A 111,716-nucleotide genomic window follows, 5' to 3' on the forward strand; every position below is an offset into this window, starting at 1 on the left:
GGTCGTCGTTCTTGGCGAGCAGGAACTCGGCGAACCGGTTCTGCGCGAGCAGGATGACCTGCAGGAACTGCTGCTGCGAGAGCCCGAGGATCTCGTCGAGCTCGCGTGCCACGTCGACCGGGCGGGCGGCTCGTCCGATCCAGGCCCCGTCGACACGCTCGTCGAGCTGCGCGCGGTGCGGCTCGGTCGTGAGTCCGGTTCCCCGCTGCTTCGGACGTTCGTACTCGGGCGAGCGCGTGACCCGCCACCGGCGGCCACCGGCGGTGAACTCCACGATGACGGATGTGGGGTCTTCCGGCGCGCAGTGATCGCTGCGCAGACGCTTCTCGGCGCCGTCGTAGCGCGGGGCGCCGCCGTACAGCGCGAAGCAGACGCCGTCGAGCACGCTCGACTTGCCTGCACCCGTGCGACCTGCGATGAGGAAGATCCCGTCGTCGGCGAACGCGTCGAAGTCGATGGTCTGCCGCTCGCGGAACGGCCCGAACCCCTCGAGCTCGAGCCGATGCAGCCTCACGCCGAGACCTCGGCGAGCGACCGCTCGTCGATGACGTCGCGGATGAGCTCGAGCTCTCGCTCGGACGCCCCTTCGCCCTCTCGCACGTGCACGAGGAATGCGTCGATCAGCTCGGCATCGGACCGCGCGGCACGCACGCGCCCCGCGTAGGTCAGGCCGTCGGCGTCTCGCACCCCTTCGGGCGCGTGCACGACGGTCGCGCAATGCGGGAACCGCGTCAGGAGCCGCCGCATCGGATCGGGCTGCGGAGTCGCATCGGTGTACTGCGCGCAGACCCACGACTGCTCGGCATCGGCGAAGTCCGCGGAAGTGAGCAGCTCGTCGAGCGTGCCCCGAAGGGTCTGCAGCCGGCGCGGCACGGGCAGGTCCAGCCACTCGACGGACGCGAGGCCCGCGGCATCCAGCTCGATGAGCCAGGAACCGCGCCGCTTATCCCCTTCACCGAAGCTGTAGTGGAGCGGCGCACCCGCGTAGCGCACGCGGTCGGACAGCGTCTGCCGGCTGTGGATGTGGCCCAGCGCGATGTAGTCGGGCCCGTCGAACGTCGACAGCGGAACGACGTCGAGCGAGCCCTGCCGGATCTCGCGCTCGACACCGGGCGTGGCATCGACCCCCGCGGCGAAGCAATGCGCGATCGCGACCGACCGGCCGCCGCGCTCGGTCAGGTCGTCGTTCACGAGCCGCATGGCGTGCGCGAGCGTCTCACGCTGCGAACGCAACGGGACCGCGGGCCACAGATGCCGCACGAGCGCGGGCTCGAGGAACGGTACGCCATAGAAGTGCACGGGCCCGTGGGCATCGGCGATCGTGATCGGTGTACCGACGGTGAGCGGATCCGTGACGACGTGGATGCCGTCGCGCAGCAGCGCCGACTGGAAGCCGAGACGCGCCGCGGAGTCGTGGTTGCCGCTCGTGACGATGATCTGCGCGCCCGCGTCGGACAGGTCGCGGAGCGCATCCGTGAGCAGTGTGTAGCAGGCGGATGCGGGAGCCGCGGAGTCGAAGACATCACCCGCGACGATCACGACGTCGATGTCGTGATCGCGGACCTGCTGCGTCAGCACCTCGAGCACACCGCGCAGCGCATCCAGCGTGGAGTGGCCGTGGAACGACCGCCCGATGTGCCAGTCGGAGGTGTGCAGGATGCGCATGACTTCACGGTATGCGCGGCCTCCGACATCCCCCGGAAGGCCCGCGGCGGGTTCGCGTACAGCGATCGACCCGGGCCCCTCTGCTCGGCCAAGGGCCACTGCCCGGGGGAGGACGCGAACGGCCGGGTTCGTCCTCTGCACGGCAGTCGCCCGTGGCTGAGCAGAGGGCGCACCTTAGGCTCGCAGGATGGGAGTCCGCGAGTTCGCCTACGCCGGCGCCACGCTCGTGGCCGAATCGCACGGCGCGGGGCCCCGGTCTACGTCATGATCCACGGCATCGGCATGGGTCGCACCGTCTTCACCGAACTCGTCGAAGACCTGCGACGGGGAGCGCGCACGATCGCGATCGATATGCCCGGCTACGGCGAGGCACCTGAGCCCGTGCGCACCCTCACGATGGAGCGCACGGCGGATCTCGTCGCGGCGTACCTGCGCGCGAGCGTCGACGAACCCGTCGTGCTCGTCGGTCATTCGATGGGCACGCAGGTGGTGACGGAAGTCGCGGCACGCCATCCATCACTCGTCCGTCGCGTCGTGCTCGTCGCGCCGACGGTCGATCCCGCGGCACGCACGGCGCGTGGCCAGATCGGGCGACTGCTGGCGGACATCGCTGTCGAGAGCCCCACCGTGATCATGCGGGGCGCCCGCGAGTACGTACGAGCCGGACCTCGGCTCCGGGCGAAGTTCCGAGCGATGCTCGTGCACCGCCCCGAAGACGCGTACCCTCGCGTCCGGGTCCCCGCGCTCGTGCTGCGCGGCGAGCACGACCTGGTGGCGCCGCGCGCATGGTGCGACCGCGTCACCGACCTCATCCCCGATGCGCGGCTCGTCGAGATCGAAGGTCACGGACACGAGACGATGATCCGGGATGCCGCGCCCGCCGCCGCGGCGATCCTGCGGTTCGTCGCGGAGACCTAGGCTCCGCGCACCTGCCGCGCCAGCTCGTCGACATCCGTTCCCGTGAGCGGCACGCCCGCCTGCTCGAGCCGCTGACGCAGGACGTGCACGATGCTCTCGTGATCCTTGCCTCCGACGTCGACGCGGGTCTGCGCCACCACGCCCGCGATCTTGTCCATGTCGGACGCATTGTTCTGGGACATCGCCGGGCGATCCTGCTCCGCCTGCCCCGCCATCTCGCGCTGCGCCTCGCCGGCGGTCAGCGCGTCGCTCCCGCCGTCCTGCCCGTGGTGGTCGACGCCTTCGTTCGCGTTGCCTGTCGTGCTCATCAGGGCTCCTCTCCTCGGTCGCCGCTCAGATCAGGGTCGGCGGCTTGGCGCGCGATCTCGCCCTCGACCGGATCATCCGGTCGCAGGACCTCGTCGGGCTGCTCCACGAGGTCGGGCGAACCCGCGGCATCCGCGTTCTGCTCCGATGCCTCGCCGTCGTCGACGGCCTCCCAGCCTCCGGGCGGGTCGGCGTCGATGACGCCCTCGGCAAGATCGCGGTCCATGGCGGACTCCTCTCGTCCGTTTCAGCATCACCCGTCTGCGACCACCGCGCGACGGGTTGACAAGGGGATGCCGCAGACCTATTCGGCTGAACGGCCCTTCGCCCTATCGCGCGCGACGGCTTCGCCGAGCATCTGGCCGCCGCTCGTGAACAGTGCGCGGCGCCACGGCAGCGTGCCTTCGATCTCGATCTGGATCGACATCGACAGGATCGTCCGGATCAGCACGATGAGCCCGAGGATCGCGGCGTCCTCGAGCGACGGCTTCGACGTGATCGTCCGGATCAGATCGGCCGCGACGAGCACCTCGAGGCCGAGCAGGATGGCCGATCCGAGGGTCGTGCGGAGCACTTGGAAGGCCGCCATCCCTCCTTCGTGCCTGCGGAGGGAGCGGATGCCGAGGACGACCGCGATCGCGAACCCGATGATCATCGCGAGAGCGCCGATCGCCTCGAACCCCACCGCGATGTAGGTGAAGACGTCCTCCATGTGCACGGCTACGCCGATCGTCGCTGCATGATCCCCGAACGGTCCGGATGCGCGGCGAACCAATCGGCGACGTACCAGCAGACCGGGATGATCTGCCGATCTCCCCGCGCCTCGAGCTCGGCGACCGCCTTCTCCACCAGCACGCCGGCGTACCCGTGGCCACGGAAGGTCGGCACCGTGTACGCGCGGGTCATGGCGAGGGTGCGGCCGTCATCGCGGTAGTCCAGGGCACTCACGAGGTCGTCACCCTTGTGGAGGGTGTAGCGCGAGGCATCCGGTTCGTGCGTGAAGCGAAGCTGAGTCACCCCCACAGGCTAAACCCGCCGGGCATCACCCCGGAGCGCGCAACCCGTGTGTTCGCTGAACCTCCGTCGTCAACGGGTGACCTCGGCCAGGTCGACGCCGAAGGTCCGCGACGCGCCCGAGGGCGTCGTCACGACGACATCCCGCGAACCCTCGCCACCCGGGAAGACGCGCAGCGACAGCCCGTCGAGGTAGTCGTAGTCGGGCCGGTCCACCCGTGCACCCCACGGGATGACGGCGCCCGGCCGCGCGTAGAGCGGCAGAGAGTCGTACCCGTGCGTCTCGCGCAGCCATCGCCCGCCCTCGACCGTCTCGCCGGTCAGGAGCGAGGTCCAGTGTCCGGCGGGAAGGTAGAACTCGACCTCTCCCGACTCGGTGAACACGGGCGCCACGAGGAGCTCCGAGCCCAGCATGTACTGCCGGTCGAGATACGCCGCCGCAGGGTCGTCGGGGAACTCGAGCACCATGGGGCGCATGAGCGGAGCCCCTGTGGATGCCGCCTCCAGACCGACCTGGTACAGGTACGGCATGAGCCTCATCTTGAGGTGCGTGAACGTCCGCGTGACGTCGACGGCCTCGTCGTCGAAGACCCACGGCACGCGGTACGACTGCGACCCGTGGAATCGGGAGTGCGAACCCAGCAGGCCGAAGGCCGTCCAGCGCTTGAAAACCCCGGCATCCGGCGTCCCCTCGAATCCGCCGATGTCGTGGCTCCAGAACGCGAAACCGCTGAGCGCGAGCGAGAGTCCGCCGCGCAGCGTCTCGGCCATCGACACGAGGGTCGAAGTCGAGTCGCCGCCCCAGTGCACCGGCATCGTCTGCCCGCCCGCGGTGGCGGAACGCGCGAACAGCACGGCATCCCCTTCTCCCCGTTCCGCGACGAGGACGTCGTGCACGGCACGGTTGTACAGCTGGGCGTAGAGGTTGTGCATGCGCGAGGGGTCCGAGCCGTCGAAGTAGTCCACCTCGAGGGGGATCCGCTCGCCGAAGTCCGTCTTGAAGCAGTCGACGCCCTGCGCGATGAGTCGGCGCAGGTGACCCTGGTACCAGGCGGTGGCATCCGGGTTCGTGAAGTCCACGAGTCCCATGCCCGCCTGCCACAGATCCCACTGCCAGACCGAGCCGTCGGGTCGGGTCACGAGGAACCCCTGATCGGCGGCCTCGCGGAAGAGCGGCGAGCGCTGCCCGATGTAGGGGTTGATCCAGACGCTCACCCGGAGGTCCTTCTCGTGCAGGCGCGCGAGCATGCCCTCGGGGTCGGGGAACGTGCGGGGATCCCACTCGAAGTCGCACCAGTTGAACTCGCGCATCCAGAAGCAGTCGAAGTGGAACACCGACACCGGCAGTTCACGTGCGGCCATCTCGTCGATGAACGAGGTCACCGTCGCCTCGTCGTAGTCCGTTGTGAACGACGTCGACAGCCAGAGCCCGTACGACCACGCCGGCACGACCGGCGGGCGACCGAGGAGAGCGGTGTATCGCGCGAGGACGTCCTTCGGGGCAGGGCCCGCGAAGACGAAGTACTCCAGCACTTCGCCCGGCACCGAGAACTGCACGCGCTCGACCGCCTCGGAGCCGATCTCGTACGAGACGTGGCCGGGGTCGTTGACGAGCACGCCGTACCCGCGGTTGGAGAGGTGGAACGGCACGCTCTTGTACGCCTGCTCGCTCGAGGTTCCGCCGTCCGCGTTCCAGATGTCGACGGTCTGGCCGTTCTTCACGAGCGGGCCGAACCGCTCGCCCAGCCCGTAGACGAGCTCGCCGACACCGAGGTCGAGCTGCTCGTGCACGAACGTGTGCGGCCTGGGTGCCGCCGTGCCGGCGCGCGCGTTGCCGACGACGCCCGGATCGACCTGTGCGTCGTCGGTCAGCTGCAGATAGCCCTGCGCGCGGTGCCCGCTGCCCGTCACTCGTCGGCCCTCGACCTCGAACGACAGGCTCCACGGTGCCCCGGGTGCGATGCGCGCGGTGAGGGGGCCGGTCTCGAGGACTCCGTGGGCGTCGACGATGGATGCCGCACCCGCGCCGCCCGCGGCGGCACCGGGCAGTTCGAACCCGCCATGCCACGTCCCGCCCTCGTGGTGCGCGATGCGGACCCGGATGACCCCTTCCGCGGGCGACGAGAGCGTGGTCGTCAACACGGGTCGATTGAGCGTGTCGCCGCGCCCCCGGATCACCGTGGTCGGGGCGGTGATGACGATGCCGGGGCCGTCGGCCGTGGCATCCGTCTGCCAGATGTCGTAGGCCTCTTGCGCATACAGCGCCGTGACGCCGGGACGCAGCTGCCAGAACCCGTCGGTGAACTTCATTACTTGACTGCTCCTGCTTTCGTGGACGCGCGAGTCACGCGCGCGAGGCTCCGACGGTGCCGAGATCGATGTAGGTCGGTGGGATCAGGTGAAGCCCCGAGGCCGGGGGCTCGGTCGTCAGCGCTCTCATGGCGAGATCGACCGCGAGCGCGCACGACGAATCGGGCACGAGCGGGATGACGTCGATCGATTGCGCCAGCGTCGACATGTCGAAGGACGCTGCGACCGAGACGAGCGAGACATCTCCGGGAACCGATAGCCCGCGAGTGCGGAGCCGGTCCAGTACGACGGCGTGGACGCTGTCGGTCGCATGCAGGACCAGTGCGGTGGCACCGCCGTCGAGGAGTGCGTCCACCCTGGCCGCCACGGCCGCCGCACTCGCATCCACCTCCCCCGCGGAGCGGAATCCGAGCCGGACGGCGCGCTCGGCGGCACGAGCCTCGACCGCCCGGAGCACACGTGGAGGGAAGTTCGACTTCGCGTACGCGATGTCGGGTTGACCGATCAGTCCGATGTTCCGGTGGCCCCGGTCGGCGAGCCGATCGACGGCGAGCGCACCGGCCGCCTCGAAGTCGAGGTCGACGCAGATCAGTCCGTCGTGGTCGTCGGGAATGCCTATGAACACCGCGGGGGTACTGATCTGACGCGCGAGTGCGACACGCCCGTCATCGGGTGCGACGTCGAGCACGAGGATCGCGTCCACCAGCCCATTGGCCGCAACGCGCTGCATGCCTGCCTGCGCGTCCTCGTCGGTGAGGAGGAGCACGTCGTAGCCGTTCTGCCGAGCGGCGATCGCGGTGGCCAGGACGAACGCCATGTGGGTCGGCGCATGGGTGTCGCGCCGGAACGGCTCGGTCAGCGCGAAGATGTGCGTCCGGTCTCCGGCGAGCATGCGTGCCCCCGCATTGGGGCTGTAACCCAGCTCGCGGACGGCCGTCTCGATCCGGTGCCGCGTCGCCTCCGACACGGGCCTCTTGCCGCTCAGGGCATACGAGACCGTGCTGATCGACACTCCGGCCGCCTCGGCGACTTCGTTGATCTTGACCATTCAGTACTCCGCCATCGTGTCTGCAGGAGGGCTGTCCTCCGAGTGATCCTCGCGGATGACGTGCACGTCGCCCGGCGCGAGTACGATCTCAGGACCGACACGCTTGCCGGTCGCGACGTCCGTTCCCGACACCGCAACCGACGTCGGCGTCGAGCCGCGGTTGAATGCGAACGCGTAGGTGCCGGAGCGGGCATGCCGCCGCACTACCTCCACCGGTACGCCATCGACCACCTCGACTCCGGCATCGGCGATCTCCCGTTGGACGAGCGCCCGAAGACCGGCCCCTGTCAATCGGACGGAGACGTAGGTGACGCTACCGCGACCGACCACGCTCCGCGTGATGGCCGGAGCTCCCCTCGGCAGGAGCGGGTGCGCACCGCCCTCGTGCGTCACCAGGACCTCAGCGTCCATCGCGTGGACGACCTCCGTCCAGTCCTCGGCCACGGAGCCGTCCGACAGCGGAACGCCGGTTCCTGTCGGCAGCGGTACGAACTCCTCCACGCGGATGCCCGCAATGCGAGCGATCGCCCCTGAATATCCCCCGCGCCGCACGTGCAGATTCTCGTCAGCCGTGCCGGTGAGGAACCAGACCGCAAGATGGCCGCCGCCCCTGGCGTAGCTCTCCAGGCGGTCCGCATCGCCGTCCGACAAGACGAGGGTTGTCGGGACGAAGACGACGTCGTACGCGCCGAGGTCGCCGCCGGGCGGGACGAAGTCGACGGTGAGGCCGGCATGCCCTGCCGCGGCGTGGATCTCGCGAACCTGTGCAAGGTAATCGATCTCGAGCGGCAGGCCACGGGTCTCCAGCGCCCACCACGCGTCCGCGCTCCAGACGATCGCGACCCGACTCTCGACGACGCGGTCGGCCGGGGCCTCCACGATCGATGAGAGGTCGCCGAGTTCGCGTCCCAGCGCCGAGATCTCGCGGAAGATCCGCGAGTCCGGACCCGCGTGGGGAACCATCGCCGAGTGGAAGAACTCCGAGCCCGTCGGCCCTGCCCTCCACTGGAAGAACAGCGACCCGCTGGCACCGCGCGAGATGTACTGGAGGGTGTGGCTGCGCAGCAGCCCGGGCTCGCGAACCAGCATCCGCCCCTCCTTCGTGAACAGCGGACTGGCGGACTGCTCCATGAGGAGCCACGGTCGTCCACCCGCGAGCGACCTCGCGAGGTCGGCGGCGAAGGCGATCTGGTCCTCGAGTGATCCGCCGCTCGGATCGGGGTAGTCGTCGATCGAGACCATGTCGAGCTCGCGCGCGAACGCCCAGTGATCGAAATGCAGCCACGTCGGGAGGATGTAGTTCGTCGTGGCGGGCACGCCGGGGGTGACCTCGCGCACGATCCGGAGCTGGTCCTGCAGGCACTCGAGCAACATGTCAGCGCTGAACCGCCGGAAGTCGAGCATCTGCGTCGGATTCGGAAGGTATTGCGTCCGCTGCGGCGCGAAGACCTGGTCCCACTGCGTGTAGCCCTGCGACCAGAAGGTCGTGTGCCACACCCGGTTGAGTTCCTCGAGGGATCCGTAGCGCCGCTCGAGCCAGATGCGGAATGCGGCATCCGTCTCGGGGCCATACGAAACGCTTCCGTACTCGTTGTGCAGGTGCCACATCGTGAGCGCCGGATGGTCCGCATACCTCTCCGCGAGAGCTCGCGTCGCCCGGCGAGCGGCGGCCCGATACGCCGCCGAGGCGGGGTTGTACGTGTCGCGGCTGCCGTGCAGGAGGCGCACGCCGTCGGCCGTCACAGGAAGCGCCTCAGGATGGCGGAGCGAGAACCACGGCGGTGGCGACGCAGTGGGCGTCGCGAGGATCACACCGATCCCTGCATCCGCGAACCGATCCATCGCACGATCGAGCCAGCCGAACTCGAAGCGATCGGGCTCAGGCTGTATCGACGACCACGAGAAGACGCCGATCGTCGCGGAGTTCACGTTCGCCCGCCGCATCAGCTCGATGTCCTCGGCCAAGACGTCGTCCGACCACTGGTCGGGGTTGACGTCGCCGCCGAAGAGGATCTTGCCGGGGCTCCAGTGCGCACTCATCCCTTGAGTCCGCCTGCCAGGAGGTCGGCCCGCCAGAACCGTTGCAGGATCAGCACCAGCGCGATCAGCGGCACGATCGAGACGAGCGAGCCCATGATGACGAGCGGGTAGAGGTCCGAGTCCCCCGCGCCGCGGGACAGGAAGGAGTACAGGCCGAGCGTCAGCGGGTAGTACTGCTGATTCGAGAGCATGATGAACGGAAGCAGGAAGTTGTTCCAGATCCCGACGAACTGCAGCAGGAACACCGTGACCAGCCCCGGCACCATCATCGGCAGGGCGATCGTGAAGAACGTCCGCGCCTCCCCCGCGCCATCTATGCGCGCCGCTTCCATCGTCTCGGTCGGCACCGCGGCCTGCGCGAAGACGCGGCAGAGGAAGATGCCGAACGGGTTGATGATCGAGGGAAGGAGCACCGACCAGTAGGTACCGGCCAGGCCGACGCTCGCCAGCAGCAGGTACTGAGGGACGGCGAGGATGATGCCCGGCACCAGCACGCCCGCGAGGATCGCGCCGAGCAGGATGCCGCGACCCGCGAACCGGAACTTCGCCAGAGCGTAGCCGCACATCGCTGAAACCAGAGTGGACAGCAGCGCACCGACGCCCGCGTAGAGGATGCTGTTCATCCCCCAGCGCCAGAAGACGCCGTCGCCATAGGTCGCCAGGGCGACGAAGTTGTCGATGAAGCCCGAGCCGGGCACGAACGAGAACGTCGTGAAGAGCTCGCGCGGAGTCTTGGACGATGCCGTGATGACCCAGACGACGGGGACGAGGCAGTAGACGGCCCCGACGACGAGCACGAGGGTGGCGAGCGGGGAGAAGCCTCTTCTGCGTCGGCTCGCCGCGGTCAGGGCTGTCATTCGCTGTCTCCGAACGTACGGCGCTGGAAGAAGCGCAGGATGAGCACCGACAGGACCAGCGTCGCGATCGCCAGCACGACGGATGCCGCGGATGCACCGCCGAGGTTCGCGTTGACGAAGGCCTCCTGGTAGATCCACATGAGCGGGACCCACGTGGAGGAGATGGTGTTCGTCAGGGGCCGCAGTGTCTGGGGCTCGCTGTAGAACTGCAGCGTTCCGATGACCGAGAAGAGGCCGGTCAGCACGATGGCGGGAGCCACGAGCGGAATCTTGATGCGCAGGGCGATGGTCCATTCACCGGCACCGTCGAGGCGCGCTGCCTCGTAGATCTCGGTGGGGATGGAGCGCAGTGAGGTGTAGATGATGATCATGTTGAACCCGACGCCAGTCCACAGAGCGATATTGGCCAGCGAGAAGTACAGGAGCGGACCGTCGAGGAACGGGATGCTGCTGCCGCCCAGCTCACGGGCGATGAAGCTGAAGGGGCTCGTGCTGGGCAGGTACATGAACCCCCACAGCAGGCTCGCGATGACGCCAGGCACGGCGTAGGGGATGAAGATCGCCGTGCGCGAGAACCGTCGTGCCCGCGACCGCGGTGCGTCGAGCAGGAGAGCGAACAGCAGCGCGAGACCCAAGACGGCCGGAATGGCGATGAGTCCGTAGAGGCCGATCCGGCCGAATCCCTGGAGGAACTCCGAATCGGTGAGTGCGGCGATGTAATTCTCGAAACCGACGAATCCCTCCACACGGCGGCCGAATGCACCCGCGCCCTCGACCCGCTCACCTCGGAAGCTCAGGAAGATCGAGTACGCGATCGGGATCAGAAGGAACAGGACGAAGAGGACGATCGCCGGCGCGGCGAAGAGCCAGGGGGTGACGGTGCGTCCGCGGATGCCGCGACGTCGTGGCGTCATTGCGTGAGTGGTCATGATTCTCCGTGGTGGCCGGGTGGTGCTCGACGCGTCGAGCACCACCCGGTGCACTACTTGACGGTGTACCCGGTCTTCTCGAGGTCGTCGACGACGACACCCTGGATCTCGGAGTAGACGTCGCGGAAGGATCCGCCGTCGAGCGCGGCTGCGCTGAGGGCGTCGACGAACGCGCCCATCGCGACATTGACGTTCGGCCCCCACGTCACGGGGATCGTCGTGTTCTCGACGATCTCGTCCGCGACTTCCCAGAAGTCGGTCTGTTGCGGCATGAGCGCCGGCGGGTCGTTCTCGAGCGTCGCCTCGCGGCCGGCAGTGCCGGCAGGGTAGAGGTCCAGCGTGAGCAGGAGCTCGGAGCCCTCATCGGATGCACCGAGCCACGCGGCGAACTTCGCCGCCGCCTCCGCGTGCGCCGACTTCTCGGGGACGAGGTACGCCGAGCCGCCCAGGAACGGCACCGCCGGATCGCCTTCCGTCCACTGCGGGAGGGGGATCGACGCCCAGTTGCCGGCCGTCTCGGGTGCGACCGAGTAGATGACGCTCGGCGCCCAGGCAGCCGCCGTCCAGCTGAGGAGCTTGCCTTCGTTGACCTTCGCGTTCCACTCGGGAGTCAGCAGCGGCTCGACCGACATGAGATCGCGGTCGACGAGGTCCTGCCAGAAGTCGGCGGTCGCGAGCGACTCCTCGCCGTCGATGCCGACCGACCACGCGTCGCCGTCGGTGCTCCACCACTCGGCTCCCGCCTGCGTCGCGTTCGCGGCGAAGAACTCGAACTCCGTCGATGAGAAGCTGCCGATGTAGACCGAGGGGTCCTGCGCGTGGATCGTCTCGGCGGCCGCGGCATACTCCGCCCACGTCGTCGGCGGTTCGACGCCGTATTGCTCGAAGAGGTCCGCTCGATATGTCATCGTCATCGGACCGATGTCCTGCGGGACGCCGTAGACCTGGTCGCCGAGGGTCGTCAGCGCCCAGATGTTGTCCGCGACGTACGGCGTGTTGTCGGCCACATTCTCGGTGATGTCCTTGATGACGCCGGCCGTGACGAGCGAGGGGATCGCGCGGTACTCCACCTGGACGATGTCGGGCGTGTCGTCTGCCCGGTCGGCAGCGAGCAGCTTCGACGACGTGTCGGCGGTACCGCCGACCTCGGCGAGCTCGATCGTGACGCCCGGGTTCTCGGCCTCGTATTGGTCGATGATGGCCTGCGCCTTGGGGTCGGCCTCCTTGAGGGACCACGTCCAGAACTGCAGGGTGACGTCTTCGCCACCTCCTCCGCCGTCATCGGCCCCGCCTGCGCAGCCGGCCAGCGCCAAGGCGCCGACCGTGAGCGAAGCCATGGTGACCAGGCGCGTACGACGGTTCACGATGCGACGTGTGCCGTGTGATTCCATGCGACATCTCCTTCGATGCGACAGACGGACAGTCCGGCCTGTCGTTCATTATGGGGAGTCGATCCTCGACTCGTCGAAGCGCTTCGACGGAAACGCTTCGACGGACACTATATGCACAGCGTCGAGAGCCGTGCAAGAGGTTTGTCGTCAAAACCAACGAATTCCCCCTAGAATCATGGAAACGTTGTCATTCTGATGGGAGCATGCACATGGGGCTGAGCAATCCGATCCTCCGCGGAGTGCATCCCGACCCGTCGATCTGCCGCGTCGGCGATGCCTACTATCTGGCGACGTCGTCCTTCGCGATGCACCCCGGGATCCCGATCCATCGCAGCCGAGACCTCTCGACGTGGGAGCTCATCGGTCACGTCCTCACCGGCGACTCGTGGATTCCGCTCGAAGGCTTCGACAGCTCGGACGGTGTGTGGGCGCCCACCATCAGGCACCACGACGGCGTGTTCTACGTCGTCTTCACCCTCGCCCACGGACGCACGGGAGCATCGACCTACGTCTGCACAGCGACAGACCCGGCAGGGCCGTGGACACGTGACGCAATAACCGGCGCCGAGGGCATCGACCCGTCGCTCTTCTTCGACGATGACGGCACCTGCTGGTTCTCCGCCGCGCGAGACGCCGTCGATCCGGGCGCATACGGGCCGGGCGAGATCTGGGTCCAGCAGTTCGACCTGGCCACCTCAGCCCTCGTCGGTCCGCGCCGGGCCGTATGGCACGGAGCTCTTGCGCGAACGTGGGTCGAGGCCCCGCACATCTACAAGGCGAACGGCGAGTATCACCTGATCGCGGCCGAAGGCGGGACCGAGTACAACCACTCCATCACCGCCGCGCGGGCCCCTCACCCGCTCGGCCCGTACACGACCGACCCACGCAGCCCCCTGCTCACGCACCGGCATCTCGGCCGCGACAGCCCGATTCAGAACGTCGGCCACGGCGACGTCGTGTGGTCCCCCGAGGGGACGCCCTGGGGTGTCGCGCTCGGAGTCCGCCCCGTCGATGGTCACCACACGCTGGGGCGCGAGACGTTCCTCGTGCCGATGTCATGGGATGGGGACGGCCCGGTCTTCGCGCCTGGCGAGGGTGCGATCGTCATGGACGCCGACGACGATGTCGACCCGATCGAGCCCGCGTGGGTGGCCCTTCGCGGTCCCGTCGATGCTCGCGTCGACGCCGGCGAAATCATCCTCGGCGCGTCGCCGCTGACGCTCGCGCAGACGGGGACGCCGTCGTTCCTCGGCGTCCGCCAGACCATGCGCACGAGCACCTTCGAGGCGACGGTCGACCCGCCCACGGTCGAGGGTCAGCGGCTCGGGATCTTCGCCTTCCAGAACGAGAAGTACCACGTCGGCGTCGTTGCGATGGGCCGCGACGGCGACACCGTGGTGCAGATCATCGCCGTCTCGGCCGGTACCGAGACGGTGCTCGACGAAGGCACCCTCGCCGGTTCGGTGCGCATGCGGATCACGACGGCTCCCACGACCTACCTCTTCGAAGCCACCGGCGGCGGGGGGGAACGGGTGTCCGCGAGCATTCCGCACACGGCCTTGAGCACCGAGACGGGCGGCGGATTCGTCGGCGTGCTGATCGGCCCGTGGCACGGCGGGACGACTGGCGACGACCCCGCCGTCTTCAGCGATGTCTCCTATCGGAGCGGCACCGACGACGCGAACGCCTGACGGCGCGGCGACGAGGTGCTCGCGCGCACCACGAGGTCGGGCTCGAGCAGGAGGTGACGAGCGCGCCCGCCGTCCATGAGGTCGAGCAGGCCCGTTACGGCGCGGCGACCGAGGGCCACGAAGTCCTGGTGCACCGTCGTGAGCGCGGGCACGAAGAAGTCGGTGCCGGGCATGTCGTCGAACCCGACCACCGACACCGCACGTGGCACGTCGATGCCGCGCGCGGCGAGCGCAGCGAGGACACCGAGCGCGGTCTGATCGTTCCCCGCGAAGATCGCGGTGGGCGCCGACTCGCGGTCGGCAAGCCGCGCGGCCCACTCGAAGCCGCTGCGGGCGGTGAAGTCCCCCTCCACGAACTCGGGCGCCGCGATGCCCGAGACGATCATCTGGTCGCGCCAGCCGTCGAGTCGAGCACGCCCGTCGAAGGTATCCAGCCGCCCGGTGATGTGAACGATGTTGCGGTGACCGAGGCCGACGAGATGCCGCGCAGCGGCGCGCGCCCCGTGCACCTGATCGATCTCGACTGATGCCACGTTGCCGTTCCCGACGTCCCCCGACATCACGACAGTGACCGCGACTCCGGGGGCGAGAGCCGCCAATGCCGAGAGAGCCACCCCACGGTCAGCGATGACAACGATCCCGGCGACTCCTTGACCGACGAGGCGGTCGATCAACGCAGCCAACGAGTCGTCTCCGCCCGGACGCCAACTCGCCATCGAGAGCGAGAAGCCGGACTCGGCGGCGCACTCCTCGACGCCGAAGAGCACACGGGGCAACTCGAAGAGCCCGGAGCCGGCGAGAACGAGCCCGAGTGCGTTGGTGCGACCGCGCTTGAGCGCACGAGCCATGTCGTTGCGGCGATAGCCCACTTCTGCGATGGCGGCCTCGACGCGCGCACGCGTGTCGAGGCGAACCGACTCGGGGTCGTTGAGCACGCGACTCACGGTGACGTGCGCAACCCCCGCGAGCCGCGCGACGTCGACCATGCTCGGACGGCGATTCTGCGGACCTGGCACGCGCACTCCCCTCTCCTTGGAGGCTATCGCTCCGCCGGTCTCACTCCCGCCGCCGCCGCGATTGAGCACACTGACACATTTCGTCATCAAGGGGATGCCTCGACAGGGCGATTTGACGCATACCGACGCATTCGGTCATAATCGGCCTCATGACTGACAACGCACGCTCTCTGTCCGCCTGGGAGGCGAACGGGACTGCTGGCCTGATGATGGCCGGCTGCGATGTCATGTGCTGTCGAATGTGCCACTAGCACGGTGACACCCGCCGGGCGCTCGCGTCGTTTCTGAACACGACCGCGGATCGCCCCCCGAAGCACCGGTTCCGCCGCGTCGATCACGCGTGCACCGGATGCCTCGCACTCGCCCCACCGGGGCACCATCGCAGCACCCACGAGAACCCGCTCCAGGCCATCCGCCCGGGTTCACCTCCCGCAAGGACCATCATCATGTCGAACACCGCTCTCCTCGAACGTCCCACCGCCGCTCCCGCCCGCCACCTGCGCGCCGTGCCCGCCCCCGTCGAGACCGTCGCTCCGCAGCGTCCCGCCGAGGAGCGCGCGCTCCCTGCCGGCACCGCACCGCGCGGCTTCGCCCTCTACGTCGGCATCGACGAGGCGAAGGTCGCGGCATCCGGAGTCTCGCTCGGCGTCCTCGTCGACGCCCTGCGCCGCACGCTCGCCGACCTCGCGCCCTCCGCCGAGACCTACGCGACCGTCGCCCTCGCGCCCGTCGGGTCGGGCGGACGCGACGTCGATGTCGTGCGCCTCGCGCTGCACGAGCCGTCGGCCATCGCCCGCACGAAGGCCGAGGAGCTCGAGGACGAAGACCGCGCCCCGGGTGGAGTCGCGGTCGACATCTCGCGCAAGCGCGTGCTCATCGACGGCGAGTCCGCCGCCTTCACCTTCAAGGAGTTCGAGCTGCTGCAGTACCTCGTCCTGCGCGAGGGACGCACGATCGAGCGCACCGAGCTCGTGTCGTCGCTGTGGCAGGGCGCGACCGACGACGAGGCGCCCGGCGAGCGCACGATCGACGTGCACGTGCGCCGCCTGCGCGCCAAGCTCGGCCGCTACGAGGACATCGTGCGCACCGTGCGCGGCGTCGGCTACCGTTTCGACCGTCACGCCGACGTCTCGATCCGGTACGGCCACGGCACGCCCTCGCCCGACCGCTTCTGAGCCGCACCGCCCGTTCGGCGCCTCGGCGGGCGCCGACCGCGGCCGAGTGAACTCGATTCTCACGCGGAGACACGTCTTTCGCGGGAGCAGCGGGTTGACTCGTGAATATCGTGTCGCCTCGACGCTGGAGGCGAGAGCTCGGGTACGGCGGCGCAGGGTGGGAGATGTCGGTGGGCCCCGCGTAGGGTGGGCGGCATGAGGACGATGGATGCCGGGGCCCGCCGCGACCCGCGTCCGCCAGCCGAGCGTCCGCTCGAGACGGAGTACCGACCGCGCGAGCGATTCGACATGCGGCGCACGGTGCTGTCCCAGCGCCGGGGCGCCGGCGATCCGACCATGACCACTGCGGGTGCCGTGATCTGGCGCGTGAGCCGCACACCGGACGGCGTCGCGACGCTCGCGCTTCGCCAGACGGCCGGCGGCGCGGTGCGGGCCGCGGCATGGGGGCCGGGCGCTTCGTGGGCGCTGACGCAGGTGCCGGCGCTGTGCGGAGCCCAGGACGACCCGACCGGATTCGATGCGTCGACGCATCCCCTCGTCGCCGACGCACACCACCGCAACCCAGGCTTGCGCCTCAGTCGCACCGACCTCGTGTTCGACGCGCTCGCGGGCGCGATCTTCGAGCAGAAGGTCACCGGCATGCAGGCGTTCGGCGCATGGCGCCGGGTCGTGCAGTGGCGCGGTGAACATGCCCCCGGTCCGACGCCGAAGCCGATGTTCGCGCCACCCTCGATCGAGGGCTGGCAGCACGTGCCGTCGTGGATCTGGCACCGCGCAGGGCTCGAACCCCCACAGGCGCGCACGGTCGTCGAAGCCGCGCGACGGGGCGACACGATCGAGCGCACCGCGAGCGCAGCCGCGACCGGTGACGAGCGCGAGCGCATCTTCACGAGCCTGCGCGGCGTCGGCGCGTGGACGAGCGCCGAGACCCGCATCCGGGCCTTCGGCGACCCCGACGCGGTGAGCGTCGGCGACTACCACCTGGCCCACGTCGTCGGCTTCGCGCTCACGGGGCACCGCGTCGACGACGACGGGATGCTGGAGCTCCTCGCGCCGTGGAAGGGTCACCGCCAGCGGGTCATCCGTCTCATCTACGCCAGCGGCGTGCAGGAGCCACGACGCGGCCCGCGCCTGCACCCCGAAGACCACCGCGAACGCTGAGCCCGCCCGCCTGGCGCGGCCGCCTGCTTCGCGCCATGATGGGCGCATGATCGAGACTCTTCCCGACCTTCCCGACGGCGTGCTCGGATTCCGGGCCGTCGGCACGGTCGAGGCATCCGACTACAAAACCGTCGTCGACCCCGCGATCGACGCGGTGGTCGCAGCGGGCGGCAAAGTCGACCTCGTCTTCGTGATGGGTGAGGAGTTCGAGCGATACTCGCTCGGCGCGCTGTGGCAGGACGCCCTGCTCGAAGGCGAGCCCTCGCGCGCGTGGGGACGGATCGCGCTTGTGACCGATCACACCGTGATCGGCGAGATCATCCACGGCATCGCGTTCCTGTTCCCCTGCGACCTCAAATTCTTCCCGGTCGCCAAGCAGGCGGATGCGATCGCGTGGGCGGGCGGCGAGTCCGCCGTCTAGGCTGTCCGCATGGCAACTCGTCGACCCGGCTGGCAGCGCGGGCACACCGGATGGGCGTTCGGCACGGCGCTCGTGTTCGCGATCGGAATCATCGTCGGGCTCGCTCTGAGCAACGTCTGGCTCGGCGTGCTCCTCGCGCTGATCGTCTCGATCGGCTGGCTGATCGCCTACGAGTCGTGGCGCGGCCGCAACGTCGGCATCGAGGACCGCGACGACAACGGGGCGCAGCTGTAGCACCCGTCCGCCGTTTGTGACGGCATCGATTTGACCTCCGCGGTAGGGCTTAGGTTAGCCTCACCTTATGCACCCAAGAACTCGCGCCGCGCTGCCGTTCGTCGGACTCGCCGCTCTCGCCCTGACCGTGACCGCCTGCTCCTCCACCCCCGCCTCGAGCGAATCCGACGCCCCCGCCGCGGCCGAGATGATCGTCGTCGAGAACGCCCAGCCGACCCTCGTCGAGGTGACCGAGGACGGCGAGACCTACATGGACGAAGACCTCGAGACGCCTCGCGGCTCGGTCGACGTCCCCTTCCAGCCGACCGCCGTCGTGACGTTCGACATCGCGACGCTCGACACCCTGCACGCCATCGGCGCCGGTGACGCGGTCGTCGGCATCCCCGAGATCGCTCTTCCCGACTACCTCTCCGAGTACGCGGACCTGCCCAAGGTCGGCACGCTCTTCGAGCCCGACTACGAGGCCGTCAACGAACTCGAGCCCGACCTGATCGTCACCGCCGCACGCAGCACCGGCGTGTACGACGAGCTCGCCGAGATCGGCCCGACGATCGACCTCACCGCCGCGTACGCCGGCACGTTCGACCCCGAGGCCGGCCTCGTGCGCGCCGCGCAGCTGGGTGAGATCTTCGGCGAGGAAGAGGCCGTCGCCGAGCGCACGGGCGAGATCGAAGAGCTGATCTCGACCATCCAGGGCGAGGCATCCGGCACGGCCCTCGTGCTCTCGGTTTCGGGCGGCGAGTACGGCGCCTTCGGCGAGGGATCGCGCTTCGGCTACTTCTTCGACGCGCTCGGGTTCACGCCGGCCGTCGCGGCTGCCGAGCTGCCCGGCGCCGAGGGCTCGCCCCACGGCGACACCGTCACGAACGAGTTCATCCTGACGGCGAACCCCGACTGGATCATCGCGTTCGACCGTGGCGCCGCGACCGGCGAGGGCAGCACGGCCGAGGAGACGCTCGACAACGAGATCGTCGCCCAGACGACGGCCGCGACCGAGGGCGACATCGTGTACCTCCCCGCGAGCGAGCTCTACATCGTCATCAACGGACTGACCGCGATCGAGAACGTCCTGACCTCGGTCCACGACTCGCTCGCGAGCTGACGCCGGGAGCAGACTCCTGAAACGCTTCTCGCCCACGGCGCTGATCGTCGCGGGGGTGGTCATCACGGCCGCCCTCGCGACGATCTCGCTGTTCATCGGCGTCGCCGCGCTCGATGGCTTCATCCTCTTCGCGAGCCGCGTACCGCGCACCGTCGCCCTGATCCTCGCCGGTATCGCGTTCGCCGTGACCGGCCTCATCATGCAGCTGCTGACCCGCAACCGGTTCGTCGAGCCGGGAACGACGGGGGCGACGGATGCCGCGAGCTTCGCACTGCTGATGCTTCTGCTGTTCACCCCCGGGCTGCCGCTGTGGCTCAAGGCCGTCGTCGCCTCGGTCGGCGCGCTCGTCGGCGTCTTCGGCTTCCTCGCGTTGGCGCGTCGCATCCCGTCGCGCTCGAGCGTGCTCGTGCCCATCGTCGGCATCCTCTACGCGGGCGTCATCGGCGCCGTCACGACCTTCATCGCCTACCGCAGCGACGTGCTGCAGGAGCTCCTGAGCTGGAGCATCGGCGACTTCTCTGGCATCATGCGCGGGCGCTACGAGATGCTCTACGTCGCGGCCGCCGTCGCCCTGATCGCATGGATCGCCGCCGACCGCTTCACCGTCGCGGGGCTCGGTGACGACACCGCCCGCGGTCTCGGGCTCGACACCCGCGCCACGATGGGTCTCGGCGTGGGGATCATCGGCGTCGTCACGGGCGTCATGGTCGTCATCACCGGCGCGATCCCGTTCCTCGGACTCATCGCGCCGAACATCGTCAGCCGCCTCGTCGGCGACAACATGCGGCGATCCGTTCCGATCGTCGCGCTGCTCGGGGCATCCCTCGTCCTTCTCTGCGACATCATCGGCCGGGTCGTGCGCTTCCCCTTCGAACTGCCGATCTCGATCGTCATGGGCATCGTCGGCGGGGTCGTCTTCCTCTGGCTGCTGCTGGGGACGGCGCAGCCGTCGGATGCCGCACGCCCGGCCCGCCGTCGGCGCGCCGTGAGCGGGGGTGCACGATGATCCGCACTCTCGTCCGCTCCCCCGCCGTGCACCTGGGCGCGCTCACGGCACTCGCGGTCATCGCGATCGTGCTCTACCTCTTCACCGACCTGCCGAACCGGTGGGAGTACGCGGTGGACCTCCGCACACGCACCATCATCGGCATGGTCATCGCCGCCGCCGCGGTCGGGGTCTCGACGGTCCTCTTCCAGACGATCACGGCCAACCGCATCCTCACCCCCGGAATCATGGGCTTCGACGCGGTGTTCATGGCGATCCAAGTGCTCGTCGCGTTCGCGATCGGTCCGGCGCTGCTCGTCTCGGCACCGCCCCTGGCGTCGTGGACGGTCGAGCTCGTGCTCATGGCCGGTTCGATCGTGCTCCTGTACTGGTGGCTGTTCCTGCGTCGCCGGCTCGACCTGCACGTCATCGTGCTCGCCGGCCTCGTGCTCGGGGTGCTCTTCCGGTCGGTCACGTCGTTCCTGCAGCGCCTGCTCGATCCCGACACGTTCGCGATCGTGCAGAACCTGCTCTTCGCGAGCTTCACCTCGATCGATCGCGAGCTGCTGCTGCCGACGGGTGTCCTGGTCGTCGTCGCGATCGCGTCGCTGTGGCCGATCCGCCGATCGCTGGACGTCCTGTCGCTGGGCGAGACGACCGCGATCTCGCTCGGCGTCGAGCACCGGCGCACGATCATGCATGTCGTCCTCGCGATCGCCGTGCTGGTCGCGGCATCCACCGCTCTCGTCGGCCCCGTCACGTTCTTCGGCCTCATCGTCGCCAACCTCGCCTACGGCGCCGTCGGGCACAGGCACCTGCGAAGCATCCCCGCCGCCGTCGCGATCGGCGTGGTCGCGCTCGTGGGCGGACAGCTCATCCTCGACCGCCTGCTCGGATTCTCGACGGAGCTCCCCGTCGTGATCGAGTTCGTCGGCGGGCTGTTCTTCATCATCCTCGTCCTCACCGGAAGGGCCCGCTGACATGATCCGCATCGCCTCCGTCACGAAGCGCCACGGCGCGCTCACGGCGGTCGACGACGTCACCCTCGACATCGGCACCGGTCTCACTGCGATCATCGGACCGAACGGCGCGGGAAAGTCCACACTCCTGTCAGCGGTCGGGCGGCTCATCCAGGCGAGCGAGGGCACGATCACGGTCGACGGCCTCGACGTGCACGAGACGCCGTCGCGCGAGATCGCGAAGCGGCTCGCGATCCTGCGCCAGGACAACCACCTCGCGATCCGGCTGAGCGTCGAGGATCTCGTCTCGTACGGGCGGTTCCCGTATGGCGGCTCGGGGCGCTCGCCGCAGGATCGAGATGCCGTCGAGCGCGCGATCGCGCTGCTCGACCTCGGTGAGGTGCGCGAACGGTTCCTCGATCAGCTCTCGGGCGGTCAGCGCCAACGCGCGTTCGTCGCGATGGCGATCGCGCAGGACACCGACCACCTGCTGCTGGACGAGCCGCTGAACAACCTCGACCCCCGCCACGCCGTGACGCTCATGTCGCTCCTGCGCGCGCAGGTCGCCGAGCGCGGCATGACGATCGTCGTCGTGCTGCACGACATCAACGTCGCCGCGCAGTACGCCGACGACATCGTCGCGATGAAGGGCGGGCGCGTCATCCATCACGGACGCGTCGCCGACGTCATCACGGCACCGAACCTCACCGCGCTCTACGACACCCCCGCGCGGGTCGCCGACGTCGACGGCAGCCCCGTCGTGCTGTGGAGCTGAAAGGAGCACCATGACATTCGCACTCGAACCCCGCGGTCTCGAGTTGAGGTTCCGCCAGGTCAGACTCGCAAGCCGCGTGTGGATCGCGCCCGATTACGTGCGCGTCCGTCTCGAAGGCGGCGACCTGCTCGGTTTCGACTCGCCCGGATCGGACGACCACATCCGCGTCTTCTTCCCGAGCGGGCCGGTCGGTTCTGTGGAGGAGCTGCGCGAAGCGCCGAGCCGCGAGTACACACCGCTCCTGTGGAACGCCGCGACCGGCTGGCTCGACCTCGAGTTCGCCGTCCACGGCGACGAGGGCATCGCGGCGCCGTGGGCCGCGACAGCGCCGATCGGCTCGGCGGTCGGCATCGGCGGTCCGCGCGGGTCGAAGGTGCTCACGGGCCGGCCCGACGCCTGGTTCCTGGCGGGCGATGAGACAGCGGTCCCCGCGATCCGCCGGTACGTGATGCAGATGGATGCCGCGGCCTCCGGCCGCATCCTGGTCGAGGTCGTCGACTCCGCCCACGAGATCCCGCTCGAGGTGCCCGACGGCGTCGACGTGACGTTCGTCCATCGGGGCGGCGCCCGCTCCGGCACCGCACTCGCGGCGGAGCTCGACGCGATCGGCGCGGGCGATCGTCCCGACGGCGCCGTCTTCGGCTTCATCGCCGCCGAGCAGGCGATCGTCAAGCCGGGGCGGGCGCTGCTGCTGGATCGCTGGGGTCTCCCGCTCGACCAGGTCACGGTGAAGGGCTACTGGAAGCGCGGCGAGGCCGAGTACCACGCCCCGCACTAGTTCCAGAGGGTGAGCTTCTCGGGGTTGCGCACGATCCACACGTTCGTGATGCGATCACCCGTCACGCCGAGCGTGATGACGCTGTTCGGCGCGCCGTGGAGCGTGACGTAGAAGCCGAGCCCGTCGGCCGTGAGAGCGGGCGCGATCTGCGCGTCCGGCTCGAGGCGCGGCAGCCCCAGCAGGAACCGTGCGACGCGATCGGCGCCTTCGACCGGCCGTCGCGCGGCCGAGACGAATCCGCCCCCGTCGGAATGCAGGACGACGTCCGGATCGAGGATCGCGACGAGTCCGGTGAGGTCGCCGGTCGTGCACGCCGCCGCGAAGGCCTGCGCGAGGGCGTCGTGCACGGTTCGGGATGCCGCACCCGCTCTTCGTTCGCGCACGTGCCTGCGGGCTTGCGAGGCGAGCTGGCGCGTCGCCTCGACCGAGCGCCCGACCGTTTCGGCGATCTCGGCGAACGGCATGCCGAACACGTCGTGGAGCACGAAGGCGACGCGCTCCGCCGGAGTCAGCGACTCGAGCACGACGAGAAGTGCCGTCGAGACCGAGTCGTCGAGTGTCACGCGCTCGAGCGGATCCGCCGCGAAGGGCGATTCTCCGGGCACGGGCTCGGGCAGCCAGTCCCCGACGTAGCGCTCGCGCCGCGCGCGGGCCGAGGTGAGCATGTCGAGACACACGCGGCTCGCGACGCGCGTGAGCCACGCACCGGGTGACGAGATCGCGTCGCGCTCGGCATCCGTCATCCGGTACCACCGCGTGTACGTCTCCTGCACCGCGTCCTCGGCGTCGGCGATCGTGCCGAGCATGCGGTACGCCAACCCCATGAGCTGCCGTCGCTCGGCGTCGAGCACGCGCGGGTCGAGTTCGTCGGTCATGGATGCTCCCTCCTGCACCCTACCGACGACACAGCCGATCGGAACGTGAGCCTCACGTTTCGCGGGCCTGCATCGTCGGGTAGTCGTGAGCATGACACTGAGACGCATCATCCTGTTGATCACCGCCGCGATCGGCCTCTTCGTCGGGCTGTGGGCGGCCGTGTGGCCCGACACCTTCTACACGAGCTTCCCCGGCCTGGGCCGCGTGTGGATCGCCGTCGACGGGCCGTTCAACGAACACCTCATCCGCGACGTGGGCTCGCTCTACCTGGCCCTCGCCGCGGCGAGCATCGCTGCGACGTTCTCCCGCACGCCGGACGCGGGACGCGTCGTCGGTGTCGCCTGGGCGGTCTTCGGCATCCCCCATTTCATCTACCACGCCTCGCACTTCGCCGAGATGGCCCCGATCGATGTCGCCGGCAACGCCGTGTCGCTCGGCGCCTCGCTGCTGCTCGGCATCGTGCTCATGCTGCCCGGAAAGACCCAGAAGAAGGAGAAGGAACTGTGAAGATCGCCGTCGCCGGAGGAACCGGAAACGTCGGAGCGTACGTCGTCGAGATCGCGCGCGAGCGCGGACACGAGGTCGTCGTGTTGACCCGCGGAAGCGGAGTCGACCTCGTCGCCGGAACGGGGCTCGACCTCGCGGGCGTCGATACCGTCGTCGACGTCGCAAGCGTCACGACACTCAAGACCGAGGATGCCGTGGCGTTCTTCACATCGGTCACCCGCAATCTGCTCGACGCCGAGGCCGATGCGGGCGTCGGGCACCACGTCGCACTTTCGATCGTCGGGATCGACGGCGCGACCGAGGGGTACTACGTCGGCAAGCAGGCGCAGGAACGGCTGGTCGAGGCATCCGTCGTCCCGTGGACCATCCTGCGAGCCACGCAGTTCCACGAGTTCGCGCCGCAGATGTTCCAGGGCGCGAAGCTCGGCCCGCTGCACGTCGCGCCCAAGATGCGCACGCAGCCGATCGCCGCGCGCGAGGTCGCTCAGCGCCTCGTCGAGCTCGTCGAGGCGGGGCCGTCGGGGCGGGTCGCCGACCTCGCCGGTCCGCGGGAGGAGAGCCTGGCCGACATGGTGAAGGCGTACGCACGGGCGACCGGGTATCGCGGGTGGATTCCCGCGATCGCGCTGCCCGGAGAGACCGGCCGCCGCCAGCGCGACGGCTCGGCCCTCCCGGGCCCGGGCGCGCAGCTCGGTCACGAGACCTTCGCGGAGTGGCTCGCCGCGCTCCCCTGATCAGCGCGGTCTCGCCGAACCCACACGTTTTCGCCGAACCCACACGGTTCGGTCGACCGGATCGTGTGGCCTCGGCACGATCGTGTGGGTTCGGCGAAGGGTCGGTCCGCCTCACCCGAGGTCGTCGGGCCGCTTCCACGCCTCGCCGAGCACGTGCTGCGCGAGGAACGCGAAGATCGTCTCGTACCAGACGACGGCGTGCTGCGGCTTGAGCACCCAGTGGTTCTCGTCGGGGAAATAGAGGTAGCGATGCGGCACGGTCCCGTCCGAAGACGCGAACTGCGCGTTGAGCTCCGACCACAGGCGCAGCCCCTCGCCGATCGGCACGCGGTAGTCGCGATCGCCGTGGATCACGAGCATCGGGGTCCGGATGTCGGCGACGAATCGGTGCGGCGAGTGCTCGATCATCGCCTCGGGCGTGAAGATCGACTGCCAATACGGCGAGAAGTCCGTCGTCGGACCGAACTGATCGAGCGCCCACAGGCTCGCGTGCGTCACGATCGCATCGAAGCGGTCGGTGTGCCCCGCGACCCAGTTCGCCATGTAGCCGCCGAAGGATCCGCCCATGGCGGCCGTGCGGGTCTCGTCGATCTCGGGTCGCGCGACGACCGCATCGGTGATCGCCATGAGGTCGGTGTACGGTGCGGCACCCCACGCATTCCAGCCGCGCGCGATGAAGTCGAGGCCGTACCCGGTCGACAGCGCCGGATCGGGCAGCAGCACGGCGTAGCCGCGCGCGACGGCGAGCTGCGGGTTCCAGCGCCAACTCCAGGCGTTCCAGCTGTTGAGCGGACCGCCGTGGATCCACAGCAGGAGCGGGGCCGGAGCATCCGTCTCGGGCAGCAGCAGCCATCCGCGCACGCGCGCGCCGTCCGCGGCCGTGGTCTCGACATCCACCATCGTCGCCGGCACCTCGGGCAGGGCGACCGGCGCGGCGAGAGGAGTGATCGCGCCGCCGCGAGCGATGCGCACGGGATGCGGCGGCGCCATCCACGACGAGCGCAGCGCGACGAGATCGCCCGTCGCGCGGTCGACCCGCACATCCGTGTAGGTGAAGTCGTCGCTCGTCACCTGGACCGGCGAACCCCCGTCGAGGGGGATGCGGAAGATCGGCCCGCGGCCGTCCTGATCCGCCGCCACGATAAGTGCGTCGTCGTGAGCATCGAACGAGAGCGACGACGGCCATCGGTCCCAGTCCGGGGCGATCCGGCGCGGCTCCGAGCCGTCGAGCGCGCTGACCCACAGCTCCTGCTGAGTCGGGCCCGCAGGGGTGCCCTTCACGGTGCGCACGTAGGCGAGCCGGGCACCGTCATGGCTGATGACGGGCGCCTCGAAGTCGACGCGCGGCTCGTCGAACAGGATCGTGTGGGCACCGGATGCGACGTCGATCGCGACCAGGCGGTAGCGGGCATCCATCCCCGCCGGCACGCGCAGCGCGGCGACGACCGTCGACCCGTCGGGCGAGATCGCGATGCCGGCGGCATCGGCGGAGCGGCCGGGCTGCGGCGTCAGGTCGCTCGGACGCGGGAGCGACGCCGGGTACGGGGTCGGGGCATCCTTCTCCGACTCCTCGGCCGCGGCGGACTCGTCGCGCACCGCGCCGACCGTGTCGCGGAGCCCCGCGAGATCGAGCGCGAGCAGGTGCGGCTCGGCGGGACCGAGGTCGTGGTCCCAGTACCGCACGGGGTAGGACTCGTGCAGGATCGCCGAGACCTTCTTCTTCTTGCGCGCCGCGCGGAGCTTGCCGTCCTCCTCGACCGTGGATGCCGACGGCAGCAGGTCTGCCGCGATGACGAGGCGAGTGGAGGCCTCGGCGACCGCCGCGATCGCACCCACGCCGCCCGCGAGCCGGGTCACGGCGCGGGCATCGCCGCCCGCGGCGGGAAGGATCCACAGCTGGCCGGACTCGTCGCCCTCGTCGGCGTCCGAGTCCGGTCGCGCCGAGACGAACAGCACGTCGCCGTCGGCCGTGAAGGCGGGAGCGGACTCGCCCTTCGCCGAGCGGGTGAGCCGCGTCGCGCCCTCGGAGCCGTCGGCGGCGACCGCCCACAACGAGCGGTCGAAGCCCGTCGCGTCCTTCTTGAGGGTCGCGACGGTCAGCACGGCGCGCGTGCCGTCCGGCGAAAGCGCCAGGCCCTCGATGCGGGGGATCGCGAGATAGTCGGGCAGGGATGCGAAGGGCGTCGCCATGCTCACATCTCCTCGTGGGTGTCGGGGTCCCCGTCCCAGAGGCGGCCGCGCTCGAGGCCCGAGATCGCGGCGACCTCGGCATCCGTCAACGTGAAGCCGAACACGCCCGCGTTCTCGACCTGGCGCTCGGGCGATGCGGACTTCGGGATCGGGGTCGAGCCGAGCTGCGTGTGCCAGCGGAGCACAGCCTGCGTCGGCGTCACGCCGTGCGCCGACGCGACGTCGATCACGATCTGCTCGGACAGCAGTTCGGTGCGGCGGGCGAGCGGGCTCCACGACTCGGTGCGGATGCCGTGCTCGACGTGGAAGGCACGCAGCGCGGCCTGTGGGAAGTAGGGGTGCAGTTCGACCTGGTTGACGGCGGGCGTCACGCCCGTCTCGTCGATGAGCCGCGCGAGCATCGGCTCGGTGAAGTTCGAGACGCCGATCGAGCGCACGAGGCCGCGCTCGCGTGCAGCGATCATCCCCTTCCACGTGTCGAGCCACTTGCCGACGCTGGGGTTAGGCCAGTGGATGAGCTGGAGGTCGATGCGCTCGAGGCCGAGCGTCTCGAGCGAGCGTTCCACGCTCGCGATCGCCTCGTCGTATCCATGGTCGCGGCCGGGGATCTTCGACGTGACGAGCAGTTCGTCGCGATCGATACCCGACGAACGCACGGCTTCGCCGACCTCGGCCTCGTTCTCGTAGTTCACGGCGGTGTCGAGCAGGCGATAGCCGGAGCCGATGGCCGCGACGATGGCGGCGACGCCGTCCTCGCCGCGCAGGTTGTAGGTGCCGAGGCCGAGTTCCGGGAACCAGGCGCCGTCGTTGAGAGTCACGTTGGGGATGCTGACCATGCCTCCATCTTGGTACTCCGACGGATGTCGCGGGGCGTCCCTACACTGACGACCATGAGCGAGTTCACGCGTATGACCGCCAAGCAGTTCCATGCATCGCCGGGCGTCGAGGACTGGCGAGTACTCTTCTGGGGCGCTCACGCGTTCTTCCACACGGACGGTTTCGCCGCGGGCGCGCGCTTCGTCGCTGCGATCGCCGAGGCCGCGGCATCCCTCGACAAGAGTCCGGACGTCGACATCCGACCCAACGGAGTCACGATCCGCCTCTTCACGCGCAAGGACGGGGCGCTCGGCGCGCAGGACGCCGTGCTGGCGGCGCGGATCTCCGGGATCGCCCGCGAGCAGGGCCTTGTACCCGACCCCTCGAGCGTGCAGACGGTGGGGATCGCGGTCGCCCAGGCCGAGGGCGTCGACACGCGCCCGTTCTGGACGGCGGCGCTCGGCTACGTCGACCTCTTCGACGAAGACGCGATCGATCCGAACCGCCGCGGACCGCATCTGTGGTTCCACGACCTCACGCCGTCGAAGCCCGGCCGCGGCCGCACGCACATCGACGTCTCGGTGCCCGCCGACGTGATCCGCGCCCGAGTCGATGCCGCCGTCGCCGCCGGCGGCCGCATCGTCGACGACTCGAACGCCCCGGGGCACTGGACGATCGCATCGCCCGACAACCACGGCGTCGACCTCGCCGCGTGGCCGGACTTCGAGGATCACGAAGAGGGCGACTGACTCGCATGGCATGATGCCCTGGTGAGTACCCCCGATCGCACCGTCGCCATCGCCATCGACCTGGGCGGCACGAAAGTCGAAGCGGCTGTCGTGACCGCTGACGGCCTCGTCGTCGAAGGGTCGGTCTTCCGTGCTCCTACGGGATCGTCGACCACGCGCGACGAGATCGCCGAGGCGGTGCGCTCGGTGGCGGTGTCCGCGCACGCCGCGCTGGGCGAGGGCGACCGTCTGGCCGGCGTCGGCATCGGGTCCGCCGGCCCGGTCGACCTCGCGGCGGGCAGCGTCTCGCCGCTCAACCTGCCGCGAGCCGCGGGGCTGCCGATCGTCTCGATCGTCTCGGAGGCGGTGCCCGCTGCGCCGGTGCGGCTCGCGCTCGACGGCACGTGCATCGCGCTGGCCGAGCATGCCTTCGGCGCCGCCCGCGGCGCGCGCAACGCACTCGCGATGGTGGTATCGACGGGCATCGGCGGGGGCCTGATCGTCGATGGGATGCCGGTCACCGGCGTCTCGGGCAACGCCGGCCACATCGGACAGACGCGACTCCGTTCCCGAACAGAGGGGTCACCGGCGACCGACGGCACTCTGGAGGACATCGCCTCGGGACCGCGAACCGTCGCCTGGGCGCAAGCGCAGGGCTGGAGCGGCGGCACCGGTGAAGACCTCGCGGTCTCCTACGCGGCAGGCGACGACATCGCCGTCGCCGCGGTTCGCCGTTCGGCGGGCGCCGTCGGCGAGGCGATCGCGAGCGTGTCGACGCTCCTGGACCTCGACGTCGCCGTCATCGCAGGCGGCTTCGCTGCTGTGGGCGCCGACTACATAGACCTCGTCCGGGCCTCGGTGCGCGAGTCCGCCGTCTATCCGTATGCGCGCCGCGTCGAGGTCGTGCCGACGGGGCTCGACGGTCGCGGACCACTCGTGGGCGCGGCATCCCTCGTCCTCCCCTGACGCTTGAGCAGAGATCGTCGACCCCGAGCGTTTCCGTCGAACCACACGGCGTCCACCCGGGGCTCGACAAGGATGCTCGGGTTCGATGTCGGTGCGACATCGTCCGCGGCTGACCGGGCCACCCGCTCAGCGAGCCAGCAGAGCGGGCACCTCGAGCGGCGGGGTTACCGCCTGGGCGGCGTCGAGCGCGGCGAGGATGTCATCCGTCAGGTCGTCCACGTGCTCGAGGCCGACCGAGAGCCGCACGACACCCGCGCCCGGTTTGGCCTCGCCGACGACGGGGCGATGGGTGAGGGATGCCGGATGCTGCACGAGCGAGTCGACGCCGCCGAGCGAGACGGCGTGGGTCACGAGCTCGCACGCCTCGGTGAACCGGGCAGCCGCGTCATAGCCCCCCGCGAGCTCGATCGCGATGATCGAACCCGGCCCGTCGAGCTGACGCCCGAGGAGGCCCTGCGGGTCCTGCCCCGGAAGACCCGGGTAGAACACCCGCCCCACCGCGTGATGGGCGCTGATGCGCTCGGCCAGCACCTGGGCCGTCGCCTGCTGTGCGCGCACGCGGATCGCGAGCGTCCGCAGACCGCGGTGCAGCAGGTACGCGCCCATGGGGTGCAGCAGGCCGCCCGTCAGGGCACGCACGCGGCGCAGGTGCTCGACCCAGTCGGTCGGGCCGGCGACGACACCCCCCATGACGTCGCCGTGCCCGCCGAGGTACTTCGTCGCGCTGTGCAGCACGAGTGTCACACCGTGACGCGCGGGCTGCTGCAGGACGGGGGTCGCGAACGTGTTGTCGACCAGCACGGGGACCTCACCCGCCGCGGCGACGACGGCATCGAGGTCGAGCAGTTCGAGGGTGGGGTTCGCAGGGGTCTCGACGACGACGAGCCCCGTATCGGGGCGGATGCTGCGCGCGATGTCGGCGGCGGTCGCCCACGTCACCTCGGTGCCCAGCAGTCCGCTCTCGAGCACGTGATCGCTGCCCCCGTAGAGCGGACGCACCGCGACGACGTGCGGCTTGCCGGACGAGACGGTCGCGATGAGGCACGCCGTGAGCGCTGCCATGCCGGACGAGAACGCGACCGCGCCGTCGGTGCCCTCGAGGCCCGCGAGCGACTCCTCGAACCTCGCGACTCCGGGCTGCCACAGTCGCTGGTACACGGCGCTGCGCCCCGCGCCCAGGTCGTGGCCCGTCGCGAGCTCTTCGTACGAGAGGCCGCCGACCTCGACGTCGGGCAGAGGGTTGGTCGTCGACAGTTCGATCGGCGGCACGTGCGTGCCGGCCTCGCGAAGACCTGCCATTCCGCCGTGGACGGCGCGGGTCTCGAATCGATGGCGCTCGGGATGCATGGGTCAAAGAGAACAGATTCCCGCGGTATCCTCAACCAACGATGAAGGATCGATGCATTGCATCCACTTGTGTCGAAGATTCTTCACCACCGCGCATCGATGGAGCCGCTCGTGATGCAGAACCTTGACCTCGATCGCATCGACCGCGCGCTCCTGCGCGCACTGTCGTCGAACGCCCGCGCGTCGGGCGCGGCACTCGCGGCCAGCCTCGGGGTCGCGGAGTCGACCGTGTCGCTGCGGCTGCGCCGACTCCAGGCGAACGGCGCGATCCGCGGCTACCGGGTCGAGCTCGACCCCGACGTCCTGGGCGCGACGGTGCAGGCGCTCATCGCGATCCGCCTCGTGAAGCACGCCCGCGCCGAGATCGAGGCGTTCCGCCGCACGGCGACGACGCTGCCCGGTGTGGTCAGCCTCTTCCACATGGCCGGCGCCGACGACTTCCTGCTGCACGTGCTGGCACGTGATTCGGGCGAACTGCGCGAGTTCGTGCTGACACACCTCACGGGGCACCCCGCCGTCGCGCACACCGAGACGAACCTCATCTTCGAGCACGCCGACGCCGACGGCTGGCAGGGATTCCTCGACGGCGCGTGAACTCAGTCGACGCTGAGCGCGGCGATCCGCCGATCGAGATGGCGCTGCTCGGCGGGGTTGGCGCTCAGGCGTCGCGCCTTCGCGAGCGCATCGCGCGCGGCATCCCTCTCTCCCCCACGTGCCAGCAGTTCGCCGCGCGTGGCCCAGTACAGGTGATAGGCGTCGAGCCCCGTCACGCTGTCGAGCGCGACGAGCCCCGCTCGAGGTCCGTCGGACATCGCGATCGCGGCGGCGTGATTGAGCGCGACGATCGGCGACGGGTCGTCCTCGAGCAGACGCCGGTAGACCCGCACGATCGCGGGCCAGTCGGTGTCGGCGGCTTCCCGCGCATTCGAGTGGTACCGCGCGATGACGGCTTGGAGTTGATAGGGGCCAGGATCCGCCCGACGCATCGCCGTCGCGAGCACGCCGTTCGCCTGCGCGATCAGCTCGGCGTCCCACAGGGTTCGATCCTGTGCGTCGAGCAGCACCATCTCGCCGCCCGCGAATCGCGCATCGGTGCGCGATCGTGCGTAGAGCTCGAGGGCCAACAGCCCCTCGACCTCGGCATCACCGGGGAGCACCTCGTGCAGACGGATCGTGAGGCGGATCGCCTCCTCCATGAGGTCGAGACGCGCACCGGCCGCCGGACCGCGCGAGAGATAGCCCTCGTTGAAGATGAGGTAAAGGATGCCGAGCAGCGCACCCACGCGGGACGACAGATCGGCGGGGACCGAGAGCGGGATACCCGCATCGCGGATCTTGCGCTTGGCCCGGACGATGCGCTGCGCGATCGTCGCCTCGGGGACGACGAACGCCGCGGCGATCTCTGCTGTGGTGAGTCCGCCGACGAGACGCAGCGTGAGTGCGACCTGGATGTCGGGCGCGAGCGCCGGATGACAGCACAGCAGCATCAGCCGAAGCTGCTCGTCGCCGACCTCGGCGTGGTCCAGGACCATGTCATCCTCCTCTCCGCTCTCGAAGGGATCATGCGCGTCGGGCCGAAGGACAGCGAGGTCGGCTCCGGCCGCGAGCGTCCGACGCCGGGCCGATGCCGCGCGCCGAAGACGGTCCACCGCGCGATTCCGCGCGACCGTGTAGAGCCAGGCCGGCGGGTTGTCGGGCACGGTCGTCCAGTCGAGGGCTTCGACGAGGGCATCCTGCACCGCGTCATCGGCGACCTCGAGACCGAACCTAGCGGCGAGGAGAGCGAGCACGCGACCGCTCTCCTCGCGCGCCAGGCGTGTGAGTGCGTCGGGCTGCGACGTCACATCTGTACGTCGCGCAGGAGCGGACGCACCTCGAACGAGCCCGCGGGCAGCGGCAGCGAGGTCGCGATCGCGAGCGCCGCGTCGAGATCGGCAGCTTCGACGATGTAGAACCCGCCGAACTGCTCCTTCGTCTCGGCGAACGGACCGTCGACGATCGTGTCGCCACCGCCGAAGGCACGACGGATCGTCGTCGCCGTCTCGGTCGGCTGAAGCTGACCGCCCGCGACCAGCGCACCGGACGCGCCGTGCGTGCGGTTGAACTCGAGCCAGGGCGCCATGTACTCGTCGAAACCGGGCTGGCCCGGTTCGGGCGCGGGGTAGGGCTCGGTGTGGATCAGGATCATGTACTGCATTGGTGTCTCCCTGTGATGTACGAGTGGATCAGATGCCGAACAGACCGATGACGAGCCCCATGACGAGGACGACCGTCAGTTGGTGTCCCATGTCGATGACGTAGAGACGCACGGGCCTCTGCTCGAAAAGGTACTCGACGGCGCAGCGTGCCGCCGTGAACCCGAGCCAGCCGACGGCCGCGACGACGAGTGCGACGCCGAGGAACGAACCTCCGACGCTCTCGTGCACGAAGGACGTCGCCAGCGCCTGGACGACGGCCGTGACGACCGTCGCGACGAGCGCCAGCAGGTACACCGACCAGTGCGTCGCCGCACCGAGTTCGACTCCGGCGGCGCGCGCCCACGGCCGGCCGAGGAGCGCCTTCGAGAACCACAGCGCCCCGACTGCCATGCCGGCCACCGACGCGATCGCAACGGCCACGAAGTTCAGCATGAGATCCACCTCCCTGAGAGCGGGTATCTCCTGCTCTCACTGCAATGACGCAGGAGGCGCGGCGGATCGACAGGTTGTGGCGAAGTTCTTTCTCGTCAGCGGCCCCAAAGCCGTGCGACGTCCTGCGACGACAGCCAGCGGCTGTAGGTCGGTGACTGCGGCCACCCCTCGGGCGAGTCCTGCCACTCCTCCTGCCGGCCCCACGGGAGGACGTCGACCAGCGGGAAGGTGTACATGAGCTGCTCGGTGCCGCGGCCGTTCGTGTGCCACGTGCGGTACACGGTGTCGCCCTCGCGCAGGAACACGTTGACGGCGAATCCGCCACCCGGAGGCGCGTCGACATCGGCGCCGAAGTCGCTGCCCGCGGTCGAGTACCACTCCATCCGGTTGCCGACCTTCTCGCGGTACGCGAGCGCCTCGTCGATCGGGCCCTGTGTGACGATGACGAAACGGGCGTCGTACTGCTCGAGGAACTCGAGGCGGTCCCACTGCATCGTTCCGCTCGTGCAGCCGCCGCACTGCCACTCCTTGCCTTCGAACCACATGTGGTTGTAGACGATGAGCTGCCGCTTGCCCTCGAAGACGTCGACGAGCCGCACGGGTCCGTCCTTGCCGACGAGCGTGTAGTCGGGCATCTCGACCATCGGCAGGCGCCGCCGCTGGGCGGCGATCGCGTCGAGCTCGCGCGTCGCGGCCTTCTCGCGCACGCGCAGCTCGGCGAGCTCCTTCTGCCACTCCTCTGCGCTCACGACGCGCGGGAGTGCGGTGGTGTCGGTCGTCATGATCGGACCTCCTCGGTCTCGTCGGTGGTTTCGTCGATGGATGCTTCGGCGCCCCCGTCCGCGGGTGCCGGAGCCGCGGCATCCCCTGCATCGTCGTCGACCGGCAGGGAGGGTTCGGCGTTCTCGTACGCCTCGGTCAGGTCGCGGTAGGGCTTGGAGAGGAAGGCGAGGAACACGACGAGCAGCATGATCGCGCTCGCGGCCATGAAGGCGAGCGCGATGCCGCGGGCCTCTCCCTCGCCGAGCAGCCAGCCCCACGTGGTTCGCCCGGCATCGGACTCCATGTACGGGATGAGCCAGAACTGCGCGAGGGGGCCGATCACGAAGGCGGAGAGCGGCGCGGCGGCGGACTCGACGCTCTGCGCGAAGCCGAAGACGCGGCCCTGCTTCTCGAACGGCACGACGCGCTGCACGATCGTCTGCTCGGAGGCCTCGGCGATCGGCATGAGGCACATGAACAACAGGATGCCGAGCGCGTAGATCCACCACACCTCTCGGATCGCGAACGTCATGCCGAGCACGGCGACCCCGACGTTGACCCACAGCATCGTGCGCACGGGCTTCTTGCCGAGGCCGAAGGTCGCGACGATGATGCCACCCGCGATGAACCCGATGCTCGTGACCCCGAGCACGATGCCCCAGATCTCGACGGGGAAGAGCGTGAGTCCGTAGGGATCCATGAGCGCCATGAAGACGCCGCCGACGAGGTTGTTGAACGTCGAGAAGAGGATGAGGGCGAGCAGGCCCGGCACCATCATGACCGCCGGGATGACACCCTTCAGGCCGAAGCCCGTCGGAGCGCCTTCGACGTGAGCGACCCCGCGCTCTGGGATCGGCACGAAGAGCAGGTGCACGAGGGCGACCGCCGTCGCGACGATCGCGATGACGATCGTGCCGCCCATGCCGGCGAAGCCGATCGACAGACCCGAGAACACGCTCGTGACGGCGAACGCGATGCCCTGAACGGTGCCGACGAGACCGTTCGCGCGGTCGCGGCGATCGGCGGGCACGAGCAGCGTCACGGTCGTCGAGAGCGCGATGTTGCGGAGGTTCTCGACGACACCGCCGAGCAGGATGACGCCGGCGAAGACCCAGAACCACGGTCCGCCCCAGTCCACCAGCACGGACTCGGGGAACGTGAAGTAGAGCATGCCCGCGATCAGGTAGGTCACCAGGGTCACCATGCTCGAGAGCATCATGACCGCCTTCTTCTTCATGCGATCGACGAGCGCCCCGAACACGACGCCGAGCAGGGCCGTGAGCAGCATGAACGACCCGCCGATGATCGCCGTCGCGAGCACCGAGCGTGTCTCGAGGTAGGCCCAGAAGGTGAGACCCCACCAGAGGAAGCTCGAGGTGACGTTCGCCAGCGCCGTGTTGACCAGCACCTGGTAGAAGCTGCGAAGGGTGCTCGGCCCGGGCTTCTGCTGGACCGGTTCTGCGGTCGTGTCGGTCATGAGTCCTCGTCGTCGTCGGTGCGGTGCTGAGGTTGCGTGCCGGCTGCGGGTAGGGTGGATGTGGACACCGTACACATTTCGATGTTCACACCGTACACACTCGGCCGGAGTGACGCAATGACCTTGCAGGCCCGCACGTATCATCACGGAGACCTCCGACGTTCGCTCGTCGACGAGGGCCTCAAGCTCGCACGCAGCGGTGGCCCCTCGGCGCTGACGCTGCGAGAGGTCACGCGCGCCGCCGGAGTCTCGCCCAACGCGGCGTACCGCCACTTCGCCGACCGCGAGGATCTCGTGCGCGCCGTCGCCGGGGAGTCCCAACTCGCGCTCGCCCGCGCGATCATGGCCCGGGTGAGCGATGCTCCTGCGGATCTCGACCGCGCCGAGGCATCCATCGAACGCCTGCGCCGGGTCGGTCGCGCCTACATCGACTTCGCGCGATCGGAGCCCGGCTGGTTCGAGCTCGCCTTCTTCACGCAGGACACCCAGGCAAGCCGCGGCATCGTGACGCTCGACGACGAGATCGTCGCGCCGTTCCAGCTGCTGATGGACACGCTCGACGCGATGGTGGATGCCGGAGCACTCGCCCCCGAGCGACGCCCGCTCGCCGAGTGGGCGTGCTGGTCGGCCGTGCACGGCTTCGCCGACATCGCGGTGCACGGCCCCGTCCGGTGGCAGCCTCCGGAGGTCATCGACGCCCTCGCGGCGGCCGTCGTGGAGGCCGCGATCACGGGCGTCCGCGGCACGGCAGAGCCCGCCTGACGGGCTCGGCTCACACGGTTCTGCCAGGGACACCTGGGGTTTCGTCCAGACAGGGTGCGCAGACTCGATGACCGTGCCCGACCCGAGGGCACCTCGCGTCACCGTGCGGACGCCACCCGAACCGCGCACGCTCTCATGCAGAAACGCTCCACTTTCACGCCCGTCCGCCGCGCCCGTCACCACTCGCCGCTCCTCGTCGTGTCAGGAGTCCTGCTCGGCGCGCTCCTCGCATCGGGCGCCGGTGCGGGAGCCATGGCCGCCACGGGCGAGCAGCCGGTCAACGAGACGCTCGTGGATGTCACGGCCGACGCGAACGTCTCGCTCGGCGCGGCGCGAGCGACGCTGATCGACGTCGAGGCGATCGGCGACGAGATCGAGGAGTCGGGACTGGACGTCACGGGATCGACCGACATCGACACCTCCACGTTGCGCGCGGCGATCGGCAAGCTCGACGACCTCACCACCTTGCCGCTCATGCTCGTGCCCGAACTGGCCGACGACGTCGAGGCAGCGACCAGCACGGCGCAGACCCGCGTCGCCCAGGTGCGGGCTCGGTTCGACGAGGCCGTGGCGAAGAAGGCGGCGGTGGATGCTGCGGCCGAGGCTGCCGCGAAGGCGGCCGCCGAGGCGGCGGCGCTGGCAGCGGCCAATACGCCCGACGGCGCGAAGGCGACGGCGCAGCGGCTCATGGCCGAGCGCTACGGATGGGGCGGCGACCAGTTCTCATGCCTCGCGTCGCTGTGGCAGAAGGAGTCGAGCTGGAACTATCAGGCGTACAACGCGGGCAGCGGTGCCACCGGCATCCCGCAGGCGCTGCCCGGAAGCAAGATGGCGGAAGCCGGCGCGGACTGGCAGACGAACGCCGCCACCCAGATCGCGTGGGGCCTGGACTACATCTCGCGCGCCTACGGCTCGCCGTGCGCCGCGTGGGGCCACTCGCAGGCGACGAACTGGTACTGATTCAGAGCAGGTAGGCGTCGACGAGCAGCGGCCCGCGGATGCCGCGGAGCACGTCGACGATGCGATCGAGACTCCTGCGCGACAGCGACGAGAGCTGGAGGTCGTAGGGACCGAGCTTCTCGAGCTTGCCGGTGCGGATGCGCACGACCTCCCAGCGGGCGGCGCGCAGCGCGCGGTCTTTGCGCAGATCCGCCTTCTCGCGATCGCCGACGTGCTCGAGCCCGTGACGGCCCGTGCTGTCGTACTCGATGGCGACGCGGAGCTCGGGGAGCAGGATGTCGGGCCACACCTCGACGTGGTCGAAGAACGGCCGCGCGACCTTTACGGCGTTGAGTCCCGGCGTCACGTCGAGTCGGGCGAAGAGGTCCTGTCGCAGCTGTGCCTCGACGGCTGATGCCGGCTTCGGTGCGCACGCGCTCACGAACGGCTCCCCCACCGCGAGGGCCGGTGTCTTGGGACACAGCGGCTTGGCCTTGGGACGGGGTCGGGATGCCGCGGCCGCTCGCACGCGCGGAGGCTTCGCGCGCTGCGCGCACTCGGGGCACCACGCCGATCGCCGTCGCTCCCGCCCGGGCCGCGATCTCTGCTCCGCCGGCGTCGCCGCGAAAGTGTGGCCCATATCGCACTGCCAGAGCAGCAGCACATCGGCCGCGGGCGGGATCTGGGTCAGGACGATCCCTGCGTTGAGGTCGGGATGGTACTGGCGGATGAGCATCGGATACGGCGCCCACGCCTCGCGATACGTGCCGACGGCGTAGGGCACGTCAGCGCCGCGCGAGAACTGCCGCCGCGCCCACCACGCCTCGACCCGCTCGACCATGCCGGAACGCTATGCGCGGCATCCGACACTCCCGACCTCAGCGGATCATCAGGGCTTCCGTGATCGCGGGTGCCATGTCATCCACCTGCTCCGTGCCCTCGAAGTCGAACCCGTTGCGGCGGTAGAACGCGATCGCCCGCGGATTCTCCTTCGCGACCCACAGCATCGCCGGCCCGTCGCCGAGCGCGGCATCGAGGAGCGCCTGGCCGATCCCTGTGCCGTGGTGGCTATCGCGCACGTAGATGCTGTACAGGTGCCGGTCACGCGGTAAGTCCGCGCCCTCCGGCCCGAATGCCGGCCCGACGAACGCGAAGCCCACGAGCTCGCCGCCGGACTCGGCGACCTGTACGACGCGGTCATCGCTCGGCTCGCCCAGCACGTGCCGCCACATGCGCCTGCGCCCATCGACGAAATCCGGCGTGAAGAAGCCGTCGGGCAGCAGACGCCCGTACGTCTCACGCCACGTCGCGACGTGCAGAGCGGCGATCGCGTCCGCGTCGTCGAGGGTCGGCCGACGGATGACGAAGTCCATCACTCCATCGTCGCAGGTGTCGAGCCCAGTGCCGCGACGTCACCACGCACGCTCACCACGGCGACATGGTCGTCAGGGTGATCCAGATCGCGAGAACGCCGATCAGGCAGTAGCCCGCGAGGGCCAGTACCAGCACGCTCGGGATCAGGCCGACGACGATCATCCACCGAGGGCGACTGCGCCTCACCGTCGCCGCGAGTCCGACGACGAGGCCCGCTGTCGCGACGACGGCGAGCACGCACCCTGCCGCGACCATCGGCCCGAAGACGGCCTCGCCTGGGAACGTCGAGAGCCAGGCGATGGATGCCGCGGCCACCCCCGCGGCGACCAGGCCGAGCACGAGAGCGGCCCGGGCCAGCCCGGGTGATCCGATTCGCGCGGCGGTGGACACGATCGGAGACTACTCGGTCTCGAAGGGGAGGTGATCCGTGCGAGCACCCGCGCCTGGTGCCGGGGTCAGGGCTTCGGAGCATCCTGGGCCGCGCTCGTCCGCGCAAGCGACCACACCCCCCACATCGCTGCGGCGCCCGTGAGCGCGAAGACGATGAAACTCCACGCCGGAGCGCCGGTCGCCTCGTTGAGGACGGTGATGCCGAGGATGACGGCGACGAAGGGATCGACGACGGTGAGGCCCGCGACGACGACGGCCGGACCGTTGACGGTGTGCGCGACCTGCACGAGGTAGATCGACAGAGCGCCGGCGACCCCGATGCCGACGAGGCAGGCGATCGTGAGCAGGTTCGTGTCGTCGATGCGGTAGTCGCGGTTGTGGATCGCAGTCTGCACGCGAAGGATCACGGTCTTGCCGAGCGTGGCGACGAACCCCGAGTAGAGCCCGCCGAGGAGCACGTAGGCGACGGCCGGGAGCGCCTGTCCCTTTCGCAGCGCGAACGCTGCGAACGTGATCCCGAGGACGACGAGCAGCACGATCAGCACCGTGATGAGCTGCGCGTCGGTGATCGTCGTCTGCTCGCTCACACGTGCGGCGACCGTGACGAACACGCCGAGCGCCACGACGCAGACCGCGATCGCGGCGACCTCCTGCAGGCGTGGTGCCGTCTTCGTGAGCCACGCCGTAAGGAGCGAGGAGAAGACGAGGGCGACGACGCCGACCGGCTGCACGACGATGAGCGGTGCGAACGCCAGCGCGCCGAGCTGCACGAGGATCGCCGCTCCGAACAGCGCGGAGCCCGCTAGCCACACCGGCTCACGCACGAGCGCCCAGGCCTGAGAGGCGCCGATCGCGCCGGAGCCCTTCGTCGCGCGTGCCGCGACCCCCTTCGCCTGCAGGTGATTGCCGAGTGTGAGCAGCGCGGCCGAGAGCACGGCGAGCGCTATCCCGAGGACCGGGAAGGATGCGATGGTGGTGGTCATTGCGGCCCCAAGATCGTGGAGCCTCCACGCTACCCCGACGCCTCATCCGAGCCTTGCTCGCACGACGACCAACTCTCGGCGCGCAGCGCAGGTAGGCTCCTTGCCGGGCGACGAAGGGTGGGGAATGCGTAGCGGCAGGATGCTCGGCATCGGACTCGCCGTGGCAGCGGCGATCGGACTCTCGGGGTGCACCGCCGTTCCGGCGGCGCCGTCCGCGGTCGGCCAGGACTATCCCGGAACGTGCATGCCGCCCGAGCTGTCGTGGCCGACGGACTTCCTCGAGTCTTTGCCGGGCGAGTCCGACGGCGTCGCGGGGAGCATCGTCGGTCTCCGACTCGAGTACTCGGATTCCCGATGGGTCTGGCGCCTACGCAGCGCCGATACCCGACACGACCTCTTCGGAGAACCGCAGAACGACTCGAGCGCCGGCCGGGAGTCGATCGTCGATGTGCGCACTCTCGAGAAACTCGCCTCGCACGAGGTCGAACTGACCGACGCCGAGCAGCACTCCTCGGGCACCGGCATCCTCGACGCCGCTCTGCGCTCGGGTGAAGAGTGGCCGAGCCCGCTCATCATCGAGATGGCTCGCGCGATGGACGACGGCGAGCCTGCGTGGCGCATCACCATGTGCGACACCGCGACGAACGAGTTCTCCGAGCATCTCGTGCACTGACGGCAGTCCCGTCGTGCGCTGCACGTCGCACCGACCCGACCCGACCCGCAGCAAGAGTAAGGGCCGGTCGGAGAGGCTCCCGACCGGCCCTTGTCCCTTGCACCAAGAGTGTCCTGCAATCACATGTCCGGTAGCTGCCACAGCAAAACAACTACCGTGCTTGCACTCTATAACGACCAGGTAACGGAAGGGAAGGGGTCGGCGTTATCTTTTCGTGATTCTTTGCCGACTCATAGGTTCACCTCGCCCCCGAAGGATTTTCGATGGTCGAGATCGAGATTCGACTAGACCCCGCCGCCGCCACCGCCTCCGCCCCCACCACCGGACGACCCGCCGCCGCCCGACCCGCCCGAGGTCGATGACGACGAGGACGACGACGCCGAGAGGTTCGAGATTCCCGCAGAGAACGAGCTCGCGTCGAAGCCGCCCGTGCCCGCGTACCAGACGGGCGCATTGCCGACGCCGTAGAGGACCGCGAGCTCTTTCGCCCACTGCTTCTCCTGACCGAAGACGACCGCGTACGGCAGAAGGGTCTCGTACAGCTTCAGCATCTGACGCGGATCGGTGACGTCGACCCGCATGCGTTCGGCTCCGACCGGTGACTGCAGCATCCGGATGCGATCGGCCTCCGCCCACTCGATGAAGATCTTGAGACCCGCGAGGTGATCGCGCACCTCGGCGCCCTTCGCCGTCAGCGGCTTGCGCGAGACGAGGGCGATCACCGCGATGACGACGACGATCGACGCTCCCATCACCATGAGCGGCACGATGAAGTGGACGCCGTTCTCGAGTGCGACGAATCCGAGGATCCACGCCGCGACGGCGGCGAGCACTGCCACGATGATCGGCCATGCGCGCGATCCGGCCGGCACCTTGCGACGCAGGCCGCGGCGGTCGAGCTCGGATGTCGCGGCCTTCAGGATGCCCTGCGCTGCGGTCGAGAACCGGGTGTCCGTGCGACCGAACTCGAACTGCTCGCCGGGCACCCCCTGCGGGAAGAGACCCTGCAGCAGCATGAGCCCGTCGCCATCGGCGCGCGAGGGGTCGACGAGCTCGGCGATGAGCTTGTGTCCGCCCCAGAACTTGCGCGGGCCCTCGACGATGCGCAGCGACCCGACGACCGCCTGCTCGAGGACCTCGGCGGGGATCGCCTTCGTCGTGAGGCCGAGCAGCATCGCGCTCTCGAGCGCGTCGACGCCCTGCGGAGGCGTGTATTCGGCGATGATCGTCGGCCGGCCCGGCTCATCGCTCAGACGCCTGACGCGCGTGGAGATCGCGCCGACGAGCGCCGCGAGCACTCCGAGACCGGCGATGCCCTGCAGCCACCCCCACGGCGATGCGAAATACGAACCGTCGAAGGGCGTGAACGTGCCCTGCTCGAACCCCACCGCGATCGTGAGTCCCTGGTGCGGTTGCAGATCGGTCGCGGTCGCGGTCGCGACGCCCGCGTCGAGCATCGCTTCGCAGAGGTCGGTCGAGCCCTGGTAGCCGACGTAGCAGGCAGCGTCGCCGTTGAGGGCGGCGGCGAGCTCGGCATCCATCGTCACGCGCGCCGTGATCCGGCCGAAGAACTGCGCCCAGTCGTTGCCGTTGACGTCCCAGTAGAACTCGTCGACGCCGACGTCGGTGCGGCTCGTGACGTTCTCGAGCGTGTAGGTGAAGACGTAGGTCTGCCGACCGTGGACGTAGTCGTCGGCACGCGACGTCATCGAGTACCAGCCGTCCTCGGACTCGGTCTCGGACGCCCGTGGATGCCCGGCCTCATCGGTGATCGAGACGAGAGTGGGATGCGTCGGCCAGTCCGCCCCGCTCGCCGGCTCGTTGTACGTCTCGGGCACGATACGGCGCATTCCGCGGTTCTGGTCGTACTCGGGGAACACTGCGACGTACGTCTCGACGACGGTCGCGCGGCTCGTGCCGTCCTCGGCGCGGCTGAGCGAGTATTCGACGTCGAGACTCTCAAACGAGAAGTCGTCGAGGTTCGTCGAGACGGATGCCGCGGGCTCGTCGCCCAGCGACACGCTCACGCTGCACGCCGAGAGCAGTGCCAGCGAAAGCACGAGAAGAAGGCTCCGGATGCCTCGGCCCACGGCACGCGTCATGTCGGACAGCCTACGGGCGCACGCATGGTCGTACTCTTGTGGATGTGACCGACCGCCGCCTCGCCATCGATGCCTGGGAGAGCCTCTTCCGCGCCCAGCACGAGGTGTTCGACGAGATCAGCTGCGACTTCAGCGACACCGGCCTCTCGCAGGCGGAGTACGACGTGCTGCTCACCGTCACGCGAGCACCCGGGATGACGGCACGACTGCGCGACGTGACGGCGAACATGCTCATCAGTCAGCCGAGCGTGTCTCGACTCGTCGACCGGATGGCCACCCGCGGCCTCGTCTCGAAGTGCCCGGACCCCGACGACGGCCGCGGATCGCTCGTGCGCGCGACCGAGGAGGGCGCCGCATCCTTCCGCCGCATCGCGACCGCCCACGGTCGGTCGATCGCGGACCGGATGTCGCTCCTGAGTGACGGAGAGCTCGCGCAGCTGCGCGACCTCACGGCGAAGCTGCGCAAGCCCGCCGACGACTGCTGATCGCGTTCTCGGAGCGCTACGGCGTCCTGCGCCGGAGAGTCAGCGACGCGAGGATGAGCGAGCCGACGGCGAAGGCGACGACGATGAGCAGGGGGCGCCAGACGTCCCACCCGTCATCGCCCGCCGTCACGGCGTTGATGGTGTCGATCGCGTAGCTCAGCGGCAGGAAGTCGCTGATGACCTCGAGCGCCTGCGGCATCTGATCGCGCGGCATGAAGAGTCCGCCGAGGATGATCTGCGGGAAGACCAGGATCGGCATGAACTGGACGGCTTGGAACTCCGTGCGCGCGAACGCGCTCGCGAGCAAGCCGAGCGCCGTGCCGAGCAGGGCATCGACGACGGCGACGAGGCCGAGCTGCCAGACCGGGCCCTCGACCTCGAGCCCGCACACCCACACCGCGAACGTGACGGTGATGACCGCCTGCACGACGGCCATGAGTCCGAACGCGAGAGCGTAGCCGAGGATGAAGTCGGCCTTCGCGATCGGCGTCGTCATGAGCCGCTCGAGCGTGCCCGATCGGCGCTCGCGCAGCGTCGTGATCGACGTGATCAGGAACATCACGATGAACGGGAACAGGGCGAGGATCGGGCCGCCGAACTGATTGAAGACGCCGTCCTGATCGCTGAAGAGCCAGGCGAACAGCCCCACGAGGAGGCTCGGCGCGATGATCATGAGCGCGATCGATCGAGGGTCGTGGCTCAGCTGCCGCAGGACCCGGGCCGCGGTCGCGAACGTGCGGGCGGCGTTCACGATTCGCCCCCCTCGCGCGCTTCGCGGCGCGTTTGGGGATGGTCCGCGGATGCCTCGTCCCGCTCGATGAGCGCGAGGAACGCGGCATCCGGATCCGTCGTCCCCGTGTCGGCGAGCAGGCGGTCAGGCGTCGTGTCGGCGATGATGCGTCCGGCCCGCAGCAGCACGAGGCGGTCACAGCGCAGCGCTTCGTCCATGACGTGACTCGACACGAGCATCGTCGCGCCGGCGTCGGCGAGCGCGCGGAAGACGGTCCACAGTTCGCCGCGCAGCACCGGGTCGAGCCCGACCGTCGGCTCGTCCAGCACGATGAGCTCGGGCGAGCCGAGCATCGCGATAGCGAGTGAGACGCGGTTCTCCTGCCCGCCCGACAGCGACTCGACGGTCTGATGCCTTCGATCGCTCAGCCCGACCTGGTCGAGCACCCGATCGATGTCGGCGAGCGGCGCGCCGATCAGCCGCGCGAAGTAGCGGAGGTTCTGGTGGATCGTGAGGTCGGCGTAGACCGACGCCGACTGCGTGTCGTACGCGACGCGGTCGCGCAGCGCGCGCGAGCCCGCCGGCTGGTCGAGCACCGTGACGGTGCCGCCCGCCACCTTCTGCACTCCGACGATCGACCGGATCAGGGTCGTCTTGCCGCAGCCCGATGGCCCGAGCAACCCCGTGATCTGACCCCGCGGGATCTCGAGATCGAGCCCAGCGAAGACCTCATTGGTGCCGCGCTTGACGCGCAGGCCACGCACCGACACCGCATTATTCATCACGCGGTGAATTATTCTCCTGACCCGCTACGCGGTCAAGGGGTTCGATGCCTTGCCTTCGAGCCAGAGCGTGTCGGACGCATCGGAGTGCGTCGTGCCCGTGCCGACGTGCTTCGCATCGATCTTCGGCCCCTTCGTGATCACATGCACGAGCGCCATCGCGTGCCCGCGGCCGAGACCGTAATCCTCGCCCAGCCACGACACGATCTCGGCCGACTTCGTGCCGGGACCGAAGCCCTTCTCGGTCGCGAGGTCGATGAACTGCCGCGGCGTGAGCCCCGTCTTGTCCTCGATGTTGTCGAGGTATGCCTGGAACGACATGCGCTTCCTTTCAGCCGCCTGCGCCTTATCCGGTCAGGTAAGTCTGGACGTTGGGTCCGACACGTGCCACGAGCTCGTCGACGGATGCCGCGGCCAATGCCGGAAGCTTGAGAACGTAGCGGGCCACGAGCAGGCCGGCGATTTGCGATGCGACGAGACTCGCGCGGAGCGCGGCATCCGGAGTCTCCAGCGCATCGGCGATCCGCCCCAGCAGCTCGCGCGAGAGGAACCCGGCGAGCAGAGGCGTCGCGAGCTTGTTTCCGATCGCCGAGCGCAGCAGAACGACGCCGCGCTTCTGCACCTCGGGACGCTCCCACGCCTCGAGCACGTAGCGCACGATGCGCTCCCCGAGCACGTCGCGCGGGCCCCCGAGCATCGACGGGATGTCGACGTCGGGGCGCATGGGCGCGCCGATCGTGTGCCCGAACAGATCTGCTTTGGTGCCGAAGTAGTGGTGCACGAGTGCGGAGTCCACACCGGCGCGCGCCGCGATGCCGCGGATGGTCGCGCCGTCGTAGCCGAGGTCGGCGAACTCCGCGACAGCAGCGTCGACGATGTCGTCGCGCGCGCTCGGCTCACCCGCGCGAGGTCTCCCGCGCCGGCGGCGCGCGGTGGGGACGACGTACTCGGGCACGCGCTCAGCCTACGACCGGCCGGTCATGCAATCACAAGGCAGGCCGGGTGCAGGGCCGTACCGTCGGAGAATGTCGCGATCGTCGGATCGATCGCAGAGGAATCATCCGACATCGGTGACATTCTCCGACCGAGCGACCCCACGGACCGCGCCGGGTCAGCACTCGATGACGTTGACCGCGAGGCCGCCCTCGCTCGTCTCCTTGTACTTCGTCGACATGTCGATGCCGGTCTGGCGCATCGTCTCGACCACGGCATCCAGCGAGACGTAATGGCTCCCGTCGCCGCGGAGCGCGAGGCGCGCGGCCGTGACCGCGGTCGACGCCGCGATCGCGTTGCGCTCGATGCAGGGGATCTGCACGAGCCCGCCGACGGGGTCGCACGTGAGACCGAGGTGGTGCTCCATCGCGATCTCGGCGGCGTTCTCGATCTGGCGGTTCGTCCCGCCCATGACCGCCGTGAGGCCGCCCGCGGCCATCGCACATGCCGAGCCGACCTCGGCTTGGCATCCACCCTCGGCGCCCGAGATCGAGGCGTTCGCCTTGAACAGCGAGCCCAGCGCCGTCGCGGTGAGCAGGAAGCGCCGGATGCCGCGGCGGCGATTCGCCTCGGCGACCGCCCCGGGCGACTCCTCGGCCAGGGACACGACCGGAGGGTGGAAGCCGAGCAGGGCGCTGCCCACGAGCTCGCCGTAGGGCGTCACGGCGTTGCCCGCCCCGAGGCCCGAGTCGGCGAGGAATCGCCACCAGTACATCGCGACGGCGGGAAGGATGCCGGCGGCCCCGTTGGTCGGCGCCGTCACGACGCGCCCGCCCGCCGCGTTCTCCTCGTTCACGGCGAGCGCGAACGCGCCGAGCCACTCTCCGGGGAGCTCGCGGTGACCCGTCGCCTCGGCCTCGTCGAGCTGTGCGCGGATCGAGCTCGCGCGGCGCTTGACCTGCAGCATCCCCGGCAGCACGCCGTCGGCCACGAGCCCCGCTTCGACGCACGCGGCCATGGCATCCCAGATCGCGTCGAGTCCCTCGGCGATCTCGTCGTCGCTGCGCAGCGCCTCTTCGTTGAGGCGCGCGGCCTCGGCGATCGTGATGCCTCGCTCGTCGCACACGGAGAGCAGGTCTTCCGCGCTCGCGAAGTCGAGGGGGAACGCGTGTGCGCGCACGCGCGGCGGCTCGCCGTCGCGCCGGATGAAGCCGCCACCGACCGAGTAGTACGTGTCCCGCAGGACGAGGCCCGCGTCGCTCGCGGGGGCCGCGAGCCGGGGCGTTCCGGTCTCGCGGACCACGCCCGACGTCGCGCGAGGTGGGCCGTGCGCGGCATCCGCCCACGCCTCCAATGTCATGGCGTTGGGATGCCCCGGCAGTCGCGTGCGCGGAGCGAAGACGACGTCGCCCTTCTCGAACGGGATCTCGTGCGTCCCGTCGAGAGACAACGTCGAGCCGGAGGGCCACGCGCTCCAGGCCGAGCGCACGGCGTCGGGATCGACCGTCTCGGGAGCGAGTCCCTGAAGACCCGCGACCACGGCGTCGGGCGTCCCGTGACCGATGCCGGTCGCGCCGAGCGAGCCGTAGAGCGTGCAGGTGACGCGACCCACGTGGCCCAGGAGCCCCTGCTCGCGCAGGCGCACGACGAAGTCGAGGGCCGCCCGCATGGGGCCGACCGTATGGGAGCTCGAGGGTCCTACTCCGATGGAGAACAGCTCGAACGCCGAGACGTACGCGCTCACCGTCCCAGCGTAGTGCTCACCCGGAAGAAAGGGAGGTGATCAGGATGCTCATCACGGGAGCTGGAAGGCGATCAGACCGACCGTGTTGCCCTCGGAGTCCTTGATGAACGCCTGCCACTCCTCGTAGCCCTCGGGCCCGAGGGTGTCGTCCTCGTGGGTGAAGATCACATGTGGACGCGTGACGACCTCGACGAGTCCTTCCAGTCGTTCGAGCGTCTCGTGCACGTTCTCGACGTGCAGATAGACCAGCGAACTCGGCGCAGCGCGATCGAGAAGCAGACGCACACCGTCGAGGTCGAAGAACAGGAGGCCGGGCGGGTCGAAAAGCGCCGACGGCGGGGTGTCGAGCAGCACGGTGTAGAAGTCCGCCGCACGCTGCAGATCATCCGCGTGCTGGGCGATCTGGACGAGTCTCACGCGCACATTCTGTCATCGCGAACGAGCGGCCGCGAGCAGTCGAGTGGTCAGTCCGCGAGGTCCTGGACCGCGCGATTGACCGCGCGGGTCGCCGAGAACTTCAGGACCGTGTAGTCGTCGATCTGCGACGAGCCGTCATCGTCGGCGAAACGCACGCGATGGCCCTTGTGCTCCTGCGGGTAGAACCTGCCGAACCCCGTGAGGGTGACCTTGTTGCCCTTGGCGACGAGCTCAATGAGCTCTTCGATGAGAGCGTCGTACACCTGCTGGGTGACCGGGAGCGGAACACTCCCCCGTCGTGCGACTCGCTGCACGAACTCGCGCTTGCTCACGCGCTCCTGGTCGAATCCTGCGATAACAGTCATCAGTGCCGTCCCCAAACTGCTCGCTCGAAGCGAGCGATTCATGAGCCGCGGCGATATTGCTCTCCCAGTGCCACGACTCGTCCCAGGGCATGCCGTCGGCCAGATGACGGATGCCTCAACGAAAGAGTACCCGATCCTCTCGATTAAGGGGAGAAGTCTTGGATTCGCTCGTTTATGAACGAATGCCCTCGATCAGCGGCCGAGGAGCGCTCGGACGGGGTAGTTCTGATCGTCGAGGATGATCTGCGCCGCGCGGCCGGTCTGCCGATGCAGGATGATCGGTGCGCGCAGATTCAGGTAGACGCCGTCATCCGCAGGATTGACGACGACGAACACGCGCGCATCGGTCCCATCGGCGGCCCCGATCTCGGCGAGCATCCCCGCCGTCAGCACCGGCCGGTACCCGTAGTCGCCGACGAGCGGATCGAGGAGGAAGAGGCGAACCGAGCCCACGCGCGAGTGGAGCGCGTAGAGACCATCCGCGCCATCGACCCGATGGAGCGTGTAAGCGGTGTGCGGAGCGAGTCCGGGGGGAGCAGAGGCGAAGTCGACATCGACGACGACGGCAGTCGCGGTCATCGCAGGAACTCGAGGAGATTCGTCTGCAGAGACCGAGCGGTCACCTGGAGGGCGGACTGGAAGACGAGCTCCGCGGATTGGAGCCGCACGAGCACCTCGAGGCTGTCGACATCTTCGACATCCGCTCGGCGGGCCTCGAGATCGATCGAGGCCGAGAGGTTCTGCGACGACGCACGCTCGAGCTGCGCCTGCTGGGCCCCGGTCGCGCCGCGGGCCTCGATCATGCTCGTGAGCCGCGCATCGATGTCGGCGAGCCGCGGGCCGATCTCGGCACCGGCTCGCAGCTCCGTCGCGATGTCCCCCAGCACGGCGAAGATGCTCGCCGCTCCCGCACCGAAGGCCTGCGATCCGTCCACGTCCACGCGGACCGTCTCGTTGTCGTTGATGCGCCGGTCCACGCTGCTTCCCGCCGTTCCGTTGAAGGTGTAGGTTCCCGCCTCGAACGCCCTTCCCGCGTCGCTCGTGCCGGCGAACACGCTGCGTCCGAGGACCGTCGTGTTGGCCTGCGCGAGGAGGCTCGCGCCGATGCTCTCGAGCTCGGCGGCGATGGAATCCCGCGCCGCTTGACTGAGCGCACCGGAGTTCGCTCCCTGCGCGGTGAGATCACGGGCCCGGTTCAGCAGGTCGATGGCCGAGCCGAGCGCCGTATCGGCGGTCGTCACCCACGCCATTCCGTCACTGACGTTCCGCGCGTACTGCGCCACTCGCGCCTGCTCGCCGTGCAGGCCGAGGGCGGTGGCCGAAGCGGCCGGGTCATCGCTCGGAGTGCGGAACACTCGCTGCGAGGTGGCCTGACTCTGCAGGCGATCCCGATCGACGAGCGCCGCCTGCAGCGTGCGGAGCGTCTGGTCGGTCATGGTGCTGCTGGTGATCCGTGCGCTCACTGCCTCGGCTCCCTCATCGTCCGACCAGACCGGTGCGGTTGATCAGCACGTCGAGCGCTTCGTCCATCGCGGTGAGCACCCGTGCTGCGGCCTGATACGCCGTCTGGAAGGTGAGCAGATTGATGGTCTCCTCGTCACCGTCGACCGAGGCGTTCGATTGCTGTGCGGTGAGGGATGCCACGGCCGCCGTCCCGGCGATGTCCGCTCGCTGCACGTCGCCCGCGACGTGCACCCCGAAGCTCGTCACGAAGGTCGACCACGAGGCCGACGGCCCGGTGGCGGATGCCCCGAGGCGGCTGATCGCGTCGGCGATCGTCGTGTCGAGCGGCCCCGCACCACCGGCGGCGAGCGCCAGCTCGTCGATTCCGGTGGGCAGGACGCTCAACCCCCTCGCGGCAGGGATCGCGGGATCCAGACCGAAGAAGTCGCCCCCCGGGACTCCGTCGGGCCTGGATCCCGAGCTGTGAAGGTCGTTGACCGTCTGCGCGAGGTTCACCGCGACCGTGTTGTACGCCGCGGCGGCGGCAGCCAGCGCGCCACCCTCCGCCGCGGGCGCGAGCACGCTGATCGTGCCGCCGAGCGCGCCGCTGACCGCGGCGATCGGCTCGCCGGGGCGGTCGACCCACGCGAGGGAGATGCGCCCGCCGTCCGAGACGTCCTGCGGCCCGCCTGCCACCAGGGCTCGGGCCCGGTCGCCGGAGACGAGTGCGTTGCCGTCGACCCGCACCGTGAGGGTGCCGTCGGTTTCCAGGGTTCCCGTCGCGCCGACCGCCGTCGCGAGCTGCTGCGCGAGCACGTTCCGCTGATCGATCAGCTCGTTCGCCGTGCGGCCGGACTGGAGCGCCTCGCGGATCTGACCGTTGAGCAGAGCGACCTGACCGGCTGTGGCGTTCACACCGGCGACTTGCCGATCGACTCCCGCCCGCAGGTCGGACCAGCGCGTCGAGACGGCGTCATAGCCCGCGACGATCTGGCCGATGAGGACTTGGGCGTTGCTCAAGACGATTCCGGCGGTCGCTGCGTCGGGCTTGTTCGCGAGGTCGGCCCATCCCGCCCAGAATCGGTCGAGGTTCGAGGCGAGGCCTTCCGTCGTCGGTTCGGCCATGGCCGCCTCGGTCTGCGTCGACGCGGCAGCCCGCGCCTCCCAGTAGCCGGAGGTCGACAGGGCATCGCGTACTCGGGCGTCGAGCACGGCGTCACCCAGTCGCGCGATGCCCGTGACGTTCACGCCCCCGCCGACCGAGAGCGGCGACGGCCACAGACTCGTCTGTCCGGCGGGCGAGGAAGGCGACTGCTCGACGCGCTGGCGTGTGTAGCCCGCCGTCGTCTGATTCGCGATGTTCTGGCCGGTGACGTTCATCCCGGCCCTCGCCGCTGCGAGACCGGACTCCGCGAGCCGGATCCCCGAGAAGGACGACACGCTGTCACACCCTCGTATCGAGGATGACGGCTTCGCCGCCACCCCGTACGACGTCGCCGGCCTGGTCGTACTCCCCTGTCGCGACACCGAGACCGGCGATGGTCTCCTGCGTGACGCGGATCGCGGTGCGCAGACGCTGCTCGTTGATCTTCTTCAGTTCGCTGATCTCAGCGGCGAGGTCGACCATCGCCGTCAAGTGACCATCCATCACTTCGCGCCACGCATCGGTGGGCGCCACGTCGATGAGTTCGCGGAGGGTCTTGGCCTCGGGGTTTCCCCACTCCTTCGCCACCGAGACGACGAGCGTGTCGCGCGTGAGAGCGAGCGGGGGCATGAGCGCGATCACGCGCTCGATCTCCTTCGCGGTCTGCGGAACCCATCGGGTGCGCCCCGTCGCCAGAAGCATCTGCTGGACGTCGAGCTTGAACAGCAGGAGTTCGAGCATCTCCCGCTCTCGCGTCAGATGCAGGCTCAGATCGTGCGCGGCCACGTCGGTCACCTCGTCGGGGTCGAAGGATGTTCGGCGGGTTCTTCCGCCTCATGAACCACTATCGCGACGCGCGCGTGGTGTGGTAACCCCCGACCGGACGAGGTTCGACACGTCATCGCGCGGCGCCGAGTCGTCCGATCGCCGTCCGCAGCGCCTCCTCGGCCGAAACGTCGTTCGAGGACTGGACGGCGTCTTGATTCTCGTCGCCGACCGCGACCACGATCTCGGCACGGTGGATGCGCTTGTCGTGCGGCGCTTCGATGCCCACCCGCACGCCACCCGGAGTCACCCCGAGAATCGTCACGACGATGTCATCGCCGATGAGAATGCTCTCGTTCGCACGTCTCGTGAGTACCAGCATGTGTCCTGATCCGCCCTCCATGGCGTGAGCGTCGCGCGCTCGTCCTGTCGATCAAGTTACCGCACTTCCGCTCGTAAACGAGGGGATCCGGGTCAGCTGCCCACGCCGGGAAGGGCGGGTTGGGTCAATCGGATCACCCCCACGACGTCGGTGGTCTGGCCTCCGGCGGCGGCTTCGTCGTACGACAGCACCGGAAGCCCGCCGGTCTGTGCCGAGACCAGCTTGTGCACGGCGAGCCGGAGCGACGACGCACAGACCAGAACCGGCTCGGGTCCGCTGTGATCGAGCTCCCCGACGACGCGTCGCGCGCTTTCGAGCATGTTCATGGTGATGTCCGCCGACAGCACGATCTGCGGATTGCCGTCGACGACGCGCTTTCCCTCCAGCATCTGCTGCTCGAGCAGCGGATCGAACATGACGACGCGGATACGCCCATCGTGCGCGAATCGCGCCGACACGGCCGGCCCGAGCGCTGCCCGCGCGGCCTCCACCAGCAGCGGTGTGTCGGTCGTGGTCTTGCCCCGCAGAGCGAGGGCCTCGTAGATCCGCGCGAGATCGACGATGGGAACGCGCTCAGCGAGAAGACCGGCGAGCACGCGCTGGATGGCCGCGAGCGACAACACCGCCGGCGTCACCTCTTCGACGGTCGTCGGGTGCGTCTGCTTCAGGTGGTCGGTCAGCTGGCGGACATCCTCGAGCGACAGCAGCCGCGCCGCCTGCGCCTGGACGATGTCGGAGAGGTGCGTGATGATCACGCTCGCGCGGTCGATCACCGTCGCCCCGGCCATGTCGGCAGCGTGCGAGAGTTCGGTCCGGACCCATTTGCCCTCCAGTCCGAAGACGGGATCCACGACCGGCGAGCCCGGCAGCTGTTCGAGGTCCGTGCCGATCGCAAGCACATGGCCACGAGGCACGCTCCCCCGCCCGCACTCCACGCCCGCGATCAGGATCGCGTAGGTCTCCGCGGGCAGGTCGACGTTGTCCCTGGTTCGCACAGGCGGCATCAGGAAGCCGATCTCGAGAGCGAGCTTGCGGCGCAGGGACTTGACGCGCGTGAGCAGATCGCTCGCGCCACCCGCGGCGAGATCGACGATGTCCGGCGAGAGCGAGATCTCGACCGCGTGCACGCGCATCCGATCCATCAGCTCTTCCGGGCCTTCCGCGGCGGGATCCGCCGCCTGTGCCTCGGCGTCCACCTCGGCCGCCGCCTCCCGAGCCTGCCGCGCCTTCACACGGGACGCGGCGAACACGAGCACACCGCCGATCGCGAGGAAGGCGAGAAGGGGCATCCCCGGGATGAGTCCCATCGCGATGGCCGCGAGCCCCGCGATCAGCAGTGCGTTGCGCGACTGCATGAGCTGACGCGCGGCCGCCTGACCGATCTCCGCCTCGGTGTTCTCGCGCGTGACGATCATGCCCGTCGCGACCGCCATCAGCAGTGCGGGGATCTGCGTCACCAGTCCGTCGCCGATCGTGAGCACACTGTAGGTCTGCAGGGCCTCCGCGGCATCCATCCCCCGCTGCACCATCCCGATGATGATGCCGCCCACGAAGTTGATGACGACGATGACGATCCCCGCGATCGCATCGCCCTTGACGAACTTCGATGCGCCGTCCATCGCACCGTAGAAGTCCGCTTCCGCCGCGACCTCCGCGCGGCGACTGCGCGCTTCGGCCTCGGTGATGAGGCCCGCATTGAGATCGGCGTCGATCGCCATCTGCTTGCCCGGCATCGCATCCAGCGTGAAGCGCGCCCCGACCTCCGCGACGCGCTCGGCGCCCTTCGTGACGACGACGAACTGGATGACGGTGAGGATGAGGAAGATGACGGCGCCGATGATGAGCGATCCGCTGATCGTGATCTCTCCGAACGCCTCGATCACCGCGCCGGCGTGCGCCTCGCCGAGGATGAGTCGGGTGGATGCCACGTTGAGCCCGAGGCGGAACAGCGTCGCCACCAGCAGCAGGCTGGGGAACACGGAGAAGTCGAGCGGCTTCTTCGCGAACATCGCCGTCAGCAGGATCAGCAGCGCGAAGACGATGTTCAGCACGATCAGGACATCGAGCAGGGGCGTCGGGATCGGGACGATGAGGAGGAGGATGATCCCCACGACGCCGATCGGCACCGCGCTCCGCGACAACAGCTGACCGATCATGCGCACCGCCTCCTGGATCCTGATACTTCGTGTCGTCGCCGACGGGTCTCGCTCATCACAGTCCCCTGTTCCGCAGGCTCGCGGCCGGCATCGTGTGCGTCCCTCTCGGCGAGCCTCGGCGCTTCAGGTGGTCGACGAAGGCCAGCACCTGCGCGACGGCGGTGTACAGCTCGACCGGGATCTCGCGCCCGATGTCGCATGCCGCGTGCAGTGCGCGGGCGAGAGGGATGTCGCGCACCATCGGGACCCCCGCTGCCTCGGCCTTCTCGCGGATCTTCTGGGCGACGACGCCGGCCCCCTTCGCGACGACGCGGGGTGCCGACTTGCCGGGTTCGTAACGGAGGGCGACGGCCACATGCGTCGGGTTCAGGAGCACGACATCGCTGTCCCCGACAGCACCGATCATGCGGTTGCGGCTCATCGCCAGCTGCCGCGACCGACGCTGTGAGCGCACGAGAGGATCGCCCTCGGTCTTCTTGTGCTCGTCCTTGGCTTCCTTCTTCGTCATGTGGGTGTGCTTGCGGTTGCGGCGCATCACGACCATGACGTCGAGGGCGGCCAGGACGACGCCCACGACGACGGCCACCTGGAGCAGGGCGACGACCCCTCCGTTCGCCTGCTGCATCAGCCAGGTGATGTTGTGCCTTCCGGTGTCCATGAGGACGGGGACGAGTCCCGAGACCACGATCCACAGGACGGCGCCGATCGCGAGGGTCTTCAGCAGTGCCTTCGCGCCCTCCCAGAGGGCGTGCCGCCCGAGAACCCGCTGCAGCCCCGCGACGACATCGAACTGCTCGAAGCGCATCGGCACCCCGCGCAGGTGCACCCCGCCCTGCGCGACCGCCGTCGCGGTGGTCGCGAGCACGACGACCAGGAGCATGGGCATGAGGATGCCGCCGATCGCCGCGAGCGCGGCTCCGAGCGTCTCGACGGCGAGGAAGGGATCAGGATGCTGCGCGACGCGCGCGACGGTCAGCATCTGCTCCGTGAGCACCGGAGTGGCCGCGCTGATCGTCGATGGGATCATGACCGCCGCGGAGCCGATGCACACCCAGGCGGTGAAGTCCTGGCTGCGCCCGACCTGACCCTTCCGGTACGCCTCCTTGAGCTTGCGGTCGGTGGCGCGCTCGGTGCGCTCACCGCTGTCGGAGTCGCTCATCGGCTCACCTCCAGCAGTGTCAGGGCCGCGTTCTGCGCGAGCGCGGCGACGACGCTCGGAAGTGCGATGTAGACGAGGCCGACGAGCAGAAGCGTGAGGAGGATCTTGACGGGGAAGCCCATCGCGAAGGCGTTGAGAGCGGGAGCCACCCGGGTCACGAGGCCGAGTCCGACGTCAGCGAGGAACAGCACGATGAGCAGGGGACCGGCGATCTGCACGGCGCTCAGCATCATCTGCCCGACTGCCCCGACGAGCGCCTCGGTGGGGCGGGCCAGGTCGATCATGCCTGTGACGGGGACCGCGTCGAACGAGCGGAAGAGCCCGCCGAGCACGAGTTGATACCCGTCGGAGGCGAAGAGCAGGACGATCGCCGTCATCTGGAAGAGTCGCGTGAACTGCGCGCCGTTGATCGCCATCCCGGGGTCGAACGCTTGAGCGAGCTGGAATCCCCCGAACGTGTCGATGAGGAAGCCGGAGCCTTGGATGGCGCTGAAGATCACCATGACGAGGAATCCGAGCAGGGCTCCCGTGATCGCCTGCCCCACGAGGGCGAGGAGGAATCCGCCCGTGTCCAGCCGCTCATAGCCCGCTGCGGCGACCGGCGACACGGCGAGCCCCAGACCGATGCCGAGCATCGCACGGATCCGCATCGGCACGGCGGTGTGGCTGAACGGCGGCGCGAACACCAGGAAGGCGGTGATCCGCACGCACGCCAGCGCCGTCGCCTCGAGCCAGGTGAAGTCGATCGGAATGTTCATCAGCCGCTCCCCAGGAGGAACGGGATGCGGGCGAAGATCTCGTGCGTGAACGCGATCATCTCGGCGATCATCCACTGGCCGCACACGAGAAGCGCGATGCCGACCGCGATGAGTTTGGGCACGAACGAGATCGTCATCTCCTGCACCTGCGTGATCGATTGCAGAAGCGACACCGCGAAGCCGACGACGAGCGCCGTGATGAGGAGCGGGGCGCAGAGCTTCGCGGCGACCAGGAGGGATGCCAGGCCGATGTCGATGACGGATTCCGGACTCATCCGCCACCCCCGTAGGACTGCAGGACCGCGGTCACGACCATGCCCCACCCGTCGACCAGCAGGAACAGGAGGATCTTGAACGGGAGCGAGATCATGACGGGCGGGAGCATCATCATGCCCATCGCCATGAGCGCGCTCGCGACGACGAGGTCGATGACGAGGAACGGGACGAACACGATGAAGCCGATGAGGAATGCGGCCTTCAGCTCGCTGATCATGAAGGCGGGGACGAGCGAGTAGAGCGGGATGCTCGCCGGGTCGGCCGGGTTGTCCATCCCCGCCGCGCGGTACATCAGGGCGATGTCCTCCTCGCGGGTGTAGCCCAGCATCCATTCCTTCAACGGCACTTGGGCCAGATCGAACGCCTGACCGAAGTCGATCCGCCCCTCGGTGAAAGGGACGACGGCGACGGTGTTGATGTCCATCAGCACGGGCCACATGATGAACAGCGTCAGGAAGAGGCTGAGGCCCGCCAGCACCTGATTCGGGGGGATCGACGGCAGCGAGAGCGCGTTCCGCGTCAGGGCGAGCACCACGAAGATCTTCGTGAAGCTGCTCATCATCAGCAGGAGTGCGGGCGCCACGCTGAGCACCGTGATGCCCAGCAGCGTCATGATGCTGTCGGACGGCGTGCCGTTGATGCCGTTGATCGACACGCCCTCGCCGGGCGCGGGAGTCACCGCGGCGTGCGCGCCGGTCGCGTCCGATGCGAGCAGGATCACGGCAGTGACCAGACCGGCCGCGACGACGACGGTCGTGCGACGCGACGCGCGCCCCGGACGCGGTCGCGTCGGAACGGCGAGGGTGGATCCGGGCACGTCGGCACTCCGAGAAAGGGTGTCGTGGCCGATCCATAGCCAGGGGGACGAGCGATCCGTGCTCGACCCGACTATCGCGACGGTCGCGTCAGGCCGTAACCGCTCAGGCCACCGGCTTGAGCGACGTGCTCTCGCGATCGGCCGACGCGTCGGCATCCGCGTCCCACGCGGGCGCTGCCTCTTGCGTGTCGACGACGCTCACTCCATGCTCGGTGACGCCCAGGACGTAGCGGATGCCGCCGAACTCGGCGACGACCAGCTGGGCCTTGCTGCTGAGGCCCGACCGGGCGACGACCGTGATCCGCTCCGGACGCGGCGCCGCGGCGGGAGGCGCGGGCCGCAGAGGGATCAGCGCCGAGAGCTTCTTCAGCGACGGCGTGAGCGCACCTCGGCCGGCACCTCCCGACTGCCGCTTCTTGATGCGGTGCGTCAGCCACAGCAGCAGGCCGAGCACCGCGGCGAGCGAGACGATCGCGCGGACGGCGATGAGCAGGTCCTCCATGCTCAGGCGCTCTCCGCGGTGTCCAGGATGCGCTCGACACGGACCGCGAAGTCGCCGTCCGCGACGACCACCGTGCCGTAGCCGATGAGCCGGCCGTTGAGCTTGATGTCGGCGGGCGAGCCGGCAGCGCGGTCGAGTTCGACGACGCGTCCGGGTTCCAGCGACAGCACATCGCGCACGGGCATCCGGGTCCGGCCGATCTCGACGACGAGATCCATCTCGACGCCCGCGATGCGGCTCAGGCGCTGGGGGGCGGCGGGGCGCCCGGCCGCCCGGTCGTCGTCGATCCGCACGGCGGTGCGAGCGACCAGCGTGCCGTCGATGCCCACGAGGTCGAAGACCTCGGCGCCCGGAGCCGTGAACACCTCGGCGGCGATGACCTCCTGGCCGTCGCCGAGCGCGCCGGCTCCCAGGACGACGACGGCGGCCTCGAAGACGGGATGCAGGCGGTCGACCAGGTCCGCTTTGGGTGAGCCGTCCTGGAGCGCTCCGGGGTCGATGACCTGGATCGCGATCATCGCGCCCGTCGCGCCCGCGAAGGTGATGGCCACGGCGGTTCCGTCAGCGCCCGGGTCGGTGGTCGGGCTCGGGACGACGGGGTGTCCGAAGGGAAGCCGGCCGGCGATGGCCGCCGCGACGGCAGTCGCCTGGAAGGTGCTCATGAATGGGTCTCCTCGAGGATGTCGGTGATCGTGCAGGCGAGGCGGGACCCTCGTGCACCCGTGGTGGCGTGGGCGATCGGCACCGCGCCGACCATGAGCTCGAACGGCCTCGTCTCGGGGTGAGGCAGGCGCAGCACGTCGCCCGGCGCGAGGTCGAGAACGTCGCCTGCGCCGATCGTGAGGGGCGCCAGTCGCAGCGTCACATCGGTGGGTGTGGCGTGCAGCTGGTCGAGAGTCTGCCCGGCCGTGTGAGCGGGGGTTGCTCCTCTGCCGCTCTCCGCGAGGCGATCGACGACGGCAGACGCGGGAAGCATGACGGTCGCCGTCCTGCGGACGTCGCCGAGGTGCATCGAGTAGCGCGCGACGATGACGTCGGCGCTCGCCGAGATCACCTGCAGATACTGAGGGCTGTAATGGACGGCCCCGAACGCGACCTCCCCCGGCAGCAGCGGCCCGAGACTCGCCGAGAGGTGCTCGAACGTCCCGTCCATGAGGTGGCGCACGAGCGCGAGCTCGATCGGCGTGAAGGTCCGCGCCTCGGGGAGCGACGTGCCGCGTCCGCCCATCATCTGCACCACCCACATGAGCGCGCTGTCCAGGCCGAACTGCACGACGCAGGGCTCTTCGCGCTCGACGAAGGCTCCTGTCACCATCGCCGTGGTCCCGGGCAGGCTTTCGGCGTACTCCTCGTACGAGATCAGCTCGACGCCCTCGAACGCGAGGTGCGCACGAACCCTGATCTTGGCCGTCAGCTGCGCCGACCACAGGCGCGCGAACGCCTCGAATGCCGCCTCGAGCTGGCGGGTGCTCTCTCGGTCGAGCTGGACGGGCCGGCGGAAGTCGTATTCCGGATGACGCGCGATGGCATCATCCGGTGAAGTTGCGACGATCATCTCGGTCTCCGGGGTCGTACGGGTCAGGGACGTCACGGTGCGTGCGCCGCTTCCACGAGGGCGGGGATGAGCGCGCGCACCTGCTCCTCCTCGTGTGATTCCACGACGATGTCGACGCGACGATTGCTCGCGAGCGCCGCCGCGCTGTCGCCGTCGGCCAGCGGACGTGTGTCCGAGAAGCCCGTCGCTCGGACCCTGCCGCCGGACACGGCCTCGTGCTCGACCAGGTATCTCGCCACCTGCGTGGAGCGTCCGCTCGAGAGCTCCCAATTGGTCGGGAACGGCGCCACCGGCTGCCGGTGATCCGCGTGGCCCTCGACACTGATCTGGTTGTCGACGCTCGCCACGACGTCGCCGAGGACGTCGAGCACGGCGAGCGCGACGGTCGACAGCTGCGTGCTGTTGTCGGCGAAGAACGTCTCGGCGCCCACGAGCCCGACCTTGAGCCCCCGCTCGTCGATGACGAAGTCGACGGTGCCCTCGAGTCCGTGCTGGGCGAGCGCTTGCCGCATCCGCTCCCGGAGCTCCTCCAGAGACTCGTATTCGACGGCCGCCCGCGCAGTGAGGTCGGTCACGCCCTCCTCGGCGACGAGCTCCGGGGGGATGACGAGCCCCTCGGTCGTGTCGGCGCCGCCTTCGGTGGGCTCCTTGCCGAAGCCCTCCGCGAGGCTGTTCGCCAGCTGCTCGAATTTGCCGGCATCCACACTCGACATCGCGAAGAGCACGATGAACAGGCACATCAGCACGGTGACCATGTCGGCGTACGAGACAGCCCAGCGCTCGTCGGGCTCATCGTGCCCGTCGGGCTCATGGCCGCGACCGCCGGCGCGATGCGCGACGCTCACGTCGCACCATCCGCGGCGCTCTTGGACTTGTCCTTCGACTTCTCCTTCACACCCGCGAGCGCGCGCAGTCGTTCTTCGACGAGATGCGGAGCAGCACCCGCGTGGATGGCGAGCATGCCCTCCATGATGAGGTTCATCCGTTCCACCTCCACCGCGCCGATGCGATTCAGGCGACCCGCGATGGGGTTCCAGATGAAGTTGGCCGAGAGCAGCCCCCACAGCGTCGCGACGAATGCGGCCGCGATCATGTGACCGAGGTGGTCGGGCTCGTCGAGGTTCTCGAGCACGTGCGTGAGCGAGACGACGGTTCCCACGATGCCGATCGTCGGGGCATACCCTCCGAGCGACGAGTAGAACTTCGATGCCACTCGGTTGCGGGTCGAGGCGGACGAGATCTCGTCGTCCATGACGGTGCGGAGATCCTCGGCGTCGGCGCCGTCGGCCAGCGACTGCAGCGCGTTGCGCGTGAAGTCGTCGGGCGCGGATTCGACCTCCTGCTCCAGCGACAGCAGCCCCTCGGTACGTGCGCGTTCGGCGTAGCCGACGAGTGCGGGGATGACGGAAGCGGCTGTCTTCTTGGGCCCGCGGATCATGCGTCCGAGGCTCTTGACGGAGAGGATCGTGTCGCGGATCGTGTGGCTCGCGATGCCCACGCCGATCGTCGATCCGAGGACGAGGATCATGGGCGCAGGGAGGAGCAGCGCATCGACGCTCGCGCCCTCCATCGTGATCATCGCGTACAGCGCCCCGAACGCCAGGATGATGCCGATGATGAAGGACGGGTCCACGCTCAGGCCTCCGGATAGGGCGTGAGCGCGTGCGCGGCCGCCAGGACGCGGGCCCGGTACGACACGATGAGGTCCGTGAGCTCATCGAGGCTCTCCGCAACCACGTAGACGTGTCCGTCGACCATCAGCAGCGTCGTATCCGGCGCCTCGTGGACGCGTTCGATCAAGTCGGGGTTCACGGCGAACCTCGTCCTGTCGAGTCGGGTGACGGTGATCATCGGGGGCGCACTTCCGGGGATGTCGGGTCGGGGAGGGTCTGCATCGACTATCGCGACGCGGCCCGCCCCGGTAACCGGAGCGGGCCGCGTCGCACGAGTCTCAGCGCTTGAGCTGCGTGAGCTCCTGCAGCACTTCGTCGCTGGTCGTGATGATGCGCGCATTGGCCTGGAATCCCCGCTGGGCGACGATCAGGTTGGTGAACTCCTGCGAGAGATCGACGTTGCTCATCTCGAGCGCGCCCGAGACGAGCTTGCCGAAGCTCGCGTCGCCCGGAACGCCGATCTGGGCCGGTCCGGAGTTGACCGACACGCGGAATGCCGTCCCGCCGGCCTTCTCGAGTCCCTCCGGGTTGGCGAACGTCGCAAGGGCGATCTTCGCGAGCGTCTGCGTGCGCCCGTTGCTGAACGTGCCGACGATGGAGCCGTCGCCGGTGATGCTGTACGACTTCAGTGTCCCCGCCGCCGCACCGTCCTGCTCCGTCACGGCGACCGTGGTCATGTCGGCATAGCCGGTGACGGCACTGAGGTCGATGCTGAGGGCGCCTGCCGTCAGCGTCAGCCCGGGAGCGGTCTGCACACCGGCCGTGAACGAGAGCGAACCCGTCGCGCCGCTCGTCGGCTCCGTCACATCCCAGCCCGTCGCCGTCTTGGTGAATGTCAGGCTCAGCGTCGAGGCCGTGCCCTGCGCGTCGTAGACGGTGACGTCGCGGACGATCGTCGCACCCGTCGCGGCCGACGACGGGACGTTGCCGGTGACGGTCGCCGACGTCGTCGCCCTGGCGGGAGAGACCACGTCCAGCGGGAGGACGATGTCGCCAGGCGCCTGGCCGGTGGCGACCACCCCGTTCTGCGCCGCCCATCCCTGCACCACGGCTCCGTCGGCGGTCACCATCTTCCCGGTCGCGTCGAAGGAGAAGCCGCCCGCCCGGGTGTACAGCGTCTCGCCTCCCGAGCGCACCGCGAAGAAGCCGTCGCCGGAGATCATCAGATCGCCGCCGCGGCCGGTGGCCTGCGCCGATCCCTGGGCGAAGTTCGTGCGGATGCCCGCGACCTGCACCCCGAGGCCGACCTGGGCGGGGTTGCGGCCGCCCACCTGATCGTCGGGGATGCCGGGGTTGCCCACGAGCTGCGACAGCGAGTCCTGGAACAGCAGCGAGGAGCCCTTGAATCCGGCCGTGTTCACGTTGGCGATGTTGTTGCCGGTGACATCGAGCATGGTCTGGTGCGAGCGGAGGCCGGAGATTCCGGAGTAGAGCGAACGGAGCATGGGGTTCTCTTCCTGTGGGGACTGGGGAGGGGATTGCGGGACTAGGCCGCGATGGCCGTGACGGAGTCGAGAGGAACGTCTTTGCCGCCGATCGTGACCTGCGGGATCGGGCCGTCGAAGGACACCCTCGTGACGACGCCGGTGATGGTGGCCCCGGCGGTGTCTTCGTAGCTCGCCGACCGGCCGACGAGCGCAGCTGCGGCCTGCCGCATGCTCAGCGCGAAGGACTCGGCCCCTGTGTCGGAGAGTGCGGTGAGCTGCTCCATCATCGCCAGCTGGGTGGTCTGCGCGATCATCTCGTTGGTGTCCATCGGGCTCGACGGATCCTGGTTGGTCAGCTGCGTGACGAGGAGCTTCAGGAACAGCTCCCCGTCCATCGCCTGAGTGCGGGACGACGGGTCGACCGGCGCCTGTGTGTACAGGGAGGTGGTGGGCGACGCGTCCACGGCGGGGATGGTCATGGGTTTCTCCGATCAGACGAGGACGTCGAGTCCGACGCCGATTCCTGCGGTGGCGGGGTGGGATGTCGCGCGAGTGGGACGCTGATCCGCGTCGTCGCCGGTCGACGGAGCGCCGGATCGTCCTGCGGGCGCGTCGTCGCCCCCGCGCTGCTGCGAGAATCCCTCGCCCGAGCCGGTGTGCGGCCCTCGATCGGCGGCTCCGGCGTCCGCGCCTGCGCCGGCCCCCAAGGAGAGGGTCGCCTGCGGCATCGTGGCGGCGAGATCGCGTCTGAGCTCTGCGACGATCGTGCGCAGTGCGTCCCGTCCGAGCTCGGTCGCGCCGATGAGCTCGACCTTCACCTCGCCGCCCTGGCCGATGTGCGCGCGCACCGTGACAGGGCCGAGGGACTCGGGGGCCACGGTGAGTGTGAGCTGGTGCGTGCCGGCCGGCCGCTGGACGATGCTGATGACGGCCGGGGCCACCTGGGACGCGATCGTCCGCGGCGCGACGGGAGCAGTGGTCGTCTCGTCGGCGGAGTGCGCGCCCGTCGCCGTCGCGAGGCTCACCGTCGGAGCGACGGTTCCCTCCGCCGATGCCGAGGCGCCTCCGTCCGTCTGCCGCGCAGAGGACTCCGGAGCGCCCGCCGTCGGAACGAGCGCCGGCTGCTCCAGGATCCGCAGCGCGTGCGTCTGGGCCGCAGCGGGCGGAGCGGATGCCTCGGTCGGCGCGTCCGGCCCCGTCGCGGCGGCCGACGGCGTCCCGGTCGATCGGAGTGCGGCCTCGGACGAGCGGCCGGCGGGCTTGCCGACCATGACGCCGTCGACCGACTCGGCGAGCGCGGGCATGGGAAGGGCAGCGGGCGTCGTCGGCACCGCCGCGACCGACCCCGTCGTCGTACCGGCAGCCGGCGGAGTCTCGTCGGCCGCGATCGACAGCGCGCGGGCCAGGAGCTCGAGCGACGCGATGCCGCTCGATGCGGAGGCGACGGAACCACCCTTGTCACCGGACACGGCGGGGAGCGCCTCCGGCGGAGGCAGGAGCCCTGCCGGAACGAACCAGATCGGCGCCGCGGACGACTCGGCCGCGCGGTCGGACGCGGACGACTCGACCGTCTCGGCACCCGAGTCCGCGAGTTCGGCGTCGAGAAGAGGCGGATGCTGGTCGGTCGCGGCATCCATCGACGCCAACACGGCGCCGAACACGGCGCCCTCCGTATCGCCCTCCCACTCGGGGGCGGGACCGGCACCCTGCGTCGCGGGTGCCGTGGTCGGCAGCACGCTCAACGAGGTCATCCGATCCACCCGGGCGCGCCGGCGATCCGCGTGCGCATCGACGAGCTCACGCGGCACTCCCCGCGCGGCGCGCGGCGCGCGCGACGGCGATCTCGTCGAGCGCGACCTGCTCGGCGGCGAGACGGGCCCGCACCGACTCGGCGCGGTAGGTCGACTCCAAGCGCTCGAGTCCTCTCAGGGAACGTCGCGCCTCGACGTGTGCGGCCTTGGCGCGCTCCTCGTCTTTCCGGCGCAGCTCGGCGAGCATGTGCAGTTCGTTGAGCGCACTGAACCCCGCTGCGCGCGCGGCGGCCAGCGCGATGAACCGCTGCCTGTCGTGGATGACGTCCTCGAGCTCGGCGAGGCTCGCGGCAGCGCGCTCGCGCGCGCCTTCGACGCGCCGGCGGTCCGCCGCCGCTTGCGACAGCTGCTCGGCGGCGACTCGTTCCTGCGTGCCGCGCACGCGCAGCAGTGCTGCAAGGGAGAAAGTCATGAGGCCAACCTTCCGAACTCGGTGGTGACGGCAGCGAGGTGCTGCCAGGATTCGTCGGCGTGCGCGAGGTCGTCGACGCGCTGGGTGAGGAAGCGGTCGATCGCGCCCTCGTGCAGGATCGCGCGATCGACGAGCGGGTTGGCGCCTTCGCGATAGGCGCCGATGTCGATGAGATCCGCCGCCGCGCGGCGTGCCGCGAGCACGCTGCGCAGGGACACGGCGTCCGCGCGCTGACCGTCGGTCGTGATCTTCGAGACGAGTCGCGAGACCGATCCGAGCACGTCGACCGCGGGGAAGTGGCCGCGGATCGCGAGCGAGCGGTCGAGCACGACGTGGCCGTCGAGGATGCCGCGTGCCGCGTCCGCGATCGGCTCGTTGTGGTCGTCGCCGTCGACGAGGACCGTGTAGAGCCCCGTGATGGATCCGGTCGGCCCCGTCCCGGCGCGTTCGAGCAGGCGGGCGAGCACCGAGAAGGTCGAGGGCGGGTAGCCGCGTGTCGCCGGCGGTTCGCCCGCGGACAGCCCGATCTCGCGCTGGGCCATCGCGACGCGTGTGAGGGAGTCCATCATCAGCACGGCGTCCGCTCCCTGCGCACGGAAGGACTCGGCGATGCGCGTCGCGACGAAGGCCGAGCGCAGCCGCGCCATCGCGGGCTGATCCGAGGTCGCCACGACCACGACCGATCGCGCGAGCCCCTCGGCACCCAGGTCGTCCTCGAGGAACTCCCGGACCTCGCGACCGCGCTCGCCGACCAGCGCGATCACCGCGACGTCGGCGGTCGAACCTCGCGCGATCATCGACAGCAGCGACGACTTGCCGACGCCGGATCCCGCGAACAGCCCCACGCGCTGACCCACGCCGATGGGTGTCATCGTGTCGAGCACCCGTACACCGAGACTCAGCTGACGGTCGATCCGCTGGCGATTCATGATGCTGGGCGCGTCGTGCTCCAGGGGTGCGTACGTCACGGATCGGTCGAGGGGGCCTTTGCCGTCGATCGGGCGCCCGAGCCCGTCCAGCACGCGACCGAGGAGCCCTCCCCCCGTGGGGACCTGCATCGGCGCACCCGCGTGGCGCACCCGGGCTCGGGCGACGATGCCGCCCACGGGCCCGAGGGGCATGCAGCGGGCGGATGCGTCATCCACCGCCACCACCTCGGCATCCACCGATCGACCTTCGGCCGCGTCGATGCAGACGCGGTCGCCGACCGCCGCATCCAAGCCACGGACCTCGACGCTCAGGCCGACGACGGCGCTCACCGTGCCGGAGCGGACCGGGCGCGATGCCGCGAGCGCTCTCGTCCAGGACGCGGTCGGGGAGGTCATGCCGCGTCCCGCGATTCGGCGTCCTCATCGCCATCGAGCACGGCGCGAGCCCGCTCGAGCCCCTCGGCCACGCGGGTGTCGACGGCGCCGCCTGCGATCTCGACGATCGCGCTGCCGAGGCCGAGGCCCGGAACTGCGCGGATCTCGATGCCGCCGAGCGTGCTCGCGGCATCCGGGTCATCGCGGAGGGTCCGCGCATCGCGCTCGTCGAATCCGACTCGGACCCAGAGGTCGATCGCCACGGTCTCCAGCGCCCGCCGCACGGCGTGCGCGGCCGAGCGCGCCGGGTCCGAGAGCTCGACACCGAGGATCGCCTCGGCGAGCTCGACGGCGAGCGCTTCGATCCGCGCGGCCGACACCTCGCCCAGCGTGCCGATGCGCTCGTCGAGCTCATCGCGCGCCGCGCCGAGAGCGCGCAGCGCACTCTCGCGCGCAGCGAGGTCGGCCGCGTGCCGCTTGCCCTCGCTCTCGGCCTCCGCCGCCTGCTCCCGCTGCGCCCGCTCGAGTCCGACACGGTGTCCCTGCGCGAATCCATCGGCGTAGCCGCGGACCCGCGCGCGCTCCGCCTCAGCGCGCACATCCATCAGCGGCTCGCCCATGCGAGGCACCGTGTGCGGTGTGAAGCCGGAATCGAGCACCATGAGCACTCCGAGGTCGTGGGGGATGCCTGTCCGTGGCGTGATCGGCGAGCGGTCCGTGCTCACGGCTGACTATCGCGACATCCGTCCTGCTCGTAACCGGGGCGTCCTCAGTCGACGAGCTCGTCCTCGTCCTCGCGCGAGATCGTGATCTCGTCGGCGGCTTCCAACTCGCGGATGATTCGCACCACCTCGGCACGAGCTTCGTCGACCTGCCTCATCCGCACGGGGCCCAGGGTGCGGGTCTCCTCGCTGAGATTCTCACGATTGCGCTCGGTCATGTTGCGGCTGATGACCTCGCCGATCTGCTCATCCGCGCCCTTGAGTGCGAGCGCGAGCATGCGCAGGTCGATGCCCCGGAGGACGCGCTGCGCGTCGCGATCCTCGAGCCGGACGATGTCGGCGAAGGTCACCATACGACTGCGGATGTCCTCCGCCAGTGCGAGGTCCCGACCCTCGAGACTGGCCAGGAGCGACTTCTCCAGTGACGTGTCGGCGCGGTTGATGATCTCGACGAGCGGCTGGACACCGCCGATCGACTCATGGTCGTCGCGACTCGCGAAGACGCCCGTGCGCGAGCGCAGCGACTCGGCGACGATCGAGATCGCCTCCTGCGTCGCGGTGCCCATCGTGGCGATCGCCTGGGCGACGTCGGTGCGAAGCGGATCCTGCAGAGCAGCCAGAACGGATGCCGCACGATCAGCGCGCAGATTGGCCAGCACGAGCGCCACCGTGGTCGGAAGCTCTCCCTCGAGGATCGTGGCCAGCTGCGCGGGATCGGCCGCGTTGAGGAAGTCGAACGACACCGTCCCCTGCGACATCACCCGACCGACGATGCCGACCGCCTTCTCACGGCCGAACGCCGTCTCCAGCAGGTCGGTCGCGAGATCCTGTCCGCCGCGCGAGGGGACCGAGCCCCCGACGGCGATGCGCCGGAAGGCACCGAGGGCGCGGGCGGTGGATGCGACGTCCACGCCGCCGAGCTGAGTGAGCTCGACCGCGAGCAGCTCCGCGCGCGCTTCGCCCATGCGGCGGAGCACCTCCGCGCTCGCCGCGCGGTCCATGTTCAGCAGCACGATCGCGGCTTTCCGCAGTCCGCTCATCTCGGCACTGGGCGCCGCCGGCGTTGCCGGCGTCTCGGTCGCGACTGCTGCGGTGGGCGCCGAGTCGGTGAGCAGGCTCATACCGTCGCCTCATCCATCATGTTCGCCAGCGCCACGGCGATCGCGTCGGGGTCGGACTTGGCGATCTGGTCGATCTCGCGCCGGCGACGCTCGACGAGCACCTGGTCGGCCTCAGGCTCCTCCTCGATGTCGAGCATCGCGGGCGGCAGGGCTCTCGGCGTCTCGGGGGGCTGCACCGCGAGCGGGTCCTTCCAGCCCTTGATGGCCTTGAGGCGTTCCTCCTCGGTCTCGGACATCGAGGCGAGGTACTCGATGGGCCCGTCGTCGGTGTACAGCACGCGCCTCTGCATCCGGCGGCGCACCACGAGGGTCACGATGACAGCCACCGCGGCGAGCAGGATCGCGCCGCCGATGATCGCCGTCCGCAGGAGCTCCTGCTCGAACTGTGCGCGCTGTGCGGCCTCCGCCTGCGCCAGCGCGTCCTGGGCGGCGGTCGCGGCCGACTCGCTGAACTCGACGAACTCGACCACGACCGAGTCCCCCCGCTCGGGGTCCATCCCGGCCGCCGTCGCGACGAGCGCCTCGATCTGCTCCGCGTTCACTCCCGCCACAGCGCCTCGGTTGAGCGCGACGCTCACACTCTGGCGGGTCACCTCACCGGCCGGGGTCACGATCTTCTCCGTGGACTTGTTCACGGCGTTGGCGCGCGTGACCTCTTCGAGCTCGTACGTGCCGTCGCCGTCGCCGGTGTTCGGGACGGCGATGTTGTCAGGGCCGAGCACCCCGGCGTCGCCGCCGGCGCCGCCCGTGTAGGTCTCGGTCTTCGTCTGCTCCGAGGGGGTGAGGTCACCGTCCGGAGCAGAGTAGGTCTCCTCCATCCGCTCGGACGTCGAGTTCGCGACGTCCGTGGCCACGGTGACGGTCGCGTTGCCCGGACCGACGATCGTGTCCAGCATCTGGGTGACGGCCGCGGCGACCCTCGCCTCCTGCTCGCTCGCCTGCTTCGACGCGCCGCCGACCACGCCGCCTCCGACCGCGGACAGCACCCGGCCATCCTGATCGGTCACCGCGACGTCCTCGGGACTCATGCCGGGGACGGCAGCGCTCGTGAGGTGCACGATCGCCTGCACCTGGTCTTCCGAGAGCGCCGAGCCGCTCTGCGTCTTCACGAACACGGATGCCGTCGGATCCTGCCGCTCAGCCACGAAGACGCTGTCTTCGGGGATCGCGAGCTGGACGCTCGCGGTCGTGATGCCGTTCATCGCCCCGATCGTGCCGGCCAGCTCACCCTCGATCGCCCGCTTATAGGTGACCGACTGCTGGAACTCGCTCGCCGTCACGCCCATCTCATCGAGCAGGGTGTAGCCGTCGCTGCTGTCGCCGGGGAGCCCCGCGGCGGCAGCGGCGAGGCGCTGAGCATAGACCTGGTCGTCGGGCACGAGCACCGTCGCACCCCCCTCGGTCAGCTCGTACGACACACCGGCGGACTTGAGCTGCTCGACGACGGCGGACGCGTCTGTCGCACTCAGCCCCGTGAACAGTGGGCTGAGCTGGGGTCTGGTCAGCCACGTCGCGAGCGCGACGACGCCCATGACGAGCAGCGCGATGCCGATGACGGCGATCGTGCGCTGCGCGAGGGTGAACCCGGAGACGACCTGCTTGGCGCGGTCGAAGGAACTCGTGATGATCTTCGGCATCGGATCAGGCCTGCATCCTCATGATGTCGTTGAACGCCGCGACGCTGCGGTCGCGGACGGCGACGACGAGATCGAGCGTCACCGATGCCCGCGCCGCGGCGATCGTCGCCTGATGGATGTCGGTGAGGTCGCCGGTGACGGCCTGGACCGCGAGTTCGTTGGACGTGGATTGGAGCTGCTGCAGATTCTCGACGGCGCCCGTGAGCGTCGTGGCGAACGACGAGTCGGATGCCGCGGCATCCGCGCGCTCGAAGCTGAGGGCCGACAGCGATGCCGTGCCGCCGGTCGAGACGGGATCGATCGCGAGCGACATCAGCGGCGTCCGATCTGAAGCGCGGCTTCGTAGGAGGTCTTCGCGCGGTCGACGACGGCGGCGCTCGCCTCGTAGCCGCGCTGCGCGAGGATGAGCATGCTCATCTGGTCGCCGAGATCGACGTTCGGGTACTCCACGTACCCGTTCTCATCCGCATACGGATGCGTCGGGTCGTGGACCATCTTGGTCGGCGCCTCGGATTCCACGACGCCGTCGACGAACACGCCGGGGCCGTCGGCGCCCGCACGCACGGTGACGAGCTTCTCGCGGAAGGGCTCCTCCCCCGCGGGCCGGGCCGTGTTGACGTTGGCGATGTTGTCGCTCAGCGCATCGAGCCACTTGCGGTGCACGTTCAGTCCCGTGCCGGCGATGCCGATCGCGTCGAACGTCATGCCGAGGCCTGCCCGATCGCCTTGGTGATGGACGTGGCCTGGCCGTCCAGCGCCTGCGTCGCGAACTGGAACCGCAGCACGGTGTCGATGTTCGAGAGGGTCTCGGTGTCGAGGTTCACGTTGTTGCCGTTGAGGCGCGTGGGTTCCAGCGAGCGCTCGGTCGTGGCATCCACGTCGCCGGATCCCGCGGAGACCGCGGAGCGCAGCGCGTCCTCGAACTGGACGCGCTTGGCGTGGTAGTCGGGGGTGTTGATGTTCGCGATGTTGTCGGCGATCGCTCGCTGACGCAGCGCAAGCCCATCGAGGGCGCTGGACAGCGCGGTGGCGGTGACGGATTCGAGCACGGCGGCACTCCGGATGCTGGGGGGAAGCCGATCCGTGGCCAGACGTCGAGCGATCCGTGCTCGATGTTGACTATCGCGACATCGACCGCCCGCGTAACCGTCTCGCGATCAGCCCTCGACGTCGAGGTACGCCGGCGCGTCTGTCTGGCGACTCGGCACTCTTCTCAGCGCGTTCAACTGGCGCGCGACCTGGGCACGTGCCGCCAGCACCCCGCCGATCATGAGCTGCTGCCGCGCCAGGATCGCCTCCGCGCGCTCGCGGATCTCCTCCGGGATCGGTTCCGTCGGGGTCTCCAGCGCCTGGGGCGGCGTGTGGCCGTCGGCGGCGTCGAGCGCGCTCTCGAACTGGTCGAGCAGGCGCACCCACGCGGCGAGATTCTCGCTCACGTCGTTCAGACGAGGGCCGGCTGCTGCGCTGCCTGATGCCAGGCATCCCGCAGCGGAGCGACGATGTCGCGGCACTCCGCGGTGGCTGCGGGGTCGCGCGAGACGTTCGCGACGACCATCCGGCCGGCGAGGTAGGTGTAGAGCGCACGCAGATCCGCGGATCCAGCCCACTCATCGCTCAGCGTCACGTTCAGTTCGGCGACGATCTGCTGGGCATGGAGCAGGTGTGTGCCCGCGCCGAGCCAGTCCGACGTCTCCTGCGCGAGTGCCGCTCGATCGATGTCGACGAGAAGGCGGTCGTAGAGCATCGTGAGAAGACGCTCGGGGGTCGCGGACGCGACCTGCTGCTCGAGGTACTCCTGCCGGGCGCGTTCTGGAGACATGCGCATGATTCGGCCTTCCTACGGTGAGTGGGTTCAGGATGACGAGGTCGAGGATGACGCGAGCCCCTCGAGTTGGGAGCCGAGCCAGGACGACTGCGACTGGAGGGTCGACAGCTGGACCTCCAGCTGCGCATAGGTGCGCTCGAGCGTCGCGCGACGCTGTTCGAGGCGGATGTCCCACCGCTCGACCTGCGTGCGGAGCGACTTCACCTCGGCTTCTTGGCCGGTGATGCGCTGCGTGAGCAGGCCGGTGTATTTGTCGGAGTACTGCGAGGTCGTCGCCTCCACGCGACCGGCGATGGCCGAGAACATCTGCTGGGCGGCGTCGGGATCATCGGCGAGCGCTTGCGCGAACTTCTCGGCGTCGAAGCTCAGCACGCCCTTCTGGTCGAACGAGATGCCGAGCGTGGAGGGTGAGATACCGTCGACCGGCGCCTGAACGGCTGCCGTGAGAGCAGTGCGCAGCGAGCGCACCGTGCTGTCGCCGGTGAAGACACCCAGCGTCGTCTTCTCGCCCTGGTCGGCGATCGTCGCCTTCGACCCGTTGTCGATCCGGGTGAGCAGGGCCGCGATCTCCTTCACGAACGCCTCTGCGGACGCCGTCTGAGCCTTCGCATCCCGTGCCACCGACACCGTGACCGGGTCGGCGCTCGCTCGCGACACGGTCACGTCGATGTCCTCCGCGATCGCGAACGTGTTCGTGCCGCTCGTGAGGACCTGCTCGGCCGCTGTGCCCGCGTACAGGCGGATGCGCGCATCGGCTCCCGTCGCGATGACGGCCGCGCCCGCCTCCGCGCCGACGTCCACAGCCGTGCCCGCCGTGACCTGAGCCGCCGTGCCCCGGTGCAGCGCGAATGCGGCAGCGGCGCCCGTCTCGTCGGAGGTCACCTGGAGGCGGTAGAGCGGTGAGCCGCCGGCATCCGTCCCCGCGGGGATCACCGTCGCCGTGACGCCGGTCTTCGCCGCATTGATCGCTTTCGCGAGATCCTGCGGGCTCGCACCGACGCCGGTGACCTCGGTCGTGGTTCCGTCCGCGGAGACCACCGTGTAGGTCCCGCCCCAGGCGCCGCTGGGGGCCGCCGCGGTGACGACCGAGTGCGCGGTGGCCGTGGCATCCACGACGATGTCCGTCGAGAGCGCCCCCGCCTTCGCCCCCGCGACGACGGTGACGCTCTCGTGCGAGGCGGTCGCCGTGAAGGCCGCGAGGGAACCGGAGGAGGCGGCGGTCTTCGCCTTCTCGAACAGCTGCTGCAGTCCGGTGTTGAGCGATTGCAGGTTCGTGACCACCGAGCTCCGGTCGGTGATCTTCGCCGAGAGCAGCGACTGCGGGATCGCGTTCACCTTCATGAGCGCGTCGATGATGTCCGCTGTCTGGAGCCCGGAGACCAAGCCGTCGATCTTCATCTCGAATGCCTTCCTCGCGTGCGATGAGTCGTTCTACAGGACGGCGCCCGAGCGGCCAGGCACGTCCGCTCGGGCGCCGTACGCGCCAGATGTTCTCAGCGACTCAGCGGAGCAGCTGCAGAACGCCCTGACCCGACTGGTTCGCCTGTGCGAGCATCGCCGTACCGGCCTGCTGCAGGATGTTCGAGGCGGTGTAGCGCACCATCTCGGCGGCCATGTCGGTGTCGGCGATGCGGCTCTTGGCGGCGGCGAGGTTCTCGGCCGAGACCTGGAGCGAGTTGATCGTCGACTCGAAGCGGTTCTGCTGCGCACCGAGGTCGGCGCGAGCGGTCGAGACGCTGACGATCTCGGCGTCGACGGCGGCGATCGACGTGAGCGCGTTGGCGGCGTCGGAGACGTCCAACGCGCCGATGGTCGCGCCCAGGCCCGAGAAGTCGGTGAGGGTGACGGCGATCTGGTCCTCGGCGGCCGTCGAGCCCGCGCCGACCTGGAAGGTGAGGGAGGCGTTCGAGCCGTCGAGCAGCTTGATGCCGTTGAAGTTCGTGCTGGCCGCGACGCGGGTCAGCTCCTCGCCGAGCGCCTCGATCTCGGTCGAGATCGCCGCGCGCGAGTCGGCGTTGTTCGAGTCGTTGCCCGCCTGCACCGCGAGGTCGCGGACGCGCTGCAGGATCGAGTGCACCTCGGTGAGCGAACCTTCCGCGGTCTGGATGACCGAGATGCCGTCCTGCGCGTTGCGCGTGGCGACGTTCAGGCCGTTGACCTGCGAGCGCAGGCCCTCGGAGATGGCGAGGCCGGCGGCGTCGTCCGCCGCGCGGTTGATGCGCAGACCGCTCGAGAGCTTCTCGAGGGACTTCGACACGTCGCTCTGGTTGGCCGAGAGGTTGCGGTAGGCGTTGAGGGCGCCGACGTTGGTTGCGATCTGAAGACCCATGATTTCCTCCGTGGTTGGGGGTCGGATACCGGCCCATCCGTGGGCCGACACCAGGCACTATCGCGACGAGGATCTCTCCCGTAACCGCCGAATCCGACTTTTCTCCTCGTTTACGAGCCGGAATCGTTAGGATGCTGCGAGCAGTTCGCCCGAGCGTGCGGTCACGCGTCGCGGCGCCCCGAAGACGGCACCGAAGAAGTCGGCGCGCGTCTTGGTGCCGCGGTCGGCGGCGTCGCCGGTCTCCCACTCCTCCATGGCTTCGCGCATGAGCTCGAGTCCGTTGCGACGCAGCTTGGAGATGTACGGGTGGCTCACCTCGAGCTCCTCCGCGAGATCCTTCACGGTGCGATCCTCGATGTAGATGCCTCGGATGACGTGCTGCATCGCCGTGGGCAGTGCATCGATGAGGCGCATCAGCATGGCGTGGTTCTCGGACTCCTCCACGGCGTGCTCCGGGAGGATGATGCTCCCCGTGAGGTCGGCCGGCTCGCGCCCCGCCTCGGGGTCGAAGTGCGCCTCGAAGCTCGTCGCCGTGCGGACCATCTCATCGAGCTTGAGAGCGTCGGCCACGACGTCCTCAGCCAGACCGGACTCCGCAGCCAATTCGGCGCGGGTCGCGGCCCGCCCCGTGCGGGCCAGAATCACGTCGCCCGCGGTGCGGATCCGCTGGATCTTCACACGCCCGCGCTCACCGGCAGGATCGGCGGCGCGCATCTCATCGAGGATCGCCCAATTGATCTGGTTCCGCGCGAAGGCACCGAAAGGGATGCCGCGCTCCGGCTCGTAGGACAGCGCGGCCCGCGCGAGGCCGAGCATGGCGGCCGAGATGAGGTCGTCGAGATCGACGTGCGGGGCGACTCGCGCCTTCTCCACGGCGAGGTACTTCGCGAGGGGCAGGTTCTCCTGCGCAAGCCACTCCGGAGTGCGACGTGACTCGGACTGCGCGCCAAGATGAGCAGATGAGGCAGAGGGACTCGACAACGTGACTCCATGGGGGTTTGGACTCGTTTATGAGGAAATTATCACAATCCAAGCCTTTCATTAGAGTTTTCTCATTTTTGCCTCATGACCGGCGCGGCATGTTCATCTGCCCGTAACAGAGGCCCGTGCCCCCCGCCGACGGCGCGGAATCCCGCGGGTCGCCGAGTACACGGCGCGAGCGGCCTTCACGACCGCGTCGACGACGCACGCTACTGACGACCCGCTACGGGGCACAGATGCGCGGACGGGCATACGAACGGCGATCCCGACGCGCCGCCGCGGGCGAACCACTCGGTGACCTCGGAGATGGGTTCTCTGCGCTCCTGGACCGCGGTTCACACATTGGTGCACACATACATCCGGTCGTGACGAATGTTGAATCACATGCTCGGACGGAGCGATCGCGGTGCAGTTCTTCCCGAAACCTTCCCGCCATCATGCGGGCATCGGCGTGAGTTCCTCATCCCCGCGCAAACGGATCGCGTACTCAAGTTCCATGCACGGTGAACTCTTTCCCAGCGCAGAACAGCGAAGGTGGCTCGCAAAGTTGCGGTCCGCATGGCTCCGGGACTCCGCATGAATCAGCGATCCGACTTCTCAACCGTTGCATCTCAGACTGGATTGACGGAGGTTGTTGCCGGCCGAAGCACGTTGCACCGCGTAGGTACTCTCGTCGGCCGTCGGCACGGTGGATGACCTTGCGTATGCCCAATCCTCGATCGCGGTCAAACCGTCCACGTTGATCCGATGCCGAAATCCGCCGCGGACGCGCTCAGCGGTCACGAGCCCCGCGCTTCGGAGGATGGCGAGGTGTCTCGAGGCGGAGAAGCGCGACAGGTCAGTCGCGCCCGCTATCTCCGAGATGGTCGGCCCGCACGTACGCGGCGAACGTTTCACGAGTGCGTCGACGATCGCCAGTCGTTCGCTGTTCGCAAGGGCTGAAAACAGTCGAGCTGCGTCCATCGTCCTCATCGCCCTTCACGCTGGTCCGTCCTGATCGACTCCTCGACCAGGACGACGACCTTCGTCATCAGGGGCGGAGTGCAGCGATCGCATCACCCGAATCGACCGTGCCATCACAACCGCAGTCCTCCGGGTCGAATAGAGGAGTGGTCCGACCGCACGACGGTTCAGCTCCTTCAAGCATCGGATCCGACCGCGGTGGGCAGCTTGATGATCGCCGAGCCTGGCATGACGTTCTGACCGCGCTGGTTGGTGGCCCAGGTCTCGACGCTCACGACGTGGTCGCCTTCGTCGTCGATGTACTTATCGACGATCTTCCCGCCGAACCGAACGACATCCGACAGGTAGACGTGGGCGCGGTACTGACCGTGCACCTTCTTGAGGAAGCCGGCGTCCCCCATCCAGTCGGTGAGGTGCTGGATTCCCCATGACGTGCGCTGCACACCGACGTCGTAGGCCGCCTGAGCACCCTGCAGACTTGCCGCATAGTCGTTGTAGTGCACGGCGTACACGGGCTCGAGAGCGTGAGTGTTGGGGTCGCGGAAAGCCCACTTGGGATGCTTTGCGTAGCGACGAAGCGCGACGCCGTGCGCTGCGATGCGCGGAATCGGGGCTGCACCTGAGGCGATGAAGGCGATGAAGTCACTGAGACCCATCGGCCCCTTCGTGATGACATCGAGCTCGTCACCGACCGACACGTCTTCCCAGAGCCGCGGGGTCGACCCACGTGGCGTCTCCGCGAGGATGTCGTGTTCGATCTGTTCGATCTCCTCGGGCGTCCAGGGGTGCGGCAGCTCGATCTTGCGGCTTTCACGCTTCTTCTGCATCTCGGTGCGCTCGAACCGCATCCGCGAGCAGATGAACTTTGCGACGAGCTCGCCGTCCTGATTGCGGTACTCCTGCCGCAGGTAGTCCTTGATTCGACGTCCGGCGAAATTGCTCGCCTCGATCGGTCCGTCGAATCCATCGAACACGATCGTCGCTGTGATCTTGTCGCCGAGACGGATCGGCTTGTAGAACTCGATGTCCGTCTCGGCGTGGAAGCCGCCCAGACCGCGCCAGCCGACCTGCACGGAACCGAGGCACGCGAAGATGAACGCGGGAGGCGCAACGATTCCCCCGTTCACCGAATCGGCGGCGTAGGCTTCGTCCGTCCAGAGCGGATTGCCGTCGCCGATGCCCTCGCAGAAGCGCAGAATCGCGTGACGATCGGCGTACTCGTTGTTGACCGAGCCTTCCGTTCGCAGCTCGGTGCCGATCAGGGCACGCATTTCGTCGAGCATCTCGTCGGTGAAGGTCGCAGTTGCGAGCTTCTGCTCGAAGCCGGTGCTAGTGGTCTCGGTCGTGGTCATCGCGGCCTCCATTGGTTGCGTACGTATAGAGTATACCATCGTCATCGATTTTCAACCCGTCCGAGAAGGCGAGATGCATCGCCGTCTGACGCAGTGCCGAGACGCGGTGCCAGTCCCTGAGTCCATCCCACCCCGGACCCCATGGAAGACTGGCGGCGATCTCCCATACCGAGTCGCCCGGGGCCTTCTTGCGACGATCACGCGCTCGCTGGCCGCGACGGATCTGATGTGCGATCGTCTCGTCTATCCGCGCCCCGAGGTCGTCGATCGCGTCCCCGTGCCCCGGCAATCCGCGCCAGGCTCGGAGATCGACGAGCCGACGCAGAGACTGCAGGTACTCGGCAAGCGCGTCGAACCCCGGTCGGCTCGGACTGAGACCGACCCCGGGATAGAAGTCCGGCAGCACGTGGTCACCGGTGAACACGATCTTCTCGACAGGCATCGCGACGCAGATCGAACCTGGCGAGTGCCCGGGCGTGTGCACCACGAACGCCTCGCGGCCGGGGATCTGGAGAGCTTCGCCGTCCTCCAGCATTCTGTCCACAACCGTCTCATCGGGGGGTGGCGGTTCCGCGTGGATGAGCACTGATGTCATCTCCGGCGGAACGCCCCAATCGGCGAGCTCCGCCGGGCTCGGGCCACGGGGCGCATGCTGCGTCGTCGCGTCCGCCCGATGCATGCGCACCTCTGCCCCGCTGCGCTCCCGGATGCTGTTGGCCAGTCCGCGGTGATCCTGGTGCAGATGCGTCATCGTCACCGACCGGATGCGGGACACATCCTGACCCAACGCCGCAGTGAAGTCGTTCAGCGCGTCCCAGCTGGCCGCCGAGTCCCACCCCGTGTCGATGAGGTGGAGTGATCCGTCGTCGCCGATGATGGCGTAGACGTCGGCCGTTGCGATCCAGTGCCCCTCGGGCATCGGACTCTGCAGTCGCCAGACTCCGTGAGCAACCTGCTTCGGTGCGTCCATCGAGATGCTCAGGGCCGGGCGGGCGACATCCGCGCCGCGATGCGCTGTTGGAAGTCGTCCTGCTGCGCCGACCAGAGCTGCTTCGGGATCTCGTTCTCGATCGCCGATGCGTAGTCCGCGAAGCCACCTGCCTCACGGATGGATGCCTTGGCTCGCTCCGCCACCCCGCGAGGTGCGATGCACGCCTTCGCTCCGAGCTCTAGCGCTCGCTCCAGCAGCAGGTCCGACTCGACGGTCTCGAGCGCGAGGCCGATCTCGCTCGCGCGGGCGCCGTCCACATCCTGTCCGAGCAGCACGAGCGCGTTCGCCACTTGTGCGCCGACGAACTGACGCAGGAGCCACGTGTGACCGCCCCCGGGATGCAGGCCGAGCTCGAGGAATCGCGTCGCGAAGAGCGCGTCCTCGCTGGCCAGGATCACGTCGCAGGCCATTGCGAGATTCATGCCGGCACCGACCGCAGGTCCGTTGACCGCGGCGATCGTCGGTAAAGGGCATGCGTGCAGGCGCTGGAATGCCGCGTAGATCGATCGGAGACTCTCCTCGGCCTGCTCGTCGGGTCCGGCTGCACCCACGAGATGCCGCAGGTCGGCACCGGCGCAGAAGGCATCCCCTGCACCGGTGACGATGACGGCACCCATCGTCTGGTCTGCCTCGATCTCGTTCAGAGCATCGATGAACTCTTCGACCATGGCCACCGTCAGGGAGTTCTTCCGACGTTCGTTCGTGAGCGTGACGATCGCGACGCGCTCATGGATCTCGGTGCGGATCAACTCCGCGGAACGGGTCTCGGGCATGGGTCAGCGCTCCTTCATTGGGGCTACCTCGATGTCGACTGACGATCGATAGAATAAAGTATACTCACCGATCCGCACGCGCCACCACACCGCGGACATCGTCGGGTCAGCCCTGCTCGTCGAGCCAGGCTGCGACGTGAGCCGTCCCGAGCCTGCGGTGGGAGTTCATCGCCGCGACGATTCCCTCAGGATCTCGACTCTCGATGATCGGCATCATCTCGATGTGCTCGGCGTGACTCTTCTCGCTCGACTGCATGCCGACCGAGCCACGGGTGCCATACGGCTCGACAGAATCCCACAGGTACGTGAGGAAGCGGAGCAGTCGGTCGGATCCGGCTCGTCGGAAGATTACGAAGTGAAACGCGCGGTTGAGCTCGAGGTACTCGAACCGCTGGCTCGGTCCGGTGAGCTCGCTCATCTGCGCGATGAGTCCGCGAAGCTCTTCGAAGTCCTCGTCAGTGAGGTTGGGCGCCGCCAGGATGTACGCCTCGGGCTCGAGCACCTCGCGCCAGTGGTAGATGTCTTCGAGGTCAGGCCCGGAGAGCTGGCGCGCGAAGTAGCCCTGGCTCTGCTTGTGCACGACATGACCCGTTGCCGCAAGAGAAGCGAGCGCCTCGCGCATCGGTATATGCGACAGGCCGTACTCGGGTGCCAACTGATGCGGAGACAGGCGCGCTCCCGGCTTGATCGTGCCGTCGGCGATCTCCGTCCGGACCCGATGTATCGCGTACGAGACCAGGGTCTCGGGTCGCTTGCTTCGGCTGTCAGAGGCCACGGTGCCCCCTTCCTTTGCCTAGCGGACTGAATCTAAAGTATAGGAAATCCGTTCAGCCCCGCGTCGCTCGCGTCATGGGCGTGTCAGTGATGCCTTCCGCGATAAGGACGCCGATGTCGTCCTCGCTGAAGCCGCCGAGTTCGCGCAGGATCTCGACCGAGTGCTCCCCCAGTCGCGGTGGACTAGACGGTGCCCCGTCGGGCCACGCCGCAGACCGCACGGGATTGCGTGCCGTCGGGACGGCGGAGTCCCCCTCTCCGACCCACTGCACCGTGCCGTTGACCTTGACCTGCTCCAGCTCCAGCGTCTCGTGGAGCTCGAGCACCGGGGAGTTGGGCACGTCGGCGACATCCAGGGTGTCCTGCCACTCCTCACGAGTCCGCGTCCGGATGATCTCAGCGAGGGCGGGGATGAGCACGTCACGGTTCTGCACGCGTGCGGCGTTCGTCGCGAACCTCTCGTCATCGATCCACTCCTCGCGTCCGATCGCGACGCATAGGCTCCTCCAGAACCCGTTGGTGAACGCCCCGATCATGATGAAGCTGCCATCGCTGCACTCGAGCGCCTGGTACGGCACGATCTGAGCATGACCGCGTCCGAGTCGGGGGATCTGGTGGCCCTTCCCGACGACCGCAGGGATGTAGTTCGCCAGCAACGCGACGCTCGCGTCGATCATGGAGATCTTTATGTGCTGGCCCTCCGGATGCTCATCCCGCGCGTGGAGCGCCGCGAGCACACCGACGAGGCAGAACAGTCCGGCCGAGTAGTCGCTCACCGGGGTGCCCATACGCACGGGTCCACCGCCGACTTCTCCCGTGACGCCCATCAGACCACTGACGGACTGCAGGATGATGTCGTTGGCCGGTCGGTCGCGCCATGGCCCCTCGGTACCGAAGGCCGAGATCGATCCATAGATGATCCCCGGTCGTCGTGCGCTCAAGTCGTCGAAGCCGAGCCCGAGCCGGTCCATCACACCGGGTCTGAAGTTCTGCAGGACGATGTCGCAGTTCTCCGCGAGTCGTCGCGCCGCCTCCTGGCCGCGTTCGGATCGCAAATCGAGGGTCACGTCCCGCTTGCCTCGGTTGATGGCGACGAAGTAATCGCTCTCGAGCGGCCCGAGCATGGGCGCGCCCATGTAGCGCGCTCCGTCGCCGCGGCGCGGCTTCTCGACCTTGATCACCTCGGCGCCGAGGTCCGCGAGGAACATGGTCGCGTAGGGTCCTGCCGCTGCGTGGGTGAAGTCGAGGACGCGGATGCCGGCGAGCGGCAGGCCCGTCGTGCCCGATGCGCGATCCGAAGTCGTCATCTCGCGCCCACTCCGGCGGTCGAGAGCAGACTTCCCTCGGTGTCGTAGAAGAGCACGCTGGCGCGAGGTACCGAGAGGATGACCTCGTCCCCCAGCCGGACGTCCGAGACATCGCCCTGCTCGGCGAACCACTGGGTCTCACCGACTTCGACGATGAACTGATGCGTCCCGCCTTCCGAGAGCACGATCTGCGCGACGCGACCTTCGATCTCGACGTCGCCGTGGGACGCACGCTCAGCTATGGGGGTCGCGGGCACGACTCGGACATCACGGGGACGCGCGAACACTCGGACCGACGATCCGTCCGCCGCGCCCACGACGTCGTCGACCCCGCCGACCCAGCCGCCGTCGTGCGTGATCTGGCCGTTCTTGAGCGTGGCGGTGAGCTTGTTCCGCACGCCTAGAAAGGTCGCCGCGTACGGTGATGCCGGACGCGTGTAGACCTCGTCCGGGGTGCCGGACTGCTCGATCTCACCCTCCCGCATCAGCACGACTCGGTCGCCCATCTCGAGGGCCTCCGCCTGATCGTGGGTGATGTGCAGCGCCGTGAAGCCCAACTCGCGGTGCAGTCGTAGGAGTTCGGAGCGGAGGCTCACCCGCAGAAGCGCATCGAGGTTGCTCAACGGCTCGTCGAGGAGCATGAGCGACGGACGTGAGGCGAGCGCCCGCGCGAGCGCGACCCGCTGCTGTTGCCCACCGCTCAGCTCGGCCGGCAACCGCTTCGCGAGAGGCGAGCACTCGACGGTCTCGAGGACTTCAGCGACACGCTGCGTGCGCTCCTGCCCCCGCACTCCGCGCCGCTTCAGCGGGTAGGCGACATTCGCCTCGACCGACATGTGCGGCCAGAGCGCATAGTTCTGGAAGACCATGCCGACGTTGCGCGCCTCGGGCTTCACGTCGACGCCGGCAGACTGATCGAAAACCGTGCGTCCGTGGAGCCGGACGCGGCCGCCGGTCGGTCGCTCGAGACCGGCGACGCACCGCATGAGCGTCGACTTGCCGCAGCCGCTGGGTCCGAGAACGACGACGTACTCGCCCTTCCTGATGCTCAAATCGATGCTGCGCACCGCGTGGACGTCTCGTCGCTTGCTGATGAAGCTCTTGCTCAGGTCCTCGACGCTCGCCTCAATGGGCGCTTCACCGGTCTCGGGCCTCACCTCGGACGATGCCATGTCCCGCGTCCTCTCGATCTCGTTTGCGATGGTCACGTCAGTCGTCATCACAGCTTCTCCAATGCGTTCCGTCCGCCGACCAGCAGCGTGAGAGCCACGCCGACACCGGTCACCGCGGTGATCACAAGCGCCAGCACGGCGACCTCGGGGTAGACGCCTGTGGTCCAGGTGTCGTAGAGCAGAGTGCCCATCACGTGGACTCGGGGTGTGCGCAGCATCACCGAGACCGCGAAGTCGTGCGAGAGCAGGATGAACATCACCGTCGCGGCCGCGGCGACTCCTCGACGCGCGAGTGGGAGCGCGATGCCGAAGAGTGTCCGGAAGTAGCCGGCCCCCGACACTCTGGCCGCTTCGTACAATCGCGGATCCACTCCGAGCAGGCTCGAATGCTGAGCGCGCAGGGCGAACGGGAGCACGATGTAGATGTAGCCGATGACGAAAAGCCAGGGACTTCCGAACAGATTGAAGGGCGGCTGAAGGAAGATGAACATCACGGCGATGCCCAGTACTGCGCGGGGCACGGCGAGCGGCGTCACGAACGCGAGATCGAGTGCGTACTGGGCGAATCGGGGCGCTCGGAACGCCGCGGTCATCGCCATCGCGCCGATGAAGCCGAGGGGGATCGCGACGAGGATCGCCCCGAGCGAGAACACGACCGTGTTCTGCACGGCGGAGAGCAGCTGCGGATCGGTGAGGCCGTCGATCACGTGGTCGAGGGTGAACTGTATCTGACCGAGGTCCCCGTTCCAGAATCGCGAGAACGCGACGAGGCCGAGCCCGATGAGCGGGAGCGCGATAGTGACGAGCGCGTAGGCCACGATCGCGACGAACGCCCAGATCGAGGTCTCCTGCGACGGGACGCCCCCGATCGAGCCTTGCGACGCGTACCGACGCTGATCCCCGAGCGACACTCGCTGGAAGACGATCGAGATGATGCCGATCGCGATCAGCGGGAGGCCGATCGCAGCCGTGAGCGGGTAGTCGATCGGGAAGTTCTCACGTACCCGGAAGATCTCGGTCGTGAGGACGTCGATGCCCGCTCGCCCACCAAGAAGCAGCGGTGCCGTGAACTGGCCCAGCCCGAGCAGGAAGGTCGTGACGGCGCCCGCGAGCAGAGCGGGTCGCAGCAGCGGAAGCGTGATCGTCCGGAAGGCGGTGAAGCGCGACGCTCCGGACAATCGCGCTGCCGCCTCGAGTGAGCCGCGGATCTCCTGGAACCGCGCACTGACCATCGTGTAGGCGATGCCCGCGAGGTCGAGACCCGTGATGATGATGATGGCCTCTGTCGAGTACACGTTGAGCGGGCCCTCGGTCAGCCCGGAGAAGAACGGCAGTTGACGCAGCAGCGTGTTCCCGTACCCGACGGTCGGGGCGAAGATGAAGACCCACCCGATGATCAGTGCGACCTGCGGAACGATGAGGGGAAGGAGCGGGATCATCGCCGCGATCCCGCGGTAGCGAGCGGGTACTCGCTGCACGAGCACCGCCATGGCCACGGCGACGACCACGGCGATCACCGTCGATCCGAAGGCGAGCGCGATGGTCGTGAAGAGGGTCTGGCCGAAGCGCGGAAGAGCGAGCATGTCCTGTATTGCCCGCCCTCCGTCTTGGAAGGCCTGGGCGTAGAACAGCGCAACGGGGAGGACGACGGCCAGCACGGCGAGCGCGGCGATCACGTACCACAGGACGCTCGCCTTCGGCACCCACTTGGATCGGGGGCGTTCAGGGCGTCTGCCTCCGCGGCCTGTCCTCGCGGCGGCCAGCGTCCCGGTCGCGGTGTTCGCGTAATCCTCGTCGCGGAGGAGTACGCCTGGTGTGACATTCATCGTCGGTCCCAATCCTGTGGTCCTCGGGGTCTATCGCGAACGATTCCGGGTCAGGGGCGGAGCAGATAGCGCTGGCTGGCACGAGCCGGCGCGTCGATGCGAGCACGAATGGTTGTTCGGCGCGGCGTCGGTTGCATGATGCATTGGACCTCTCTGTCCATCCCTACGTCTATGTAGCGAGACGTACTGTCGTCTGAATAGTAGATAGTAGACTATTCGCGATGTCAAGCACTCATGACTCTTGCGGGCCACGAGTCGAATGCTATCGTATACTCTCTACTAACGTGGTCGACAACGACGCGACGCATGACCAATGGAGGTTTCATGTCGGCTCTTCAAGGCGTTCGAGTTCTCTGCGTCGGGCAGTTCTACATGGCGCCGTACAGCAGCCTTCTGCTGGCCCGCATGGGCGCCGATGTCATCAAGATCGAGTCGCCGAAGGGTGATCCCTACCGTCACCTCCCGACGACCACCGGCTCCGGCAACTCTGTGCAGTTCGACCTCATGAACGGCGGGAAGAAGCTCATGAAGCTCGACCTGCGCGCTCCGGAGGGCCGCGAGGTCTTCCTCGCGCTCGTAGCCGACAGCGATGTGATCGTGCAGAACCTGGCCCCCGGGGCGCTCGATCGAATGGGGCTCGGCTACGACGTGCTCCACGGCGTCAATCCGCGCATCATCCTCGCGTCCGGTTCCGGCTTCGGCTCCACAGGTCCGTACGCGAACGACACGGCGATGGATCTCACCATCCAGGCGCGTGCGGCCATCATGAGCACGACGGGCTTCATGGACGGTGAGCCGGTGCGGACGGGACCGTCGGTCGTCGATCTCATGGGCGGGACGCACCTCGCGGTGGGAATCCTCGCCGCTCTCTTCCAGCGTGAGCACACCGGGGAGGGGCAGCACGTGGAGGTCGCGCTGCAGGATGCGATCGTGCCCGCGCTGTCGTCCAACATCGCCGCGCTCCTGAGCGACCGCGGTTCACCCGAGCGCACGGGCAACCGGCACGGCGCACTGGCTGTGGCGCCGTACAACGCCTACGAGGCGAGCAACGGATGGGTGACGATCCTTTGCCCGTCACAAGCGCACTGGGACTCCCTCCGCGAGATCATGGCAGATCCCCGCGCGCACGATCCGCTCCTGCACGACATGTCGGGACGCGCCGCGCATATCGACCTCGTCGATGAGATCGTCAGCGATTGGGCGCGCGGACTGCCGAAGGAGACCATCTTCTCCCTCCTTCAGGCCGAAGGCATCCCGGTGGCACCGGTCATCACCCTGCCGGAACTGCTCGAGGATCCCCACTTCGTGCATCGCAACATGCTGCGCACGACGAAGACCGAGAACGGCAACTGGCACACCTGGGCAAGCCCCGTCAGGCTGTCGGACTCCCCCATGGTCGAGCCCACCCGCCCCGGTGCGCTGGGCAGCGACACCGAGGCGATCCTCCGCGATGAGCTCGGCTATGAAGGCGAGCGGATCGACGCGCTCCGCAGCGCGAAGATCATCTGACGTCGGCGCCGCCTCGCCGGGCTGCCTTCGCGAGTGGTCAGGACGCGAGTTCGCCGCATCGCGCGGCGAACTCGCTCGTCGTCGCGGTTCCGCCGAGGTCGCGGGTGACCACGTCGCCCTGCGCTATCGTGGCGGCAACGGCGGCCCGGACCCGATCACCGGCGTCACGCTGGCCCACGTGATCCAACAGCATAGCGCCCGAGAGGATCATGCCCGCCGGATTCGCCCGCCCCGTTCCGGCGTACTTCGGTGCACTCCCGTGGCCTGCCTCGAACACCGCACCGTGTGGTCCGACGATCGCACCCGGCATGACTCCGACGGTGCCGGCGAGCCCTGCCATCACTCCGCACATGATGCCGCCGTACACACTCTCGAGTAGAAGGATGCGGTACGACGACGGGTCCTGGATCAGGTGCGTCATCAGACCGTCGAGGATCTCCTCGTCGACCGAGACGCCGGGGAAATCGGGCGCGACATCCATCGCCGACTCGAGGAACAGCCCGTCGGTCGCACGCTGGCCGGTGGCGATGTGACCCACCGTGACCCGCGCATCGCCCTTGTCGACGGCCCACTGCATGGCGAATCGCGCGACGCGTTCGGAGGCATGTCGCGAGATGATCTTGAGCCCGATCCCGACATCGCCGTCCGAACTGCGCTGGGAGACGCTGCGGCTGAGATCCTCGGTCTGGTCGCGGACGAGGGTGAGATTCAGGCCCGGATACCGAGCGCCAGGGTGGGCGAAGTACTGCACCGTCCGCACGTTCGCGTACGCCTCGATTGCTTCACGGATCCCCCAGCTCGGGCTCGTATAGCCGGTGAGGGGTGTCGTGTAGGGCGCTTTCAATGCGACCCCGAGCGACCGCAGAGCCTCAGCCGTATCATCCGGGACCGCGCTGCCGGTGTTCGTGAACGCCTCTTCACCCGCGGGTAGCGTGACCCACTCGATGTCGGCGCCCGCCGCATCCATGACGGCGACGGCCGCATCGACGATCTCGGGGCCGATCCCGTCTCCACGCAGCAGACCCGCAGCAACAGTCATCGACTCCTCGCCCTCTCACTCGACGCCGGGCTCGGCGCCCATCCGTATGCGGCAGCGCATGCACCACCCATCAGCTTGGCCCGCTCGTCCTCCGTCAGACGGTCGGTCAGCAGGAACGGGATGGTCGCCTGGGCGTACGACACGTTCTTGGCGGTGCGGGTCCAGTCGGTTCCCCACAGACAGCGTTCCACTCCCCACGCGTCGAAGACGCGCCCGAGCGGTCCCCAGATATCGGGATAGGGAAAGGGGTGCTTCGAGAGCACGCATGCGCCGCTGACTTTGATCATCGCGTTGACACGCCTGCCCAGCTCGAGCACGCCGTCCAGCTGTCGCCAGGGCGTCGCCGATACCGGGAAGTGCTGATCGATCCCCAGGTGGTCGATGACGAAGCGCGTCTCGGGATGCCGATCGACGAGCGCGATCGCGTCATCCACCCTGCCCCCGCACAGCACGTTCACCGCAAGATCGTGACGAGCGGCCGCGCGCATGGCCGCCGCGACGCCGGGATCGTCCGGACGGGTGGAGACCCGATCGTCGATGCGCACGCGTATTCCGACCGTTCCCGGTGTCTCCTTCCACAGGGCGATGTCATCCTCCACCGCGGGGTCGGCGCTGTCGATCATCTTCACGAGGGCGAATCGATCGGGAAACTCGGCACCGATCTCGACCGCGTACCCGGCGTCGTAGCCGTACAGGATGAACGGCGACACCAGAATCGCTCCATCCACCCCGACGTCGTCCATCGCGGCGAGCATCTCGGCACCGGTGACGTGCGGCGGCCAATCAGGATCGTTGCGCCATGGGCGCTGCGAGGTGTTCGCCTCGTACGCGTGCACCTGAGAGTCGATGATCATCGAGCGGCTCCGCGACGGCACTTCACGCGAGATATCCCTCGAGCTCCTGCTCGAGGGCACTGCGCGATCGGGCGCCGACGATCGACGACTCGGCAGCACCTCGGCGGAACACCTTCATCATCGGCACCGAGGTGATCTGATGCGTCATCGCGATTTCGATGTTCTCATCGACGTTGACCTTCACGACACGGAGTCTGCCGCCGTGGGCCGCGGCGATCTCGTCGAGCACTGGCGACATCGCCTTGCACGGACCACACCACGGCGCCCAGAAGTCGACCAGGACGGGCAGATCGGCGTCGAGCACGTCCCTCTGCCATGACGCGGCGTCGGTGTTGTGGACGATCGTCCGTCCGCTTTCGGCCGCTTCCTCTGCGAGGACCTCCTCGTGCGCCTGGGACTCCGCCAGGATCCCGATCGTCTCATCGAGGCTCGCGAGGTAGTGCTCGACATCCATCGCCGCGGCGGCGCCGCTCGCGGCGGCCGTGACCGCCTGGCGGTACGTCGGATCGATGATGTCACCTGCCGCGAACACGCCCGACACCGAGGTACGCGACGACCGCCCGTCGACGAACACCGTGCCTTCAGGCGTCAGCGCGAGCTTGCCGTGGACGAGGTGGGTACGCGGGTCGTTGCCGACGGCGACGAACACTCCGTCGAGCGCCAACTCGCGCACGACACCGTCGACGGTGTCCTCGAGGACGACACCCCGGACGGCATCCTCGCCGACGACCTCCCTGACGGCCGAGTTCCAGATGAACTCGATCTTGTCGTTGCGGAAGGCGCGGTCCTGCATGATCTTGGATGCGCGCAGGCCCGACCGGCGATGGATCACGTAGACCCTGGTCGCGAACTTGGTGAGGAAGATCGCCTCCTCCATCGCCGAGTCGCCCCCACCGACCACTGCGATCACGCGATCGCGGAAGAAGAAGCCGTCGCACGTCGCGCAGTACGACACGCCGCGCCCCGACAGCTCCTGCTCTCCCGGAACCCCCAGCTTGCGCGGTGCGGATCCCGTGGCGAAGATGAGGGAGTCGGCTTCGATCGTCCGTCGGGAGCCGAGCGTCACGCGCTTGGCGATCCCGTCGACCTCGAGGCCCACAGCGTCGTCGTCGATGATCTCGGCACCGAAGCGCAGTGCCTGAGCTCGAATGCCCGCCATGAGCTCGGGGCCCATGACGCCTTCCGGGAACCCCGGGAAGTTCTCGACGTCGGTGGTGTTCATCAGTTCACCGCCGGCGTCCACGGAGCTGGCGACGACGATCGGCTCGAGGTTGGCTCGCGCCGCGTAGATCGCGGCGGTGAGTCCTGCCGGCCCTGAGCCGATGATGATCACACGGCGCACGATGGCCTCCTTGAGTCGCTTCGGTGGGACACGATGATGGACCGAGATGACGGTCTCAATCGATGCGTCGGGTGACGGCCTTCGTCAATGCGAACGAGGCCATGTAGAGGGCGTGAACCCCGGGTCCTCCCGCCACGATGATCTGGATGTCTTCAGGGCGGTCGACGATCGGAAGCCTGCTCATGTCGACCCAATCAGGGCGGCGCGTAGCGATGAGCTCCTGGAAGGGGGTGGGCATTCCGCGCATGTCGATGCGCGCGTGCTCGAAGAGGATCTCGGCGGCTTCCTTCGGTCCGAGTCCGCTGTCGGCGATCTGCTTCGCCTGCTCGGGACACAGCACGACGAGCGCTTCGCCGCCCATCGTGTGGTTGTTCGAGCCGACGGCCGCCATGCCCCGGCCGATGACGTTCAGCGCCTCGTAGCCGTTCTGACCGGTGACGTCGATGATGTTGTGCTGAGCCTGCACCGCGAAGAGCGTGACGGCGCTGTCCTCGGCATCCAGTCCGACGCGCACGTGGTACGGCTCCCACGGAGTCTGGGCTTGGTTCTCGGCCGCGCAGAAGCTGTACTTGCCGGGCCAGCCGTGCGTGGCCTGATCGGTCTTGCCCGGTATCCCGCCGCCGAGATTCTGCAGCAGGAATCGCACGGCGCGCCCGATCACCGCATTCGCGTAGTTGCCCGGCCCGAAGCATCCCGCTCCCCAGTTCATTCCGAGGCGTTCGCGGATCGGACCGTGGACCATCACTAGCGGCGTCACGGGGTTGGTCGTCGGCTGGATGGCGAAGAGGTTGTACTCCGGCGCCATCAGGGCCTCGGCGATCGCGAGGAGCACGGGCATGTGCTCTGGCGAGCAGCCCGCGAGGACGCCGTTCACGGCGATGTAGCGAGGCGTGACCAGCCCCTGGATCGGGGGCATGTATCCGAGCACTTCGTCCGGGCCACGGGTCGTGCCCGCCAGCATGCGGTCGACGCGCTCGGGCGTCGCCACGACGACTGGCAGGCCGTCGCCGATGCGGCGCTCCGCGAGTTCACGTGCGAGGTCGGTGGGATCGCCCGAGACGTCGAGCATCGTGTCGGCTGCCACGGTCACTTGCCCACCGCCAGGAGCTCAACCACTTCATCCGCTCGAGGAGCGCCCCACTCATCGGCGAGCACCGTTGCGGGCAGATGCGCCAGCGGGTGCGCGACCTCGATGATCCCCAGATTTGGGACGTCGAGCTGCCGCGCCCATAGGCGACTCATCTCGGTGAAAGGCGCGCTCACGAAGACGACGGAGGGGATGCCTCGCTTCTCGAGTTCGGTCCCGTCGTGGATCGCATAGGACGAGCACGATCCGCAGTCGCCGACCGCCACCACTGCCACGTCCCACTTGCCGGGAAGCTCATCCAGGAAGGGGGCGCCGACGCCCGCGTGTGGCTTGGCGCGGTAGTCGAACTGGATGTCTTCGTACTGCGCCGCCAGCGCCGCGCGCACGCCCGCGAGGATGTGCTCTCCACCCGGCTTGCCGTTGTAGAGGAGCCCCACCCGCTTGCCCGAGAGGCTCGGCACGCGTTGCGCGCCGAGGTCACCCGCGGCGTTGCGCAGCGGCGGCACTGGGTTCAGCATCTGGACGCCAGCCTCGGACGTCATCACTTGACCCAGTCCTTGCGCAGTCGCACTTCGCCTGTCGGAAGGCCGCGTTCCACGAGTGCGCGACCGGCCATGAGCACGAGCATGTCGTCCGGCATCACGCAGTCTTCGCACGCATCCGGTCCTGCCGTGATGGCGAGCTGCACCGTCCCGTCATCCCGGACCTCGTCGACGCTCAATCCGTATCCGCCGGCTTCGAGAGCAGTTCGCAGACCGCCGAGGGCAGCCTCCACTTCGATGGTCGAAGATGTCATGTTTGGCTCATTCCTCTCATCGCGAACTGCTCTCGCAGCCTGGCGTCTCTCACTGTCCGGGCTGGAAGTAGGTGTCCCACACGGCGCGGAACTCGTCGCGTCGCTCTTGCGGCCAGTCCGCGTCGTTGACCGGCTCGACCTCGTCCCAGCCAAGCGCCCCTTCGGTCCCGTCGAGAATGACGGGCGCCGACATCGGTCCGTGCTCGTCGACCATGAGTTGCTGCGTCGGCTGCGACATGAGCCAGTTCACGAACACCTGGGCCGCGGCCGGATGGTCGGCTCCTGCGAGGGTCATCGGGCCATACGCGAAGCCCGTGACGTGGCCATCGTCCGGAACGATCTGCTCGACCGGCGCACCCTCCTCCTTCAGCTGGTCGAGGAGACCCGGCTGCATGAGGATGACATAGCCGACCTCTCCCGCCGCAAGGCTCTGTGCAAGAGGCGTGGTCGACCGGATCACCGTGTGGTTCAGTGCCGACAGCTCCTCGAGGAAATCCTCGCCGCCGTAGGCGTCCATCCACGTCTCGAGCTGGAACATGCCGTTCTGCGAGATCGGCTCGGCGATGCCTACGGGCGTCGTGCCAGCCGTCTCGATGAGGTCTTCGATGTTGTCGACGGGCTCACCGATCTGCGTGTTCCAGCCGAGGAGGTACGGGTTCGCCATCACCTGCAGGTAGTAGTCACCGACTGAGAAATCGCTCCACCCGGCGTCCGCAGTCTCGGGAGCCAGCTGAAGCGCGTTGAGAGCACCGGCCTCCGCTTGGCCCGCCGCCCATGCGGGCTGCGAGTGCCACGTGACGTCCGCGCCTGCGACGCCCGCGGCGATCTCCTGGTCCATGCGGGCGATGAGGTCACTCGTGGGCTCACGGACGACAGTCACGTTGATGTCGGGGTATTCCTCCGAGAACTGCGCGAACGTCTCCTCGGTTCCCGGGGGCGACGAGTAGACGATGAGCTCGCCCTCGGCGTTGGCAGCCTCCACGAGCGCCTCCCACTGGGCGTCGTCGAGAACGACCGGGGCTCCGGAGCCGGTCGCTGCGGGGAACTCGACCTCCGACGAACCTTCGGTCGGCTCAGGGCTGCTCGAGCTACACGCCGACAGCACGACGAGCGTGCCGGCTGCGAGCGTTGCGAAAGCGATGCGAAACGTCTTGCTGCTGTTGCGGGAGTGCATATCGTCATGGACCTCTCTGTCCGATTCCGAGTGAAGACCCTTCTAGGGTGCTTCGCTAGTATAGATAGTAGACTATTTACTCTGTCAAGACTTCGACCCCGGGGTCGACGTCGCTCACTCCAGAAGTCCGCGTTCGCGCAGAACGTCCTCCGCCACGCGGAACGACTCGGTGGCCGCGGGCAGGCCGCAGTACACGGCGGTGTGGAGCAGGACCTCCTTGATCTCGTCGGGGGTGCATCCGTTGTTCAAGGCACCCTCGACGTGGTTCTTCAGCGGACCCGTGCGGTTGAGCGCAGTGAGGATGGCGATGTTGAGGATGCTCCGCTGCTTGCGATCGATGCCGTCCCTCCCCCACACGCGGCCGAAGCAGACGTCCTCGGCGTAGTCCTGGAGTACATCGTTGAAGTCGTTCCGACGGCTGTCCTTCACCCGCAGGTACTCTTCGCCCATCAGCTCTCGGAGCACGCGGCGGCCGGTGCTCTCCACGTGGATATCGCTCTCTGCGTCGTTCATCGTCATCCCTCCGCCAGGATGCGTTCGACCTGATCGTCAGTGAGACGGATCTCGACGCCCGCCCTCTCGTTCTGGAGCGCGAGCGACGACTGCGAGTCGCGGTCGCCCCATCCACGTTCCCGAGCCTCGCGGTAGTCTGCCTGCGCCGCACGGGCGATACTCATGGGGACGTCCAGCTCGTCGGCCAATTCGAGGGCGAGGCGAAGGTCCTTGTCGGCGAGCGCCAGTGCGAACGAGGGCGGTTCGTACGCCTCCTGCAGGTAGCGTCGGCCGATCGAGTCGAACGTGCGCGCTCTCCCGATCGCGCCCTGCCGCAAAGCGCTCCAGAGAGTGTCGGGCGACATCCCCGCCTTCACGCCCAGGCTCATGACTTCCGCGATCGTCGCGCGAATGCTGATGCTCGCGGCGTTGTGCATGAGCTTGGCCGTGTTGCCGGCTCCCACCTCGCCGACGTACATGACCCGATCGCCCATCTTGTCCAGGAGCGGCTTGAAGCTCTCGAACACGGCCGCATCGCCTCCCACGTAGATCGCGAGCTTGCCGGTACGAGCTCCGTCCGGTCGCCCGCTCACAGGGGCATCGAGCACGTGGATGCCGCGCTCGAGCGCGGCGGCGGACACCTCTCGCACGGTGGACGGCGCATTCGTCGTCAGGTCGAACCACGCGGCGCCCGACCGCAGACTCGACAGCAGACCGCGGTCATCGAACGCGACCTCGCGCATCTGCTGCGGTCCGGGAAGCGAGGTGAAGACCACATCGCACTGCCGCCCGAGCTCGTCGGTCGACTCAGCCCAGGTCGCGCCGCGTTCTTCGAACGCGTAGCCGCGACCGCGATCGAGGTCGTGAATCACGACCTCCAGATCCGCGTCGACGAGATTGTGGACCATTCGCGCCCCCATGGCGCCCAGCCCGATGAATCCGATCATCATTGAACGTGCCTCTCCGACACCCGCACCCGTCGGGTCTGGCGTCTCCTGCGACTTTGCGTGTAGATAGTATACTGGTGCCGCAGCCTGGAGGAGCACCGTGAACTCAACTCAGCCGATGCAGCGAGGCATCGAAGACCATTCCGTCGCGCTGGAAGCCCTTCTGCGTGAGCGATGGAGCTGTCGTGCCTTCGAGGACGGGTCCGTGCCGAGCGAAGTGATGGAGCGGATGTTCACGCTCGCCCAGCTCGCTCCCTCATGGTGCAACACTCAGCCGTGGCACGTGATCGTCACCTCCGGCGATGCGACGACGAGGTTCCGGGAGGGCCTCGTCGCGCACATCCGAGCCATTGGGCCGTCCCGTCCCGTCGACTTCGACACACCACGCGACTACACAGGCGTCTATCGCGAGCGTCGTCGTGAGAGCGGCCGTCAGCTCTACGACGCCTTGGGCATCGCCTATGGCGATCGCGAAGCACGCGCCGCGCAGGTGTTCCGCAACTGGGAGTCCTTCGGAGCGCCTCACATCGCGATCGTGACTACCGCCGCCGAGCAGGGGACCTATGGCGCGGTTGACACCGGCGTATACACCGGCTGCCTGCTGCTCGCAGCGCAGTCGCTCGGCATCGCGGCCGTGCCGCAGGGGGCCTTCGCGTATGCGGCCGGCTTCATCCGTGAGCACTTCGAGATCCCTGCCGACCAGAAGGTGCTGCTAGGGATCGGATTCGGGTACGCCGCTGCAGAGCATCCCGTCAACGCGTACCGCACGAATCGCGCATCGCTCGACGAGTCGATCCGGTTCGTCGAGGAGTGACGATTCACAGCGCAGCGACGACGGACTTGGTCTCGAGGTAGTTCGACAGCGCCTCTTCGCCGTTCTCGCGCCCCCATCCCGACTGCCGGTATCCGCCGGCGGGCATGTAGACGCCGCCCGCGCGATGAACATTGATCCCGACGCGCCCGGCGCGCAGACGCCTCGCGATCGAATGCGCGACGGCTCCGTCACGACTCCAGACGCTCGACGCCAGCCCGTACGAGCTGTCGTTCGCGAGTCGGACGGCTTCGTCAGTGTCCGAGAACCGCATGACGCCGAGAACGGGTCCGAAGATCTCCTCACGCATGACGCTCATCGACTGATCGACGTCGACGATCACCGTCGGCTCGAAGAAGTAGCCGTCGTCGCCGATGCGCGAGCCGCCGCTGTAGATCGTCGCGCCGTCGCCCCGTCCTGCCTCGACGTAGGCGCTCACCCGCTCGAGCTGCCGCTCCGATATGAGGGGTCCGATGTCGACGCCCGGATCGGCGCCGTAGCCGACTTTCAGTGCTCGCCCTTGCGCCGCCACGCCTTCGACGACCCGTTCGTAGACTGCGTCGTGGACGAACAGTCGTGTGCCGGCAGCGCAGACCTGCCCCGTGTTCCAGAAGACAGCGGCGGCGACCTCGGGGATCGCCAGATCGAGGTCCGCGTCATCCATCACGATGACCGGCGACTTTCCCCCGAGCTCCAACGAGAGCGTCTTGAGATTGCCGGTCGCCGCATGGATGATGCTGCGCCCCACTTCGGTGGATCCCGTGAACCCCACGGTGTCGACGTCGGGATGCTCCGCGAGACGGCTCCCGACGATCTCGCCCACCCCGGTGACGATGTTCACGACACCGGCGGGAACCCCGGCCTCGGTCATGATCCGTCCGAGTTCGAGAGCCGTCAGCGGCGTCTCGGCTGCCGGCTTGAGCACGCACGTGCACCCGGCGGCGAGTGCCGGGGCCAGCTTCTTCGCCGCCGAGATCAGCGGCGCGTTCCACGGAACGATGAGAGCCGCGACCCCGATCGGCTCCCGCAGCGTATACCCCTGAATCCGCCGTTCGGCGGGACCGAGGTCGAGAGTGCGGCCGTGGATCTTGTCGGCCCAGCCCGCGTAGTAATGGAACTGCGCGGCGGCCTCTCGGACCATCGCCCGCGCCTGCGGCACTGGGATGCCCATGTTGCGGCTCTCGAGTTCGCCGAGCTCTTCGGCGCGCGTGATCATCCGATCCGCGATCCGCCAGAGCACCGCGCCGCGCGACGAGGCCGGGAGCCGCATCCATCGGGACTCGTCGAACGCGGCTCGCGCTGCGGCGACGGCGCGATCGACGTCCTCCGGCGTGGCGCTCGGCACATGCGCCACCACTTCGCCGGTGCCGGGGTCGAATGTCGGCAGCACGGCGCCGTCGCTGCTGTCGACCCACTCGCCGTCGATCAGCATCCGCGCGCGCAGGGATGCACCGGCCCGGTCGGTCATCGTTGCTTCTCCCACATCGGTCATGATCGCTTGCTTCCTCTCGTGCCGGCCATCGGTCGTGCCGTTGTTCGGCTCACCACGCCGCATCCAGGATGCCGACGAGGTCGGCGCGGTCCGGACGCTTCGGCACCCGCGTGAGCGACCAGTCCTCAAAGGCGTGGTCGACCGCCACCGCGAGATCGTCCCGCGCGATGCCGACGTCTCTCAGTCGATCGGGCACGCCGGCGGAGCGCAGGAAGCGCGCAGTCAGCGCCGGGAGGCTCTCCGGAGACTGGCCGTCGACCGCGAAGACATCCGCGATCCGGCGCTGGCTGGCTCCTGTGACATCGGTGTTGAACGTCGCTGTGTGCGGCAGCAGCATCGCCTCGACCGTGCCGTTCGCGGCATCCGACATCGGACCGAGCGCGTGCGACAGCGCCTGCGCGATACCCGCTCCCGCCGAGTCGCTGCCCTGGCCGATCAGCAGCGCCGCGAGCATGAGCCGGATCCGCGCGAGATCGTCTTCGCCCTCGTCCTTCACCACCGGGAGGTGGTCGATCACCTCGCGCAGACCCTGCGCGAGCAGGGCTTCGGCCAGCGGATTGTCGGCCACGGACTGCATGCCGTCGATCGCCATCGACAGGACGTTGAGGCTCGCCGACGAGACGAGCCGCGACGGTGCCGTCGCGGCGAGGGCGGGGTCGAACACGACGAGCTGCGCGCGTGCCTTCGGGTCGAACAGAGCGAGACGCTCGCGGGTCTCGGGGTCGCGGACCGCTGCCCCCGCCTTCGCGTAGGCGGTCGTCGGAGTCGTGGCGAGCACGATATTCGGCAGCTTCGGCGCGTTGAGCCGCGGGCTCACCATGCGGCCGGTGGCGTCCCGGTGGGTGGCGAGCTCACGCACCCCGCGCCCCTCGGCGGAGAGGATCGTCGCTGCGCGCGCCGTCACGACGGCGGATCCGCCGCCGATGGCCACGACGCCATCGGCTTCAGTGGTCTGAAGCAACTCCGCCGCCGCCTGCACCTGCGGAACGGGACTGTGCTCCCGCACACCCGTGAAGGTCCCGACGAGCCGCGCACCGAGCTGGCCCTCAACGATCGCCATCACATCGTCCCGCGCAGCGACAGAGCGACTGCAGACCATCACGATCCGACGCAGATCCATGCGATCGAGCTCGCGCGACAGCTCGCTCAGCGCACCGTCGCCCCACAGTGCGCGCGTCGCCGGAGGTGAATAGCGTACGAACGGGACCGACATCCGACTCCTTCGTCTCTTTGGCCACCGTACGGCGCCTGAAGATAGAGTATACTATCTTGCGTCCTCGCGCCGCCATCACCCGCCGCATGCTTCAGGCCGAACCCCGCTTCCGCGCGCTGAGCTCCCACCCGCTCGCTGCAAGCAGTCCGGCTGCCTGAGCGAGGAACACCACGGCCGGTCCGGCTGCGATCGCCAGCACACCGGCGACAACGGGCACCGCCACCTGCGCGACCTGATTGCCGAGCATCCGCACGCCGAGTGCCCGGGATCGCGCGCGCGGAGGTAGCGCGGCGATGATCACCGTGATGCTCAGGGGTTGCCCGATCCCGAGGAAGAAGCCGCCGATCACCATGGCGGCGAACAGGACGACAGGCAGACTCGACGTCGCTGTCGCGATGAGAGCCGCCGCCGAGCCGGCCGTGCTCCACAGCAGCAGGTCCGACGACGACCATCGCCGTGACAGCAGGCCCATGAACATCCGCGAGATCATGGACGTCGTGCCGCGCACACCCAGCAGAAGACCGACCATGAACGGCGTGAGCCCGATGTTCTGACCGACGACCGGCAGGTAGGCGGTCAGCAGATCCACGGCCGTCAGGACGGCCGCGCTGACGAAGACGTAGCGCAGGACGCCGGGTGCTCGGATCACGGCCAGAGCGGAGGTCGGCTCCCCGGGGTCGGATGCCGAGTAGTGACGTGCCGCCGAACTGGTGAAGACCCCCGCGAGGACGACGGCGACACCCGCGGCGATCCAGAAGGCCGCGGAGATGCCCTCCCGGGTCGTCGCCACGGGTCCGACGACGATGCCCGAGAGGACAGGGCCGATCGTCTGACCGAGAGAGGCCGCCGCCGACATCCATCCGAAACCACTGTTGTAGAGATGGGCGGGCGCCGAACGCGAGATCCACCCCTGGCCTCCCAGGGCGAGTCCGAGGTGCGCCGCACCCATCAGGGCACTGGCCAGCACGAGCGCCCACAGGTCGCGCGTCATCGCCGCCAGCACGAAGCTCGCCGCGAGCAGCAGAGCTGAGGCCACGGGGATGATCGCGATGTGCGTGAGCCGGCCGACGATCGTGCCGAGCGGGATGGCGATCAGAACGGGCATGACGGCAGCCGCGGCGACGAGCACGCCGACCATGAGAGCGTCCGCCCCGAGGTCGAGCGCCGCATACGAGAAAGCCGGTCGGGCGATCCCCAGGGCCAGCTGCCCCAGGCCGATTCCCACCAGCGGTCGCCACAGCCACCCACCGGGCGGGCTGACGAACGCGGCCGCGGCGTCAGGCATCCGTCGTCATCGCCGGATCCTCGTGTCGGAAGCGCTCGTAGTAGGCCACGAACCTGCTCTGCTCGATGACACTCGCTGCATACCGCGCGAGGAACTCCTCGCGTGACGGCTCGCCGTCGACCGTCTCGCTGAGCGCGTACACCTGGAAGAAGTAGTGGTGCCGCCCGTGGCCACGCGGGGGCATGGGCCCGATGTATGCGCGCTCGCCCATCGTGTTCGGCCCTACCCGCACTGAGGGGTCATCGAGATCGACCGCCCGGTCGAGGGCGGGGACTCCGTAAAGCAGCCAGTGCGTGAAGCCGTGCGGTAAGGGTGCATCGGGGTCATCCATGACGATCGCGAGTTCCGTCGCGCCCGCGGGGACGCCCGAGACGACCAGTGACGGTGCCGCATTCGCCCCATCGCCGGTGAAGCGGACCGGGAAGAGCTCGAGGGGCTGCAGGTGTGGACTGCGGATGACGAGTCCCGCCGATTCGGGCATCTTCGCCACTCCTCACTCCGCGGTTCGCGGCGCCTGGTGACGAGCCTTTACGCGGCGAGCATCTCTGTCTACTCTCTACTTTAAGGGAGTATATCTTTCCGGAATGCGGACGTGGAGGTCCAGCAGTCATGAATGAACGAACGATCCCTGAAAGCCGCCGCAGCCGAGTCCACCGCGACACGCGCGGTGGACGGCGCCCCGCACCAGCGGCCGTCGCCGCCGTGCTGGGCCTCGGAGTCGCCACATCGCTCGTCGGTGTCGCCGCTCCCGCAGCGGCCGAGCTGGAGCTCACCACGATCGAGGGACTCCTGCCCAACGGAACGCCCTACACGGCGGTGCTGCCCAACGACTGGAACGGCACCCTGCTGCTCGACCTCGACTTCAACACGTCGCAGGAGCGCTACCAGGCGCTGTACGAGCGCGGCTTCGCGGGAGCCGGGGTCGAGCGCTCCGGCGCCGGGGACGCCCCCGCGATCTCCGCCGACCTGCTGACCGTGCGCGACATCTTCGCGGCCGAGTTCGGCGAGCCGGAGTACGTCCTCTCGAACGGGAGGTCGCGCGGCGGCGTGACGGCGGCGGTTCTGATGGAGACGTATCCCGACGAGATCGACGGCGCGATCGCGCAGTGCACGGTGCCGGGCTACATCCCGTCGTACAACAGCAAGCTCGACGCCGCGTTCGCCGCCCAACAGCTCTTGGGCGCTCAGGATCTCGCCATCGTCGACATCCCGACCGACGCCGCAGCGTACTCCGCGCTGGTGAGCGCCTGGACCGGCGTGCTCCAGACCGCCCAGGCGACGCCCGAGGGCAAGGCGAGGATCGCGCTCGCCCACAGCCTCGGCCAGCTTCCCGTGCGCAGCTCGTCCACCCAGCCCGTCCCCGACCCCGCCGACAGCGACGCCGTGCAGGCCGCGATGTTCCAGACGCTGACGGGCCAGTTCAGCAGCCGTCTGGGCGTGCGCCGCGAGTACGAGCAGGCGGCGGGCGGAGTGTTCAACTGGAACGACGGCGTGGACTACGCCGCGGTGTTCAGCCTCGTCCGTCCGGAGTTCCAGCAGGTCGTGCGCGACATGTACGACCGTGCAGGGCTGGATCTGGATGCGGAGCTCCGCGCCCTGAACGCCGCCCCCCGTATCGTGGCCGACCCCGCGGCCGTCGCCGAGGTGGACCGTCGTGGCGGGCACACCGCCGACCCCGACCGCCCGATCCTCTTCAATCAGGCTCTCGGCGACGCGACGACCCAGCTCGTCACGATCAGCTCGTACGTCGAAGAGGCCGAGCGCAACGGCAAGGCCGACCTTGTGCGCACGACCGTCGTCGACACCGCGGGTCACTGCGCCTTCTCGACGGAGACCTACGTGTCGGCCGTCGAGGTCGTCGATGAGCGCGTGCGCACGGGCGTGTGGCCCGACACCTCCGCCGCCGCGATGAACGAGCGCGTCCGTGTCATCGACGAGACCGCGTCGCGGGACTATATCGAATACGAGATCGAGACGTTCGCCCGGCCGTTCTTCCGTGGCGACGTCTACACTCCGACGCCCGACACGACGAGGCCGGTCGCGACCCTCGTGTCGCCGGCGACCGCCGGGCCGTTCGCCTCGCTGTCGGTGCAGGTGGATGCGACGGACGACCGCGGCCTGCAGCGCATAGTCGCGAACATCTATCGCGACGGCGTGCTCGTCAAGAGCACCCAGACGGCCGTCGGCGGCGCCGTCGCCGGCTCGCATTCGGCGACGGTGACCCTGCCCGACGGGTCGTACACCGTCAAATACAACGCGCAGGATCTCGCGGGCAACATCGCGAAGACCGGCACCTTCGCGTTCACCGTCGACGCCACGGCGCCCACCGCGACCGTGAAGGACGGCGCGGAGTTCACCGTCCCGACCGGCAGCACGTACGATCGCGTCAGCTTCAAGCTGTTCGACGCGGGCCGGATCGACAGGGTCGTGCTCAACGGCGTGACGAAAGACCTCTCGGACAACGCGTGGTCCGACGTCAACTTCGTCGCGCCCGGCGTCTTCGGCGCGGTCCGTGGGTCGAACGAGCTCGTCGTCCACGACGTCGCCGGCAACACGAGGACGGTGACGTTCGTCCTCAACTGATCGGCTCAGAGCAGGTCGAGCGCTGCGCGCATCACCGAGTCGGCATCGATGCCGTGATGGGTATACACATCGCCGAGGTCGCCTGACATCCCGAAGCTGCTCACGCCGAGGCTGCGGCTCTTCACACGATTCACGGTGGACAGGAACGCGAGGGTGTGCGGATGCCCGTCGAGCACCGTGACCATCGGCGCGGCGCGATCGGCGGGGAGCACCTGCTCCAGGATCCAGCTCGGGGAGTCGGCCTGCCCGTTGCGGGCCTGGACGGCTTCGAAGAGCAGACCGGGGCTCGTGACGCAGATCACGTCGACGCCGATGCCCGCCTCCTCGAGTCGATCCGCGGCGGTGATGACCTCGGGCATGATCGCCCCCATGCCGACCAGGGCGACCCGAGGGGCGTCGGCGGTGCGCCACCGATAGGCGCCGCCGACGACCTGACGCCGTCGCCGCTCGCGGGCGGCGTGGTCCTCCGGCACCGAGGCGAGGCGCTGATCGATCGGGCGTGTGGACAGCCGGAGGTAGGCCGACCTGCCGCCCGCCCGACCCATCTGGCTCATCGCTGCGAGCAGCGTCCACTCTGTGTCGATCACGAAGGCGGGCTCGTAGCTGACGCACTCGGGCTGCTCCAGACCGATCGACGGGGTCTTGATCGACTGGTGCGCCCCGCCCTCGGGAGCGAGAGTCACGCCGGACGGCGTTCCGACGAGGATCGACTGCCCTCCCGCGTACATCCCGAACGACCAGGGCTCGAGAGCGCGCTCGACGAACGGATCGTAGATGGTGCCGATGGGGAACAGCGGCTGGCCCCAGCGGCTCCACGTCGAGCCCAGTTCGCTGATGAGGCCGACGAGGTTGCCCTCGGCGATGCCCAGTTCGATGTGCTGCCCGGAGGGGCGCTCCCGCCAGTGCATGATCGTCTCGCGGTCGTCGTCGAACCAGTCCCTGCGCTCCTCGACGGACCACACCCCGACCTTGTTGATCCAGCCTGCGAGATTCGTGCTGGAGCTCACGTCGGGGCTCACGGTCACGACGCGGCGCGCCACGTCGGGTGCGACCCTCGTGAGGTCGACGAGGGTTCGCCCCAGCGTCGCCTGGGTCGTGCCGACCGCGCTGGGCGTGCGCCCGAGATCGAGCGGCACGTCTGGCGGGGCTGCCGCGACGACGGGGGCCCGGCGAAGTCGCTGTGCCGTGCGTTCACACAGCTCGCCCGCCGGCGTCGACGGATCGAACCGTCTCCACGGCGCGGTCGGCGACTCACCCAGACGCTCGGCGAGAGCGGCGTACTGGTCGATGTTCAGCAGCGACGAGTGATTCTGCGGGTGCCCCTCGATGGGCAGGCCGTGACCCTTGATCGTGTACGCGATGATCACCGTCGGGCGCGTGTCGTCGATCTGCGCGTAGGCCGCGCGGAGGGCTTCGATGTCGTGCCCACCGAGATTGCGGATCGCCGCGAGGAGGGTCGCGTCGTCGACGCCCGCGCAAAGCGCGGCGATGGATGCGGCATCCACCCCGTCACCCGGAATGCGCCCGCGGAGCTCTGCCGCGTCGCATCGCAGGAGTCGCTGGAACTCGGGGTTGGACATGTCGATGATCCGCCGGCGCAGCGCGTCTCCTCCGTCGCGGGCGAGCAGCTCTTCCAGCCGCTGCCCGAAGCGCACGGTGAGCACCTGCCACCCGGCGGCGTCGAAGAGCCGCTCGAGCTTGCCTGCCGCGATGTTCGGCACGACGCGGTCGAGTGACTGGCGATTGAGGTCGACGATCCAGACGATCTCTCCGAGATCCTGCACGGCGGAGTCGAGCACCGCCTCCCAGATCGCCCCCTCGTCCAGCTCCGCGTCGCCGAGGAGCGAATACTGACGCCCGCGGTTCGGTTCGCCGGTGATGGTCTCGGTGAACCGTCTCGACAGGGCGCCCCAGATCGGTGCGGTCGCCCCGATGCCCACGGACCCCGTCGAGTAGTCGGCGCCGTCGGGATCCTTCCGACGACTGGGATAGGACTGCAGCCCTCCGAACTGGCGGAGCGTCGTGAGGTACTTCTCGTCGAGATCGCCGAGCAGGTAGTTGATCGCGTGCAGGATCGGGGACGCGTGCGGCTTAACCGACACCCGGTCCGCCGCGGTCAGCTGGTCGAACCACAGAGACGTCATGATCGTGGCGATGGACGCGCTCGAGGCCTGGTGACCGCCGACCTTGACCCCCGAAACGTTCGGCCGCACCTTGTTGGCGTGATGGACGATCGAGGTGGCGAGCCAGAGCACGCGCCGCTCGACCTCGTACAGGGTCTGCGCACTGCTGGGAGTCGCATCCGCAGGGGCGTCGGACAGCATCAGGTCGTTCATGGGAGGCATCCTCGGGATCAGTGGAGGCTGACGGAGCTTCGGCGGTCCGCCTCCGCGGCGTCGACCTGCCCATCGGCTCCTCGGAACAGTCGGCGGATCCCGAGTTCGGCGGCGCCGCCGATTCCCACGGGGAGAAGGAACACGGCCAGGAGCAGGAAGAGGCCGTAGAGAGCGGAGGGCGCCGCCGTGCTGACATCGGACGCCACGCTCGGGACGATCACGATGAACGCCGCTCCGAGCCAGGGGCCGACGACGGACCTGGAGCCGCCGATGACGATCATCGCGAGGAACGAGACGGCCACCATGAAGCCGAAGGACTCCGCGCCCACGTAGCCGAGCACCTTCACGAAGACGAAGCCGGCCGCGCCGGCCATGCCTGCGCTGACAGTGAAGACCTGAGTCGAGAGCGACGTCGTGTTGACGCCGAGCGTCTGCGCCACCACAGGCTGCTCGGCGGTCACGAGGAGCGCCATCCTCACGAGCGGCCGACACGACCACAGGTAGATCACGATGGCGATGGCGATCACGATGAGCGCGAGGTAGTACCCGCGCTGATCCGTCGCGAGTCCCGTGCCGTCCAGGAAGGTGAGCGGAGGCGTCGGCCGGCCGTCCTCGCCGCCCGTCAGATCACTGAAGCGTCGGATCAGCAGCGGTGTGAGCACCGCCAGTGCCAGCGTCGCCAACGCCAGCTGCAGACCGCGGAAACGCAGGATCGGTCGTCCCATCAGCCACCCGAGCAGCGCGCTGAGCGCGATCGCCGCGGCGCCCGCGAGGGGCTCCGACCACCCGAGGTCGGCCTCGAAGATGGTGGAGGCGTAGGCGCCCACGGCGAAGAAGAACGTGTGGCCGAGCGACACTCGACCAGCGAAGCCCGTCAGCAGATTGAGTCCGTAGCCGATCGTGGCGTAGATCATCACGAGGCTGATCAGCAGCACCTGATACTGCGGCAGGTAGAGAGGAAGGACGACCATGACGACCGCGAAGACCGCGACGGCGACGTAGATCGAGACGCGCGACGAGCGAGGCGAGAGCTTCATACCCGGCTCACCTCCGGCGATCCCCAGATTCCGCGTGGTCGGAAGACGAGCACGACGAGGATTACGACCAGGGCGACCATGAGCTTGAAGTCGGGACCCACGAACTCGACGTACGTGCCGACGAGGTTCTCGAGCACGCCGATGCTGACCCCGCCGACGATCGCCCCGACGGGGCTGTCGAGCCCGCCGAGAACGGCGCCGGCGAACCCGTAGATGAGGATGGGGGTCATCATGAGCGGATCGAGGTAGCCACGGCTCGCGACGAGCACCGCGATGGTCGTGCCGATCACTCCGGCGATGAACCATGTCACCGAGAGCATCGTGCCGGTCTTGACGCCCACCGCGCGAGCGGAGACGGGATTGGATGACGTCGCGCGGATCATGAGACCCAGGCGGGTGTGCCGGAGCAGCACGTATACCGCGATGCACGCGACGGCCACGACGAGGATCGAGCCGAGCGTCTGGTAGCTGAGGAACGCTCCTCCGATCTGGATCGTGCCGCCGCCGAAGAGGGGCGGCATCGTCTTGGTCTGGAAGCTCCAGATCCAGGCCGTCACGCCGTTGAGCCCGATGAGGACGGCGACCATCCCGATCAGCGAGTGGAAGTGCGAACGGCGCTCGAGCGGGCGGATGATGAAGCGCTCCATCGTGGCCGACATGACCCCGCCGATCACGAGCGCGATCACGAGCGCCGCCCCGATGCCGATGACCGGCATGAGCGCCCAGCAGATGTAGGCACCGAAGAGGGCGATCTCGGCATGCGCGAAGTTCATGACCTTCGACACGCGGTACATGAGCACCAGCGACAGCGCGAAGCCCCCGTAGATGGCCCCGGAGGCCAGACCGTCGAGCAGAAGCTGGCCGATCATGCGCGGTCCTCCCCGCTGCCGATGTACGACTCGCGCAGCTTCGGATCGCTCACGATGTCGGCGATCGGTCCGGAGGCGACGATGCGCCCGGTCTCGAGCACGGCTGCCGAATGCGCGATCCGCGCGACGGCGTCCACGCTCTGTTCGACGATGAGGAACGACACTCCAGACTCCTTGTTGAGTTCCGCCACGGTGTCGTAGATCTGCTTCGTCACCTTCGGACTGATTCCGAGCGAGGGCTCGTCCATGAGGACGAGCTTCGGCTCAGCCACCATCGCCCTCGCGAGCGCGAGCATCTGCTGCTCTCCGCCGCTGAGGAGCCCCGCTCGCTGCTGGCGCCGCTCCTTGAGGATCGGGAAGCGCTCGTACCACTGCGCAAAGAGCCTGCGGTCGGCCTTGCGACCCCGCGGCGCCTGTGCGGCGAGCAGGTTGTCTTCGACCGAGAGCTCGCCGAACGTGCCGCGCCCTTCGATCACGTGGGCCACGCCCGTGCGGGCGATCGCCTCCGTGCTCAGTCGGCTGAGGTCCGTTCCGTACGAACGCACCTGACCGGTCGCCGACACGGCGCGGACGACAGCCCGCAGGAACGTCGACTTGCCGGCCCCGTTCGCGCCGAACATGGCCATGATTTCGCCGTCCTGGACGGTGAAGTCGATGCCGTGGAGCACCTGCGCCCTCCGGTATCGTGCGCACAGGTCGTAGGTCTCGAGCGCGGCGCTCATGCCACCCCCAGGTAGGCCTCCGCCACGGCGTCGCTCTTGGCGACTTCCGCAGGGGTGCCGGAGAAGAGGGTTTCACCGAGATTCAGGACGTGGACGTAGTCACACAGCCGCTCGATGACCTTCATGTTGTGCTCGACGACGACCATCGTCACGCCGTACTCGCCGTGCACCCCTCGCAGGGCATCCGAGAGGCTCACCGACTCGGCCTCCGTCAACCCCGCGGCCGGTTCGTCGAGCAGGAGCAGCGTGGGTTCCGACATGAGCGCCCGCGCGACTTCGACGGTTCTCAGCGACCCCTGGGGCAATTGCGACGGACGCCGGTCGGCGTGGGCCGACAGCCCGAATTCGGCGAGCAGCGATCGTGCTCGATCCCGGCGGGCGATGCGGTTGCTCACCCGCCCGGCGAAGTCGCTCTTTCGAGGGATGATCGCCGGACGGATGCCCGCGTACGCGCCCAGCTGCACATTCTCGAAGACGGTCAGCGACTCGACGAGGCCCGCGTGCTGGAACGTTCGCGCAACGCCCATCGTGGCGATGCGGTGCGTCGCCGTCTTGGCGAGGTCCTCACCGTCGAACTCGATCGTGCCTTCGTTCGGCACGTAGATGCCGTTCATGCAGTTCAGCAGCGTGGACTTACCGGCCCCGTTCGGACCGATGAGGCCGGTGACCTTGCCCGCTTCGATGTCGAGCGTCACACCGCGGAGCGCAACGATGCCGCCGAAGCGCACCACGACGTCGCTCACACGAACGGAGACCTGTCGCTCGGTCATGGCACTCATTCTCCGACGACGACCTCTCGGGCGTTGAAGATGGTGTCGTCCGCCGTGACCCAACTCTCACCGTCGAACTGCACGATCTGAGCCTCGGTGGGAGCGAATGCGTAATCCTCGCTGGTGCTGATCGCGAGTCCCGGACGCAGGACGGCCGATTCGAGATCGAGGTTGTGGATGCTGGTCTCGAGGTCTTCGACGGTGCATCCCTCCATCCCGCGCAGGGCGTCGAGCATGATCTCCGCCTGGAGCACCCCGCGGTAGAGGAGCGCGTCGTTCTCCCAGTCCTCGTCGGGTGCGTACTCGGCGAGATCGCTGTAGACGACCTTGGGGTTGTCATCGCCCCACTGCGGGTCAGCCACGTCCTTCAGCACGGCGACGCTCAGCACGCCCGTCGCTGCCTCGACGCCGGCGGGCTTCAGCCCGGTCTCGATCTGTCCGCCCTCGGTCGAGACGACCTGCAGGGGCGTCCAGCCGATCTCGTACGCCTTCTTGATCGCGGCGGGGACGAATGTGCCCGCACCGTAGTTGAGGAAGACATCCGCGCCCGAGTCCTTGAGCGCGATGATCTGCGAGTCGACGTTGCCGGCGCTCAGGTCGTAGGCCTGTGCACTGACGATCTCGGCGCCCGTCCCCTCGAACGCGGCGGTGTAGTTGCGGAGCATGTCCTCGCCGTAGCCGTTGTTCTGGTACAGGATGCCGATCTTGGCGTCGGGCTTCTCCTTGAGGATGTACTGGGCCGCGACCCCGGCCTGGAAGCCGTACTGCATGATCGCGCCGAACAGGTCGGGGCTGTTGATCTCCTGGAACTGGTCGGAGCCGGTGTCGACCTGCAGCAGCGGGATGTTGACCGACTGCAGGTACTCGCGCGCCGCGAGCGCGTTGGATGTTCCGAAGACGCCGTAGGTCGAGAAGATGTTGTCGCGCTCGACCAGGGTGCGCACGTTCCGCGCCGTCCGAGCGGGCTCGTAGCCGTCGTCGAGGTAGGTGTAGTTGATGGTGCGGGTCTTGCCGTCCGCGCTCTCCACTCCGCCGTCGGCGTTCGCCTTCTCGAAGACGGCCTCGGCGGCGTGGGCGAGCGAGCCGTAGATCGCCGCGGGCCCACTCAGGGGGAGGCTTCCTCCCAGGTTGATCTCGGTGTCGGTGATCCCCGGGGAGCACGCCTCGCCCGAGGGATCCACCGGGGTGTCACCCCCACGCGCGGAGCAGGCGGAGAGGACGACGGCACAGCAGGCCACGGCGACGATCGCTCGCGTTCTTTTCATGGTGATTCCCCTTTGAATCGGAAGGCATCGCTGGTGTTCGGGAGAGCATGTTTCTTGGATTGTTCGAATGCTAATGACGGCGGGATGACCTCGTCAAGACTTTGTCGACATGTTGGCGACTTCGGGTGAGAAGTCCGACTGCGCGCCCTTGATAAGAGTGCGCAGGACGTAAGGGAGGATTCCGCCGTTGCGGAAGTAGGCGGCTTCGCCCGGGGTGTCGACGCGCACGACGGCGTCGAAATCCACCGTCGTCGCGTCCTCGCGGGCGGCGCTGACCCGGACGGTGCGCGGCGTCCGCCCGCTGTCGAATTCCGAGATGCCCGAGATCGAGAACGTCTCGGTCCCATCGAGACCGAGCGTGGCCGCGGTGACACCGGGAGGGTACTGGAGGGGCAGCACGCCCATGCCGATGAGGTTCGATCGATGGATGCGCTCGAAGCTCTCGGCGATGACGGCCTTCACCCCGAGCAGGCGGGTGCCCTTCGCCGCCCAGTCACGGGACGACCCTGTGCCGTACTCGGCTCCCCCCAGCACGACGAGCGGAACCCCCGCCCGACCGTAGGCGACCGCCGCGTCGTAGATCGTCTCCTGCTCCCCCGTTAGGAAGTTCCTCGTGAAGCCGCCCTCTATGCCGTCCAAGAGTTGATTGCGCAAGCGGATGTTCGCGAACGTGCCGCGGATCATGACCTCATGGTTGCCGCGTCGGGCGCCGTACGAATTGAAATCGCGGCGCTCCACACCCCTCTCGATCAGGTATCTGCCCGCTGGGCTGTCGACCTTGATCGACCCTGCCGGCGAGATGTGGTCGGTCGTGACCGAGTCGCCGAGCATCGCGAGCACGCGCGCCGCGCGGATGTCCTGCACCGGCTCGGGTTCCGGTCGCATGCCGGCGAAGTAGGGAGGCTGGCGGACGTACGTGGACCGGGGGTCCCACGCGAACGTGTCGCCGCTGGGCGTCGGGAGAGAACGCCACCGGTCGTCTCCGACGAAGACGTCGGCATAGTCCTCCTCGAAGAGGTCCTGGCTGACCGAGCTGGCGATCACGGCGTCGATCTCTGCGGGGCTCGGCCAGATGTCACGCAGGTAGACCGCCTCGCCGTCATCCCCCACCCCGAGCGGATCGCTCTCGAAGTCGAAGTCCATCCGGCCCGCAATCCCGTATGCGATGACGAGGGGCGGCGATGCGATGTAGTTCATCTTCACGTCGGGGTTGATCCGACCCTCGAAGTTGCGGTTGCCCGACAGCACCGCCGCCACGGCGAGGTCCTCCTCGGCGATCGCCGCCGAGACGGGCGCGGGCAGGGGACCCGAATTGCCGCTGCACGTCGTGCAGCCGTAGCCCACCAGGTAGTAGCCGAGCTTCTCGAGGTATGGCCACATGCCCGCCTTGTCGTAGTAGTTCGAGACCACCTGAGAGCCCGGCGCCATCGACGTCTTGACCCAGGGCTTGGTGGAGAGCCCTCGCTCGACGGCATTCTTCGCCAGGAGCGCGGCACCGAGCATGACCGACGGGTTGGACGTGTTGGTGCAGGAGGTGATTGCGGAGATGACGACCGACCCGTGGTCGAGTTCGACCCGCGCTCCGTCGTCCAACGTCACCGAGACCGGTCTGCTCGGTCGGTCGGGTACCGACGGCACCTCACGCCGGTCGGGCGCCCGGCGAGCCTCGGGCTCTTCGTCGGGGGGAAGGGGATCGGATGCCGGCAACGTTTCGCTCAGGTCGCGATCGAGCGAGGTCTCCTCGACGTCGTGACCCTCGACGACGTAGTTCCTGACGTCCGAGCGCCAGCGATCCTTGGCCTCCGACAGCGGGATCCGATCCTGAGGGCGCTTCGGGCCGGCGATCGACGGCACGATCGTCGAGAGGTCGAGCTCGACGTATTCGGAGTAGCGCGCCTCGAACGACGGATCGTGCCACAGACCCTGCTCCCTCGCGTACGCCTCGACGAGGGCGACCTGCTCGGGTGGGCGTCCCGTCAGTCGCAGATAGTCCAGCGTGATCTCGTCGATGGGGAAGATGGCCACGGTCGAGCCGAACTCGGGGCTCATGTTGCCGATCGTGGCCCGGTTCGCCAGTGGGACCGCCCCGACGCCCTCACCGTAGAACTCCACGAACTTGCCCACGACCCCGTGCTCGCGCAACGTCTGGGTGATGGTGAGCACGACGTCGGTGGCGGTCGTGCCGTCGGGGATCGCTCCGCGCAGCTTGAACCCCACGACTCGTGGAATGAGCATGCTGATGGGCTGCCCGAGCATCGCGGCTTCCGCCTCGATGCCCCCGATGCCCCAGCCGAGCACCCCCATCCCGTTCACCATGGGCGTGTGCGAGTCGGTCCCGACGCACGTGTCGGGGAACGCCTCGATGATCCCGTCGCGCTCGGTCACCATGACCGTGCGCGCGAGGTACTCGAGGTTCACCTGGTGCACGATCCCGGTGCCGGGGGGGACGACCTTGAGGTCGGCGAATGCCGTCTGCGCCCAACGGAGGAAGAGATACCGCTCCGAGTTCTGCTCGTACTCGACGTCGATATTGCGTGCGAGGGCGCCTCGCGTGCCGAACGCCTCGACCACGGCCGAGTGGTCGATCACGAGTTCGACCGGCGTCAGGGGATTGATGAGGCTGGGGTCGCCGCCCCACTCGCGCATGACATCTCTCATGAGCACGAGGTCCATGACGGCGGGGATCCCCGACAGGTCCTGCGTCAGGACGCGTGCCGGGGTGAAGAGCACCTCCGTGTCAGGCTCCGCGTCGTGGCGCCACTGCCCGAGCGAGCGGATGTGATCGGCGGTGACGTTGATCCCATCCTCCGTGCGCAGCGCGTTCTCGAGCAGGACCTTGAGCGAATAGGGAAGCGTCGATGCGCCGTCGACGGCGTCGATCCGGTGGATGCGGTACGTACGACCGTCCACCGACAGCTCACCCCTCGCCCCGAAAGTGTCCAACGTCATCGTCTCTCCTCCTGGCTCCGGGCCGTGCGACGACGCGTCGATCCGGAGCCTGGGGTGATGCTATGCACCGACGACGGTGCGCGTCAAGATTTTGTCGACATGTTGGCGAAACGCCTATCGCGACTTTGCCGACAAAACGACTAAACTGACCGCGATACGATGCGACCACTACCGAACGAATCGGCAAAGGAGCCCGGACGCTCCTCGGGTTGTGGCGTCATCGACGTCGGGAGGCGACATGGCGGGCGTGCGACTGGCCGGTGAACGTGTGTCTTTGAAAGACCTCGCCTACCGATCACTTCGGTCGGCGGTCGTGGATCTTCAGCTTGCGCCTGGCGAGACCGTGACGGAGGAGGGACTCGCGTCCGGACTCGGCGTGAGCCGATCGATCCTGCGTGAGACGATGCAGCAGCTGCACACTGACGGGCTGCTCGTCCGCCTCCCCAACGGTCGACTTCGCGTGAGTCCGACGAGTGTCGAGGAGGTGCACAATCTCTACATCGTTCGATCAGCCCTCGCTCGCGTCGCCGTCGAGGAGGCCGTGACCCGGCTCACAGACGACGATCTCGAGCTCCTCCGCGACGCCTTGGACCAGTTCCGGACGGATTCGGGTATCGACGACACGAGCACCCTCGTTCGCTCGGGTACACGGTTTCACGACCTGATCTTCGAGATCGCCGGCAACCCCGTGACGATCGCCGTGATGAACGTCATCCAGCCCCGGCTCGACCGCTATCGCCACATCAGCGTCGAATCGATCGAGGGTCGCCCCGGCCGATCGCTCGGTGAGCTCGAACGGGTGTTCGCGGCTTTCGAGGCCGGAGACGCCGCCGCCGCCGTCGAGGCGATGTCGGCGCACATCGCCGAGTCCGAGCTCGCAGTCGTCGCCGCGCTGACGACGAGCGAGCCGGACGCCGAGACATCCACCGACGACTCGGTGGAGTAGCCGGCGCCGCTATCCCGCCTCCTGGGACGGACTCCTTTCGACCGCGCGCCCGGGGGAGTTCGACCACGCGCTCCACGAGCCGGGGAAGAGGGATGCATCGATCCGCAGCTCCGACAGCACGAGGACTACTTGCGCGGCCGTCAGACCGGACCCGCAGTACACCCCGACGGGTTGGTCGCCGATTATCCCTACCTCCGCGAACAGGGTACGCAGAGCGGCGTGATCCTTCACCCTGCCTTCTTCGTCGAGGAGGGTGGTGCTCGGCACGCTGATCGCCCCAGGGATGTGACCGGCGATCGGGTCGATCGGCTCGACCTCGCCCCGATAGCGCTCGGAAGCACGTGCGTCGATGAG

The 111,716-nt window shown here is 68.6% G+C and carries 119 protein-coding genes (2 of these 119 only partly in view); 24 read left to right on the forward strand and 95 right to left on the reverse strand.

Annotated features, from left to right (window positions below; genetic code table 11):
* Positions 1-514 carry the 5' portion of an AAA family ATPase gene (locus MA876_RS01375; protein ID WP_248145338.1) on the reverse strand. Its footprint begins 2,483 nt before the window's first position, so the window shows 514 of its 2,997 coding nt (coding positions 1-514); the start codon lies at positions 512-514; its stop codon lies off the left edge, out of view.
* Positions 511-1,665 carry an exonuclease SbcCD subunit D gene (locus MA876_RS01380; protein ID WP_248145339.1) on the reverse strand — a complete coding sequence of 385 codons (1,155 nt, stop codon included), beginning with the start codon at positions 1,663-1,665 and terminating at the stop codon, positions 511-513. Before MA876_RS01380 ends, MA876_RS01375 begins: the two co-directional genes overlap by 4 nt.
* A 264-nt stretch (positions 1,666-1,929) precedes the next feature.
* Between MA876_RS01380 and MA876_RS01385 the strand changes: the two genes are divergently transcribed.
* Positions 1,930-2,583, forward strand: coding sequence for an alpha/beta fold hydrolase (locus MA876_RS01385; RefSeq protein ID WP_248145340.1), 654 nt, complete (start codon positions 1,930-1,932; stop codon positions 2,581-2,583).
* Here the strand turns inward: MA876_RS01385 and MA876_RS01390 are convergent.
* The 10 genes from MA876_RS01390 to MA876_RS01435 form a co-directional block, all read right to left on the reverse strand.
* Positions 2,580-2,891: a hypothetical protein gene (locus MA876_RS01390; RefSeq protein ID WP_248145341.1), complete on the reverse strand. Its 312-nt coding sequence runs from the start codon at positions 2,889-2,891 to the stop codon at positions 2,580-2,582. The two genes, MA876_RS01385 and MA876_RS01390, sit on opposite strands and share 4 nt — an antisense overlap.
* Positions 2,891-3,115 (reverse strand): hypothetical protein, encoded by a 225-nt coding sequence (locus MA876_RS01395; RefSeq protein ID WP_248145342.1) that lies wholly within the window; start codon positions 3,113-3,115, stop codon positions 2,891-2,893. Before MA876_RS01395 ends, MA876_RS01390 begins: the two co-directional genes overlap by 1 nt.
* 78 nt (positions 3,116-3,193) lie before the next feature.
* Complete coding sequence (locus MA876_RS01400) at positions 3,194-3,601, reverse strand: DUF1622 domain-containing protein (protein WP_248145344.1); 408 nt, start codon at positions 3,599-3,601, stop codon at positions 3,194-3,196.
* 8 nt (positions 3,602-3,609) lie between these two features.
* Entirely contained in the window at positions 3,610-3,906 is a 297-nt protein-coding gene (locus tag MA876_RS01405; RefSeq protein WP_248145346.1) for a GNAT family N-acetyltransferase, read from the reverse strand.
* A 69-nt stretch (positions 3,907-3,975) separates the two neighbouring features.
* Complete coding sequence (gene yicI, locus MA876_RS01410) at positions 3,976-6,213, reverse strand: alpha-xylosidase (protein ID WP_248145348.1); 2,238 nt, start codon at positions 6,211-6,213, stop codon at positions 3,976-3,978.
* 34 nt (positions 6,214-6,247) lie between these two features.
* Positions 6,248-7,261, reverse strand: a complete 1,014-nt coding sequence (locus tag MA876_RS01415; RefSeq protein ID WP_248145350.1) for a LacI family DNA-binding transcriptional regulator — start codon at positions 7,259-7,261, stop codon at positions 6,248-6,250.
* Positions 7,262-9,301 (reverse strand): beta-galactosidase, encoded by a 2,040-nt coding sequence (locus MA876_RS01420; protein ID WP_248145352.1) that lies wholly within the window; start codon positions 9,299-9,301, stop codon positions 7,262-7,264. It lies immediately after the preceding gene.
* On the reverse strand, positions 9,298-10,158 hold the full coding sequence (locus MA876_RS01425) for a carbohydrate ABC transporter permease (protein ID WP_248145354.1): 861 nt from the start codon (positions 10,156-10,158) through the stop codon (positions 9,298-9,300). The genes MA876_RS01420 and MA876_RS01425 overlap by 4 nt, the downstream gene beginning before the upstream one ends.
* Positions 10,155-11,087 carry a carbohydrate ABC transporter permease gene (locus MA876_RS01430; RefSeq protein WP_248145356.1) on the reverse strand — a complete coding sequence of 311 codons (933 nt, stop codon included), beginning with the start codon at positions 11,085-11,087 and terminating at the stop codon, positions 10,155-10,157. The genes MA876_RS01425 and MA876_RS01430 overlap by 4 nt, the downstream gene beginning before the upstream one ends.
* A 53-nt stretch (positions 11,088-11,140) precedes the next feature.
* Complete coding sequence (locus MA876_RS01435) at positions 11,141-12,478, reverse strand: ABC transporter substrate-binding protein (protein WP_248145358.1); 1,338 nt, start codon at positions 12,476-12,478, stop codon at positions 11,141-11,143.
* Between the two features lie 209 nt (positions 12,479-12,687).
* On the opposite strand from MA876_RS01435, the gene MA876_RS01440 reads away from it, so the two are divergent.
* The gene (locus MA876_RS01440; RefSeq protein ID WP_248145360.1) at positions 12,688-14,169 is read left to right on the forward strand and encodes a glycoside hydrolase family 43 protein; all 1,482 of its coding nucleotides are present in this window, start codon (positions 12,688-12,690) and stop codon (positions 14,167-14,169) included.
* Here the strand turns inward: MA876_RS01440 and MA876_RS01445 are convergent.
* Complete coding sequence (locus MA876_RS01445) at positions 14,136-15,185, reverse strand: LacI family DNA-binding transcriptional regulator (protein ID WP_248145362.1); 1,050 nt, start codon at positions 15,183-15,185, stop codon at positions 14,136-14,138. The genes MA876_RS01440 and MA876_RS01445 overlap by 34 nt on opposite strands.
* Positions 15,186-15,631: 446 nt before the next feature.
* Here MA876_RS01445 and MA876_RS01450 point away from each other — a divergent pair, with 446 nt between their 5' ends.
* From MA876_RS01450 to MA876_RS01490, 9 genes are all read left to right on the forward strand, one after another.
* Positions 15,632-16,360, forward strand: coding sequence for a winged helix-turn-helix domain-containing protein (locus MA876_RS01450; RefSeq protein ID WP_248145364.1), 729 nt, complete (start codon positions 15,632-15,634; stop codon positions 16,358-16,360).
* A gap of 195 nt (positions 16,361-16,555) precedes the next feature.
* The gene (locus MA876_RS01455) at positions 16,556-17,521 is read left to right on the forward strand and encodes a DNA-3-methyladenine glycosylase family protein (protein WP_248145366.1); all 966 of its coding nucleotides are present in this window, start codon (positions 16,556-16,558) and stop codon (positions 17,519-17,521) included.
* Positions 17,522-17,567: 46 nt separating this feature from the next.
* Positions 17,568-17,942, forward strand: a complete 375-nt coding sequence (locus MA876_RS01460) for a SpoIIAA family protein (protein WP_248145368.1) — start codon at positions 17,568-17,570, stop codon at positions 17,940-17,942.
* A 9-nt stretch (positions 17,943-17,951) separates the two neighbouring features.
* Positions 17,952-18,176, forward strand: coding sequence for a hypothetical protein (locus MA876_RS01465; RefSeq protein ID WP_248145370.1), 225 nt, complete (start codon positions 17,952-17,954; stop codon positions 18,174-18,176).
* A 67-nt stretch (positions 18,177-18,243) separates the two neighbouring features.
* On the forward strand, positions 18,244-19,278 hold the full coding sequence (locus MA876_RS01470) for a siderophore ABC transporter substrate-binding protein (RefSeq protein ID WP_248145372.1): 1,035 nt from the start codon (positions 18,244-18,246) through the stop codon (positions 19,276-19,278).
* Positions 19,279-19,333: 55 nt separating this feature from the next.
* A complete protein-coding gene (locus MA876_RS01475; RefSeq protein WP_248145373.1) occupies positions 19,334-20,284 on the forward strand; it encodes an ABC transporter permease in 951 nt (316 codons plus the stop codon).
* Positions 20,281-21,243, forward strand: a complete 963-nt coding sequence (locus MA876_RS01480; protein WP_248145374.1) for an iron chelate uptake ABC transporter family permease subunit — start codon at positions 20,281-20,283, stop codon at positions 21,241-21,243. Before MA876_RS01475 ends, MA876_RS01480 begins: the two co-directional genes overlap by 4 nt.
* Position 21,244: 1 nt before the next feature.
* Positions 21,245-21,997: an iron ABC transporter ATP-binding protein gene (locus tag MA876_RS01485; protein ID WP_248145375.1), complete on the forward strand. Its 753-nt coding sequence runs from the start codon at positions 21,245-21,247 to the stop codon at positions 21,995-21,997.
* Positions 21,998-22,007: 10 nt separating this feature from the next.
* Entirely contained in the window at positions 22,008-22,775 is a 768-nt protein-coding gene (locus MA876_RS01490) for a siderophore-interacting protein (protein WP_248145376.1), read from the forward strand.
* On the opposite strand, the gene sigJ is transcribed toward MA876_RS01490, so the two are convergent.
* On the reverse strand, positions 22,772-23,650 hold the full coding sequence (sigJ, locus tag MA876_RS01495; RefSeq protein ID WP_248145377.1) for an RNA polymerase sigma factor SigJ: 879 nt from the start codon (positions 23,648-23,650) through the stop codon (positions 22,772-22,774). The two genes, MA876_RS01490 and sigJ, sit on opposite strands and share 4 nt — an antisense overlap.
* Positions 23,651-23,741: 91 nt before the next feature.
* On the opposite strand from sigJ, the gene MA876_RS01500 reads away from it, so the two are divergent.
* Both MA876_RS01500 and MA876_RS01505 read left to right on the forward strand, forming a co-directional pair.
* Complete coding sequence (locus MA876_RS01500) at positions 23,742-24,158, forward strand: hypothetical protein (RefSeq protein ID WP_248145378.1); 417 nt, start codon at positions 23,742-23,744, stop codon at positions 24,156-24,158.
* A complete protein-coding gene (locus tag MA876_RS01505; protein ID WP_248145379.1) occupies positions 24,155-24,892 on the forward strand; it encodes an SDR family oxidoreductase in 738 nt (245 codons plus the stop codon). The genes MA876_RS01500 and MA876_RS01505 overlap by 4 nt, the downstream gene beginning before the upstream one ends.
* A gap of 111 nt (positions 24,893-25,003) precedes the next feature.
* On the opposite strand, the gene MA876_RS01510 is transcribed toward MA876_RS01505, so the two are convergent.
* On the reverse strand, positions 25,004-27,082 hold the full coding sequence (locus MA876_RS01510) for a S9 family peptidase (protein WP_248145381.1): 2,079 nt from the start codon (positions 27,080-27,082) through the stop codon (positions 25,004-25,006).
* Positions 27,083-27,084: 2 nt separating this feature from the next.
* A complete protein-coding gene (locus MA876_RS01515) occupies positions 27,085-27,918 on the reverse strand; it encodes an aldo/keto reductase (protein WP_248145383.1) in 834 nt (277 codons plus the stop codon).
* 54 nt (positions 27,919-27,972) lie between these two features.
* On the opposite strand from MA876_RS01515, the gene MA876_RS01520 reads away from it, so the two are divergent.
* Positions 27,973-28,647 carry a VOC family protein gene (locus tag MA876_RS01520; RefSeq protein ID WP_248145392.1) on the forward strand — a complete coding sequence of 225 codons (675 nt, stop codon included), beginning with the start codon at positions 27,973-27,975 and terminating at the stop codon, positions 28,645-28,647.
* A 21-nt stretch (positions 28,648-28,668) separates the two neighbouring features.
* A complete protein-coding gene (locus MA876_RS01525) occupies positions 28,669-29,592 on the forward strand; it encodes an ROK family protein (RefSeq protein ID WP_308221629.1) in 924 nt (307 codons plus the stop codon).
* Positions 29,593-29,718: 126 nt separating this feature from the next.
* Here the strand turns inward: MA876_RS01525 and MA876_RS01530 are convergent, their stop codons facing one another.
* A complete protein-coding gene (locus MA876_RS01530) occupies positions 29,719-30,939 on the reverse strand; it encodes a trans-sulfuration enzyme family protein (RefSeq protein ID WP_248145394.1) in 1,221 nt (406 codons plus the stop codon).
* Between the two features lie 114 nt (positions 30,940-31,053).
* Here MA876_RS01530 and MA876_RS01535 point away from each other — a divergent pair, with 114 nt between their 5' ends.
* On the forward strand, positions 31,054-31,533 hold the full coding sequence (locus tag MA876_RS01535; protein WP_248147141.1) for an Lrp/AsnC family transcriptional regulator: 480 nt from the start codon (positions 31,054-31,056) through the stop codon (positions 31,531-31,533).
* A 2-nt stretch (positions 31,534-31,535) separates the two neighbouring features.
* Here MA876_RS01535 and MA876_RS01540 read toward each other — a convergent pair whose 3' ends face one another.
* The 5 genes from MA876_RS01540 to MA876_RS01560 form a co-directional block, all read right to left on the reverse strand.
* Positions 31,536-32,783 (reverse strand): RNA polymerase sigma factor, encoded by a 1,248-nt coding sequence (locus MA876_RS01540; RefSeq protein WP_248145396.1) that lies wholly within the window; start codon positions 32,781-32,783, stop codon positions 31,536-31,538.
* Complete coding sequence (locus MA876_RS01545) at positions 32,780-33,136, reverse strand: YciI family protein (RefSeq protein ID WP_248145398.1); 357 nt, start codon at positions 33,134-33,136, stop codon at positions 32,780-32,782. The genes MA876_RS01540 and MA876_RS01545 overlap by 4 nt, the downstream gene beginning before the upstream one ends.
* A gap of 28 nt (positions 33,137-33,164) precedes the next feature.
* Positions 33,165-33,569, reverse strand: a complete 405-nt coding sequence (locus MA876_RS01550) for a DUF1761 domain-containing protein (RefSeq protein WP_248145400.1) — start codon at positions 33,567-33,569, stop codon at positions 33,165-33,167.
* Between the two features lie 95 nt (positions 33,570-33,664).
* Positions 33,665-34,351 carry a DUF899 domain-containing protein gene (locus MA876_RS01555; RefSeq protein WP_248145402.1) on the reverse strand — a complete coding sequence of 229 codons (687 nt, stop codon included), beginning with the start codon at positions 34,349-34,351 and terminating at the stop codon, positions 33,665-33,667.
* Complete coding sequence (locus MA876_RS01560) at positions 34,348-35,808, reverse strand: MFS transporter (RefSeq protein ID WP_248145404.1); 1,461 nt, start codon at positions 35,806-35,808, stop codon at positions 34,348-34,350. Before MA876_RS01560 ends, MA876_RS01555 begins: the two co-directional genes overlap by 4 nt.
* A gap of 117 nt (positions 35,809-35,925) precedes the next feature.
* Here MA876_RS01560 and MA876_RS01565 point away from each other — a divergent pair, with 117 nt between their 5' ends.
* Both MA876_RS01565 and MA876_RS01570 read left to right on the forward strand, forming a co-directional pair.
* Entirely contained in the window at positions 35,926-36,570 is a 645-nt protein-coding gene (locus MA876_RS01565) for a TetR/AcrR family transcriptional regulator (protein ID WP_248145406.1), read from the forward strand.
* Positions 36,571-36,705: 135 nt separating this feature from the next.
* Positions 36,706-37,530, forward strand: coding sequence for an aggregation-promoting factor C-terminal-like domain-containing protein (locus MA876_RS01570; RefSeq protein WP_248145408.1), 825 nt, complete (start codon positions 36,706-36,708; stop codon positions 37,528-37,530).
* Between the two features lies 1 nt (position 37,531).
* On the opposite strand, the gene MA876_RS01575 is transcribed toward MA876_RS01570, so the two are convergent.
* From MA876_RS01575 to MA876_RS01590, 4 genes are all read right to left on the reverse strand, one after another.
* The gene (locus tag MA876_RS01575) at positions 37,532-38,350 is read right to left on the reverse strand and encodes a zinc-ribbon domain-containing protein (protein ID WP_248145409.1); all 819 of its coding nucleotides are present in this window, start codon (positions 38,348-38,350) and stop codon (positions 37,532-37,534) included.
* 37 nt (positions 38,351-38,387) lie between these two features.
* Positions 38,388-38,882 carry a GNAT family N-acetyltransferase gene (locus MA876_RS01580; protein WP_248145411.1) on the reverse strand — a complete coding sequence of 165 codons (495 nt, stop codon included), beginning with the start codon at positions 38,880-38,882 and terminating at the stop codon, positions 38,388-38,390.
* 52 nt (positions 38,883-38,934) lie between these two features.
* Positions 38,935-39,273, reverse strand: a complete 339-nt coding sequence (locus MA876_RS01585; RefSeq protein WP_248145413.1) for a hypothetical protein — start codon at positions 39,271-39,273, stop codon at positions 38,935-38,937.
* Positions 39,274-39,338: 65 nt separating this feature from the next.
* Positions 39,339-40,256, reverse strand: a complete 918-nt coding sequence (locus tag MA876_RS01590) for a DMT family transporter (RefSeq protein ID WP_248145415.1) — start codon at positions 40,254-40,256, stop codon at positions 39,339-39,341.
* A 124-nt stretch (positions 40,257-40,380) separates the two neighbouring features.
* On the opposite strand from MA876_RS01590, the gene MA876_RS01595 reads away from it, so the two are divergent.
* On the forward strand, positions 40,381-40,929 hold the full coding sequence (locus tag MA876_RS01595) for a hypothetical protein (protein WP_248145417.1): 549 nt from the start codon (positions 40,381-40,383) through the stop codon (positions 40,927-40,929).
* Between the two features lie 284 nt (positions 40,930-41,213).
* Here MA876_RS01595 and MA876_RS01600 read toward each other — a convergent pair whose 3' ends face one another.
* Positions 41,214-43,031: a DUF2207 domain-containing protein gene (locus tag MA876_RS01600; RefSeq protein ID WP_248145419.1), complete on the reverse strand. Its 1,818-nt coding sequence runs from the start codon at positions 43,029-43,031 to the stop codon at positions 41,214-41,216.
* Positions 43,032-43,075: 44 nt separating this feature from the next.
* On the opposite strand from MA876_RS01600, the gene MA876_RS01605 reads away from it, so the two are divergent.
* Positions 43,076-43,516, forward strand: a complete 441-nt coding sequence (locus MA876_RS01605) for a MarR family winged helix-turn-helix transcriptional regulator (protein WP_248145422.1) — start codon at positions 43,076-43,078, stop codon at positions 43,514-43,516.
* A 16-nt stretch (positions 43,517-43,532) separates the two neighbouring features.
* On the opposite strand, the gene MA876_RS01610 is transcribed toward MA876_RS01605, so the two are convergent.
* From MA876_RS01610 to MA876_RS01835, 47 genes are all read right to left on the reverse strand, one after another.
* Positions 43,533-44,267 carry an ABC transporter permease gene (locus tag MA876_RS01610; RefSeq protein WP_248145424.1) on the reverse strand — a complete coding sequence of 245 codons (735 nt, stop codon included), beginning with the start codon at positions 44,265-44,267 and terminating at the stop codon, positions 43,533-43,535.
* Positions 44,264-45,028, reverse strand: a complete 765-nt coding sequence (locus MA876_RS01615) for an ABC transporter ATP-binding protein (RefSeq protein ID WP_248147143.1) — start codon at positions 45,026-45,028, stop codon at positions 44,264-44,266. Before MA876_RS01615 ends, MA876_RS01610 begins: the two co-directional genes overlap by 4 nt.
* A 27-nt stretch (positions 45,029-45,055) precedes the next feature.
* A complete protein-coding gene (locus MA876_RS01620; RefSeq protein WP_248145426.1) occupies positions 45,056-45,349 on the reverse strand; it encodes a DUF4287 domain-containing protein in 294 nt (97 codons plus the stop codon).
* Positions 45,350-45,374: 25 nt separating this feature from the next.
* Positions 45,375-45,983 carry a TetR/AcrR family transcriptional regulator gene (locus tag MA876_RS19195; protein ID WP_248145428.1) on the reverse strand — a complete coding sequence of 203 codons (609 nt, stop codon included), beginning with the start codon at positions 45,981-45,983 and terminating at the stop codon, positions 45,375-45,377.
* A gap of 156 nt (positions 45,984-46,139) precedes the next feature.
* Entirely contained in the window at positions 46,140-47,705 is a 1,566-nt protein-coding gene (locus tag MA876_RS01630; protein ID WP_248145429.1) for an L-serine ammonia-lyase, iron-sulfur-dependent, subunit alpha, read from the reverse strand.
* A 51-nt stretch (positions 47,706-47,756) separates the two neighbouring features.
* Positions 47,757-48,122 (reverse strand): VOC family protein, encoded by a 366-nt coding sequence (locus MA876_RS01635; protein ID WP_248145431.1) that lies wholly within the window; start codon positions 48,120-48,122, stop codon positions 47,757-47,759.
* A gap of 47 nt (positions 48,123-48,169) precedes the next feature.
* Positions 48,170-48,487, reverse strand: coding sequence for an HU family DNA-binding protein (locus MA876_RS01640; protein ID WP_248145433.1), 318 nt, complete (start codon positions 48,485-48,487; stop codon positions 48,170-48,172).
* Between the two features lie 192 nt (positions 48,488-48,679).
* A complete protein-coding gene (locus tag MA876_RS01645; protein WP_248145435.1) occupies positions 48,680-49,066 on the reverse strand; it encodes a flagellar assembly protein FliW in 387 nt (128 codons plus the stop codon).
* Positions 49,063-49,923, reverse strand: a complete 861-nt coding sequence (locus MA876_RS01650; RefSeq protein WP_248145437.1) for a flagellin N-terminal helical domain-containing protein — start codon at positions 49,921-49,923, stop codon at positions 49,063-49,065. The genes MA876_RS01645 and MA876_RS01650 overlap by 4 nt, the downstream gene beginning before the upstream one ends.
* 40 nt (positions 49,924-49,963) lie before the next feature.
* A complete protein-coding gene (flgK, locus tag MA876_RS01655) occupies positions 49,964-51,370 on the reverse strand; it encodes a flagellar hook-associated protein FlgK (RefSeq protein ID WP_248145439.1) in 1,407 nt (468 codons plus the stop codon).
* Between the two features lie 4 nt (positions 51,371-51,374).
* On the reverse strand, positions 51,375-51,860 hold the full coding sequence (gene flgN, locus MA876_RS01660; RefSeq protein ID WP_248145441.1) for a flagellar export chaperone FlgN: 486 nt from the start codon (positions 51,858-51,860) through the stop codon (positions 51,375-51,377).
* Positions 51,861-51,972: 112 nt separating this feature from the next.
* Positions 51,973-52,221, reverse strand: coding sequence for a carbon storage regulator CsrA (gene csrA / locus MA876_RS18860; protein WP_275561591.1), 249 nt, complete (start codon positions 52,219-52,221; stop codon positions 51,973-51,975).
* A gap of 92 nt (positions 52,222-52,313) precedes the next feature.
* Positions 52,314-54,377 carry a flagellar biosynthesis protein FlhA gene (locus tag MA876_RS01670; RefSeq protein WP_248145442.1) on the reverse strand — a complete coding sequence of 688 codons (2,064 nt, stop codon included), beginning with the start codon at positions 54,375-54,377 and terminating at the stop codon, positions 52,314-52,316.
* 55 nt (positions 54,378-54,432) lie between these two features.
* On the reverse strand, positions 54,433-55,536 hold the full coding sequence (locus MA876_RS01675) for an EscU/YscU/HrcU family type III secretion system export apparatus switch protein (protein ID WP_248145444.1): 1,104 nt from the start codon (positions 55,534-55,536) through the stop codon (positions 54,433-54,435).
* Positions 55,533-56,294, reverse strand: coding sequence for a flagellar biosynthetic protein FliR (locus MA876_RS01680; RefSeq protein ID WP_248145445.1), 762 nt, complete (start codon positions 56,292-56,294; stop codon positions 55,533-55,535). Before MA876_RS01680 ends, MA876_RS01675 begins: the two co-directional genes overlap by 4 nt.
* Positions 56,294-56,569: a flagellar biosynthesis protein FliQ gene (gene fliQ, locus MA876_RS01685; RefSeq protein ID WP_248145447.1), complete on the reverse strand. Its 276-nt coding sequence runs from the start codon at positions 56,567-56,569 to the stop codon at positions 56,294-56,296. The genes MA876_RS01680 and fliQ overlap by 1 nt, the downstream gene beginning before the upstream one ends.
* Positions 56,566-57,387 (reverse strand): flagellar type III secretion system pore protein FliP, encoded by an 822-nt coding sequence (fliP, locus tag MA876_RS01690; protein WP_372491468.1) that lies wholly within the window; start codon positions 57,385-57,387, stop codon positions 56,566-56,568. Before fliP ends, fliQ begins: the two co-directional genes overlap by 4 nt.
* Positions 57,388-57,490: 103 nt before the next feature.
* Positions 57,491-57,889, reverse strand: a complete 399-nt coding sequence (locus MA876_RS01695) for a flagellar biosynthetic protein FliO (protein ID WP_248145449.1) — start codon at positions 57,887-57,889, stop codon at positions 57,491-57,493.
* Positions 57,890-57,891: 2 nt separating this feature from the next.
* Positions 57,892-58,551 carry a FliM/FliN family flagellar motor switch protein gene (locus tag MA876_RS01700; protein WP_248145451.1) on the reverse strand — a complete coding sequence of 220 codons (660 nt, stop codon included), beginning with the start codon at positions 58,549-58,551 and terminating at the stop codon, positions 57,892-57,894.
* Positions 58,548-59,444 carry a flagellar motor switch protein FliM gene (locus tag MA876_RS01705; RefSeq protein ID WP_248145453.1) on the reverse strand — a complete coding sequence of 299 codons (897 nt, stop codon included), beginning with the start codon at positions 59,442-59,444 and terminating at the stop codon, positions 58,548-58,550. The genes MA876_RS01700 and MA876_RS01705 overlap by 4 nt, the downstream gene beginning before the upstream one ends.
* 32 nt (positions 59,445-59,476) lie before the next feature.
* Positions 59,477-60,289 (reverse strand): OmpA/MotB family protein, encoded by an 813-nt coding sequence (locus MA876_RS19200; protein WP_248145455.1) that lies wholly within the window; start codon positions 60,287-60,289, stop codon positions 59,477-59,479.
* A complete protein-coding gene (locus tag MA876_RS01715; protein ID WP_248145457.1) occupies positions 60,286-61,077 on the reverse strand; it encodes a motility protein A in 792 nt (263 codons plus the stop codon). Before MA876_RS01715 ends, MA876_RS19200 begins: the two co-directional genes overlap by 4 nt.
* A 2-nt stretch (positions 61,078-61,079) precedes the next feature.
* Entirely contained in the window at positions 61,080-61,295 is a 216-nt protein-coding gene (locus MA876_RS01720; RefSeq protein ID WP_248145459.1) for a flagellar FlbD family protein, read from the reverse strand.
* A gap of 100 nt (positions 61,296-61,395) precedes the next feature.
* Complete coding sequence (locus MA876_RS01725; RefSeq protein ID WP_248145461.1) at positions 61,396-62,562, reverse strand: flagellar hook protein FlgE; 1,167 nt, start codon at positions 62,560-62,562, stop codon at positions 61,396-61,398.
* A 41-nt stretch (positions 62,563-62,603) separates the two neighbouring features.
* A complete protein-coding gene (locus tag MA876_RS01730; RefSeq protein WP_248145463.1) occupies positions 62,604-63,023 on the reverse strand; it encodes a flagellar hook assembly protein FlgD in 420 nt (139 codons plus the stop codon).
* 12 nt (positions 63,024-63,035) lie between these two features.
* Positions 63,036-64,295, reverse strand: coding sequence for a flagellar hook-length control protein FliK (locus MA876_RS01735; protein WP_248145465.1), 1,260 nt, complete (start codon positions 64,293-64,295; stop codon positions 63,036-63,038).
* A gap of 46 nt (positions 64,296-64,341) precedes the next feature.
* Complete coding sequence (locus tag MA876_RS01740; RefSeq protein WP_248145467.1) at positions 64,342-64,767, reverse strand: hypothetical protein; 426 nt, start codon at positions 64,765-64,767, stop codon at positions 64,342-64,344.
* Positions 64,764-66,092, reverse strand: coding sequence for a FliI/YscN family ATPase (locus MA876_RS01745; protein ID WP_248145469.1), 1,329 nt, complete (start codon positions 66,090-66,092; stop codon positions 64,764-64,766). Before MA876_RS01745 ends, MA876_RS01740 begins: the two co-directional genes overlap by 4 nt.
* Positions 66,089-66,796, reverse strand: coding sequence for a FliH/SctL family protein (locus MA876_RS01750; protein WP_248145471.1), 708 nt, complete (start codon positions 66,794-66,796; stop codon positions 66,089-66,091). The genes MA876_RS01745 and MA876_RS01750 overlap by 4 nt, the downstream gene beginning before the upstream one ends.
* 44 nt (positions 66,797-66,840) lie before the next feature.
* The gene (fliG, locus tag MA876_RS01755) at positions 66,841-67,914 is read right to left on the reverse strand and encodes a flagellar motor switch protein FliG (protein WP_248145473.1); all 1,074 of its coding nucleotides are present in this window, start codon (positions 67,912-67,914) and stop codon (positions 66,841-66,843) included.
* Entirely contained in the window at positions 67,911-69,551 is a 1,641-nt protein-coding gene (gene fliF / locus MA876_RS01760; RefSeq protein WP_248145474.1) for a flagellar basal-body MS-ring/collar protein FliF, read from the reverse strand. The genes fliG and fliF overlap by 4 nt, the downstream gene beginning before the upstream one ends.
* Before the next feature lie 4 nt (positions 69,552-69,555).
* Positions 69,556-69,864: a flagellar hook-basal body complex protein FliE gene (fliE, locus tag MA876_RS01765; protein WP_248145476.1), complete on the reverse strand. Its 309-nt coding sequence runs from the start codon at positions 69,862-69,864 to the stop codon at positions 69,556-69,558.
* Complete coding sequence (locus MA876_RS01770; protein WP_248145478.1) at positions 69,864-70,256, reverse strand: flagellar basal body rod protein FlgC; 393 nt, start codon at positions 70,254-70,256, stop codon at positions 69,864-69,866. Before MA876_RS01770 ends, fliE begins: the two co-directional genes overlap by 1 nt.
* Positions 70,253-70,600 carry a flagellar basal body rod protein FlgB gene (gene flgB / locus MA876_RS01775; RefSeq protein ID WP_248145480.1) on the reverse strand — a complete coding sequence of 116 codons (348 nt, stop codon included), beginning with the start codon at positions 70,598-70,600 and terminating at the stop codon, positions 70,253-70,255. The genes MA876_RS01770 and flgB overlap by 4 nt, the downstream gene beginning before the upstream one ends.
* A 108-nt stretch (positions 70,601-70,708) precedes the next feature.
* Complete coding sequence (locus MA876_RS01780) at positions 70,709-70,987, reverse strand: hypothetical protein (protein WP_248145482.1); 279 nt, start codon at positions 70,985-70,987, stop codon at positions 70,709-70,711.
* A gap of 5 nt (positions 70,988-70,992) precedes the next feature.
* The gene (gene fliS, locus MA876_RS01785) at positions 70,993-71,370 is read right to left on the reverse strand and encodes a flagellar export chaperone FliS (protein ID WP_248145484.1); all 378 of its coding nucleotides are present in this window, start codon (positions 71,368-71,370) and stop codon (positions 70,993-70,995) included.
* 33 nt (positions 71,371-71,403) lie between these two features.
* Positions 71,404-72,774: a flagellar filament capping protein FliD gene (gene fliD, locus MA876_RS01790; RefSeq protein ID WP_248145492.1), complete on the reverse strand. Its 1,371-nt coding sequence runs from the start codon at positions 72,772-72,774 to the stop codon at positions 71,404-71,406.
* A 103-nt stretch (positions 72,775-72,877) separates the two neighbouring features.
* Positions 72,878-73,705, reverse strand: a complete 828-nt coding sequence (locus tag MA876_RS01795) for a flagellin N-terminal helical domain-containing protein (protein WP_248145494.1) — start codon at positions 73,703-73,705, stop codon at positions 72,878-72,880.
* Positions 73,706-73,831: 126 nt separating this feature from the next.
* Positions 73,832-74,686 (reverse strand): sigma-70 family RNA polymerase sigma factor, encoded by an 855-nt coding sequence (locus MA876_RS01800; protein ID WP_275561602.1) that lies wholly within the window; start codon positions 74,684-74,686, stop codon positions 73,832-73,834.
* A gap of 597 nt (positions 74,687-75,283) precedes the next feature.
* Positions 75,284-75,658 carry an ArsR/SmtB family transcription factor gene (locus MA876_RS19370; protein WP_372491469.1) on the reverse strand — a complete coding sequence of 125 codons (375 nt, stop codon included), beginning with the start codon at positions 75,656-75,658 and terminating at the stop codon, positions 75,284-75,286.
* Between the two features lie 167 nt (positions 75,659-75,825).
* Complete coding sequence (locus MA876_RS01805) at positions 75,826-77,001, reverse strand: FAS1-like dehydratase domain-containing protein (protein WP_248145498.1); 1,176 nt, start codon at positions 76,999-77,001, stop codon at positions 75,826-75,828.
* A complete protein-coding gene (locus MA876_RS01810; RefSeq protein ID WP_248145507.1) occupies positions 76,979-77,971 on the reverse strand; it encodes an MBL fold metallo-hydrolase in 993 nt (330 codons plus the stop codon). Before MA876_RS01810 ends, MA876_RS01805 begins: the two co-directional genes overlap by 23 nt.
* A gap of 8 nt (positions 77,972-77,979) precedes the next feature.
* On the reverse strand, positions 77,980-78,765 hold the full coding sequence (locus tag MA876_RS01815) for an enoyl-CoA hydratase-related protein (RefSeq protein ID WP_248145509.1): 786 nt from the start codon (positions 78,763-78,765) through the stop codon (positions 77,980-77,982).
* A gap of 106 nt (positions 78,766-78,871) precedes the next feature.
* Positions 78,872-79,540: a GntR family transcriptional regulator gene (locus MA876_RS01820; RefSeq protein WP_248145511.1), complete on the reverse strand. Its 669-nt coding sequence runs from the start codon at positions 79,538-79,540 to the stop codon at positions 78,872-78,874.
* A gap of 52 nt (positions 79,541-79,592) precedes the next feature.
* Entirely contained in the window at positions 79,593-80,846 is a 1,254-nt protein-coding gene (locus tag MA876_RS01825; protein ID WP_248145513.1) for a CaiB/BaiF CoA transferase family protein, read from the reverse strand.
* Positions 80,843-82,018 carry an ABC transporter ATP-binding protein gene (locus MA876_RS01830; protein WP_248145514.1) on the reverse strand — a complete coding sequence of 392 codons (1,176 nt, stop codon included), beginning with the start codon at positions 82,016-82,018 and terminating at the stop codon, positions 80,843-80,845. The genes MA876_RS01825 and MA876_RS01830 overlap by 4 nt, the downstream gene beginning before the upstream one ends.
* Positions 82,019-82,065: 47 nt before the next feature.
* Entirely contained in the window at positions 82,066-83,721 is a 1,656-nt protein-coding gene (locus tag MA876_RS01835) for an ABC transporter permease (RefSeq protein WP_248145515.1), read from the reverse strand.
* A gap of 447 nt (positions 83,722-84,168) precedes the next feature.
* Between MA876_RS01835 and MA876_RS01840 the strand changes: the two genes are divergently transcribed.
* Positions 84,169-85,353 carry a CaiB/BaiF CoA transferase family protein gene (locus MA876_RS01840; protein ID WP_248145516.1) on the forward strand — a complete coding sequence of 395 codons (1,185 nt, stop codon included), beginning with the start codon at positions 84,169-84,171 and terminating at the stop codon, positions 85,351-85,353.
* Between the two features lie 37 nt (positions 85,354-85,390).
* On the opposite strand, the gene MA876_RS01845 is transcribed toward MA876_RS01840, so the two are convergent.
* From MA876_RS01845 to MA876_RS19205, 9 genes are all read right to left on the reverse strand, one after another.
* Positions 85,391-86,392 carry an isocitrate/isopropylmalate family dehydrogenase gene (locus MA876_RS01845; RefSeq protein WP_248145522.1) on the reverse strand — a complete coding sequence of 334 codons (1,002 nt, stop codon included), beginning with the start codon at positions 86,390-86,392 and terminating at the stop codon, positions 85,391-85,393.
* Complete coding sequence (locus tag MA876_RS01850; protein ID WP_248145524.1) at positions 86,389-87,246, reverse strand: amidohydrolase family protein; 858 nt, start codon at positions 87,244-87,246, stop codon at positions 86,389-86,391. The genes MA876_RS01845 and MA876_RS01850 overlap by 4 nt, the downstream gene beginning before the upstream one ends.
* Before the next feature lie 22 nt (positions 87,247-87,268).
* Complete coding sequence (gene trxB / locus MA876_RS01860; protein ID WP_372491470.1) at positions 87,269-88,588, reverse strand: thioredoxin-disulfide reductase; 1,320 nt, start codon at positions 88,586-88,588, stop codon at positions 87,269-87,271.
* Positions 88,589-88,643: 55 nt separating this feature from the next.
* Positions 88,644-89,678 carry a hypothetical protein gene (locus tag MA876_RS01865; protein ID WP_248145526.1) on the reverse strand — a complete coding sequence of 345 codons (1,035 nt, stop codon included), beginning with the start codon at positions 89,676-89,678 and terminating at the stop codon, positions 88,644-88,646.
* The gene (locus MA876_RS01870) at positions 89,675-90,217 is read right to left on the reverse strand and encodes a UGSC family (seleno)protein (protein WP_248145528.1); all 543 of its coding nucleotides are present in this window, start codon (positions 90,215-90,217) and stop codon (positions 89,675-89,677) included. Before MA876_RS01870 ends, MA876_RS01865 begins: the two co-directional genes overlap by 4 nt.
* Complete coding sequence (locus MA876_RS01875; protein ID WP_248145530.1) at positions 90,217-90,471, reverse strand: hypothetical protein; 255 nt, start codon at positions 90,469-90,471, stop codon at positions 90,217-90,219. Before MA876_RS01875 ends, MA876_RS01870 begins: the two co-directional genes overlap by 1 nt.
* A gap of 49 nt (positions 90,472-90,520) precedes the next feature.
* On the reverse strand, positions 90,521-91,645 hold the full coding sequence (locus MA876_RS01880; protein WP_248145532.1) for an extracellular solute-binding protein: 1,125 nt from the start codon (positions 91,643-91,645) through the stop codon (positions 90,521-90,523).
* 114 nt (positions 91,646-91,759) lie between these two features.
* Positions 91,760-92,158, reverse strand: a complete 399-nt coding sequence (locus MA876_RS01885) for a carboxymuconolactone decarboxylase family protein (protein ID WP_248145534.1) — start codon at positions 92,156-92,158, stop codon at positions 91,760-91,762.
* Positions 92,159-92,160: 2 nt separating this feature from the next.
* Complete coding sequence (locus MA876_RS19205; protein ID WP_248145543.1) at positions 92,161-93,183, reverse strand: NAD(P)-dependent oxidoreductase; 1,023 nt, start codon at positions 93,181-93,183, stop codon at positions 92,161-92,163.
* 1 nt (position 93,184) lies between these two features.
* Between MA876_RS19205 and MA876_RS01895 the strand changes: the two genes are divergently transcribed.
* Positions 93,185-93,898, forward strand: coding sequence for a nitroreductase (locus MA876_RS01895; RefSeq protein WP_248145545.1), 714 nt, complete (start codon positions 93,185-93,187; stop codon positions 93,896-93,898).
* 4 nt (positions 93,899-93,902) lie between these two features.
* On the opposite strand, the gene MA876_RS01900 is transcribed toward MA876_RS01895, so the two are convergent.
* The 4 genes from MA876_RS01900 to MA876_RS01915 all read right to left on the reverse strand — a co-directional run bounded on the left by MA876_RS01900 (position 93,903) and on the right by MA876_RS01915 (position 98,366).
* Positions 93,903-95,387, reverse strand: coding sequence for an aldehyde dehydrogenase family protein (locus MA876_RS01900; protein ID WP_248145550.1), 1,485 nt, complete (start codon positions 95,385-95,387; stop codon positions 93,903-93,905).
* Positions 95,388-95,436: 49 nt separating this feature from the next.
* Positions 95,437-96,600 (reverse strand): iron-containing alcohol dehydrogenase family protein, encoded by a 1,164-nt coding sequence (locus MA876_RS01905; protein ID WP_248145551.1) that lies wholly within the window; start codon positions 96,598-96,600, stop codon positions 95,437-95,439.
* 91 nt (positions 96,601-96,691) lie between these two features.
* Positions 96,692-97,885, reverse strand: coding sequence for an MFS transporter (locus MA876_RS01910; RefSeq protein ID WP_248145552.1), 1,194 nt, complete (start codon positions 97,883-97,885; stop codon positions 96,692-96,694).
* Positions 97,878-98,366: a YbhB/YbcL family Raf kinase inhibitor-like protein gene (locus tag MA876_RS01915; RefSeq protein WP_248145553.1), complete on the reverse strand. Its 489-nt coding sequence runs from the start codon at positions 98,364-98,366 to the stop codon at positions 97,878-97,880. Before MA876_RS01915 ends, MA876_RS01910 begins: the two co-directional genes overlap by 8 nt.
* Before the next feature lie 128 nt (positions 98,367-98,494).
* Between MA876_RS01915 and MA876_RS01920 the strand changes: the two genes are divergently transcribed.
* Positions 98,495-100,468 carry a hypothetical protein gene (locus MA876_RS01920; RefSeq protein WP_248145555.1) on the forward strand — a complete coding sequence of 658 codons (1,974 nt, stop codon included), beginning with the start codon at positions 98,495-98,497 and terminating at the stop codon, positions 100,466-100,468.
* A 5-nt stretch (positions 100,469-100,473) separates the two neighbouring features.
* Here MA876_RS01920 and MA876_RS01925 read toward each other — a convergent pair whose 3' ends face one another.
* The 7 genes from MA876_RS01925 to MA876_RS01955 all read right to left on the reverse strand — a co-directional run bounded on the left by MA876_RS01925 (position 100,474) and on the right by MA876_RS01955 (position 110,416).
* Positions 100,474-102,804: a thiamine pyrophosphate-binding protein gene (locus MA876_RS01925; RefSeq protein WP_372491471.1), complete on the reverse strand. Its 2,331-nt coding sequence runs from the start codon at positions 102,802-102,804 to the stop codon at positions 100,474-100,476.
* A gap of 17 nt (positions 102,805-102,821) precedes the next feature.
* Positions 102,822-103,841 (reverse strand): branched-chain amino acid ABC transporter permease, encoded by a 1,020-nt coding sequence (locus MA876_RS01930; RefSeq protein ID WP_248145557.1) that lies wholly within the window; start codon positions 103,839-103,841, stop codon positions 102,822-102,824.
* Positions 103,838-104,710, reverse strand: coding sequence for a branched-chain amino acid ABC transporter permease (locus tag MA876_RS01935; protein ID WP_248145559.1), 873 nt, complete (start codon positions 104,708-104,710; stop codon positions 103,838-103,840). Before MA876_RS01935 ends, MA876_RS01930 begins: the two co-directional genes overlap by 4 nt.
* Entirely contained in the window at positions 104,707-105,432 is a 726-nt protein-coding gene (locus MA876_RS01940) for an ABC transporter ATP-binding protein (protein WP_248145561.1), read from the reverse strand. The genes MA876_RS01935 and MA876_RS01940 overlap by 4 nt, the downstream gene beginning before the upstream one ends.
* The gene (locus tag MA876_RS01945) at positions 105,429-106,202 is read right to left on the reverse strand and encodes an ABC transporter ATP-binding protein (protein WP_248145563.1); all 774 of its coding nucleotides are present in this window, start codon (positions 106,200-106,202) and stop codon (positions 105,429-105,431) included. The genes MA876_RS01940 and MA876_RS01945 overlap by 4 nt, the downstream gene beginning before the upstream one ends.
* 5 nt (positions 106,203-106,207) lie before the next feature.
* Positions 106,208-107,467, reverse strand: coding sequence for an ABC transporter substrate-binding protein (locus tag MA876_RS01950; RefSeq protein WP_248145565.1), 1,260 nt, complete (start codon positions 107,465-107,467; stop codon positions 106,208-106,210).
* Positions 107,468-107,560: 93 nt separating this feature from the next.
* A complete protein-coding gene (locus tag MA876_RS01955) occupies positions 107,561-110,416 on the reverse strand; it encodes an aconitate hydratase (RefSeq protein ID WP_248145566.1) in 2,856 nt (951 codons plus the stop codon).
* 238 nt (positions 110,417-110,654) lie between these two features.
* Here MA876_RS01955 and MA876_RS01960 point away from each other — a divergent pair, with 238 nt between their 5' ends.
* Positions 110,655-111,362: a GntR family transcriptional regulator gene (locus MA876_RS01960; protein WP_275561612.1), complete on the forward strand. Its 708-nt coding sequence runs from the start codon at positions 110,655-110,657 to the stop codon at positions 111,360-111,362.
* Positions 111,363-111,371: 9 nt separating this feature from the next.
* On the opposite strand, the gene MA876_RS01965 is transcribed toward MA876_RS01960, so the two are convergent.
* Positions 111,372-111,716: the 3' portion of a sulfurtransferase gene (locus MA876_RS01965; protein ID WP_248145570.1), read on the reverse strand. 498 nt of this gene lie beyond the right edge of the window; 345 of the gene's 843 nt are visible here — the last part of the coding sequence; its start codon lies off the right edge, out of view; the stop codon is at positions 111,372-111,374.

This window comes from Microbacterium aoyamense, from assembly GCF_023155855.1.
In the GTDB taxonomy this organism is placed as follows: domain Bacteria; phylum Actinomycetota; class Actinomycetes; order Actinomycetales; family Microbacteriaceae; genus Microbacterium; species Microbacterium aoyamense.

What these genes read in the sequence shown, in the direction of transcription:
- MA876_RS01570 (WP_248145408.1), top strand. Translation starts at nt 36,706, where the DNA reads ATGCAGAAACGCTCCACTTTCACGCCCGTCCGCCGCGCCCGTCACCAC.
- MA876_RS01740 (WP_248145467.1), bottom strand. Translation starts at nt 64,767, where the DNA reads ATGACTTTCTCCCTTGCAGCACTGCTGCGCGTGCGCGGCACGCAGGAA.
- MA876_RS01770 (WP_248145478.1), bottom strand. Translation starts at nt 70,256, where the DNA reads ATGACGTTCGACGCGATCGGCATCGCCGGCACGGGACTGAACGTGCAC.
- MA876_RS01390 (WP_248145341.1), bottom strand. Translation starts at nt 2,891, where the DNA reads ATGAGCACGACAGGCAACGCGAACGAAGGCGTCGACCACCACGGGCAG.
- MA876_RS01735 (WP_248145465.1), bottom strand. Translation starts at nt 64,295, where the DNA reads ATGACCTCGTTGAGCGTGCTGCCGACCACGGCACCCGCGACGCAGGGT.
- MA876_RS01720 (WP_248145459.1), bottom strand. Translation starts at nt 61,295, where the DNA reads ATGATCACCGTCACCCGACTCGACAGGACGAGGTTCGCCGTGAACCCC.
- MA876_RS01470 (WP_248145372.1), top strand. Translation starts at nt 18,244, where the DNA reads ATGCACCCAAGAACTCGCGCCGCGCTGCCGTTCGTCGGACTCGCCGCT.
- MA876_RS01580 (WP_248145411.1), bottom strand. Translation starts at nt 38,882, where the DNA reads ATGGACTTCGTCATCCGTCGGCCGACCCTCGACGACGCGGACGCGATC.
- MA876_RS01600 (WP_248145419.1), bottom strand. Translation starts at nt 43,031, where the DNA reads ATGACGCGTGCCGTGGGCCGAGGCATCCGGAGCCTTCTTCTCGTGCTT.
- MA876_RS01555 (WP_248145402.1), bottom strand. Translation starts at nt 34,351, where the DNA reads ATGACGACCGACACCACCGCACTCCCGCGCGTCGTGAGCGCAGAGGAG.
- MA876_RS01810 (WP_248145507.1), bottom strand. Translation starts at nt 77,971, where the DNA reads ATGGACGCACCGAAGCAGGTTGCTCACGGAGTCTGGCGACTGCAGAGT.
- MA876_RS01415 (WP_248145350.1), bottom strand. Translation starts at nt 7,261, where the DNA reads ATGGTCAAGATCAACGAAGTCGCCGAGGCGGCCGGAGTGTCGATCAGC.
- MA876_RS01940 (WP_248145561.1), bottom strand. Translation starts at nt 105,432, where the DNA reads ATGAGCGCCGCGCTCGAGACCTACGACCTGTGCGCACGATACCGGAGG.
- MA876_RS01510 (WP_248145381.1), bottom strand. Translation starts at nt 27,082, where the DNA reads ATGGCGACGCCCTTCGCATCCCTGCCCGACTATCTCGCGATCCCCCGC.
- MA876_RS01550 (WP_248145400.1), bottom strand. Translation starts at nt 33,569, where the DNA reads ATGCTGAACTTCGTGGCCGTTGCGATCGCGTCGGTGGCCGGCATGGCA.
- fliS (WP_248145484.1), bottom strand. Translation starts at nt 71,370, where the DNA reads ATGTCTCCAGAACGCGCCCGGCAGGAGTACCTCGAGCAGCAGGTCGCG.
- MA876_RS01925 (WP_372491471.1), bottom strand. Translation starts at nt 102,804, where the DNA reads ATGAACGACCTGATGCTGTCCGACGCCCCTGCGGATGCGACTCCCAGC.
- MA876_RS01425 (WP_248145354.1), bottom strand. Translation starts at nt 10,158, where the DNA reads ATGACAGCCCTGACCGCGGCGAGCCGACGCAGAAGAGGCTTCTCCCCG.
- fliG (WP_248145473.1), bottom strand. Translation starts at nt 67,914, where the DNA reads ATGAGCCTGCTCACCGACTCGGCGCCCACCGCAGCAGTCGCGACCGAG.
- MA876_RS01535 (WP_248147141.1), top strand. Translation starts at nt 31,054, where the DNA reads ATGCAGAACCTTGACCTCGATCGCATCGACCGCGCGCTCCTGCGCGCA.
- MA876_RS01545 (WP_248145398.1), bottom strand. Translation starts at nt 33,136, where the DNA reads ATGCAGTACATGATCCTGATCCACACCGAGCCCTACCCCGCGCCCGAA.
- MA876_RS01945 (WP_248145563.1), bottom strand. Translation starts at nt 106,202, where the DNA reads ATGACCGAGCGACAGGTCTCCGTTCGTGTGAGCGACGTCGTGGTGCGC.
- MA876_RS01725 (WP_248145461.1), bottom strand. Translation starts at nt 62,562, where the DNA reads ATGCTCCGTTCGCTCTACTCCGGAATCTCCGGCCTCCGCTCGCACCAG.
- MA876_RS01430 (WP_248145356.1), bottom strand. Translation starts at nt 11,087, where the DNA reads ATGACCACTCACGCAATGACGCCACGACGTCGCGGCATCCGCGGACGC.
- MA876_RS01615 (WP_248147143.1), bottom strand. Translation starts at nt 45,028, where the DNA reads ATGAATAATGCGGTGTCGGTGCGTGGCCTGCGCGTCAAGCGCGGCACC.
- MA876_RS01500 (WP_248145378.1), top strand. Translation starts at nt 23,742, where the DNA reads ATGACACTGAGACGCATCATCCTGTTGATCACCGCCGCGATCGGCCTC.
- MA876_RS01705 (WP_248145453.1), bottom strand. Translation starts at nt 59,444, where the DNA reads ATGATCGTCGCAACTTCACCGGATGATGCCATCGCGCGTCATCCGGAA.
- MA876_RS01560 (WP_248145404.1), bottom strand. Translation starts at nt 35,808, where the DNA reads ATGACCGACACGACCGCAGAACCGGTCCAGCAGAAGCCCGGGCCGAGC.
- MA876_RS01950 (WP_248145565.1), bottom strand. Translation starts at nt 107,467, where the DNA reads ATGAAAAGAACGCGAGCGATCGTCGCCGTGGCCTGCTGTGCCGTCGTC.
- MA876_RS19370 (WP_372491469.1), bottom strand. Translation starts at nt 75,658, where the DNA reads ATGAGGACGATGGACGCAGCTCGACTGTTTTCAGCCCTTGCGAACAGC.
- MA876_RS01960 (WP_275561612.1), top strand. Translation starts at nt 110,655, where the DNA reads ATGGCGGGCGTGCGACTGGCCGGTGAACGTGTGTCTTTGAAAGACCTC.
- MA876_RS01880 (WP_248145532.1), bottom strand. Translation starts at nt 91,645, where the DNA reads ATGCACTCCCGCAACAGCAGCAAGACGTTTCGCATCGCTTTCGCAACG.
- sigJ (WP_248145377.1), bottom strand. Translation starts at nt 23,650, where the DNA reads ATGACCGACGAACTCGACCCGCGCGTGCTCGACGCCGAGCGACGGCAG.
- MA876_RS01745 (WP_248145469.1), bottom strand. Translation starts at nt 66,092, where the DNA reads ATGACCTCCCCGACCGCGTCCTGGACGAGAGCGCTCGCGGCATCGCGC.
- MA876_RS01575 (WP_248145409.1), bottom strand. Translation starts at nt 38,350, where the DNA reads ATGGTCGAGCGGGTCGAGGCGTGGTGGGCGCGGCGGCAGTTCTCGCGC.
- MA876_RS01465 (WP_248145370.1), top strand. Translation starts at nt 17,952, where the DNA reads ATGGCAACTCGTCGACCCGGCTGGCAGCGCGGGCACACCGGATGGGCG.
- MA876_RS01815 (WP_248145509.1), bottom strand. Translation starts at nt 78,765, where the DNA reads ATGCCCGAGACCCGTTCCGCGGAGTTGATCCGCACCGAGATCCATGAG.
- csrA (WP_275561591.1), bottom strand. Translation starts at nt 52,221, where the DNA reads ATGCTGGTACTCACGAGACGTGCGAACGAGAGCATTCTCATCGGCGAT.
- MA876_RS01795 (WP_248145494.1), bottom strand. Translation starts at nt 73,705, where the DNA reads ATGGGTCTTCAGATCGCAACCAACGTCGGCGCCCTCAACGCCTACCGC.
- yicI (WP_248145348.1), bottom strand. Translation starts at nt 6,213, where the DNA reads ATGAAGTTCACCGACGGGTTCTGGCAGCTGCGTCCCGGCGTCACGGCG.
- MA876_RS01850 (WP_248145524.1), bottom strand. Translation starts at nt 87,246, where the DNA reads ATGATCATCGACTCTCAGGTGCACGCGTACGAGGCGAACACCTCGCAG.
- MA876_RS01875 (WP_248145530.1), bottom strand. Translation starts at nt 90,471, where the DNA reads ATGACATCTTCGACCATCGAAGTGGAGGCTGCCCTCGGCGGTCTGCGA.
- MA876_RS01620 (WP_248145426.1), bottom strand. Translation starts at nt 45,349, where the DNA reads ATGTCGTTCCAGGCATACCTCGACAACATCGAGGACAAGACGGGGCTC.
- MA876_RS01515 (WP_248145383.1), bottom strand. Translation starts at nt 27,918, where the DNA reads ATGGTCAGCATCCCCAACGTGACTCTCAACGACGGCGCCTGGTTCCCG.
- MA876_RS01520 (WP_248145392.1), top strand. Translation starts at nt 27,973, where the DNA reads ATGAGCGAGTTCACGCGTATGACCGCCAAGCAGTTCCATGCATCGCCG.
- MA876_RS01450 (WP_248145364.1), top strand. Translation starts at nt 15,632, where the DNA reads ATGTCGAACACCGCTCTCCTCGAACGTCCCACCGCCGCTCCCGCCCGC.
- MA876_RS01910 (WP_248145552.1), bottom strand. Translation starts at nt 97,885, where the DNA reads ATGCCTGACGCCGCGGCCGCGTTCGTCAGCCCGCCCGGTGGGTGGCTG.
- fliF (WP_248145474.1), bottom strand. Translation starts at nt 69,551, where the DNA reads ATGCCGAAGATCATCACGAGTTCCTTCGACCGCGCCAAGCAGGTCGTC.
- MA876_RS01640 (WP_248145433.1), bottom strand. Translation starts at nt 48,487, where the DNA reads ATGACTGTTATCGCAGGATTCGACCAGGAGCGCGTGAGCAAGCGCGAG.
- MA876_RS01680 (WP_248145445.1), bottom strand. Translation starts at nt 56,294, where the DNA reads ATGAACATTCCGATCGACTTCACCTGGCTCGAGGCGACGGCGCTGGCG.
- MA876_RS01395 (WP_248145342.1), bottom strand. Translation starts at nt 3,115, where the DNA reads ATGGACCGCGATCTTGCCGAGGGCGTCATCGACGCCGACCCGCCCGGA.
- MA876_RS01845 (WP_248145522.1), bottom strand. Translation starts at nt 86,392, where the DNA reads ATGACTGTTGCTGCGGGTCTGCTGCGTGGAGACGGGATCGGCCCCGAG.
- MA876_RS01385 (WP_248145340.1), top strand. Translation starts at nt 1,930, where the DNA reads ATGATCCACGGCATCGGCATGGGTCGCACCGTCTTCACCGAACTCGTC.
- MA876_RS01900 (WP_248145550.1), bottom strand. Translation starts at nt 95,387, where the DNA reads ATGACCGATGTGGGAGAAGCAACGATGACCGACCGGGCCGGTGCATCC.
- fliE (WP_248145476.1), bottom strand. Translation starts at nt 69,864, where the DNA reads ATGTCGCTCGCGATCGATCCCGTCTCGACCGGCGGCACGGCATCGCTG.
- MA876_RS01460 (WP_248145368.1), top strand. Translation starts at nt 17,568, where the DNA reads ATGATCGAGACTCTTCCCGACCTTCCCGACGGCGTGCTCGGATTCCGG.
- MA876_RS01920 (WP_248145555.1), top strand. Translation starts at nt 98,495, where the DNA reads ATGAATGAACGAACGATCCCTGAAAGCCGCCGCAGCCGAGTCCACCGC.
- MA876_RS01930 (WP_248145557.1), bottom strand. Translation starts at nt 103,841, where the DNA reads ATGAAGCTCTCGCCTCGCTCGTCGCGCGTCTCGATCTACGTCGCCGTC.
- MA876_RS01825 (WP_248145513.1), bottom strand. Translation starts at nt 80,846, where the DNA reads ATGACGACTTCGGATCGCGCATCGGGCACGACGGGCCTGCCGCTCGCC.
- MA876_RS01670 (WP_248145442.1), bottom strand. Translation starts at nt 54,377, where the DNA reads ATGATCGGTCAGCTGTTGTCGCGGAGCGCGGTGCCGATCGGCGTCGTG.
- MA876_RS01700 (WP_248145451.1), bottom strand. Translation starts at nt 58,551, where the DNA reads ATGAGCACCTTCCAGGCGACTGCCGTCGCGGCGGCCATCGCCGGCCGG.
- MA876_RS01915 (WP_248145553.1), bottom strand. Translation starts at nt 98,366, where the DNA reads ATGCCCGAATCGGCGGGACTCGTCATCCGCAGTCCACACCTGCAGCCC.
- MA876_RS01595 (WP_248145417.1), top strand. Translation starts at nt 40,381, where the DNA reads ATGCGTAGCGGCAGGATGCTCGGCATCGGACTCGCCGTGGCAGCGGCG.
- MA876_RS01955 (WP_248145566.1), bottom strand. Translation starts at nt 110,416, where the DNA reads ATGACGTTGGACACTTTCGGGGCGAGGGGTGAGCTGTCGGTGGACGGT.
- MA876_RS01565 (WP_248145406.1), top strand. Translation starts at nt 35,926, where the DNA reads ATGACCTTGCAGGCCCGCACGTATCATCACGGAGACCTCCGACGTTCG.
- MA876_RS01695 (WP_248145449.1), bottom strand. Translation starts at nt 57,889, where the DNA reads ATGGAGGACCTGCTCATCGCCGTCCGCGCGATCGTCTCGCTCGCCGCG.
- MA876_RS01440 (WP_248145360.1), top strand. Translation starts at nt 12,688, where the DNA reads ATGGGGCTGAGCAATCCGATCCTCCGCGGAGTGCATCCCGACCCGTCG.
- MA876_RS01870 (WP_248145528.1), bottom strand. Translation starts at nt 90,217, where the DNA reads ATGACGTCCGAGGCTGGCGTCCAGATGCTGAACCCAGTGCCGCCGCTG.
- MA876_RS01590 (WP_248145415.1), bottom strand. Translation starts at nt 40,256, where the DNA reads ATGACCACCACCATCGCATCCTTCCCGGTCCTCGGGATAGCGCTCGCC.
- MA876_RS01490 (WP_248145376.1), top strand. Translation starts at nt 22,008, where the DNA reads ATGACATTCGCACTCGAACCCCGCGGTCTCGAGTTGAGGTTCCGCCAG.
- MA876_RS01400 (WP_248145344.1), bottom strand. Translation starts at nt 3,601, where the DNA reads ATGGAGGACGTCTTCACCTACATCGCGGTGGGGTTCGAGGCGATCGGC.
- MA876_RS01650 (WP_248145437.1), bottom strand. Translation starts at nt 49,923, where the DNA reads ATGACCGACCAGACGCTCCGCACGCTGCAGGCGGCGCTCGTCGATCGG.
- MA876_RS01885 (WP_248145534.1), bottom strand. Translation starts at nt 92,158, where the DNA reads ATGAACGACGCAGAGAGCGATATCCACGTGGAGAGCACCGGCCGCCGC.
- MA876_RS01935 (WP_248145559.1), bottom strand. Translation starts at nt 104,710, where the DNA reads ATGATCGGCCAGCTTCTGCTCGACGGTCTGGCCTCCGGGGCCATCTAC.
- fliD (WP_248145492.1), bottom strand. Translation starts at nt 72,774, where the DNA reads ATGAAGATCGACGGCTTGGTCTCCGGGCTCCAGACAGCGGACATCATC.
- MA876_RS01485 (WP_248145375.1), top strand. Translation starts at nt 21,245, where the DNA reads ATGATCCGCATCGCCTCCGTCACGAAGCGCCACGGCGCGCTCACGGCG.
- MA876_RS01420 (WP_248145352.1), bottom strand. Translation starts at nt 9,301, where the DNA reads ATGAGTGCGCACTGGAGCCCCGGCAAGATCCTCTTCGGCGGCGACGTC.
- MA876_RS01805 (WP_248145498.1), bottom strand. Translation starts at nt 77,001, where the DNA reads ATGACCACGACCGAGACCACTAGCACCGGCTTCGAGCAGAAGCTCGCA.
- MA876_RS01435 (WP_248145358.1), bottom strand. Translation starts at nt 12,478, where the DNA reads ATGGAATCACACGGCACACGTCGCATCGTGAACCGTCGTACGCGCCTG.
- fliQ (WP_248145447.1), bottom strand. Translation starts at nt 56,569, where the DNA reads ATGAGTCCGGAATCCGTCATCGACATCGGCCTGGCATCCCTCCTGGTC.
- MA876_RS01530 (WP_248145394.1), bottom strand. Translation starts at nt 30,939, where the DNA reads ATGCATCCCGAGCGCCATCGATTCGAGACCCGCGCCGTCCACGGCGGA.
- MA876_RS01380 (WP_248145339.1), bottom strand. Translation starts at nt 1,665, where the DNA reads ATGCGCATCCTGCACACCTCCGACTGGCACATCGGGCGGTCGTTCCAC.
- MA876_RS01840 (WP_248145516.1), top strand. Translation starts at nt 84,169, where the DNA reads ATGTCGGCTCTTCAAGGCGTTCGAGTTCTCTGCGTCGGGCAGTTCTAC.
- MA876_RS01645 (WP_248145435.1), bottom strand. Translation starts at nt 49,066, where the DNA reads ATGACCGCGACTGCCGTCGTCGTCGATGTCGACTTCGCCTCTGCTCCC.
- MA876_RS01730 (WP_248145463.1), bottom strand. Translation starts at nt 63,023, where the DNA reads ATGACCATCCCCGCCGTGGACGCGTCGCCCACCACCTCCCTGTACACA.
- MA876_RS01675 (WP_248145444.1), bottom strand. Translation starts at nt 55,536, where the DNA reads ATGAGCGACTCCGACAGCGGTGAGCGCACCGAGCGCGCCACCGACCGC.
- MA876_RS01480 (WP_248145374.1), top strand. Translation starts at nt 20,281, where the DNA reads ATGATCCGCACTCTCGTCCGCTCCCCCGCCGTGCACCTGGGCGCGCTC.
- MA876_RS01905 (WP_248145551.1), bottom strand. Translation starts at nt 96,600, where the DNA reads ATGTCGGTCCCGTTCGTACGCTATTCACCTCCGGCGACGCGCGCACTG.
- MA876_RS01830 (WP_248145514.1), bottom strand. Translation starts at nt 82,018, where the DNA reads ATGGCATCGTCCGAGGTGAGGCCCGAGACCGGTGAAGCGCCCATTGAG.
- MA876_RS01455 (WP_248145366.1), top strand. Translation starts at nt 16,556, where the DNA reads ATGAGGACGATGGATGCCGGGGCCCGCCGCGACCCGCGTCCGCCAGCC.